We start from the raw sequence: 114,469 nt of genomic DNA on the forward strand, positions 1-114,469 counted from the left end.
CGATGGCTTCCGTCGTGGTGGTCGCGGCAAGGCCAAGCTGAAGAAGCGCAATGCTCACGGTTTCCAGAGCCCAACCGGGCCAGTGGTACGTGACGTGCAGATCGGCGAGACCATCACTGTGGGCGAACTGGCCCAGCAGATGTCGGTCAAGGCTGCCGAAGTCATCAAGTTCATGTTCAAGCTGGGTACTCCAGCCACCATCAACCAGGTTCTGGACCAGGAAACTGCCCAGCTGGTTGCTGAAGAACTGGGCCACAAAGTGACCTTGGTCAGCGATACCGCCCTGGAAGATTCCCTGGCCGAGTCCCTGAAGTTCGAAGGTGAAGCGGTTGCCCGTGCGCCGGTCGTGACCGTAATGGGCCACGTTGACCACGGTAAGACCTCGTTGCTGGACTACATCCGTCGCGCCAAAGTGGCCGCGGGCGAGGCCGGCGGCATCACCCAGCACATCGGTGCCTACCACGTAGAAACCGAGCGCGGCATGGTCACCTTCCTCGACACCCCTGGTCACGCCGCGTTTACCGCCATGCGTGCCCGTGGTGCCAAGGCCACCGACATCGTGATCCTGGTGGTTGCAGCGGACGACGGCGTGATGCCGCAGACCGTTGAAGCCGTTCAGCACGCACAAGCTGCCGGCGTTCCGCTGGTGGTTGCGGTGAACAAGATCGACAAGCCGGGCGCCGACCTGGACCGTATCCGCAGTGAGCTTTCGGTTCACGGCGTGACGTCGGAAGACTGGGGTGGTGATACTCCATTCGTACCGGTCTCCGCGAAAATGGGTACCGGTGTCGACGACCTGCTGGAAGCTGTTCTGCTGCAGGCCGAAGTCCTAGAACTCAAGGCGACTCCTTCGGCCCCGGGCCGTGGTGTCGTGGTCGAGTCCCGCCTCGACAAGGGCCGCGGCCCGGTAGCTACCGTGCTGGTTCAGGACGGTACGCTGCGTCAAGGCGACATGGTGCTGGTCGGCTCGAACTATGGCCGCGTGCGCGCCATGCTCGACGAGAACGGCAAGCCAATCAAGGAAGCCGGTCCTTCCATTCCGGTCGAGATCCTCGGCCTGGACGGTACTCCGGACGCTGGCGACGAGATGAGCGTGGTTGCCGACGAGAAGAAAGCCCGTGAAGTGGCGCTGTTCCGTCAAGGCAAGTTCCGCGAGGTCAAGCTGGCCCGTGCTCACGCCGGCAAGCTGGAAAACATCTTCGAAAGCATGGGCCAGGAAGAGAAGAAGACGCTCAACATCGTCCTCAAATCCGACGTCCGTGGTTCGCTGGAAGCTCTGCAAGGCGCTCTGAACGGCCTGGGCAACGACGAAGTGCAAGTGCGCGTAGTGGGTGGCGGCGTCGGTGGTATCACCGAAAGCGACGCCAACCTGGCACTGGCCTCCAACGCTGTACTGTTCGGCTTCAACGTGCGTGCCGATGCCGGCGCACGGAAGATCGTCGAGCAGGAAGGTCTGGATATGCGTTACTACAACGTGATCTACGACATCATCGAAGACGTCAAGAAAGCCCTGACCGGTATGCTGGGCAGCGACGTTCGGGAGAACATTCTGGGTGTTGCCGAAGTTCGCGACGTGTTCCGCTCGCCGAAGTTTGGCGCGATCGCCGGTTGCATGGTCATCGAAGGTGTCGTGCACCGTAACCGTCCAATCCGCGTACTGCGTGAAGACATCGTTATCTTCGAAGGCGAGCTGGAATCCCTGCGCCGCTTCAAGGATGACGCCTCTGAAGTACGTGCCGGCATGGAATGCGGTATCGGCGTGAAGAGCTACAACGACGTCAAAGTCGGCGACAAGATCGAAGTCTTCGAGAAGGTCCAGGTTGCTCGCAGCCTCTAACTCGCGCACTTCAAGAGCCCTGATGGCCGCTCGCATGCAAATGCACGGCGCCCTCGGCGGCCTCTAAACGCAACGCCCGGTCTGGCTTCTGCCAGGCCGGGCGTTTGCCGCTTTCAGACCACACGGGTTTCACCGTGAGGCAGTAACAGGTAACAAGACATGGCAAAAGAATACAGCCGTACCCAACGTATCGGTGATCAGATGCAGCGCGAACTGGCGCAACTGATCCGTCGTGAAGTCAAGGATCCACGCGTCGGCCTGGTGACCATCACCGCCGTGGAAGTCAGCCGCGACGTCGGCCACGCGAAGATCTTCATCACCGTGATGGGCCAGGAAAACGCCGAACAAATCGCCCAGAGCATCAAGGTGCTGAACTCGGCGGCAGGTTTCCTGCGCATGCAATTGGCCAAGGAAATGAAGCTGCGCAGCGTGCCGCAACTGCACTTCCATTACGACGAGAGTGTGGCCCGCGGGGCGCACCTGTCGGCCCTGATCGAGCGTGCCGTGGCTGAAGACAGCCAGCATGGCGACGCGCCTGCCCCTGAAGACGCCAAGGAGTAAGCGGTGGCTCAGGTCAAGCGTATCCGTCGTAACGTCAGCGGCATCATCCTCCTGGACAAGCCGCTGGGCTTCACCTCCAACGCGGCGCTGCAGAAGGTCCGTTGGCTGCTCAACGCCGAGAAGGCCGGCCACACCGGTAGCCTCGACCCCCTGGCCACCGGCGTTTTGCCGCTGTGCTTTGGCGAGGCCACCAAGTTCTCGCAATACCTGCTCGATTCCGACAAGGGTTACGAAACCCTGGCTCAGTTGGGCAAGACCACCACCACCGCGGACGCTGAAGGCGAAGTTTTGCAGACCCGCGAAGTGACCGTTGGTCGTGCCGATATCGAGGCGGTATTGCCGGAATTTCGTGGCGAAATCAAGCAGATACCGCCGATGTACTCGGCCCTCAAGCGCGATGGCCAGCCACTCTACAAACTGGCTCGTGCAGGGGAAGTGGTGGAGCGCGAACCGCGTTCTGTTACTATTGCGCGCTTGGAATTGCTCGCCTTCGAAGGTGACACTGCTCGCCTGGCGGTGGACTGCAGCAAGGGCACCTATATCCGCACCCTGGTGGAAGATATCGGTGAAAAGCTCGGCTGTGGTGCCTACGTTGCAGAACTGCGACGGACCCAGGCCGGACCTTTCAGCCTGGCCCAGACGGTCACCCTGGAAGAGCTTGAAGCCGTGCACGCCGAAGGCGGCAACGAAGCGGTAGACCGCTTCCTGATGCCATCGGACAGCGGTCTGCTGGATTGGCCGCTGCTGCAGTTCTCGGAGCACAGCGCGTTCTACTGGCTCAACGGCCAGCCGGTACGTGCCCCGGATGCACCGAAGTTCGGCATGGTGCGGGTACAGGATCACAACGGTCGCTTCATCGGTATCGGTGAAGTGAGCGAAGACGGGCGCATCGCGCCGCGTCGACTGATTCGGTCAGAATGACCGGACGAGGGTGGCTGTTAACAGGCACGGTCACTACTCATTTATAGATACAGGGATTTGTCCCTGGCCTGTTGAAACTGTTCTTGAACAGTTTCCTGATATAAGGATTGCCCACATGGCACTCAGCGTTGAAGAAAAAGCTCAGATCGTAACCGACTACCAGCAAGCTGTTGGTGACACTGGTTCGCCAGAAGTGCAAGTTGCACTGCTGACCGCCAACATCAACAAACTGCAAGGTCACTTCAAAGCCAACGGTAAAGACCACCACTCCCGTCGTGGCCTGATCCGCATGGTAAACCAGCGTCGTAAGCTGCTGGACTACCTGAAAGGCAAGGACCTGAGCCGTTACAGCACCCTGATCGGTCGTCTGGGTCTGCGTCGCTAATCAGCGATTGCGCTATGAGGTTGGTTGTTTGCCATGCGTCAGCGGTTTTTCCGCCGGCGTATGGCAGGCTTCCAGCCTCAAGTTTTATCTGCTGCACTGTTTTACCTGGACAATAAAGGCTGGGCCGATTCCCCGCATTGCCCAAGAATTTCGCAAGAATCAAGTTTCCCCAAGAGCCACAAAGAAGGTAGGACACCGTGAACCCGGTAATCAAAAAATTCCAGTTCGGTCAGTCGACCGTAACCCTCGAGACTGGCCGTATCGCCCGTCAGGCCTCCGGCGCAGTATTGGTCACCGTTGACGACGACGTCAGCGTATTGGTGACCGTGGTTGGCGCCAAGCAAGCCGATCCAGGCAAGGGCTTCTTCCCTCTGTCTGTTCACTACCAGGAAAAGACTTACGCTGCCGGTAAGATCCCTGGCGGTTTCTTCAAGCGCGAAGGCCGTCCTTCCGAGAAAGAAACCCTGACCTCGCGTCTGATCGACCGTCCGATCCGCCCTCTGTTCCCAGAAGGCTTCATGAACGAAGTGCAGGTTGTCTGCACCGTGGTTTCCACCAGCAAGAAGACCGATCCGGACATCGCTGCGATGATCGGTACCTCGGCTGCCCTGGCGATCTCCGGCATTCCTTTCGACGGCCCGATCGGCGCCGCTCGCGTGGCATTCCACGAAAGCACCGGCTACCTGCTGAACCCGACCTACGAGCAACTGGCTGCTTCGAGCCTGGACATGGTCGTGGCCGGTACCGAAGAAGCCGTACTGATGGTTGAATCGGAAGCCAAAGAGCTGACCGAAGACCAGATGCTGGGCGCTGTACTGTTCGCCCACGACGAATTCCAGTCGGTGATCAAGGCTGTCAAAGAGCTGGCCGCCGAAGCTGCCAAGCCTACCTGGGACTGGGCTGCTGCCCCAGAAGCCACCGAACTGCTGGGCGCTATCCGTGCCGAGTTCGGCGAAGCCATCTCCCAGGCTTACACCATCACCGTCAAGGCCGACCGTTACGCTCGCCTGGGCGAGCTGAAAGACCAGGTCGTCGCCAAGCTCTCCGGTGAAGAAGGCCAGCCTTCGGCGTCCGACGTCAAAGCCGCTTTCGGCGAGATCGAATACCGCACCGTTCGCGAAAACATCGTCAACGGCAAGCCTCGTATCGACGGCCGCGACACCCGCACCGTACGTCCGCTGAACATCGAAGTCGGCGTACTGCCCAAGACTCACGGTTCGGCCCTGTTCACCCGTGGCGAAACCCAGGCCCTGGTGGTTGCGACCCTGGGTACTGCCCGTGACGCACAGCTGCTGGACACCCTGGAAGGCGAGAAGAAAGACCCCTTCATGCTGCACTACAACTTCCCTCCGTTCTCGGTGGGCGAGTGTGGTCGCATGGGCGGCGCTGGTCGTCGTGAAATCGGTCACGGCCGTCTGGCCCGTCGCTCGGTCCAGGCCATGCTGCCAGCCGCCGACGTGTTCCCTTACACCATCCGCGTAGTATCGGAAATCACCGAGTCCAACGGTTCCAGCTCCATGGCTTCCGTGTGCGGTGCTTCCCTGGCGCTGATGGACGCTGGTGTACCAATGAAGGCGCCGGTTGCCGGTATCGCCATGGGCCTGGTCAAGGAAGGCGAGAAGTTCGCAGTCCTGACCGACATCCTGGGTGACGAAGACCACCTGGGCGACATGGACTTCAAGGTAGCCGGTACCGCCAAAGGCGTCACCGCGCTGCAGATGGACATCAAGATCAAGGGCATCACCGAAGAGATCATGGAGATCGCCCTGGGCCAGGCCCTGGAAGCTCGCCTGAACATCCTCGGTCAGATGAACCAGATCATCGGTCAGTCCCGTACCGAGCTGTCGGCCAACGCTCCGACCATGATCGCGATGAAGATCGACACCGACAAGATCCGTGACGTCATCGGTAAAGGCGGCGCCACCATCCGCGCGATCTGTGAAGAAACCAAGGCTTCGATCGACATCGAAGACGACGGCTCGATCAAGATCTTCGGCGAAACCAAGGAAGCTGCAGAGGCCGCGCGTCAGCGCGTTCTGGGCATCACCGCGGAAGCCGAGATCGGCAAGATCTACGTCGGCAAGGTTGAGCGCATCGTCGATTTCGGTGCCTTCGTCAACATCCTGCCGGGCAAGGACGGTCTGGTGCACATCTCCATGCTGAGCGACGCTCGCGTTGAGAAAGTCACCGACATCCTGAAAGAAGGTCAGGAAGTGGAAGTGCTGGTACTGGACGTGGACAACCGCGGCCGTATCAAGCTGTCCATCAAAGACGTGGCAGCAGCCAAGGCTTCGGGCGTTTAATCACCCTTTAGCCTCACGCTGAACAAGCAGACGCCCCGACTGGTTCGGGGCGTTTTGCTATCTGCAATAAAAGCCGCTCGGTTGCCGGCCCGGGGCGCTGGTGCTAGGTTTTAGCCCACGCCGGTGTAGCTCAGTCGGTAGAGCAGCGCACTCGTAACGCGAAGGTCGCAGGTTCGATTCCTGTCTCCGGCACCACATTTCGGGTTGAGAGCAGTTTATGGCTGTCTAAACCCACCCTCCCAACAAAGTTCGCCAGGCTTTGAATGAGCACCCTTGAAAGGCAGGAAACTACGAGGCACCCGCAAAAGTGTGCCCTGGAAGTTTCAGAGGTTCCCGGTGCTATTCAATTGAGCGCTCCTATAGTTGTTTGTGGACGTGCTCCTCATTGTTTATGCGGATTTAGCAGCCAGAGAGACTTCTATCAACGAAGACTTTCCGCGCCTGTACTCAGCATCCTGTACCGAGTTTTAAGCGGTTTGCTCGGGGTTATCTGGTTTCGGTGTTTTTGTGTCTGGACGAGGTTAGTGCCCAGTTGCTCACACCTGTGCGGGTCATGAACCGGGTGGTAGCAGCCAGGGGCATTGCGCATAATGACGCCCGCAAATCATGGAGTGACCGGTGTGAAGAAGTGGAAGTTGGCTTTGGCCGGCGTAGTGTCGCTGTCCCTTGCAGCCTGTGAGAAAGGACCCTCTTATGAGTTTGAGGGGGAATATTTTGCCGCTGAAGGCGAAGACTGCACGACGCCAACGAATACCAAAGACCTGGAGCAATATTTCTTAAGAATAACCAAGCAGGTACAGGGAGGAAGTGTGTTGTATTCCGCTGAGTTTCCTGCTGCTTCAAGGGCTCGGCTGCCTGTTGTCAGCGCGCAAAGCGTTTCACCAGGCGATGATAATGAACTGACTTTCAATTTCACTGAGACCAAGGTGCCGGAGAGTCGTCCAGAGAGTCCGACATTGAATTTCGTAGTTACTGTCATCCCTAATCAAAGCAAGGAAGGGTATCTATGGCTGACTAGAGCCGGGATCCTCATAGCCAAGGATGGAGAAGTAAAGGAGTTCGATATTCTCGATAATCTAAGAAGGCTTATCGATGTCGGGCAGACAGGAGCTTGCTTGAGAAAAGGAACAGCTACGGCTGTGGGGTCCTAGCTCCGTAACCTGGTGAAACACCGGCATGAAATATCGCTGCGGCTGCATTTGCGAAATCTCGTTCTCTGAGGGTTCTGCCGGGCTGGCGTCTGCTGAAGGCTTGGAAAACCCGGAGTTTTTCTCCAATGGGTGCATCAGGTCATATAAATCGTGGACCAAAGGTCCTATATTCGGTCCCTGTCTGAGTACCAGCATGCTGTTTTCAGATGATCCAGAATGGTTCTGAAGGCCAGATAAATCGAAGTTCACAACGGTTTTTTGCGGCAGAGAGATCCCAACGATCCAGATCCATCTTCCATTCCCACGATCAGAGAGAACGAGATGATTCCTAAAGAGGCAAGAATCGACGTAGCGCTTGAAAGGTACCTGGCTGCCACGCCTTCCTTGCAAGAGGAAATCAGCGCCCTGAGCCCGGAAGAGCAGAAGCAGCAGGCGCAATGGGCGTTCGAGGACGAGGCGGAATCCCGCGGCATAGAGCCATGGGAACTGGTGCTCGATCTGGTGGCAGAAACACCGGAGGAACTGAAGGCCATGCGCCTGGAGGTGCATCAGGAAGTTGCTGAAGCGCTGGGCATGGACCTGGAGGACTATCTGCAGCTCAACGAGATCGACGGTTGAGCACGACGCCAGCCTGAACCAGGCTGGCGTTTTTCATGGCTCAGAGGCTCAAGCGCATGGACAGGTCCAGCGCTTTCACGTCCTTGGTCATGGCACCGATGGAAATGTAATCCACCCCGGTCTCGGCGATCGGGCGCAAGGTGCTTTCGTTGATCCCGCCACTGGCTTCCAGCTTGGCCTTGCCGGCGTTCAGGCGCACGGCCTCGCGCATGTCGTCCAGGCTCAGTTCGTCGAGCATGATGATGTCGGCTCCGGCGGCCAGGGCCTCCTTCAGTTCCTCCAGGCTTTCCACTTCCACTTCCACCGGCTTGCCCGGGGCGATCCTGTGGGCGGCGCTGATGGCCTGGGCGATACCGCCGCAGGCAGCGATATGGTTTTCCTTGATCAGGAAGGCGTCATACAGGCCGATGCGGTGGTTGTGGCAACCGCCGCAGGTGACCGCGTACTTCTGTGCCAGGCGCAGCCCCGGCAGGGTCTTGCGGGTATCCAGCAGCTTGACCTGGGTATCGGCGACAAAGTCCGCCAGGTACCGCGCGCGGGTGGCCACGCCGGACAGCAGTTGCAGAAAGTTCAGGGCACTGCGCTCGCCGGTGAGCAGCGAGCGGGCTGGGCCTTCGAGGTGGAAAAGCACCTGGTTGGGCACCACCCGCTCACCGTCGGCCACTTGCCAGTGCACAGCGACCCGCGGGTCCAGCTGGCGAAAGACCGCATCGACCCAGGCGGTGCCGGCGACTACTGCGGCTTCGCGGGTAATGATGGTGGCCTTGGCCAGACGTTCGGCCGGGATCAGTTGCGCGGTGATGTCGCCGCTGCCGATGTCTTCCAGCAACGCACGGCGCACGTTGGCTTCGATTTCGGCGGTCAGGTCGGCGAGGCGTAGATTCGGCATAACGGGCTCCACAAACAAAGTGCGCCGATTATAGGGCCAGGGGATCAGCGAACCCAAGGTGGCAAATGCCTGCAAGGCATTGGCGAACCTGTCCTGGATGGCTTTGTCTGATGAATAGGAGTGACTTTTCTTGAGTCGCTAGGGGTTATTTCGGAGGAGGCCACAGAGTCTGCTGGCGCAAGAGGGGACTTTTACAAGATAATATGACTTGTAATTGACGTCATAGCTTTGACGTGTCTTTGGCTTCCCCCTAAATGAAGTGCAGTGGAGTGCATGCGCCTCCGCTGAGAGCCGGCTGTGAGCGTCGTCGGCTTGACTGAATCTTGATCTCGAACCGAAGAAACACCTTTCCAGGAGGCTTGGATGCACAACGACGGGAATGTAGTGCCTTTGCACAAGGCCGCTACAGATCAGGCGACCGCTTCGCCGCTTGCCCGCCTGCCTGTGATTCTGCTTCAGGTCCGAGACAAGGCCGCCCAACAATTGCGCCACGGCTTGCAGGAACTGTTTGATAACGCTGATGACACCCTGTTCGAAATGGCCGATCGGGCCCGCAACAACGTCGAGCAAAACACCCTCTTCGAAGCCATGCGCGACCTGCGGCTGAAGCGCAAGAGCATCGAGCGCGGTTTCCTGGAGGCGTTCTTCCAGGCTTTTGCCTGCCTGGTGCAGTATGACCCGGCCCTGGCCATTCCCCATGCCGTGGTCTACGACCCATCACTGGATCCGTCCCACGATGACCTGGAAAAGACCGTCGCGGTGGATGCCATGGTGGCCAAGGTGCTCAACCGTGATGGCTTCGCCCTGGGGCAGTTGACGGAGCGCCTGAGTGTGCTGCTGGGACGGCGCCTGGTGGATGGGGACAACCCCCTGGGGCCGGCGCTGCTCTGCGAGTATTTCCTCCAGGCCGGGCGCAGCCTGGGGGTGGAAATCAAGGTCAAGCTGATCATCCTCAAGTTGTTCGAGCGTTATGTGCTCAGCGATGCCGAACAACTCTATGCCGAAGCCAACCAACTGCTGATCGCCACCGGGATCCTGCCGGAACTGATGCCTGCTCCGGCCCGCCGGGCGGCCGATCGAGCCCAGGCCGAGGCCCGTGCGTCAGCGACCGAGGGGGGCACGGCGAAATCCAGCCAGTCGCAGCTCGACGAGAGCGTGCAGGAAGTTTTCGCCGCCCTGCAGACCCTGCTGTTTCATGTGCGTGGCAGCGTGGCGCCGACCCTGGAAGCCAGCGCCGAAACCCAGCCGATTTCCACCCGCGACCTCATGCGCCTGCTGTCGCACCTGCAGCAATACGTGCCGGCGCCCAGCGCCCAGGACGATTTCGACCTGCGCAACCAGTTGGAACAATTGCTCACCCGGGTCAGCGTCAAGAGCGGCAAATCCCGGGTGGTGGATGTGGCCGATGAAGACGTGATCAACCTGATCGCCATGCTCTTCGAATGCATTCTCGATGACCGCAACCTGCCGGACTCGCTCAAGGCGCTGATTGGCCGCCTGCAGATTCCCATGCTCAAGGTGGCGGTGCTGGACAAGAGTTTCTTCAGCCGCGGCAATCACCCGGCCCGGCGCCTGCTCAATGAGATCGCCGCTGCAGCCATGGGCTGGGGCGGTTGCGATGACCACCAGCGCGACAGTCTGTACCTGCGGATCGAGCAAGTGGTGCAACGCCTGCTCAGCGAGTTCAGCGATGACCCGGCGATCTTCTCCGAGCTGCTGGCGGACTTCCTGGCCTTCACTGCCGACGAGCGGCGTCGCGCTGAGTTGCTGGAGCAGCGTACCCGTGACGCCGAGGAAGGGCGGGCCAGGGCCGAACTGGCCCGGCGCCGGGTAGAGCAGGCCCTGAATGACGCCCTGCTGGGCAAGGTGTTGCCGCAGAAGGTGGTGGATTTTGTCCGCGAAGCCTGGAGTCAGGTGATGCTGCTCAGTTGCCTCAAGCACGGCGACGACTCGCCAGAGTGGCAAACTGCGGAGCAGACCCTGCTGGAGCTGATCTGGAGCGTGCAGCGCCATGAACAGCCGGATACTGCCATGCGCTTGCTGGCGCTGGTGCCGGGGTTGCTCAAGGGCCTGCGCGAGGGTTTGAGCGCGGCGGCTTTCGATCCTTTCGCTACCAGCGAGTTCTTCAGCCAGCTGGAGCTCCTGCACTTGCAGGCATTCGAGCGCGAGGCTCAGGCCCCGCAACTGCAGGGTGCCGTCCTGGAAGCAGACCCTGCACACATGATCGTGGTGGCCGAAGAGATTGTCCTGCCCAGTGCTGAAGAGGGCCCGCTGGAAGTCGCGCCGCTGGCGTTGCCGGCCAACGACCCCAGCGTGCAATGGGTGGACCAACTGCGGCTTGGGGCCTGGGTCGAATTCCTGGAGGACGAGGACAACACCCTGCGCTGCAAACTGGCGGCGATTGTTCCCCATCCGGTGGCCAAATACGTGTTCGTCAACCGCACCGGCATGAAGGTGCTGGAGCGTACGCGCATGGGCCTGGCCCTGGAGTTCCAGCGCGGCGCAGTGCGCGCCCTGGATGACACCCTGCTGTTCGACCGCGCCCTGGAATCGGTGATCGGCAACCTGCAGCGACTCAATCACGGCAAGTGATCGCAACCCGAGGGGATAACGCGGCATACTGGGCCACCCAAGGCTTTAGTTGAAGGAATCGGTATGCGGCTGGACCCTGCCACGGGGTGGTGTCATGGCGTACGGCATTGCCCGTCACCCAATTTCAATGAACGTCCGGCGGGCGAGATTTCCCTGCTGGTGATTCACAACATCAGCCTGCCGCCGGGGCAGTTCGGCACCGGCAAGGTGCAGGAATTCTTCCAGAATCGCCTTGATGTCACAGAGCATCCCTATTTTGCCGGGATCGCCGATCTGCGTGTTTCTGCGCATTTTCTGATCGAGCGTGACGGCGCCGTCACCCAATTCGTTTCCTGCCTGGATCGGGCCTGGCATGCCGGTGTCTCGAGTTTCCAGGGGCGTGAGACGTGCAACGACTTTTCCCTGGGCATCGAACTGGAAGGCACCGATGATCAGCCTTTCAGCGATGCTCAATATCACTCGTTGATCAGCCTGAGCAGGCAACTGCGGCGGGCCTTCAGCGACATCACGCCACAACGGATCTGCGGGCATAGCGACATCGCACCCGGGCGCAAGACCGACCCGGGCCCGGGATTCGACTGGGCACGCTTTCGTGCCGCCTTGGAGAAGGGGGAAGGACAATGAGTTTTCTGGTGTTGCTGTTGGCGGTGTGGATCGAGAAGTTCTCGGCCCTGCGCCAGCGGGTGCAGCGTGATGGCTGGTGGCTGGGGGAATTGGCGCGTCTGGAGTCGAGCCCGCGTATGGCCGGGCATCCGTGGTGGCTGCTGATCGTCATGGTGTTGCTGCCGGTGGCGCTGCTCGGGCTGTTGCTGCTGGTGCTGGAGCCCATCGCCTATGGCTTGCTGGCGCTGCCGGTGCACCTGCTGGTGGTGATCTACGCCCTGGGTCGCGGCGATCTGCTGGGTGAACTGGGCCCGTTCCGTGACGCCTGGCGGCGTGAGGATCTGCAAGCGGCAGCCCATGTCGCAGAACGTGACCTGGGCATCTGCGCCGAAAATGGCGAACAACTGCTGGAGCGAGTGCAGGGCCACCTGCTGTGGCAGGCCTTCCAGAGTTTCTTCGCGGTGATCTTCTGGTACTTCCTGCTGGGGCCGGTAGCGGCCCTGAGCTATCGCCTGTTGGCTCTCGCCGCCGAACATGGCAAGAACCCCGCCCTGGTCGAACGCGCGGGGCAGTTGCGACATGCCTTCGACTGGTTGCCGGTGCGCCTGCTGGCGGCGAGTTTTGCCCTGGTGGGCAACTTTGTCGCAGTCGGCCGGGTGATGCTCCACGAGTTGCTCAACTGGCATATCGGTGCCGCGCAGTTGGTGGAAAAGGTCGGCCTGGTGGCCGCGGAAATCCCGCCGCCGGAAGTCGGGCCCGAAGGTATCAACAGCCTGGATCGTATCTGGGAGCTGTTGTTGCGGGCGGCGGTGCTCTGGTACGCCGGCTTTGCCCTGTGGACCGTCCTGGCCTGAGGTGACCAAGGGCTGGCCCCAACCGCCCACCGAGGGTTTTCTGGCGCAGCGCATCGCAGAGAGTGCGACGGCTGCGCCTTCGATCGGCAGCAAGCTCCCTCGCCACAGCCCGCGAGCGTCCCCTGGATGCCGCGCTGGCGGTTAACTTTAAGTTACAAAACCTCCCACGAAATTGAGCTATACAGACGGAGCGCCGAATAGTGGCTATCTGCTGCCTTCGCCTGCCTGCCAATAACAATAAAAGAAAAGGGAGACTTCTTTGTGAAGAGCTTGCTCTATCCCGCTGTCGCGCTGATGAACCGCCTGAGCTTCGGCATGAAGTTCAGCCTGATCAGCGTGCTGTTCTTTCTACCCATGCTGGTGACCAACTTCTATCTGGTGCGCGACTCCTACCGCGAATTCCAGGGCACCCGGGTCGAACTGCAAAGCCTCGACCTGCTGGGCAGCAGCCTGGCCCTGCGCCGAGACCTGGAAACCCTCAATAACCTGGTGCAGATCAACGCCAGCCTCGGTCAGTCCGGCAAGGCAGGGGACCTGGAAGGCAAGATCGTGGCCCTGGAGAAATCCGTGCTGGAACGCCTGCAGGCCTTGCAGGCGGTGACCACGGACCCACAGCAGGTGGAGGTCTTCAACGCCAAGCGCGATGAGCTGATTGCCGCCTTCAAGACCCAGCAAGTGGAAAGCTCGCTGCTGAACAAAAGCGGCCTGATCGGCAAGTTGCTGGGCAGCGCGCAGTTGTTCAGCCAGATCATCGCCAGCCAGTCGGGCCTGAGCCGCGATGGCCAGGGTGACATTCGCCAGCTCAGCGAGCTGATCACCAGCGTCACCCCGCAGGTTACCCAGCTCCTCGGTGAAGGCCGGGCCATGGGCGCCTACTCCCTGGGCCAGGGGTTCCTCAATTCCTCGTCCAGCACGCGTTTCGACGAATTGCTGGTGCAAATCGAAAAGCTCCAGGCCGAATACGGGCTCAAGTTGCAGGATGCCCTGGGGGCCAGCCGCGCTGCCCACGATGCTCTCGACACGCTGGCCACGACCAGCAAGGGCAGCCTCAAGCAGGCCAGCGAGCTGTTCGAGGAGCAGGTGGTGATGGCCGATACCCTGGATGCGCCCTGGCAGGCCTTCTACGACCAGGTCAGCGGGCTGATGGCGCAGACTTACCTGCTCAATGAAGGCACCTTGAAATTCCTGGATGTCGAGTTGCAAAAGCGCCTGGAGCAGAATCGTCGCCACATGGTGCTGCTGGTGGCGGCCCTGGCCCTGGTGTTTCTCTCCATCGTCTACCTGTACGGCGGTTTCTACGCTTCCACCCGCACCACTCTGCGGCGCCTGGGGGCGATGATGGACAAGGTAGCGGCGGGGGACATGACCGTCAGCTTCACCGCCCACAGCCGCGACGAACTGGGGGAACTGGGCAGTGTGTTCAACGGCACCGTGCTGAAAATCCACGACCTGATCGAGCGGGTTGGCCACACCGTCAGTGAGGTGGAACGCCAGGCCGGGCAAGTGCAGAGTGTATCGGCCCAGAGCAATCAGGCCGTGGCTGGCCAGCGCACCCAGATCGAGCAAGTGGCCACGGCGATGAACCAGATGTCCGCCACCTCCCAGGAAGTGGCTCGCAGCGCCGCGGCGGCGGTCAGCAGCGCCCACAGCGTGAATGACGAAACCATCAGCGGCCGCGGGCTGGTGGAATCCCAGCAGGGCAGCATCGCCCGGCTGGCCAGCGAGATCGACCAGTCGGTGCTGGTGATCAACCAGCTGGCCAGCGACAGCCAGTCCATCAGCCGGGTCCTGGAGGTGATCAAGAGCATCGCCGAGCAGACCAACCTGCTGGCCCTCAACGCGGCCATCGAGGCGGCGCGCGCCGGTGAGCAGGGGCGGGGCTTTGCGGTGGTGGCCGATGAAGTGCGGACCCTGGCCAAACGCACCCAGCAGTCCACCGAGGAGATCGAGGACATGATCGGCAAGCTCCACGGTGGCGTCAGCGCGGCGGTCAAGGCCATGGGCAGCAGCCACGCCATGGCCAACGGTACGGTGGACCAGTCGGAAAAGGTCCAGCAGGCGTTGGAAAATATCCTTGGGGCGGTAGGCATGATCGTCGATCAGAACCAGCAAATCGCCGCGGCCGTGGAGCAGCAGACCGCGGTGGCCCACGACATCGACCAGAACATCGTCGAGATCAATCGTGCCGGTGAGCGCACTGCCGAGGGCGCGCACCAGACCGAGGATGCCAGCCGGCAGTTGTCGGCCCAGGTGGTGCAACTGAAGCAATTGATCGGAGCTTTCCGCGTCTGAGCAACGTGCACCGGCTCTCGGCGAGGCCCCGGAAACCAGGGGCTTCGCTGCTTTGCATACAATCGGTAGTAAATGAATGCTTTGTTTGTCGCGTGTTTCCTGTTTTCCTGCGCGTCTGATTTTTCAGCCCCGGTGATGCCGCAGGCTGTTCGACCAGTTGGCCATGTGCCTTGCATGGCCCTGAGGAAATACGTTGATGACTGCCACTTCTGGAATCCAGGGCCGTTGCGCCCATTGCCAGACCCTCCTTGAACTCGAACCCTGGCAACTCAATGCCATGGCGTTGCAGGAAGCCTTCAACTGCAACCATTGCCACAAACCGCTGAAGCTCAGTTGCCCCGAACAGATCAAGCGCCTCAGGTCCCTGGGCTCGCTGGCCACCCTGCGCGCGACCATGATCGTGCTGTGTGCCACGGTGATATTGGTGACACTGGTGCTGGAGTGGGTCGGGCTGGTAAGCCTGGCTCAGCAACTGAGCGTTTCGGCATTGATGCTGGTGAGTTACCTGTTGGTGATGATGGCTGCTCGCCGGCGTCAGCGCCGACCGTTGCAGCTACAGGCCGGCTGAAGGCCAGCCGAACAGCTCGCAGGCGTTGCGGGTGCTGGCGCTGGCCAGTTGCTCGGGCGTGATGCCGATGATCTGCGCCAGGGCGGCGCAGATGGCCGGCAGGTGCTGCGGGCTGTTGCGCTGGCCGGGAAACATGGCAGGCGCCATGTCCGGCGAGTCGGTTTCCAGCACCAGGGCGTGCAGCGGCAGCTCGGTGATCACCTTGCGCAGGCGCTGGGCCTGCGGCCAGGTCGCGGCGCCCCCCAGACCCAGCTTGAACCCCAGCTTGAGGTATTCCCGGGCTTCCTCGCGGCTGCCGGCGAAGGCGTGGATAATGCCGCCACGCTTGAGCTTGAAGCGCTTTAGGCTGGCGATCACCGCCGCGTGGCTGCGCCGGACATGAAGCAGGGCGGGCAACTGGAAATCTGCCGCCAGCTGCAATTGCGCTTCGAAGAGTGCCTGTTGGCGCTCGCGATCCAGGTGCGCAAGAAAGTAGTCCAGGCCGATCTCGCCCACCGCGCACACTTGCGGGTGCCCTGCCAGCCGGGTCAGCCAGTCACCCAGTTGCTGGAGATGTTCCGGGCGGTGATCGTCCAGGTACACCGGGTGCAGGCCAAAGGCCGCGTACAGCTGCGAGTCGCTTTGCACCAGATCCCAGAGCCGCTGCCAATTGGCCTGATAGACCCCCAGCACCACCATTCGCGAGACGCCCAGGGCGCGGCTGTCTGCCAGCAGCGCCCCGCGATCGGCATCGAAATCCGCGAAATCCAGGTGGGTGTGGCTGTCGATCAGCTCCACGGTTCAGCCCTGTTGGATGCGCTGTTTGAAGGTCCGCGCGATGGCCTGCACGCCGGGCTGGTAATGCGCCTCTTCAATGGCAGCCAGGGCCAGTTGCAGGGCTTTTTCGGCGATCAGTTGATGCTGCTGGGCCATGGCATTGACCGGCAGCGGCAGGAAATCCAGCAACTGGGTATCGCCAAAGGTGCCCAGGCGCAGTGGCCGGGATTTCAGCGGGAAGTCGTGCAAGGCATCGAATACCCCTTGCAGCAGGACATAGGAGGTGGTCACCAGGGCGTCTGGCAGATGGCCCAGGCGCTGCAGCAGTTCTTCCATCAGCTGGCGGCCGCAATCACGACTGAAGGCTTCGCCGTGCTCGATCAGCACCTCGCCGCCGAAACCCTCGAGGGCCTGGCGGAAACCGGCGGCACGCTCCTGGCTGATGCTCAGTTCCGGGCGCGCGCCGATCAGCACGATCTGCTTGGGCTCAGGCTCAAGCAGGCTCTGGGTCAGGTGCAGGCTGGCTTGCAGGTCATCGCTGATCACCGAGCAGAACAGCTCGGGCGGCATCACCCGGTCGATGGCGATGATCGGCAGGCCCTGGGCCTGCAACTGCTGGTAGCTGTCGTCTTCCGGCGGCAGGCAGCTGGCGACGAATAGCGCGTCGCAACGCCGGGCGCGGAACAGCTGGAGCAATTGTCGCTCGCTGTCCGGAGCGTCGTCGGAACTGGCGATCAGCAGCTGATACCCTCGGGCCCGGGCGCCTTGCTCCAGCAGCTTGGCGATGCGTGCGTAGCTGGGGTTCTCCAGGTCCGGGAGAATGAAACCCAAGGTACGGGTGTGCCGGCTGCGCAAGCCGGCCGCCTGGGGGTTGGGCGTAAAGCCGTGTTCTTCCACCACCGCCCGCACCCGTTCCACGGTGGCGTTGCTGATGCGTTGTTGTTCGGCCTTGCCGTTGATGACGTAACTGGCGGTGGTCACAGACACACCGGCCAGGCGAGCGATATCACTGAGTTTCAACCCGGGATTTCCTTGTTTTTGGTGCTTGCCCCGATATTTTCGCCAATCCTACCTGATCTGGGCAGGCGACCAACGTCGGAACCGGCAATCGACCAGAAGGACTTCAAGCGCTCGAGATTATGGAGTAACGTACCAAACTTGCTAGATTAAACGTTTCAGCACGCGTATTTTCTAGGCCGAAGCCCGAACGGAAAACGCCCCTGCCAGGCACCGAGTCCCGTTTGTGGCAGTAAAGACGCCTACGCTGCTTACTTAAAACAATACCTAGCGCCGCCCCCTGCCGCGCTAAATAGGAGAAGCCATGCTCGAGCTCACTGTAGAGCAGATATCCATGGGCCAGTCGGCTGTGGATAAGTCCGCGGCGCTGCACTTGCTGGCCGACAAACTGGTGGCGGACGGCCTGGTGGCCGAGGGTTACCTGGCTGGCCTCCAGGCCCGCGAAGCCCAGGGCTCGACCTTTCTTGGCCAAGGCATCGCCATTCCCCATGGCACCCCGGAAACCCGCGACCAGGTCTTTGCCACCGGCGTGCGCCTGCTGCAGTTTCCCGACGGCGTGGATTGGGGAGACGGGCAGATCGTCTACCTGGCCATCGGCATCGCGGCTAAATCCGACGAGCACTTGCGACTCCTGCAACTCCTGACCCGCGCCCTGGGTGAAACCGACTTGGGCCAGGCCCTGCGCCGCGCCAGCTCTCCCCAGGCCCTGCTCAAGTTGTTGCAGGGCGCACCCCAGGAACTGGCGCTGGACGCACAGATGATTGGCCTCGGTGTGGCGGCGGAAGATTTCGAAGAGCTGGTCTGGCGCGGCGCTCGCCTGCTGCGCCAGGCCGAGTGTGTGAGCAACGGCTTTGCCGCGGTGCTGCAACAGGTGGAGGCGCTGCCCCTGGGTGACGGCCTGTGGTGGCTGCACAGCGAGCAGACCGTGCTGCGCCCGGGGCTGGCGTTCGTCACCCCGGACAAGCCCATCCGCTACCTGGGCCAGCCCCTCAGCGGCCTGTTCTGCCTGGCCAGCCTGGGGGAAGCCCACCAGGCCCTGCTGGAGCGCCTGTGTGCGCTGCTGATCGAAGGCCGTGGCCAGGAATTGGGCCGCGCCACCAGCAGCCGCGCAGTCCTGGAAGTGCTTGGCGGCGAGTTGCCTGCGGACTGGCCCAGCGCCCGCATCGCCCTGGCCAACGCCCACGGCCTGCATGCGCGCCCGGCCAAGGTGCTGGCGCAACTGGCAAAAAACTTTGAAGGCGAGATCCGCATCCGCATCGTCGATGGCAAGGATTCTGCGGTCTCGGTCAAAAGCCTGAGCAAGCTGCTGAGCCTCGGGGCCCGGCGTGGCCAGGTACTGGAACTGATCGCTGAACCCAGCATTGCCGCCGATGCCTTGCCCGCGTTACTGGCAGCCATCGAAGAGGGCCTGGGCGAAGAGGTCGAGCCATTGCCGGCTGTCAGCACGCCTCGGCAAGAGCCACAAGAGGTCGTCGAGCCACTCAGCGCCCCGGCCTCCGGCAGCCTGATCCAGGCCATCGCCGCTGCGCCCGGCATCGCCATCGGCCCGGCCCATATCCAGGTCCAGCAAAGTATCGATTACCCACTGCGGGGCGAGTCCACCGCCATCGAGCGCCAGCGCTTGCAGCAGGCCCTGGCCGAGGTCCGCGAGGACATCCAGGGGCTGATCCAGCGCAGCCAGGCCAAGGCCATCCGCGAAATCTTCATCACCCATCAGGAAATGCTCGACGACCCCGAACTGAGCGATGAAGTGGACACCCGCCTCAAGCAGGGCGAAAGCGCCGAAGCGGCGTGGATGACCGTGATCGAAAGCGCCGCCAAACAGCAGGAAGCCCTGCAGGACGCCCTGCTCGCCGAGCGCGCCGCCGACCTGCGGGACATCGGCCGCCGGGTGCTGGCGCAACTGTGCGGCATTGAAACCCCGGCCGAGCCGGACCAGCCCTACATCCTGGTGATGGATGAAGTCGGCCCTTCGGACGTCGCGCGCCTCGATCCGACCCGGGTCGCCGGTATTCTCACCGCCCGCGGCGGCGCCACCGCCCACAGCGCCATCGTCGCCCGGGCCCTGGGGATTCCGGCCCTGGTGGGCGCGGGGGCCAGCGTGCTGCTGATCAAGTCCGGTACGCCCTTGTTGCTGGACGGCCAACGCGGGCGCCTGCATGTCGACGCCGATAGCCACACCCTGCAGCGGGCCGCCGAGGAGCGCGACAACCGCGAGCAACGGCTCAAGGCGGCCGCCGAACAGCGCCATCAGGCGGCCCATACCACCGATGGTCACGCGGTCGAGGTGTTCGCCAATATCGGTGAAAGCGCCGGTGTCGCGGCCGCCGTGGAAAACGGCGCCGAAGGCATCGGCCTGCTGCGCACCGAACTGATCTTCATGGCCCATCCCCAGGCCCCGGACGAAGCCACCCAGGAAGCCGAATACCGCCGTGTACTCGACGGCCTCGCCGGGCGTCCGCTGGTGGTGCGCACCCTGGATGTGGGCGGTGACAAACCGCTGCCTTACTGGCCCATCGCCAAGGAAGAAAACCCCTTCCTCGGCGTGCGCGGCATCCGCCTGACCCTGCAGCGGCCACTGATCATGGAAGCGCAATTGCGCGCCTTGCTGCGCTCGGCGGACAACCGCCCGCTGCGGATCATGTTCCCCATGGTCGGCAGCGTCGAAGAGTGGCGCCAGGCCCGGGACATGACCGAGCGCCTGCGCCGGGAAATCCCTGTCGCCGACCTGCAACTGGGGATCATGATCGAAGTGCCGTCCGCCGCCCTGCTGGCGCCGGTGCTGGCCAAGGAAGTGGACTTCTTCAGCATCGGCACCAACGACCTGACCCAATACACCCTGGCCATCGATCGTGGCCACCCGACCCTTTCCGCCCAGGCCGATGGCCTGCACCCGGCGGTGCTGCAACTGATCGACATCACCGTGCGTGCCGCCCATGCCCACGGCAAGTGGGTCGGGGTCTGCGGCGAGCTGGCGGCCGACCCGCTGGCGGTGCCGGTGCTGGTGGGCCTGGGGGTGGATGAACTCAGTGTTTCCGGACGCAGCATCGCCGAGGTCAAGGCGCGGATCCGCGAACTGCGCCTGACCCAGGCACAAACCCTTGCTCAACAGGCCCTGGCCGTCGGCAGCGCCAACGAAGTGCGCGCCCTAGTGGAGGCCATGTAATGGCGAAGATTCTTACCCTGACCCTCAACCCGGCGCTGGACCTGACGGTGCAGCTGGCGCGCCTGGACACAGGGCAGGTCAACCGCAGCGACGCCATGTACACCCACGCCGCCGGCAAGGGCGTGAATGTGGCCCAGGTGCTGGCCGACCTCGGCCATCAACTGACCGTCAGCGGCTTTCTCGGGGAAAACAATCCACAGGCGTTTGACGCGTTGTTTGCCCAGCGCGGGTTTGTCGACGCCTTTATCCGTGTGCCCGGGGACACCCGCAGCAACATCAAGCTGGCCGAAAGCGACGGGCGCATTACCGACATCAACGGCCCTGGGCCCGAGGTTAGCGAAGCTGCGCAACAGGCCCTGCTTGAACGCCTGGAACAGATCGCTCCCGGGCATGACGCGGTGGTGGTGGCCGGCAGCCTGCCGCGTGGGGTCAGCCCCGAATGGTTCCAGGCCCTGCTGCTGCGTTTGAAAAACCTCGGTCTTAAAGTCGCCCTCGACACCAGCGGCGCTGCCTTGCGCGCCGGCCTGGCGGCAGGCCCCTGGCTGGTCAAGCCCAACACCGAAGAGCTGGCGGACGCCCTGGGCAGCCCGGTGGTTTCAGTGGCCGGGCAGGCCGAGGCTGCGCGCCAGTTGCACGCCCAGGGCGTCGAGCATGTGGTGATTTCCCACGGCGCCGAGGGGGTCAACTGGTTCAGTGCTGCACCGTCCTTGCAGGCCTTGCCGCCCAAGGTCCGCGTGGTCAGCACCGTAGGCGCCGGCGACTCGCTGCTGGCGGGGATGCTCCACGGCCTGCTCAGCGCCCAGCCGTTTGAACAGACCCTGCGCACCGCCACGGCGATTGCCGCCATGGCCGTGACCCAGATCGGTTTCGGCATCAGCGACAGGGTGCAACTGGCCCGGCTGGAGCAGGGGGTGCGCGTGCATCCCCTCCTAGAACAATAAGAGGGTTGCCCATGAAGTTAGCCATAGTTACCGCCTGCCCCAACGGCATGGTCACCAGCGTGCTCTGCGCCCGCCTGCTGGACGCCGCGGCGCAGCGCCAGGGCTGGAGCACCAGCGTCGAAGTGCACGATGAAGCGCACCCGGAACGCCAACTCTCGGCGGCCACCATTGAGGCCGCCGAGTGGGTGCTGGTGGTCAGCACCGGGCCTGTGGATATGTCGCGTTTTGTCGGCAAGCGGGTGTACCGCAGCAGCCCGTCCCAGGCCCTGCAGGATGTCGATGCAGTGCTGCGTCGCGGCGCTGAAGAGGCCCAGGTCCATGTCGCCACCGAGGCCAGTGCCGAGCCGGTGGTCGAAACAGGCAAGCGCGCCCCGCGGCTGGTAGCGATCACTGCCTGCCCGACTGGGGTGGCTCACACCTTCATGGCCGCCGAGGCCCTGCAGCAAACCGCCAAGCGCCTGGGCTACGACCTGCAAGTGGAAACCCAGGGCTCGGTGGGCGCGCGCAATCCGCTGAGCGCCCAAGCCATTGCCGAGGCCGACGTGGTGCTGCTGGCGGCGGACATCGAAGTGCCCACCGAGCGTTTTGCCGGCAAGCGCATTTATCGCTGCGGCACCGGCGTGGCCCTGAAACAGTCCGAGGCGACCCTGAACAAGGCCCTGGCCGAGGGCCGGCTGGAGTCCTCCGCAGCAGGCGCCCAGACACCGGCCAAACAGGAAAAGACCGGGGTCTACAAACACCTGCTGACCGGGGTGTCGTTCATGCTGCCGATGGTGGTGGCGGGCGGTTTGATGATTGCCCTGTCCTTCGTCTTCGGCATCACCGCCTTCAAGGAGGAGGGCACCCTGGCCGCGGCCTTGATGCAGATCGGCGGCGAGACCGCCTTCAAGCTGATGGTGCCGCTGCTGGCGGGTTACATCGCCTACTCCATCGCCGACCGCCCAGGCCTGGCGCCGGGAATGATCGGTGGCATGCTCGCCAGCACCCTGGGCGCGGGCTTTATCGGCGGCATCGTCGCCGGCTTCCTCGCCGGTTATGCGGCCAAGGCGATCAATAAATATGCGCGCTTGCCGCAAAGCCTGGAGGCGCTGAAACCTATCCTGATCATCCCGCTGCTGGCCAGCCTGTTCACCGGGCTGGTGATGATCTACGTGGTGGGCAAACCCGTGGCGGGCATGCTCGAAGCCCTGACCCACTTCCTCGACAGCATGGGTACCACCAACGCGATTCTGCTGGGGGTACTGCTGGGCGGCATGATGTGCGTCGACCTGGGCGGGCCGATCAACAAGGCGGCCTATGCGTTCTCGGTAGGGCTGCTGGCGTCCCAGAGCTATGCACCGATGGCCGCGACCATGGCCGCGGGCATGGTACCGCCCATTGGCCTGGGCATTGCCACCTTCATTGCCCGACGCAAATTTGCCCAGACCGAACGTGAGGCCGGCAAGGCGGCGCTGGTATTGGGCCTGTGCTTTATCTCCGAAGGCGCGATTCCGTTTGCCGCCAAGGACCCGTTGCGAGTGATCCCGGCGAGCATCGCCGGCGGCGCCCTGACCGGGGCTTTGTCGATGTACTTCGGCTGCAAACTGATGGCGCCCCACGGCGGCCTGTTCGTCATGCTGATCCCGAATGCCATCAACCACGCCCTGCTGTACCTGCTGGCGATTGTCGCGGGCAGCCTGCTGACGGCGGTGGTGTACGCGTTGGTGAAGCGGCCTGAGGCGGTGGAGCTCGCCGTGCAACCCACCTCTTCGTAGGAGCCGGCTTGCCGGCGAAGAGGTCCTCAAGCCTTGCACCGTTCTGGCTGGCGAATACGTCCTCAAGCCGGGCTCGCCCTTTTTCCTCGCCGCTCAACCTCGGCGCACCTGCTATTGCAGGCTGCGCTCTGGGCTTATTACGGCTTTCTCCAGCGGCTACCGTCGGCCAAGTCTCTTTCTTTTGTAAGGGGTTTCCGAGACACTCCTTAGCGCTTGCGGCTGGGTACTCGGCTCACTAGGCTCGGTTCGTCACTGAATATTCAGTGATCGGGTTTAGCAGCCTGATTCCAAGACACGCAAGTATTGCCCCTGTCCCGGTTGGCTTTTGGCCTGCCGAGTTCTGTTATGGCGGCTGTGCGTGGGGCGCCCTTGGGTGCGCCGGATTCCTTGGACCGGTCTGCTAACCCGCGTACAGCTGCCACCTTACGTTTAGCAGCGTTAGGTGGTGGCTCCACCCCAAGGAGCTGCACCATGAAAAAGATCGTCCCCGATCCACCTGTTTGCCATCCTTCTTCCCGTCGTAATCCCGACCATGATCTGGCCAACGAAGTCGTTCGCCATGCACTGGCCAACACCCGCCCAAACGGCTCGTTGATCGCGGCTCTTCACCCCACCGCCGCGGGTCCTGCGGGCACCGACTCGCCCTTCATCGTCCGCCCCGGCATCAGCGCCGAGGAAGCCTTGCTCCACGTTTCCATGCTGCTCAAAGCCGCCGAAGAGGTGTCCGACGAGATCACCGAGCAGGCCAGCGGCGTCGAGCGTGGCCTGATCTGGTCCCTGGTGCATTCGGTGGAAATGGCCCGTGGCGTGGTCGATGCCTTGCTTGATGGCAATCGCCGCTCTCCCAGCTGAACGGCTTGATTTCTGTGGCGAGGGAGCCGCTCCCTCGCTTCACCTTGACCACTGCGTCACCGTCACTTTTCCCACTTGAACCTCAAACAAATAGGTTCAAAGGCTATAGTCTGAGCCCTGCTGATCTGATGCTTGGGGTGGACCCTATTTTTTGTAGAGGGATAAGTCCTATGTAAAATCAATCACTTACAGATGCTTCTAAAAAGAGGGTCTGGCGGGATGTTTACCTGGTTGTTCTTTTAAATCATGGGGTTACGAAGGAGGTTGTCTAGTTCACTGCCGTGTAGGCAGCTCAGAAATTTGCAAGCTGGTAGGCTGCACTCAAGATGACGTTCACTGCCGTGTAGGCAGCTCAGAAAATGGCGAATCTCCAGGATCTTGGCCAGGTTGCGTTCACTGCCGTGTAGGCAGCTCAGAAATGCGAACGCCCAAGTGGTCGCCGACTCGTTCGGTTCACTGCCGTGTAGGCAGCTCAGAAATGCATTGAGCAATGCGAACCGTTCAAGGTTGGGTTCACTGCCGTGTAGGCAGCTCAGAAATGGTTGTCGCAGATCGCGTCCATTGCTGCACCGTTCACTGCCGTGTAGGCAGCTCAGAAACTGACGAAGTAATAGGCCCTGGTGCAGTGGACGTTCACTGCCGTGTAGGCAGCTCAGAAATCCGGCGTCCTGCCGAACGATCACACCCCCTAGTTCACTGCCGTGTAGGCAGCTCAGAAAAGCTCCACGCCGAACTATCCGGCCTGCGCACCGTTCACTGCCGTGTAGGCAGCTCAGAAAATGCAGAGCGAGGCTCGCCGCCACCGTCGTCATGTTCACTGCCGTGTAGGCAGCTCAGAAACCGTAATTGATGAATTCCAGCGCATGCGCCGGGTTCACTGCCGTGTAGGCAGCTCAGAAAAGGTACGTCGCCGCCGGCACCCCGGCTTCGAAGTTCACTGCCGTGTAGGCAGCTCAGAAAATGGCCACGGCGACGATCTGCTGGTGATGGTGGTTCACTGCCGTGTAGGCAGCTCAGAAAAGGAGCGCGCCAGCCATTTGCATGGTCAGCACGTTCACTGCCGTGTAGGCAGCTCAGAAATGCTCAACGGCCGTAAGAAAGGGCGCCGAGGGGTTCACTGCCGTGTAGGCAGCTCAGAAAGTCAAGTTCACGCCATCGACAACGACATAAACGTTCACTGCCGTGTAGGCAGTTCAGAAATGCACTTGTGGAAGTACAGCGAGCTGGGGCACGTTCACTGCCGTGTAGGCAGCTCAGAAAAACTGCAGGCGCGTCTGCGCATATGCGACCTGGTTCACTGCCGTGTAGGCAGCTCAGAAAACAAGAAGCCCAGTTGACCCGCACCATCATTCGTTCACTGCCGTGTAGGCAGCTCAGAAATCTCAAACCCCGGGAGGCATTCGAAAGCCACGGTTCACTGCCGTACAGGCAGCTAAAAATCTGGCCCACAAGCATTGAGTAGCAACCGGTGACCTCCAAACTTCGCCAGCAGGTTTGCCCGGCAGTTCTATTTGCACTGGAGCGAGGCAACGATCTGATTTTCCAAACTGGCATAGACGAACAACCCGACATTGCTTATAACCGCTACCGCTCAATGGACGATGCAGCAGGCGGCTCTCTCTCATGGAAGACATCAGCTCCGCAGATCTAAAAACGATTCTTCATTCCAAGCGCGCCAATATTTATTACCTGCAGCACTGTCGGGTACTGGTCAATGGTGGTCGGGTCGAGTATGTAACCGATGCCGGCAAGCAGTCGCTGTACTGGAATATCCCAATTGCCAATACCACGACCGTGCTACTGGGGACCGGTACATCAGTCACCCAGGCAGCCATGCGCGAATTGGCCAAGGCTGGCGTTCTGGTGGGGTTTTGCGGGGGCGGTGGCACGCCGTTGTTCAGCGCCAATGAGATCGATATCGAAGTCGCTTGGTTTTCCCCGCAAAGCGAATATCGTCCCACTGAGTATCTGCAACGCTGGGTGCGGTTCTGGTTCGATGAGCAACATCGTCTAGAGGCGGCCAAGGCTTTCCAGAGGTTACGCCTGGACTGCATTCGGCAGCATTGGCGCTCGCAAGGGCCCCTGGCAAAAGCCGGTTTCGACATCGACTCTTCGGCGCTGGAGTCCGCCTTGGCGCAGTCGCTGACGTCATTGAGCGGCGCCCCGGATGTTACTTACCTGCTGACCGAAGAGGCCCGCCTGACCAAGCGCCTGTTCAAGTTGGCCGCAACGGCAACCGCCTATGGCGATTTCGTCCGGGCCAAAGGTGGCAGTGGCGTAGATCCAGCCAATCGATTTCTCGATCACGGTAACTACCTGGCCTACGGTTTGGCTGCGACCGCCACCTGGGTGCTGGGGTTGCCCCATGGGCTGGCGGTGCTGCATGGCAAGACTCGCCGTGGGGGCCTGGTTTTTGATGTGGCTGATTTGGTGAAGGATGCACTGGTGTTGCCTCAGGCTTTTCTGTCGGCCAAGCGAGGTGATGACGAGCAAGCTTTCCGCCAGGCTTGCATTGACAACCTGACTCGCGGTGAAGCCCTGGATTTCATGATCGACAGCCTCAAGGCTATCGCTCAGCAGATGGAGCGGCGGGCTTTATGAACGTCATGCTGATCTGTCAGTGCGATAAAAAAGCCTTGGTGCAAAGCCGACGAATTCTTGATCAGTTTGCCGAGCGACGTGGCGAGCGTACTTGGCAAACACCTATCACGCAGGCTGGCCTGGATACCCTCAGGCGCCTGCTCAAGAAAAGCGCCCGACGCAATACTGCGGTGGCCTGCCACTGGATTCGTGGGCTGGATCACAGCGAGCTGCTGTGGATCGTCGGTGACGCCAAGCGTTTCAATGAACAGGGGGCGGTACCGACTCATACCACTACGCGCAATGTGCTGCGCAAAGACGATGAAAATGATTGGCATTGTGCTGAAGACATCTCGCTGCTGACGCAGATGGCGGCGCTGCTGCATGACTTGGGCAAGGCCAGCATTGCCTTTCAGAAAAAACTGCGCCTGCGCAGTCTGGAAAGGAACCTGTATCGCCATGAGTGGGTGTCACTGCGTTTGTTCCTGGCGTTCGTTGGTTCTGATGATGATCCCAGCTGGTTGCGGCGGCTGGCGGCGCCCACTGACGAGGATGACAGCAGTTGGCTGGCGGCGGGCCGTTATCAGCGCGATGGGCTGGATGCCGCGACGAAACCGCCATTTAAACAGCTTGCGCCCTTGGCGGCTGCCATTGCCTGGCTTGTGGTCAGTCACCACCGTTTGCCCACACTACCTAGCTGGAATGAGAGCAAGAAAGGAGAACAACAATGGCTGGGCAAGAAGTCTGCTCGCTTCAATCCGTCGATGCTGGACAACCTGATCGAGGGCATCACCCACGAGTGGAATGAGTGCAGTCGCCCTGCCTCTATCGAGGACGTCGAGGTTTTTTGGCAGTTCGAGCATGGGCTGCCGGTGACTTGGCCCAAATGGCGCGCGCAGGCTGCGAAGATCGCCAATCGCCTGCTGACACTGCAAGCCAAGCCCGGTCATGGCGACTGGCTGAATAACCCCTATGTCATGCATCTGGCCCGTATGAGCCTGATGCTGAGCGATCACTACTACTCCGGCTTGCCGCCCGAGTCGGGCCAACGGGTAAAGGGAGATGGCCTGCATCCTTTATTTGCCAACACGCATATCGATGGCCAACTCAAACAGCCCCTGGACGAACACCTGCTCGGGGTAGCGCGCATGGCCCGCAGCGTTGTTCACGGTCTGCCCGGTTTCGAGCGTCATTTGCCCCGCTTGGCCCGTCATCCAGGTTTGCGCAAACGCGCCGGTGCCCCTCGCTTCAGTTGGCAGGACAAGGCCGCGGATGCCGCAACAAGCATGCGTGCGGAGGCACAACAGCACGGTGCCTTTATCGTCAACATGGCCTCCACCGGATGCGGCAAGACGCTGGCCAATGCCCGAATCATGTATGCCCTGGCCGACCCGCAGATTGGGATGCGTTGTACCTTCGCCCTGGGCCTGCGCACCCTGACCCTGCAAACCGGTCACAGCTACCGCGAGGATCTGAACCTGGGTGAAGACGACCTGGCCATCAGGGTCGGAGGCTCTGCAAGCCGGGCCTTGTTCGACTACTACCAAGCCGAGGCCGAGGCCTGCGGATCGGCCTCTACCCAAGCCCTGATCGAAGAGGACAGCCATGTGCGTTATGAGGGCGCCATGGAAGCCCACGGCCTGTTGTCCAAGGTGATGAATAATCCCCAGATCACGGCCCTGCTCAACGCGCCGATGCTGGTGTGCACCATCGATCACCTGATGCCCGCTAGCGAAGCACAGAGAGCCGGTAGGCAGATAGCGCCCATGTTGCGCCTGCTCAGCAGTGACCTGGTTCTCGATGAGCTCGATGACTTCGACCTTGCCGACCTGCCTGCGCTCACGCGCCTGGTGTATTGGGCCGGTCTGTTGGGCTCCCGTGTGCTGCTCTCATCGGCGACCCTTCCTCCGGCCCTGCTGGAGGGCATGTTCCAGGCTTATCGTGCCGGGCGTCTGCATTACCGGCGCAATCGAGGAGAGCCCGGTACTTCCGTCAGTGACATCCCTTGCCTGTGGGTCGATGAGTTCGGTTCCCACAAGGGCGCTTGCAGCAGTGCCGAGAGCTTTGTCCAGCACCACCATGTATTCGTTGGGCGCCGTGTTCAGGCGCTTGAGGGAATCGAGCCTCGACGACGCGGCGAACTCGTTCCCCTAAAGATCGATGCGCAGCCTGTGGAGGCCATGCGTCGTGTTTTCGCTCAGCACGTCCAGGCGGCGATGCTGCAAGCGCATGCGCGCCATGCCGAGGCATGTCCGTATAGTGGCAAGAAAATCAGCGTTGGCCTGGTGCGCATGGCGAACATCGAACCCTTGTTCGACGTTGCCCAAGCCCTGTTCGCACTGGGGGCTCCAGTTGGCCAGCGGATTCATTTGTGCGTTTATCACTCGCGTTTTCCGCTGCTGTTGCGTTCGGCCATCGAAGCTCAGTTGGACAGTTGCCTGAACCGTAGGGAGCCGAATGCACTGTACGCCCTTCCGCAGATACGCCAGTTGATCGATCAGTACCCCGAGCAGGATCAGTTGTTTGTGGTGCTGGGGTCGCCAGTTACCGAAGTAGGGCGCGACCATGACTACGACTGGGCAGTGGTCGAGCCGTCATCGATGCGTTCACTGATCCAGCTCGCCGGTCGTGTACAGCGCCACCGTGATCGTCCCTGCCAGAGCGCCAATGTCCTGGTGTTCGATAGCAATCTGCGACATTTCGAGCAGCCAGGCGCCGCGGCCTTTATCCGGCCTGGCTTCGAGAGTGAGAGTGGCCAGCGCGAACACCCTTGGCGCCTGGCCAGCCATCGCCTTGCTCAATTGGTGGATCAGGCCGATTACCAGTGCATCAGTGCCCGCCCTCGAATCCAGCCCAGGGCCACCGAGACTTGGCGCCCAAGGCACAACCTGGTGGATCTGGAGCATGCGCGGATCAGTGCGCAGATGCTGCCCAAGGATCGAAGCGGCTTGGGCAAACCGACACCGCGCGGGGTCAAGCCTGCCTCCTTCGACCTGGATGCGGCCTGCGCGTGGCAGTACCCCCAGGCCGCCCTGACCTGGGCCTTGCCACAGCAGCAACCTTTCCGCGAAAGCTCCGTCAGGGAAATCGAGGTGCTCTGGTTGCCGGACGAGGATGAAGAAAACCTGGTGTTGCACCGCATCCATGAAAAATACGCCCCTGGATCAACCGAGGCCTACGTTCCCGTGACGAATCTGCTGGACGAGATCGATCTGGATAGCCTGTCAGGCCCGCGCATCGCCCCCTGGGGCCAGCACGACCTGATGCAACTGCTGGTTCGACAAACCGAGGTGCAGGGTATTTCGCTGCGGGCCTGTGCCGAGCGGTTTACCACCGCCAAGCTGATCGACAGCACCCAGGGCTGGCATTTTCATCCGGTGCTGGGCTTTGGCAGAAAAAAATAAGCCGGACAGAAGATCTGTCCGGCGTTCAAGCTGCCTATTCGGCAGTGAGTAGCATCGCTAGAGCGACACAGGTACTTTCTGAGCTACTTTTTCAGTAGTTTTTAGCCTTACTAGAGTAACACTGGTACGGTTGATTTAATAAATCTCCTACCTTATTATCCCAATCACCCTAGGGGCGTTGGCGCGCCCCTAGGGTTTACACAGCAGCAATTGCCGGTTGGCCCCGGCCCTATGCACGAGGAGTGTCGCGCGAAGGAGGATAGAGATGTGTCTGACCAACTCATGATCAGAAGAGCTAGGTGAGGGACTCCCCTCATAGTCTTAGCATCTCCGCAGCAGTTTGCTGCGGGGATTCTATAGACTTTGTACTCGCCAAGTCGACATCTATGGAATCCTGATATGCCCGAAGGATCGAACCAATTAACGCGCACCAGAACTTTCCGCGACACCATAGCCTTGTTCATCAATGAGCGGTGGGAAGCCAAATTCAAGACCGCAGCAATTGAAAGTCCTGAGCAAAAAAGCAAATACGAATACAGCACCTGGCTCGCCGACGCCGCCCGCCGAGTAACGCAAATCCAGGCCGTTACCCATGTCCTCAAAGCCACCCACCCCGATGCTCGCGGTAGCAGCCTGCATGCCGCTCCGCAGACGCTGACGCAGCATCAGGAGATCGGTACCCATGTACTGGCTAGCGACTACGTTGATGACATCGTGGGGAATGCCGCGGCGCTGGATGTGTACAAGTTTCTCAAGCTGGAGGTGGAAGGGGCGCGGCTGCTGGACTGGCTGCAGCAGGACGACGTTGATCTGCTGGCCGCCCTGAGCCCGGATCCGACCTTGGCGCAAAACTGGGCCCAGGCCTTCAAGGGGTTGATTCGCTCGAACGAAACGCTGATTTCCCACAGCCTGGCCAAGCAGGTTTTCTGGTGTGTTTCGGGCGAGCCGAGCGACGATGCCGGCTTTGAATTGTTGCAACCGATGTTTCCCAGCAGCCTGGTGCATGCCGTACACGCTGATATCAACGAGCGCCGCTTTGGCGAGGCCAGCAAAGCAGCACGTTTGGCCAGGCGTAATCGTCAACCCCACACAGGAACTTACGGCGATTACCCGCAACTGGTGGTGCGCAAACTCGGGGGGACCAAACCGCAGAACATCAGCCAGCTCAACAGTGAACGTGGGGGCGTGAATTATCTGTTGGCTTCCCTTCCGCCGCTTTGGAAGCAGCACCCCGGCAGCGCTCTGCATCTGGATTCGGCCTTCAGCCGCCTGCGGCGTTTTGAGGACGTGGATGAGTTGATCGAGGCCCTTTGCACACTGCTTCAGGCCGCCCCTCAGTCCACCATGCACACCCGACTTCGGCGTGAGCGTATAGAACGCGCGCTGGGACGTGCCCTGGCGGCCTTTGGCCTGAGCTTTCGCGCCTCTCTACCCGCCGGCTGGAGCCGTGATGGTCAATGCCGGCTGGCGCTGTGTGAGCAGCTTTGGCTCGATCCGCAACGCGCTAAATTGCCGCCGCGTGAGGGGCACTTGGAAGCAGATCAGGCCTTTACTGCAGCCTTTGCCCGACAGGCCTGGGCGGAAGAAGTCGCCCACCGCTTTGGTAACTGGCTGAACGGGATTTTGCTGCAACGCGGCTTGCCAGTAGGTGACACCGAGCAGGCGCATTGGGCCAGGCAGGCCGTTATCGAAGCCGAAGCATTACAGTTCTCGACATTTGATGAACCCGTTGTGGAGGTGCTACATGGCTGAGTGCCCACACTTTGAGCACCTGCTGGTCATCCCTCATCTGTGGGTGCAAAACGCCAACAGCCTTTCCAGCCCCCTGACCCATGGTTTTCCCTCTATCACGGCTTTCCTGGGGTTGATGTGGGCATTGGAGAGGAAAACTCATGCAGCGGGCCTGGACTTGCAATTCAACGCGGTCAGCGTGGTCGCCCATCATCACGAAGAACAAGTGACCCACGGCGACTTCGTCAACACCCTGCGCCTGACCCGCAACCCCCTCAACAGGGATGGCAGCACCGCGGCAATCGTTGAGGAAGGTCGGATCCACCTGCAGATCAGCCTGGTGTTTGCCGTACAAAGCCAAGCGCTCAGTGACCAGGGCGATGGCAGACTCATCGCGCAGCAGGTACGCGAACTAGTAATGCAGATGCGCATCGCGGGAGGCAGTGTGCTCCCTTCGAGCGCCCCGCATCGCAAGCAGCAACCTTATGCGATTCCCATGACCGGTGACGAAGAGGCGCGTGAGCGGCTGTTCTATGAGACCAAGCTGCGCCTGCTGCCTGGGTTTGTGCTGGTAGAGAGGCAAGATCTTCTGCGGCAGCGTCATCAGGACCTGCAAGCCAGCCAGCCCCAGGCCACGCGACTGGATGCCTGGCTGTCGCTGTCACGGATCAACTGGTCCAGCGTTACCCCTGCGAGCGAATGCGAATCCCCACGCCACACTGAATGGACCAACGATCGCAAGGGCCTGGGGTGGATAGTGCCCATCCCTTTGGGCTATGGCGCGCTCACCCCACTTCAGGCAGCCGGCTCGGTTGCTCGCGCACGTGATGCCCAGACCCCGTTCCGTTTCGTGGAAAGCCTCTATGGCGTGGGCCAGTGGATCAGCCCCCACCGCCTGCAATCGGTGCAGCAGTTGCTCTGGTACGCCGACTACCAAAGTGACGAGGGGCTGTACCGCTGCCGTAACGACTACCGTGCGCAATCAATGTCCCACTTCGACTGATAGCCCTTTTGAGCAAAGGAATACGAACATGAGCAATGACGCCCTGAAAACCGCTTCTGTCCTGGCCTTCGAACGTAAGCTTGATCCGTCCGATGCGTTGTTCCACGCCGGGGACTGGCAATCCCGAAATCATTGGGTGCCTGTCGTCGTGCGCGAAAAATCCGTACGCGGGACCATTTCCAACCGTCTCAAAACCAAGGATATGGACCCGGCCAAGCTGGATGCCGCGATTGAAAACCCCAACCTGCAAACCGTGGATGTTGCCACTCTGCCCCACGATACCGACACCCTGCGGGTTACTTTTACTCTGCGCGTACTGGCAGGTACCGGCCAGCCCTCGGCCTGCAACGATTTTGCCTACCGGAAAAAACTGCTGGATACCGTGCAGGGCTATGTACAGGCCAACGGTTTCAACGAGTTGGCGCGCCGCTACGCTCATAACCTGGCCAACGGACGTTTTCTGTGGCGCAACCGAATGGGCGCCGAGCAGGTGCAGGTCGAGGTCGACCATCTGGTCGCTGGCAGCAGCGCTTCGCAATGGACCTTCGACAGTTTGAGTCTGTCATTGCGTCATTTCGACGAGGAGGGTGCTCACGGCGACGCCTTGCAGCAACTTGCGCAGTTGATCGCCAAGGGGTTGGCTGGCGAGCAGCATGTGCTGTTGCGGATCACTGCCTATGCCCGCATAGGCGCCGGGCAGGAAGTTTTTCCCTCCCAGGAGCTGATTCTGGATCGGGGGCGCGGCGACAAGAGCAAAACGCTGTACAGCGTTGAAAATATCGCTGGCATTCACTCGCAGAAAATCGGCAACGCGCTGCGTAGCATCGACACCTGGTATCAGGAGGCAGACGACAACGGGCCGATTGCCGTGGAACCCTATGGTTCGGTGACCACCCAAGGCAAAGCCTATCGCCAACCACGCGGCAGCAAGGATGACTTCTACACCTTGCTGGATGGCTGGGTCTTGAAAGATCAGGTGCCGCCCGTTGAACAGCAACACTTCGTGATTGCCACCTTGATTCGGGGCGGCGTCTTCGGTGAGGCGGGTTGAGCCATGGACCACTACCTCGACCTGAAACTGCTGCCCGACCCTGAATTTCCGCCGACGCAGTTGATGAGTGCGCTACTCAATAAACTTCATCGCGCGCTGCATGACGTGCGGCGAAACGATATCGGCATCAGTTTTCCCGATACTCGGCACTCGATCCGCCATCTCGGCTCGCACTTACGCCTCCATGGGGGCTGCGAAGCCTTGGACCAATTGTTGGCCATCAATTGGCTGACGGGCATGCGCGACCATGTGCAGATCGGCCAGCTATGCCCTGTTCCGGCATCGGTGCAGCATCGCCATGTCTGCCGGGTGCAGGTCGACAGCAATCCCGAACGCCTGCGGCGCCGCCTGATCAAGCGTCACGGGCTTTCTGAGGACGAGGCACGCCGGCGTGTTCCCGATACAGCCGCGAAAAGCTGTGACCTGCCTTTTGCTGTCATGCGCAGTCATACCAATCATCAAGTGTTCCACTTGTTCATCCGCCACGGTCCGCTTCTTGATCAACCACAAGCAGGAACATTCAACGCTTATGGCTTGAGCTCAAGCGCAACGGTGCCTTGGTTTTAACCCTTTTTTCTGGGTGGACTGAGCCCTCTTGTAGAATCAATGACTTACAAGGGGGCTCAGAAAAAGGGTATGTGGAGTCTTTAGACGCCTTTTCTAAGCGCAATCAGAGGGTTATGGAAAAAATGCTCTAGTTCACTGCCGTGTAGGCAGCTAAGAAAACTGATTCCGTGGGTTGTAGTCGATGTTGCCCGTTCACTGCCGTGTAGGCAGCTAAGAAAGAGAAGGTCGAGTTAGACATGATCCTGGCCGAGTTCACTGCCGTGTAGGCAGCTAAGAAAAACGACCACACTGAGCGTGGGCATGAGCAAGAGTTCACTGCCGTGTAGGCAGCTAAGAAATTTCAAGCTCGTCCTGATCGTCCTGAAGTGCTGTTCACTGCCGTGTAGGCAGCTAAGAAATGTACCTGGACTACGGAAACCCGTGGCTCCCAGTTCACTGCCGTGTAGGCAGCTAAGAAATCAGCCCGTTTCTCGAAAGACCTGCGACCGCAGTTCACTGCCGTGTAGGCAGCTAAGAAAATACGCCATCTGCGGTCATAACCACTTTTCCAGTTCACTGCCGTGTAGGCAGCTAAGAAAAGTAATAATCGCCACATGGAATACAAAGACAGGTTCACTGCCGTGTAGGCAGCTAAGAAAAGTCGGTTGCAGCAATGATCTTGCGCAGCACCGTTCACTGCCGTGTAGGCAGCTAAGAAAATTACCGGGTTCCTCCTACAGGCGGCGGTGATGTTCACTGCCGTGTAGGCAGCTAAGAAACGGTGCAGAACTGCCCTTCTGCGACGGGCTTAGTTCACTGCCGTGTAGGCAGCTAAGAAATTCACCGTACATCTCGACCACTGAATCCAGGTGTTCACTGCCGTGTAGGCAGCTAAGAAAAAAGCATGTCGTCTGGCGGAAAGCTCCAGATGGTTCACTGCCGTGTAGGCAGCTAAGAAAAGAGGTGCTGCGGCGTATCGCCAACGATGGATGTTCACTGCCGTGTAGGCAGCTAAGAAATCCAGGGGCAGGCCCAGGCCGGCGGCGGCAGCGTTCACTGCCGTGTAGGCAGCTAAGAAAATCAATTACCCGAAGAGCAGCTGCAGCGCGAGGTTCACTGCCGTGTAGGCAGCTAAGAAAACCTCGGTACTGACCGACCTGGAAGGCAAGACGTTCACTGCCGTGTAGGCAGCTAAGAAAAACTGGTCGCACCATTGGGCGATGCGATACAGGTTCACTGCCGTGTAGGCAGCTAAGAAAAGCACCAGAGCAACGGAGAGCAGGATGCCAATGTTCACTGCCGTGTAGGCAGCTAAGAAACGAACTGGTAGTTGATCCCCAACTTTGCAGTGGTTCACTGCCGTGTAGGCAGCTAAGAAATTAGGTCCGGACCTTGCGACAGCACGTATTGTGTTCACTGCCGTGTAGGCAGCTAAGAAAATGGACTACGAAGTGATTGTTGAAGGGTTTGTGTTCACTGCCGTGTAGGCAGCTAAGAAAATGCAGGCGTCGCGGGTGTCGGCTGCCAGGTCGTTCACTGCCGTGTAGGCAGCTAAGAAAGGAGGGTTTCGAAATTCGGCGTATTGGGAGCCGTTCACTGCCGTGTAGGCAGCTAAGAAAAGCGCGAATCGATCCGCATCTGCCACGACGAAGTTCACTGCCGTGTAGGCAGCTAAGAAAAGTGCGCAACGGATGTCAAAACTTGGCCGGAGGTTCACTGCCGTGTAGGCAGCTAAGAAAATTCAGAAATATATTAGGACCGAACTTCCATAGTTCACTGCCGTGTAGGCAGCTAAGAAAAGGTCGCCGAAGTTCTTGAACCGCATCATCGATGTTCACTGCCGTGTAGGCAGCTAAGAAATACGAGATCAAGGCGCGTATCACGTTCTATGAGTTCACTGCCGTGTAGGCAGCTAAGAAAAGGGTGTGTACCCATACGCGGCTGGAGTCACGGTTCACTGCCGTGTAGGCAGCTAAGAAATCGTTCTGCGCGTCGAAGCCGGTGCGCAGGCCGTTCACTGCCGTGTAGGCAGCTAAGAAATTCCCGGGCGTGCGCCCGGATGGGGTTTACTTGTTCACTGCCGTGTAGGCAGCTAAGAAAATGCGGGACGCCCCGACTACAAACGTCAGCAGGTTCACTGCCGTGTAGGCAGCTAAGAAAGACGACGGCACGAACGACTGGATGGAGCTCACGTTCACTGCCGTGTAGGCAGCTAGGAAAAATCACGCCGCGAACCCTCGCAGTCCTTGAGCGTTCACTGCCGTGTAGGCAGCTAAGAAATGGAAGGAAAGGGCGCAGAGGGTTCAGGAAGAGTTCACTGCCGTGTAGGCAGCTAAGAAACAGAACAACGTGGTGCACATCCCGCGCCCAATGTTCACTGCCGTGTAGGCAGCTAAGAAAACACGCGTGAGTATCATGCTTAATCCAGGTCGCAGCTCGCCACCGCTCTGTCACACCCCCTTCATCCCCACTGCCTAAGGTGTGCTTTTTGACCATTGTCAGGGAGTCACCATGAGCGAGTTCAACCTCGGCCGTCGTCGGATCATGCAAATCGCCGGGGCGGGGCTGTTGCTGCCGAGCCTGGCGCCGGCGGTGATCGCTTCGGTCAAGGATCGGCCGCAGCTCACCGACGGGGTGCAGTCCGGGGATCTGCTGGGGGATAAGGCGATGATCTGGAGCCGCAGCGATCGTCCGGCGCGGATGGTGGTGGAGTGGGACACGCGAAGCATGTTCAGCAACCCCCGGCGCTCTGTTTCGCCCCTGGCCGATGCCCGCACCGACTTCACGGCGCGGGTGGAGTTGACCGGGCTGCCGGCCAATCAGGCGATCTTCTATCGGGTGACCTTCGAGGATGCCCAGTCCGGCGCGGCCAGCGAGCCCTGGTTCGGCCATTTGCGCAGTGCGCCTTCGCAACGCCGGGACATCCGTTTTGTCTGGAGCGGCGACACGGTAGGGCAGGGCTTCGGCATCAACCCGGATATCGGCGGCATGCGCATCTACGAGGCAATGCGCCTGCGCCTGCCGGACTTCTTTATCCACAGCGGCGACACCATCTACGCCGACGGCCCGGTGCCGGCGCAGTTGACCGTGGAAGACGGGCGCATCTGGCGCAACCTCACCACCGAGGCCAAGAGCAAAGTGGCCGAGACCCTCGACGAATACCGGGGCAACTACCGCTACAACCTGATGGACGAAAACCTGCGCCGCTTCAACGCCGAGGTGCCGCAGATCTGGCAGTGGGACGACCATGAGGTGGTCAATAACTGGTCGCCGAGCAAGCAGCTGGACGAACGTTACGTGGTCAAGGACATCCAGACCCTGGTGGGCCGCGCGCGCCAGGCCTGGCTGGAGTATTCGCCCATGCGCCGGCAGAGCGCCGATGGCGGCGGGCGCATCTATCGCAAGCTCAGCTATGGGCCGTTGCTGGATGTGTTCGTGCTGGACATGCGCAGCTATCGCGGCCCCAACGATGACAACCTCGGCGGCGAGAAACCCTTCCTCGGCCGCGAGCAACTGGATTGGCTGAAGCGTGAGCTCAAGGACTCCTCGGCTCAGTGGAAAGTGGTGGCGGCGGACATGCCCATTGGCCTGGGCGTGCCCGATGGCGAAGTCAGCCCCGGGGTGGCGCGCTGGGAGGCGATCGCCAACGGCGACCCGGGCCCGGCCCAGGGCCGCGAGCTGGAGATTGCCGAGCTGCTGGCGTATTTGCGCAAGCATCAGGTGCGCAACCATGTGTGGCTGACGGCGGACGTGCACTACTGCGCGGCCCACCACTACCACCCGGATCGGGCGGCGTTCCAGGATTTCGAGCCGTTCTGGGAGTTTGTCGCCGGCCCCCTGAACGCCGGGAGTTTTGGGCCCAATGTGCTGGACAAGACCTTCGGCCCGGAAGTGGTGTTCCAGAAGGCGCCGCCAGCGCAGAACACTTCACCCTTTGCCGGCTTCCAGTTCTTTGGCGAAGTGCAGATCGATGGGCAAACGGCAGAGCTGAAGGTAATCCTGCGGGACCTGGATGGCGTGGCGGTGTACGAGCACAACCTGCAACCGGCGTAACCGTCCCCGCCAACGTCCCGTCCCGTAGGAGCCGGCTTGCCGGCGAAGAGGCCCTTGAGCCTTGCGCCGTTCTGACGGGCGCCTTCGCTGGCAAGCCAGCTCCTACGGAAGGTGCAGCACGATTGATGTAGGAGCCGGCTTGCCGGCGAAGAGGGCCTTGAGCCTTGCGCTGTTCAGGCGGGCGCCTTCGCTGGCAAGCCAGCTCCTACGGAGGGTGCGGCACGATTGATGTAGGAGCCGGCTTGCCGGTGAAGCGTCTGACGCCTCAGTAAACGTCGCGGCGGTAGCGACCCTGCTCAATCAGGCGTTCGACGTGTTCTGCTCCCAGCAGTTCGTTGAGTACCTGGTCCACTCCCGACGCCATGCCCTGCAAGCTGCCGCAGATGTAGATCGCGGCGCCATCGTCCAGCCATTTTTTCAGCTCGTCCGCCGCCTGGCGCAGGCGGTCCTGGACGTAGATCTTCTCGGCCTGGTCCCGGGAGAACGCCAGGTCCAGGCGGCTCAGGTCGCCCCGGGTGCGCCATTCCTGCAGTTCATCCTTGAAGTAGAAATCATGCTCGGCATTGCGCTCGCCAAAGATCAGCCAGTTGCGTTGCTGGCCCTCGGCGATCCGCGCCTTGAGCAGGCTGCGCAAGCCCGCCAGCCCGGTGCCGTTGCCCAGCAGAATCAGTGGGCAAGGTTCGGCCGGCAGGTGGAAGCCGCTGTTGCGCCGCACCCGCAGGCTGATGCTCGAACCCACCGCAGCATGCTCAGTGAGCCAGCCGGAACCGATCCCCAGGCTGCCGTCGGCGTGGCGTTCCTGGCGTACCAGCAGCTCCAGGCAACCGTCGGCGGCAATCGAGGCGATGGAGTATTCGCGCATGCTCAGGGGCACCAGGGCATCCACCAGGGCCTGGGCGTGCAGGCCCACCAGGTGGGTGCGGTTTTCTGGTAGCTGGCGGCTGCCCAAGGCTTGTTCCAGGCTCTCTTCCAGGCCGTCGAGCTGGACCCTGGCCTCGCCGGAAAGCCCCAGGCCGTCGAGGAAGTATTCGACCAGCCACGGGCTGTTGCGCGGCATGACTTCCACCAGGTCGCCAGCCAGCCAGCTGCTGGCGCTGGGGGCCAGCAGTTGCAGCAGGTAGACCCCGGAGCCGCTGCTGTCGGGGTTGAGCAGGGTGCGGCTCTTCAGGGTCCAGTTGTCGAAGGCCGGGGCCTGCCACAGGTCTACCGGGGCATGGCCGGTGAGCTGGCCCAGTTGCTGCTGCCAGTGGCGCAGGGCGTAGCTGTCGCCGCTGTCCACCTCGATGGGGGCGAACAGGGTGCTGCCGCCCTGGTTCGACAGCCAGTCGTGCAGGCGTCGGGCAAAGCCGCAGAAGTGCTGGTACTGGCGGTCGCCCAGGCCGAGCACGGCGTATTGCAGGCCTTGCAGCGACAGCTCGCGGCCCAGCAGCTTGCGCTCGAAGCCGCGGGCGCTGTCCGGTGCTTCGCCGTCGCCAAAGGTGCTGACCACGAACAGCGCGCGCTGAGCGTCACGCAGGTCCTGTTCGCTGAGATTGCTCAGCGGCTGGACCTTGGTCGCCACCCCGGCAGCCTGCAATTGCCCGGCGGTCTGCCAGGCCAGCTGCTCGGCAAAGCCGCTCTGGCTGGCGAAGCCGATCAGCCACGCCGAGCCGTCGGGGGCGGTACTTTCCAGGCCCTGGCGGGCCTGCTTGATCTGGCGCTTCTTGCGTCGGCGATCCAGGTACAGCAGCCAGCCGGTGACGAAGAACAGCGGCATGGTCAAGGAGGCCAGGGTCAGCAGGATGCGCCCCACCAGGCCGAAGTAGCTGCCCACGTGCAGTGCGTAGACGCTAGTGAGCAACTGCGACTTGAGGCTCTTGTCGGCGTAGCGGTCATGACGGCTGATCACCCCGGTGGCCGGGTCCAGGGTCAGTTGGTTCAGCGCCCGTTCGTGGGGGGAGCTCTTGAGCAGGTAGAACACGGTCGCCGGCTGCCCGGCCACGGCAGGCATACGGATGTTGTAGGCATTGAGGTCCTTGCCGGCGGCGCTGTAGATGCTGCTCCACATGGCGTTGTAGTCCGCCACCGGGGCCGGGCCCTTGGGCGGTGGGCCACCGCGGCCGCCACGCTGGCGTTCGCTGTGTGGCGCATCGGAGAGCAGCTTGGTCAGGCCCTCCCGGTACCAATCGTAGGACCAGTACAGGCCGGTGAGGGCGAACAGCAGGTAGAACAGCAGGCACCAGGTGCCGAACACGGCGTGCAGGTCCCAGTTGAAGCCGCGGCCTTTCTTGGCCCAGTCCAGGGTCAGCCACACCCGCCAGTTGCCGACCTGGCGCGGCCAGCGCAGGTACAGCCCGGACAGGCAGAAGAAGATCAGGATCAGGGTGCAGGCGCCGGTGATCTGCCGGCCGGTGTCGCCGATGGCCAGGAAGCGGTGCAATTGCAGCATGAAGCCGAAGAAGTCCTGGCCGACGGCGTCGCCCATGAACTCGCCGGTATAGGGGTCGAAGTAGCGCATCTGGCCACGGCGTTCCCCCGGCGGCGGGGTGAAGAACACCCGCGCGGCGTTGCCGCTGTCGGTCTCGACCCAGAGCATGGACACCGTCTTGCCTTCGGCGGCCTGGATTTTTTCCACCAGTTCGGCGGGCGGCAGCACCCCGGCGGGGAGCTTGTCGACTTGCAGCACCGATGGATTGAGGGCGCGCAGGATTTCGTCCTGGAACGACACGGTCGCCCCGGTGATGCCCATCAGGGCCAGGATCAGCCCCGCGCTGATGCCGAAGAACCAGTGCAGCTGGAACAGGGTTTTCTTCAACACGTCACTCGCCTTGTTCGTCCAGAGAGAGGAAACACGGCGCGCATTATGCCGTGTGTTGTCGAGAAGCATTCGTTTTTACATGCAAAAGCCCCAGGCATTGAAATGCGTGGGGCTTGGGCGCCTGTGGCCGTGGCCACAGGACAGTGCTGCATTGGATTAGAAGTGGAAGTTGGCACTCATCAGCGCGGTACGGCCGGCGGCAACGTGGGCGTAGTGGGTCTGGAAGACTTGATCGAAGTAACGCTTGTCGGTCAGGTTCTGCACGTTGAGTTGCAGGTCGACGTTCTTGGTCAGCTTGTAGCTGGCCATGGCGTCGTAGCGCCAGTAGGACGGGATCTCCACCGAGTTGGCGATGTTGCCGAACTGCGAATCGACGAAGGTAGCGCCGGCGCCGACAGTGAGGCGTTCCGGGATCAGGTCATAGGTCGACCACAGGGTGAAGTTGTTCCGTGGCGTGCTCGGGGTGTGGTTGCCCTCGTCCACTGCCAGGGTGGTTTTCACCACTTCGCTTTCCATGTAGGTGTAGCCGCCGTAGACCTTCCAGTTGCGGGTCAGCTTGCCGCTGTAGGTCAGTTCCAGGCCGTTGACCCGTTGTTCACCGTCCAGCACCTGGGTGGCGCCGCCATCCGGATCGTTGATCCGCGCATTGGTTTTCTCAGTGCGGAACAGGGCGGCGGTCAACGACAGATCGTCATCGAAGAAGTCCCACTTGGTGCCCACTTCATAGTTGCGGTTCTTTTCCGGGTCCAGGCTGCTGTTGTTCGCCGCCAGGTCCAGGCCACCGTTGCCGCTGGTTTCACCCGCCGGGTTGCTAGAGGTGGAGTAGGCCGCGTAGACGCTGCCGTTGGGCAGCGGTTTGTAGACCACGCCGATCTGGTAGTTCCACAGCTGCGAGTTGTTTTCGCGGGCGAACTCGCCCACTGGGGCACGGGTAGCGTAGCCACTGGAGCGGGTCTGGTAATCGTCGAAACGCAGGCCCAGGTTCAACGACCATTGCTCATTGAACTTCAGGGTGTCGAACACGTAGGCCGCAGCGGTCTTGGTGTCGGTGTCGGTGTAGGCCGCGCTGTCCTTGATGGTGCCGTTCCAACCAGCGCCCGGTGTCGGGTTGTTAAGGCTGGTGCAGTCGCCATTGGCGATCAGGGCCGCGTTACAGGTACTGCCGTTGACCGCCGAGGTCACGTCGTAGGCACGGTTGTGGGTATCCACGTAGGAGAACTCGATACCGGTCACCAGGCTGTGCTCGATGAAACCGGTGTCGAACTTGGCGCTCAGGTCGGTCTGGTTGGTCCAGCCCTTGGAGGTCGAGTTGCGGCTTTTCGGGCTGCGATAGACGGTGCCGTTGGCCACGTTGCCACGGCTGTCATCCGGGTTGGTGACGACGTAGTCCAGGGTCGAGCGCGACAGGCGGAAGCTGTTGGACAGGGTCAGGCTGTCGTTCAGGTCGTGTTCGATCTTGATCGTGCCGCTGTCTTCGCTGGTCTTGCGGTAGTCGCGGCCGGTGAGGCCGTAGAAGTTGTCACGATTGACGCTGACCGGTTTGTCGACGTTGTACTTGCTGCGGCGAGTGCCGCTGTTGGTCAACGGGATACCGTAATCCGGGATGTCATCGGTGTTGAGGTGGTAGTAGCCCACGGTGACCCGGGTATCGGTACCCAGGCCGAACGCGAAGGAAGGCGCCACGCCCCAGCGGCTGACTTCCACGGCGTCGCGACCGGCCACGTTGGCCTCGTGCTTCATCAGGTTCAGGCGAAAGGCCGAACTGTCGGTCATCTGCTGGTTGAGGTCCAGGGTGGTGCGTTTGGTCTGGTCCGAGCCCCAGGTGAAACCACCGTTGTAGGAATTACCCAGCTTGGCGGTCTTGGAGATCAGGTTCAGGCTGCCGCCGGTGGAACCGGCACCGGTAAAGGCCGAGCCAGGGCCCTTGCTGACTTCGATGGATTCGACGTTGAAGATCTCCCGGCTTTGCGAGGCAGGATCACGCATGCCGTCGATGAACACGTCGCTTTCGGCGTTGAAGCCGCGAATGATCGGGCGGTCGCCGGCTGGGTTGCCGCCTTCACCGGCACCGAAGGTAATCCCGGGTGTGGTACGCAGGGCATCCACCAGGCTGGTGGCCGCAGTGTCCCGCATCACTTGCTGGGGAATCACCGTCACGCTTTTCGGCGTTTCCCGCAATGGTGCTGTGTATTTTTTCGAGGAGGAGGTGTCGACCTTGTAAGACGTCTGTTCCTGGGCCTCACCGGTAATGCTGGTGGCTTCCAGGGCAATGGCTTTGCCCGAAGTCTTCTGGTTGGTGTCTTCAGCCGCCTGGACCATATGGCCCGCGGAACCGGCGGTGATCGCCACGCCAATTGCAGACGCCAGCAGGCGTGGTGAACTGACAGCGGATGGTGGTTGTTGGCGTGACATGGTGATTCCCCTCCCCAAGGATTTGAGGCGGCGGAATATAGGGGAAAGAAACATTTGTTATCAATTGCGAAATATTGCTATTCGCACTTAATTTACATTCTTTACAATTTGCCTTTACGGTTTTTACGTTCTCATGCGTCCCGGGGTTTTACACAGTCAATAAGAATCAATATCATTGACGGCCTTTCGCTCTGCAGGTACCTGGCCATGTTGCTGCACATCCCTGACGTGTTCACCCGTGACGAGGTCGGGCGCATCCGTGAAGCCCTGGAACAGGCGGACTGGGCGGACGGCAAGATCACCGCCGGTTACCAGTCGGCCAAGGCCAAGCACAACCTGCAACTGCCGGAAGGCCACCCGCTGGCCCAGGAGATCGGCGCGGCGATGCTCGATCGCCTGTGGCAGAACCCGCTGTTCATGTCCGCCGCCTTGCCGCACAAGGTGTTTCCGCCGCTGATCAACTGCTACACCGCCGGCGGCAGTTTCGATTTTCATATCGACAACGCGGTGCGCCAGCCCAAGGGCAGCCCGGAGCGGGTGCGTACGGACCTGTCGTCGACCCTGTTCTTCAGCGACCCCGAGGATTACGAAGGCGGCGAGCTGGAGATCCAGGACACCTTCGGCCTGCAGCGGGTCAAGCTGCCGGCGGGGGACATGGTGCTGTATCCAGGCACCAGCCTGCACAAGGTCAACCCGGTGACCCGGGGTGCTCGCTACGCCTCATTCTTCTGGACCCAGAGCCTGGTGCGCGAAGATAGCCAGCGCGCCTTGCTGTTCGAGATGGACGGCGCGATCCAGGAGCTGACCCGGGACGTGCCCGACCATCCTTCGCTGGTCCGCCTGACCGGCACCTACCACAACCTTCTGCGTCGCTGGGTCGAGGTGTAAGCCGTGACTTTTCAACTTCGCCGCGAGGAGCTCCTCGACGGCGCGCAACTGAGCGCCATGCTTGAGGAGAGCCCGGCCCGCGCCGCCCAGGCGGTGCTGGCCGCTGCTTCCGAGGGGCTGCTGGACGCCCAGGCGCTGCTGGGGCAGATCCTCCTCGACGGTCGCGGCATCCAGCAGGATCAACCCCTGGCGGTGCGCTGGTTCGAGATCGCCGCACAACGCGGGCACCTGATGGCGCGCAACATGCTCGGGCGCTGCCATGAGCACGGCTGGGGTTGCCCGGCGGATGCCGCCAGCGCGGCCGGGCACTATCGCCTGGCTGCCGAAGCGGGGCTGGACTGGGGGCTGTACAACTACGCCAACCTGTTGGCCACCGGTCGCGGCGTGGTGCAGAACCATGCCTTGGCCCTGGCCTGCTACCGTCGTGCGGCGGACCTGGGCCATGCCAAATCGATGAACCTGCTGGGGCGCTACCTGGAGGAGGGGCTGGTGTGCCAGGCCGACCTTGAAGCGGCGCGGGACTGGTACCGGCGCTCGGCCGAAGGCGGGGATTTTCGCGGGCAGTTCAGCCATGCGGCAGTGCTGGCCGATGCCGGGCGTATCGACGAAGCCGTGGCGTGGCTGCAACGGGCTCTGGCCGGTGGCAACCTGAATTTCCTCCGGGTGGCATGCGCCGCGCTGCTCAAGGCCACGCACCCCGAGATTCGCGACCTGGCCCAGGCCTATCAGCGGCGGGCGGCGCAATTGGGTGACGAACGGGATGGAGAGCGGCTTGCTGTGTTGTCTTAAATCACTATGATTCAAAGCTAATCGCTTTTAATCATTCTGATGCAGGTCTTGCCTCATGCCCGCGACAAAAGTACTGACCGCTCACATTCCCTTGGACCTGGCTGATAAGGTCGATCAACTTGCTTCTCGCCTGGAACGCTCCCGGGCCTGGGTCGTGAAGCAGGCGTTGGTGGCCTGGGTTGACCAGGAAGAAGAGCGCCGTCGACTGACGCTTGAGGCCTTGGCAGATGTGGATGCTGGAAGGGTTGTCGATCATCAGTCAGTGTTGGCTTGGGCGCAGAGTCTGTCTGGCGACAACCCTCTGCCCTTACCAAAATGAGACAGCTGAAATGGACGAGCAAGGCCCTATCCGATCTGGCTCGGCTTTTTGAGTTTCTCGCCCAGGCCAATCGTTCTACTGCTGCTCGGACCGTGCAATCGCTGGTGCAGGCTCCAGATGCTCTTCTATCTAACCCACGATTGGGAGAGCAGTTGGAGGAATTCAAGCCGAGGGATGTTCGACGATTGCTGGTGGGGCATTACGAGATGCGTTATGAGATTCAAGGCATGGCCTTGTCCATCCTGAGTATTTGGCATGTCCGGGAAGATCGTTGAATCACTGAACCGCGCGCACAAAAAAGCCCATGACAAGTCATGGGCTTTTTCTTGCAGCTAGCTGCCGTCTTTAAACGTAGAAGGCCTTCAGCGGCGGGAAGCCGTTGAATTCCACCGCGCTGTAGCTGGTGGTGTAGGCGCCGGTGGACAGCCAGTACAGGCGGTCGCCGATGGCCAGGTTCAGTGGCAGGCCGTACTTGTAGTTCTCGTACATGATGTCGGCGCTGTCGCAGGTCGGGCCGGCGATCACCACTTCTTCCACTTCACCTTTCTTCTCGGTCCAGATCGGGAACTTGATGGACTCGTCCATGGTTTCGATCAGGCCGGAGAACTTGCCCACGTCGGTGTAGACCCAGCGCTCCACGGCGGTACGGGATTTGCGCGCCACCAGCACCACTTCGCTGACCAGGATGCCGGCGTTGGCGATCAGCGAACGGCCCGGCTCCAGGATGATTTCCGGCAGGTCATCACCGAAGTCTTCTTTCAGGAAGCGGATGATTTCCTCGGCATAGGTTTCCAGGCTGTTGGTGCGGGTGATGTAGTTGGCCGGGAAGCCGCCACCCATGTTGATCAGCTTCAGCTCGATACCGTCTTCTTCCTTGAGGCGCTCGAAGATCACCTTGACCTTGGCAATGGCGGCGTCCCAGACGCTGATGTCGCGCTGTTGCGAACCCACGTGGAACGACACACCGTAAGGCACCAGGCCCAGGTCGCGAGCGAGGATCAGCAGGTCCATGGCCATGTCGGTCTGGCAGCCGAACTTGCGCGACAGCGGCCAGTCGGCGGTGGTGGAGCCTTCGGTGAGAATGCGCACGTAGACTTTCGAACCCGGTGCGGCCTTGGCGATGTTGCGCAGGTCGGCCTCGGAGTCGGTGGCGTACAGGCGCACGCCCTTGTCATAGAAGTAGCGGATGTCCTTGGACTTCTTGATGGTGTTGCCGTAGCTGATGTTGGCCGGGTTGACGCCGCGGCCCAGCACCTTGTCCAGCTCGTAGATCGAAGCGATGTCGAAGCTGGAGCCTTTTTCGTGCAGCAGGTCGATGATCTCGACGGCCGGGTTGGCCTTGACCGCGTAGTAGACCTTGGCGAATTCGAAACCGGCGCGCAGGTCGTCGTAGGCCTGGGAGATCATCTGGGTGTCGATGACCACGAACGGGGTTTCTTGCTGGTCGGCGAAAGACTTCATTTTCTGAAAGGTTTCGCGCGCGAAATAGTCTTCGACGTTAATCGACATGCGTTGGGAACTCCTACTGGCAAACGTTGGTAATCAATGGGTTTAAGGACATGTCATTGATGACAGTGCCTTGTGAACGTCCTCCGTATCCCCACTTTGGTTCGCCTACTTCCCAAGGCATGTCGCCGAAAGCAAAAAGGCCATGGGAAATCTGCCCTTGGCCTTGCTGTCTCGTCGTCAGTACTTGAGCCGGATGGATCGTTTCCAGCATGGACGTTCGGCGCGAACTTTAGGCGGTGAGGGGGCTGAGATCAACAAAAAATGTCGCGTTTTTGCACTTGTCTGACGTGCGTTATCGACACCTCTCTTTGTAGCCGACACAGATGACGGACAGATGTTCCCGAAGAATTCTCGAGTGTTAAAAATACCTGCACGTTCGACGCTTTTGCGTGCCAAGTAGCTGGGAAGTATGAAAGCGTCAACATCGGCGACGTTAGCGGCGAGAGGGCGGTTTGAGGGGGATTTTGGCTGTTTCGGAGAGGGGCGCCGGACAACTCTGACCGGGGCGGCTGTTGATATTTTTTTCCGGCGTGTGGGTGGGCCAAAAACACCCGGTGGCGAGGGCGCTTGCTTGCGCCGGATGCGCAGCAGCCCCATTCTTTTTGCAAAGAGGGGCCGCTTCACGGTCCCGAGGGAGCAAGCGCCCTCGCCACAGGTTGGTTATTGGCTATTTATTGATCAGGCGACCACTGTTTCAGCCGGCGAGACGATATTGGTCTTCATCCCCCGCGAACGCCCGGAGCTCAGGTAGGCGGCGATGGATTCCTGAGTCACCTCGCCCAGGAACACCCGCTCGGCATCCATCACCGGCAGCCACGAGCGGTTGAACTCGTACATGCGCGACAGAAGAATCCGCAGGTGTTCGTCGTAGGCGGCTGTAGCGTTGAACTCTCGCAGGAACTGGGCGCAGGTGCCGGTCTGACGGTGCAGGTCGCGACGACGTACATAACCCAGAGCCTTGTTCTCGGCACAGGTCACCACCACGTAGCGCCGGTCGTGTTCGTCCATCAGTTCCAGGGCGTCGGCTACCGGGGTTTCCGGGCTGACCGACGGGGCGTTGTCCGCGGCGTCTTCGGCCTTGACCAGCAACAGGCGTTTCAAGGTGCTGTCCTGGCCGACGAAGTTGCTGACGAAGTCGTCCGCCGGGTGCGCCAGCAGGGTGTCGGGGTGATCGATCTGCAGCAGCTTGCCGGCACGGAAGATGGCGATCTTGTCCCCCAGCTTGATGGCTTCGTCGATGTCATGGCTGACCATGATCACGGTCTTGTTCAGCGCCCGCTGCATCTCGAAGAATTCGTTCTGGATCATCTCGCGGTTGATCGGGTCCACCGCGCCGAAGGGCTCGTCCATCAGCAGCAGCGGAGCGTCCGCCGCCAGGGCGCGGATCACCCCGATGCGCTGTTGCTGGCCACCGGACAGTTCCCGTGGGTAGCGATGCAGGTACTGCTTGGGTTCGAGCTTGATCATGCTCATCAGCTCGCGGGCCCGGTCGTGGCATTTCTGCTTGTCCCAGCCCAGCAGGCGTGGCACCACCACGATGTTTTCCTCGATGGTCATGTTGGGGAACAGGCCGATCTGCTGGATCACGTAGCCGATGTTGCGGCGCAGGGTCACTTCGTCGAGATCGGTGGTGTCCTCGCCATTGATCAGCACCTTGCCCGAGGTGGGCATGATCAGGCGGTTGATCATTTTCAGCGTGGTGCTCTTGCCGCAGCCGGAGGGCCCGAGGAACACGCAGATCTCGCCTTCATTGACGGTCAGGCTTACCGAGTCGACGGCTTTGACATCCTTGCCGTTGCTGCGAAAGGTCTTGGTCAGGTTTTGAAGTTCGATCATTTCAGGAGTCCTTTTGGAGTCAGCGAGCGTTGCAGCCATTGCAGAAGCAGGTCGGCGAAGATGGCCAGGAGACTGACCAGCACGGCGCCGACGATCAGCATCGACATGTCGCTGCGGCTGATGGAAGCAAGAATGAGTACGCCCAGGCCGCCGGCGCCGATGGTGGCGGCGATGGTCATGACGCCGATGTTCATCACCACGGCGGTGCGTACCCCGGCGAGGATCACCGGCACCGCGATCGGCAACTCGACCATGCGCAGGCGCTGGCCGAAGGTCATGCCGATGCCGCGGGCGGCTTCACGAATGCCCGGTTCGACGCCGGTCAGCGCCAGGTAGGTGTTGCGCATGATCGGCAGCAGGGAATAGAGGAACACCGCGGTGATAGCCGGTAGCGGGCCCAGGCCCTGGCCGAACTTGGAGTAGAACGGCAGCAGCAGGCCGAACAGGGCGATGGATGGAATGGTCAGCAGCACGGTGGCGCTGGCCTGCAGTGGGCCGGCAAGGGTCGGGAAGCGGGTCATCAGCACGCCCAGGGGCACGCCGAAGACGATGGCCAGGGTGACGGCGATGCCCACCAGGGTGATGTGCTGCCAGGTCAGGTGCAGGACCTGGGCCCAATCGAGATGGGAAAAGGCGTTCAGGAATTCCATGTCTTCTCCTCTTTAGTTGATCGGGTGCTGGCGCAGGAAATCTGCGGCCACGGCGGATGGGCTTTCATGGTCGACGTCGACCCGCGCGTTTAGCTGGCGCATGGTTTCGTCGTCGAACAGCGCCGCCAGCGGCTTGAGCTCGGCGGCCAGTTGCGGGTGAGCGTCGAGGTAGGCCTGGCGCACCACCGGAGCGGCGGTGTAGTCCGGGAAGTAGTGCTTGTCGTCTTCCAGCAGTTTGAGCTTGAAGGCATTGAGGCGCCCGTCGGTGGTGTACACCAGGCCGGCGAACACCTGGCCGTTGCGCAGGGCGGTGTAGACCAGGCCGGCGTCCATCTGCCGGGTGTTCTTGCGGGTCAGGGCCATGTCATAGAGCTTGACCATCCCGGCCATGCCGTCGGAGCGGTTGGCGAACTCGGTGTCCAGGGCCACCAGGCGGTTTTCCTTGGTGTTTTCGGCCAGGGCCTGGGTCAGGTCGCTGATGCTATTGATCTGCGGATGTTCCTTTGCCACGTTCTCTGGCAGCGCCAGGGCATAGGTATTGCTGAACTTGGACGGTGACAGCCAGACCAGGCCTTTTTTCGCATCGAGTTCTTTCACCCGGGCGTAGGACTGTTCGCTGTCGAGTTTCTCGTCGATGTGGTTGTAGGCCACCAGCGAGACTCCGGTGTACTCCCAGATCAGGTCCAACTGGCCACTTTCCTGGGCACTGCGGGCCAGGTTGCTGCCCAGGCCCCCGGTGACGCGGGTGTCGTAGCCCTTGCTGCGCAAGTACTGGGAGGTGATCTCCGCCAGCAGGGTCTGTTCGGTGAAGACCCGGGCGCCGATGCGGATCAGCGGTTTTTCCACGGCGTGGGCCAATGTGCTGAAAAGCAGGGCGCAGCCGAGTATCAGGCTTAATTTCTTCATGTCGGTTCCTTGGCTCTGACGGGCTTAAGACGGGCGCAGACCACGTTCCAGCCAAAGTCGGCTGGCCAGGGTCACCAGGCCATCGAGGAGCAAGGCCAGCAGCGCGGTGCAGGCGGCGCCGAGCAGCAGTTGCGGCTGATTGTTCAGGGCGATGCCGGGGAAAATCAGGCTGCCCAGGCTGTTGGCGCCGATCAGGAAGGCCAGGGGCGCGGTGCCGACGTTGATCGCCAGGGCCACCCGCACGCCGCCGATGATGATCGGCACGGCATTGGGCAATTCGACTTTCCACAGCACCTGGCGTGGCGTCATGCCGATGCCGACCGCGGCCTCCTTGAGGGAGCCCTGGACATTCTTCAGGCCTTCATAGGTGTTGCGCACGATGGGCAGCAGGGAGGCGAGGAACAGCGCGAAAATGGCCGGGCCACTGCCGATGCCGAGGATCCCCAGAGCGATGGCCAGGACGGCCAGGGGAGGGACGGTGTTACCGATGTTGAACACTTGCATGAAGCGTTCGGCGCGTCCGACCATGCTCGGGCGGCTGAGGACGATGCCGGCGGGGATCCCCACCACCAGCGCGGCTAGCATTGAAGCCAGGACCAGGAACAGGTGAGCTTGCAGGTAGAACAACAGATCGTCGCGGTAGTGTTCGATCGTAGTGATGCCGATCCAGTGGACCAGCAGGGCCAGGAGGGCGATTACCGCAGCGCCTCCTATCAGCCCTTTGCCATAGCGAATAGCCACAGGCGGACTCCTTTTTTATGTCAGCGCGCATTCTCTTGTGTGGCAGTGCCATGCCTGGCAGCCGAAAGAATGATCGCGGGAAGCAGCTCTTCGGTGCGCTGTAAACAGCGTGAGAGTGAGCCGTACGCATCGCTTTGCCAGGCTAACTTGCTGTTTTTTCTACACCTGGCGAAAGTTCGTAGCAGGGGAGTGGACGCCCCGGCCTTTTAAAAGGTTCCATCATTGGCCGAATTTGCTCGGTGCGTTGGTGCGTTCCAATGGCGGTTGTTGCCAGGATTGCCCCGCTGTATTAACGGGGTAGGCCCGGGCCTGCACCCCCGGGCAGGCCGCTGAAACCGATGGTGTGCAGGCCGGCCAGGCTGATGGGAACAACCTGGTCGGCTGCTGTTTCATCCGCTCGTGAGCGTCAGAAGGGGAGGCTGCGGCCGATCAGGGGCAGCTTGGCGGCTTCGCCTTCGAGGTGGTTGAAGGATTGCTGGCCGAGGTTCAGGCCGATCAGGCCGCCGTGGATGTAGCCAGGGTTCAAGGGCGTGACCTTGGCGCTCGCTGACGAGTGCTCGATGGAGCCGCTGTTGCCGCCGACCAGGCCGCCCAGTACCTGGGCCGCAGTCCCCATGACTTTACCGGAGGCAGAGGCGTTGCTGATTCGGCCGTCGTTGAAGCCGACCAGCCCCCCCACGAAGCTTGAGTCGCCGGCTTGGACATCACCTTTGGCCGAAGCGTTGGCGAGGGTGCCGCCTTCCAGGTAGCCGATCAGGCCACCGGCGAAGGCGTTGGCCCCTCCTGTGACGTTCCCGGTGGCGTCGGCAACGTTCACCGTGGTGTTGCGGCTGTGACCGAGCAACCCGCCCAGGTACTGGCTGAATCTGTCGAGCACGCTGGCGCTGGCGCTGACATTGCTCAGGCTGGCGCCCTCGCTCTTGCCGATCAGGCCGCCGATGGCCTGCGAGTGACTGGCGTTGAGGGTGCCGCTGGCCGAGGCATTGTTCACCGAGCCTGCGCTGAGTTCGCCAATCAACCCGCCGACATTCGCCCGTGCTCCCCCGGTTACGTTGCCGGCGGCGGAAACGTTGCTGTAGCGGCTGGCCAGGCTTTTGCCAACCAGGCCACCGACTGCCTGGGCGTTGTTGCCGTTCACACTGCCACTGGCCGAGGCGTTGTTCACGGCCCCTTCGGTATTGAAGCCGATCAAGCCACCCAGGAAGGTGTTGCGACCATTGCCCCGGACGTTGACGGTGCTGTCGACAGTGCTCAGCCGGCTCGTGGAGGACCCTGTGTTGAAGCCGACCAGGCCACCCAGGTTGAGGTTGTCACCAGCCAAGGAGATCAAGCCCGTGCTGCTGCTGTTGCTGATGTTTGCCTTGCGGTTCGCACCGACCAGGCCGCCGGCGCCGTAGGCGCTTGATTGGCCGGCCATCTGCCCGGTCAGCGTGACGTCCGCCCGGCTATTGCTGATGCTGGCGATGCCTCGGCCCAGGCCGTTGTTGATGTTCTCGGCCGCCAGGCCGCCCATGACATAGGTGTAGCGGTTGCCCACCAGCGTGCCGCTGGCCGAGGATTTGTCGATGCTGCCGTCCTGCAGGTTCAGCGCGACCAGCCCACCCAGGCTGTTGGCGTGAGAAGCCCCCGTGACTTGCACCTGGCTGGCCTTGACGTTGGAGATGAGGCCCATATTGACGCCCGCCAGGGTGCCTACCAGGGTGTTGTAGTGAGTCGAACGGTCTCCACTGACCGAGACCCGGTCGAGGTTCAGGTTGCGGATTTCTCCCTGATTCACGCTGAACAGACCGACGCTGCCGCTGGTGCCGTAGACCGAGAGGTTTTCAATGCTGTTGCCCAGGCCATCGAGCACGCCCCCAAAACCGCTGCGCTCGCCCAGGGACTTGAAGCGGGCGCCGTTGCCGGAAATCTTGTTGCCCAGCACGTAGTGGCCGCTGCTGTTGCTGTCGATTTGACGCAGTTGATCCAGGTTGTGGATCACGGCGTAGTCCTGGCCGTTGGCTTTGAACAGGGCACCGGCACCGGAGAGGGTCACCGCCTTGCCGTCCTCGAGTGTGTAGCCATTATTCCCATGGTTCAGCCCCAGGCTCGCCCCGGTGCCGCTGAGGGCGATGTTGTCGTTGAGCCGGATGCCGCCGTTCTGCGCATTCAGCACGAGGCCGGCCTTGTTGCCGCTGGCGCGCAGCGCGCCTTCGACGCGAATGTCACCGCGCTCGGCGGTCAGGCTCAGGGAGTTGCCGCTCGTCCAGGTCAGCGGTGCGCTGACCGTCAGGTTGCCCTGGGTGCTGTTCAGCTCGATGTGGGTAGTGTCCAGGTTGGATGCCAGGGTGTCGGTACGCAGTGTCGACCGAGTGTTGGCTGGACCGCCGCCAGCGATCACGGCCACGTTGTTGTGGCCATTGCCCCCGATGCTCACGCCGACGCCATTGCCCCCGTTGCCGCTGCCGGTGGCATTGGCACCGACACCGATGCCGACGCCGTTGGTGGTTCCCGAGTTGGTGCCGCTGATGCCTCCGGTGATGACCAGGCCGCGTGGGGTGAGCCGGCCTGGGTTTTCGGTGCTGGCGATGCTGATGTCGTTGGCATGGATCCTCCAGGTGCCGGTCTTGCCCTGCTCGGCACGAGTGTTCACCTGTGCGGCCAACTGCACGTCGACTCTGGCCCCCTGGTTTTCCACCACGCCACCATCACCCTGGCCGCCGATGGCGCTGGCGTCCTGTCGGCCCGCGACCTGCACAATGCCGTTGTCGCCGTCGAGCACGATCCGGCCCGCCTTGTTTTGCAGGGTCTTCGCCTCGATCACGCCCTGGTTGCTGACCACCGTCCTGAGCAGGCTGTCGGCGCTCTTGGCGGTCATCAGCACCTGGCCGCCGTCGGCTTTGAGCAGGCCTCCGTTCTGTGCCAGGGCATCCACGGCACCGCTTTTGACTTGCAGGCCGAGCAGGCCGTTGCCGTTGAAGTCGAGGGTGATGTCGTTGCCCGCGCCCAGGGCCACGCTACCGACGCGTGCCTGTATCAAGCCGCTGTTGCTGACCTGCGCACCGAGCAAGGCGATGCTGCCGCCGTCGCTCGCCGTGAGGGTCCCGGCATTGCTGATGCTGGCGCTGGAGGTGCCGCTGAAGCGGTAGTTGCCATTGAGGAAGTCCTTGTCGGTGATGTCCTGAGTGGAAGCCACCAGGCTGCCGACATCGACTTGGGCGGATTGGCCGAACACCACGCCATTGGGGTTGATCAGGAACACCTTGCCGTTGGCGTCGATCCGGCCCTGGATGTCGCTGCCCTGGGTGCCCAGGACACGGTTGAGGGCAATCGCGTTGCTACCGGGCTGCTGGAAGCTGACACGCTCATCGGCCTTGACGTTGAAGTCATTCCAGTTGGTGATCAGCTTGTTGCTTTGCTGGTTGATGGTCAGGTGTTGACCGTCGCTGGACGTCTGTATGTCGGCGTTGCCGGAGACGATGTTTCCTCCGCTCGGCAGGGCAAACGCCGGAGCCTGGAGCAACAGGCCCAGCAGCGATAGTCCGGCGCCGATCACTGCCTTGCTGCGCCCTGCCTTGCTGCGTCGGCGCGCCCCTTCGTCGGCCACGTTCCAGCAGCCCAGTGCATGGTTCCATACCAATGCATAGTTCTTGTTCATGATGCGTCCTCTTGTACATATGCTGCTGATTTTCCCCAGCAGATTGGGCAGTGCTCGGTGGCGCCGGTCGCCTGAGGCCAGGCTTGGGTGTGTTCCGTTCGCTGTTCGTCGCGCCCCGCCGAACGGTCGGGCATGCAGCCACTCGCTTCTGCGTGCTGGCAAAACTATTGCGGAGTGTTCGAGAGGGGCTGAAGTGCGGCAGGAAGTGATTTAAATGATGGGTTTAATCTATCACTTGAATATTTGAAGTTATTTAAGAGATATCCGGATGATGATTAAGATTTTTCTTGAGCTTATTGACTTGCAATAAGTATGGTTATTGTTTTGGCAAGAGCTTAGGCCGATAGCTGGCTATAGTGGGTTGAGTTTCGGGGGTCGGGCTGGCTGGTCCGGGTGGGTTTGTTTTTAAAGGCCCTGGGCCGGGGGTTTTGGGCTTAAAAGATATGGGGCTGGTTCGCGAGGGGGAGTGATAGTGTCTGTTGTTACTGCCGATTTTATTATTTTCTATTGTGTTAGTTAGTTGCTTGGATGTGGTGTTGTTAAGTAGTAGGTTTTACGTGGTAATTAAAGATCTTAATTCTTGAGTGAAGTTGATTTTCTTGATTGCTAGTTGAGGCTAGATAAAAAGTGATGCCTTTTACTGTTCAGGCGCGAATCCCCGGGGTGTTTAGCCAATACGAAGGTCATGCCTGACATTGGAGCCCGGTTCGGAATGTCAGGGCGCCGGGTATTTGCGGGCACTATTTGTTAACATGCGCGGTTTTCTGTGTTGGCCTTTGCAATCGGCCAAAGCTACTTTTAGTCGTGTATACAGCGGTGTGCACAATCGAGATCTTAAGCGATGTCCGATAGTAAAATTGTCAACGAAGTCAACGCCAGGCGCACTTTCGCCATTATTTCCCACCCGGATGCGGGTAAGACCACCATCACCGAGAAGCTGTTGCTGATGGGCAAGGCCATTGCGGTGGCGGGTACCGTCAAATCGCGCAAGTCCGACCGCCACGCCACTTCCGACTGGATGGAGATGGAGAAGCAGCGGGGTATTTCCATTACCACGTCGGTCATGCAGTTCCCCTATCGCGAACACATGATCAACCTGCTGGACACCCCCGGCCACGAAGACTTCTCGGAAGACACCTACCGCACCCTGACCGCGGTGGACTCGGCGCTGATGGTGCTCGACGGCGGTAAGGGCGTAGAGCCACGGACCATCGCCCTGATGGACGTCTGCCGCCTGCGCGATACGCCCATCGTCAGTTTCATCAACAAACTCGACCGGGACATTCGCGACCCGATCGAACTGCTGGACGAAATCGAAGCGGTCCTGAAGATCAAGGCTGCCCCCATCACCTGGCCGATCGGTTGCTACCGCGACTTCAAGGGCGTGTACCACCTGGCCGGCGACTACATCATCGTCTACACCCCGGGCCACGGCCACGAGCGCACCGAAACCAAGATCATCGAAAAGCTCGACTCCGCCGAAGCCAGGGCCCACCTGGGTGACGAGTACGAGCGCTTCATCGAGCAGTTGGAACTGGTGCAGGGCGCCTGCCACGAGTTCAACCAGCAGGAGTTCCTCGACGGCCAGCTGACGCCGGTGTTCTTCGGGACCGCGCTGGGCAACTTCGGTGTCGACCACGTGCTCGACGCCGTGGTGGACTGGGCGCCGCGTCCGTTGCCACGTGTGGCCAACGAGCGCAGCGTGGCACCCCAGGAAGAGAAGTTCTCGGGCTTCATCTTCAAGATCCAGGCGAACATGGACCCCAAGCACCGCGACCGCATCGCCTTCATGCGTATCTGTTCGGGCAAGTACGAGAAAGGCATGAAGATGCGCCACGTGCGCACTGGCAAGGACGTGCGCATCGGCGACGCCCTGACCTTCTTCTCCTCCGAGCGTGAGCAACTGGAAGAGGCCTATGCCGGCGACATCATCGGCCTGCACAACCACGGCACCATCCAGATCGGCGACACCTTCACCGAAGGCGAGGCGCTGGGCTTCACCGGTATCCCGCACTTCGCCCCGGAGCTGTTCCGCCGTGTGCGTCTGAAGGACCCGCTCAAGTCCAAGCAACTGCGCCAGGGCCTGCAACAGCTGGCCGAAGAAGGCGCGACCCAGGTGTTCTTCCCCGAGCGCAGCAACGACATCATCCTCGGCGCCGTGGGTGTGCTGCAGTTCGACGTGGTGGCCAGCCGCCTGAAGGAGGAATACAAGGTTGAGTGCTCCTACGAGCCGATCACCGTGTGGTCCGCCCGCTGGATCGAATGCAGCGACAAGAAGAAGCTCGAAGAGTTTTCCAACAAGGCGGTGGAAAACCTGGCCCTGGACGGCGGCGGTCACCTGACCTACCTGGCGCCGACCCGGGTCAACCTGGCGCTGATGGAAGAGCGCTGGCCGGACGTGAAATTCCGCGCCACCCGCGAACACCACTAAGTTCGCCGGCCACCCCCGAGCCCCGCTGTGCAGACAGCGGGGCTTTTTTTTGCGCGCAGGACTGGCCTGCCGCCGCCTCGTAGGCGCTGGCTTGCCAGCGAAGGCGGCGGACGCTGTTGTGCCTGGCTTGCGGGTTTCTTCGCCGGCAAGCCGGCTCCTACGGGGTGTGGTGTTCTTAAGGGAGCGCCGTTAGTCGGAAGGGCTTTGGCGGCTCGGGAATCGATAGGGAGCTATCTGGAAAAGCCGGGATATCACGACTAGGTTTCAGACAGTGCTGTGGCCGCCGCAAGGCTGGCGCGCAGCCATCGATGATTCACCTATGAAAGGATGGAATCGGCTATGAGAATTTTCCAACGCGTTGTGCTGTTGATCAAAGTGCTGGTGATGCTGTCGCTCGGAACCTCGGCGGCCTGGGCCCACAACCTGATGCAGGTGAGCGAGCCGGGTTACTCCTCGAGCCAGAGCGCACCGGTGCAGATGCTTGCCAAGTCCGAATCGGAGCCGGGCGATGAAGGCCAGGGTGGCAGTTCCGGCGATGACGACCAGACCACCGACGAGGATGACGGCGACAGCCAGGGCTAAAAGAAACCCCCGACGACGGACTGATGCGCAATCCGTCGCCGGGGGCGGGTCGAACAAGGTTCAGGCGCTCCCGGAGGCATCCGGGAGCGCCTTTTTCATGGCCGCTACAGCACGAATTGCTCGGCGTAGTGGCAGGCCACCTGGCGGCTGTCGAGCTGGCGCAGGGCCGGCTCTTCAGTGCTGCAACGCTCGGTGGCATAAGGGCAGCGCTTGTGGAAGGCGCAGCCCGGTGGTGGGTTCAGCGGGTTGGGCAGCTCGCCGACGATCTTGATCTTCGGCTTGTCCGGGTCCGGGTGGATGGTTGGTGTCGCCGACAGCAGGGCCTGGGTGTAGGGGTGCAGGGGGCGGGTGTAGATGTCCTCCTTGGGGCCCATTTCCACCGGCCGGCCGAGGTACATCACCAGCACCTGGTCGGCCACGTGGCGCACCACTGCCAGGTTGTGGGAAATGAACACGTAGGCGGTGTTGAATTCCTGCTGCAGGTCCATGAACAGGTTCAATACCTGGGCCTGGATCGATACGTCCAGGGCCGAGGTCGGTTCGTCCGCCACCAGAACCTTGGGCTGCAGCATCATTGCCCGGGCCAGGGCGATACGCTGGCGCTGCCCCCCGGAGAACATGTGCGGGTAGCGCTGGTAATGTTCGGGGCGCAGGCCTACCTGCTTCATCATCGCCTGGACTTTTTCCCGGCGTTCGGCGGCCGACAGCTTGGTGTTGATCAGCAGCGGCTCGGCCAGCTGGTCACCGATCTTCTGCCGCGGGTTGAGCGAGGCATAAGGGCTCTGGAACACCATCTGCACGTCTTTGCGCAGTTGCTTGCGCTGGGCCTTGTCGGCACCGGCGACTTCCTGGCCGGCGATCTTCAGCGAGCCGGAAGACGGTTCCTCGATCAGGGTCAGGGCCCGCGCCAGGGTGGATTTGCCACAGCCGGATTCACCCACCACTGCCAGGGTCTTGCCGGCTTCCAGCTCGAAGGAAACGCCGTTGAGTGCGCGCACGGTGGCGTGGCCCTTGAACAGGCCACGGGACACTTCGTAGTGACGGGTGAGGTCGCGGGCGGTAAGAACGACGGCCATTACGCCACCTCCTGATTCAGCGGGTAGAAGCAGCGCACCAGGCTGGCGGCTTTCGGGTCGAGGCTGGGGCGCTGGGCGCGGCAGTTGTCTTGCACGTAGGGGCAGCGCGGCGACAGCAGGCAGCCTTGAGGCCGGTCGTAGCGCCCGGGGACGATGCCCGGCAGGGTCGACAAGCGAGTGGCGCCGAGGCTGTGCTCGGGAATCGCCGCCAGCAGCGCTTCGCTGTAGGGGTGCGCGGGAATGTCGAACAGCTCCGGTACCTGGCCCACCTCAACCGCCTGGCCGGCGTACATCACGCACACCCGCTGGGCGGTTTCGGCGACCACGGCGAGGTCGTGGGTGATCAGCACCAGGCCCATGTTCTGCTCTTTCTGCAGGTTCAGCAGCAGGTCCATGATCTGCGCCTGGATGGTCACGTCCAGGGCGGTGGTGGGTTCGTCGGCGATCAGCAGCTTGGGCTCGCCGGCGATCGCCATGGCGATTGCCACCCGCTGGCTCATGCCGCCGGACAGTTGGTGCGGGTAGGCGTCCATGCGGCTGGCGGCGCCGGGGATCTCGACCTTTTCCAGCAGTTCGATGGCGCGCTTGCGTGCGGCCTTGCTGGACATCTTCAGGTGCAGGCGCAGCACTTCCTCGATCTGGAAGCCCACGGTGTAGCTGGGGTTCAACGCGGTCATCGGGTCCTGGAAGACCATGGCCAGGTCCTTGCCGACGATCTGCCGGCGCTGGCGCGCGCTGAGCTTGAGCATGTCGCGGCCGTCGAAGCTTAGGGCATCGGCGGTGACGATGCCGGGGTGCTCGATCAGGCCCATCAGGGCCATCATGGTCACCGATTTGCCGGAGCCGGACTCGCCGACGATGGCCAGCACTTCGCCCTTGTCGACCTTGAGGTCGAGGCCATCGACCACCGGCACCGCCGTGGCGTCGCCGAAACGGACATTGAGATTCTTGATTTCTAGCAGTGACATGGGAATCTCCTCAGGCGGCGTTCTTGAGTTTCGGATCCAGCGCATCGCGCAGGCCGTCGCCCATCAGGTTGATTGCCAGCACGCTGAGCAAAATGGTCAGGCCCGGCAGGCTCACGACCCACCAGGCGCGTTCGATGTAGTCCCGGGCCGAGGCCAGCATGGTGCCCCACTCCGGAGTCGGCGGTTGCACGCCCAGGCCGAGGAAGCCCAGGGCGGCGGCGTCGAGGATCGCCGAGGAGAAGCTCAGGGTGGCCTGGACGATCAGCGGTGCCATGCAGTTGGGCAGCACGGTGATGAACATCAGGCGTGGCAGGCCGGCACCGGCCAGGCGCGCGGCGGTCACGTAGTCGCGGTTGAGTTCGCCCATCACTGCGGCGCGGGTCAGGCGTACATAGGACGGCAGGGACACCACGGCAATGGCGATCACGGTATTGATCAGGCCTGGGCCGAGGATGGCGACGATAGCCACGGCCAGCAGCAGCGAGGGCAGGGCCAGCATGATGTCCATCAGGCGCATGATGGTCGGGCCCAGCAAACGCGGGAAGAAGCCGGCGAACAGCCCGAGGAGGATCCCCGGGATCAGCGACATCACCACCGACGACAGGCCGATCAGCAGCGACAGGCGCGAACCCTGGATCAGGCGCGAGAGCAGGTCGCGGCCCAGTTCATCGGTGCCCAGCAGGAACTGCATCTGGCCGCCTTCGAGCCAGGCCGGAGGGGTCAGCAGGAAGTCGCGGTACTGCTCGCTGGGGTTGTGCGGCGCCACCCAGGGCGCGAACAGTGCGCAGAACACGATCAGCAGCATGAACAGCAGGCCGGCCACCGCGCCCTTGTTGCGGGAGAAGTGCTGCCAGAATTCTTTGTAGACGGACGGATAGAGCAGGCTTTGATCGACTGCTACTGAGGAAGTTGGAGTGCTCATTAGTCTTGATCTCAGCGCTGATGACGGATGCGTGGGTTGGCAAAGCCGTAGAGGATGTCCACCACGAAGTTGACCATGATCACCAGGCAGGCGATCAGCAGGATGCCGTTCTGCACCACGGGATAGTCCCGGGCGCCGATGGCCTCGATCAGCCACTTGCCGATGCCCGGCCAGGAAAAGATGGTTTCGGTCAGGACCGCACCGGCCAGCAGGGTGCCGACTTGCAGGCCGACCACGGTCAGCACCGGAATCAGCGCGTTGCGCAGGCCGTGGACGAACACCACCCGAGCCGGCGACAGGCCCTTGGCCTTGGCGGTACGGATGTAGTCCTCACGCAGCACTTCGAGCATCGAGGAGCGGGTCATCCGCGCGATCACCGCCAGCGGAATGGTGCCCAGCACGATGGCGGGCAGGATCAGGTGCTGCAGGGCGTCGAAGAAGGCGTCGGTGTCTTTGGCCAGCAGGGTGTCGATGAGCATGAAGCCGGTTTTCGGCTCGATGTCGTAGAGCAGGTCGATACGCCCGGAAACCGGGGTCCAGCCCAGGCTTACCGAGAAGAACATGATCAGGATCAGGCCCCACCAGAAGATCGGCATCGAATACCCCGCCAGCGAGATCCCCATTACCCCATGGTCGAACAGCGACCCTCGCTTCAAGGCGGCGATCACCCCGGCCAGCAGGCCGAGCACGCCGGCGAATAGCAGGGCGGCCATGGACAGTTCCAGGGTCGCGGGGAACAGCGAGGTGAATTCGCTCCAGACGCTGGTGCGGGTGCGCAGGGACTCGCCCAGGTCGCCGTGGGCCAGCTTGCCGATGTAGTCCAGGTACTGGGCGTACAGCGGCTTGTTCAATCCAAGGCGTTCCATTGCCTGGGCATGCATCTCAGGGTCGACCCGACGCTCGCCCATCATGACTTCCACGGGGTCGCCGGGAATCATGCGTATCAAGGCGAAGGTCAGCAAGGTGATGCCGAAGAATGTGGGTATCAGCAACCCCACACGGCGGGCAATAAAACTAAACATCTTCTGAAGTACCTCAATCAGCCGGTTAGGCGTTCCCGCCATCCTTGGGGTCAAGGACGGCGGGCGTTTCTTATTACTTCACTTGGGTGGTAGCGAAGTTGTTAGTGGTCAGGGGGCTAATGTGATAACCCTCGACGTTCTTGCGCATGGCGGTGAACATTTTCGGATAGGCCATGGGGATCCACGGTTGATCCTGTTCGAAAACCAGCATGGCCTTTTCATAGAGCTCGGCGCGTTTGGCGGGTTCAGCGTCGGAGCGTGCTTCGTCGATCAGATCCTGGAACGTCTTGTTGCACCAGCGGGCGTAGTTTTCGCCGTTTTTCGCCGCGTCACAACTCAGGTTCGGGGTCAGGAAGTTGTCCGGATCGCCGTTGTCCCCGGCCCAGCCCGCCGACACCATATCGTGTTCGCCGTTTTTCGCACGCTTGAGCATCTCGCCCCACTCCATCACGCGGATGTCGAGCTTGAGGCCCACCTTGGCCAGGTCGGCCTGCATCATCTGTGCGCCGAGCATCGGGTTGGGGTTGGTCGGGCCGCCGCCGTTGCGGGTGAACAGGGTGATAACCGTACCCTCCGGTACGCCGGCTTCCTTGAGCAGCGCGCGGGCCTTGTCCAGATCCCGGGGCGGGTTCTTCAGGCTGTTGTTGAAGCCCAGCAGGGTCGGCGGATACGGGCCGGTGGCCACCAGGGCGTTGCCCTTGCCGTACAGGCTGTTGACGTAGGCTTCCTTGTCGAAGGCGATGTCGATGGCCTTGCGCACTCGCACGTCGCTCATGTACTTGCGCGTGGTGTTCATGGCGATGTAGCCGGTGGTCATGGCGGCCAGCTCGTCGACCTTGAGGTTGGCGTCGGCCTTGATGCTGGGAATGTCATCGGGCTTGGGGTACAGGGCGATCTGGCATTCGTTGGCCTTGAGTTTCTGCAGGCGCACGTTGTTATCGGTGGTGATCGCCAGCACCAGCGGGTCGGCCGGCGGCTTGCCGCGGAAGTACTCCGGGTTGGCCTTGAAGCGTACCTGGGCGTCCTTGGCATAGCGGGTGAAGATGAACGGGCCGGTGCCGATGGGCTTGCTGTTGAGCTCAGAGGTCTTGCCTTCCTTGAGCAGCTTGTCGGCGTATTCGGCCGGGAAGATCGACGAGAAGGCCATGGCCACGTCGGCGAGGAAAGGGGCTTCGCGGCGGGTCAGGGTGAAGACCACGGTGTGGTCGTCGATCTTCTCGACGCTTTTCAGCAGTTCCTTGAAGCCCATGCTTTCGAAATAGGGGAAGCCCACGCTGGACTTGTCATGCCAGGGGTGCTTCGGGTCAAGCTGGCGCTGGAAGCTCCAGAGCACGTCGTCGGCGTTCATCTCGCGCGTTGGGGTGAAGTAGTCGGTGCTGTGGAATTTGACGCCCTTGCGCAGATGGAAGGTGTATTGCAGGCCGTCGGGGCTGATGTCCCAGGATTCGGCCAGGGCCGGCTCGATGTCAGTGGTGCCGGGCTTGAAGTCCACCAGGCGGTTGAAGATGGTTTCCGCCACTGCGTCGGCCGTGACTGCAGTCGTGTACTGGACCATATCGAAGCCTTCCGGGCTGGCTTCGGTACAGACCACCAAGGGTTTGGCTGTGGCGCCCAGGGCGACGCTCAGCAGGGCGGCGCCAACGGCCGCTTTCAGGGGAAGCATTTTCATCAGGAACCCTCTGCAATCGATTGAACCAGATTAGCTTGAATGGCGGATTCGTCATGAATCCGCCCTTCAACTGGTGGGTTAGAGAATATTGAACGGGATGGTGGTAACCAGTCGGAATTCATTGATGTTGCCGTCGGCCTGGTTCTCGCTGGCGCGGTGCGTGGTGTAGGTGGCACGGATCGCGGTGGCTTTCAGCGGGCCGCTCTGTACGGCGTAGGAAGCACCGATGCCGTATTCGTAGTGGTGCTCGCCGTCCATGGTGCGTACGCCATAGACCGTACCGTCTGCCTTGACGCCGCTGTAGGCGGTGCCGTTGTAGTGGGTACCGTCGATGCCCCAGCCACGGGCCTGGTAGATGTTGAACTTGAGGCCGGGCACGCCGTACTCGGCCATGTTCAGGCCGTAGGCGATCTGGAAGGATTTCTCGTTCGGGCCGTTGAAGTCCGAGAGCAGGGAGTTGGCCAGGTAGATGCCGTTGGTTTCGTGCAGGTAGTCGAAGTACTCGTTACCGTTAATTTCCTGGTACGAGAAGGTCAGGCTGTGGGCCTGGTGGGTCAGGCCGAGCGACAGCGAGTAGGTGTCGTTGTCGATCTCGCCCATCTTCTTCTTGCCGGTATCGACGGTCTTGTAATAGTTCAGGCCGGTGGTCAGGCTCAGCACCGAGCTGTCGCCCAGCTCGTGGGTGGCGCCGAAGTAGTACTGGTTCCAGAAGTCTTCCACCTTGGAGGCGTAGAGGCTGGTCTTCAGGCTTTTCAGCGGCTGGTAGTTGGCGCCGACCAGGCTTACGCGATCGGTCTCGGCACCGTTGCTGTTGTACTCGGAGCTGAACTTGGACAGGCTCTGTTCGGTCCGTGGCGATACCCGGTCGAAGCTGCCGGCGTCGAACGACAGGTTGTTGAACTCTTCGCTGTGGATACTCACCCCTTCAAAGCTCGAAGGCAGCGGACGGTTGCCGATGACGTCGACGATCGGCGTGCTGAAGTTCTGCCGGCCGGCGGTCAGGGTGGTGTTGGACACGCGGAACTTGACGTTGGCCAGGCCCAGCTTGCTCCACTGGCCCACGGCGTCGCCGTCGGAGTGGGTCAGGGTGCGGTTGTTCTTGCCGGCGATGTCCTTGCGGTCACGATCCAGAGCAATAGCGTTGTAGGCGGCGACTTCCGTGCTGACGCCAACGGTGCCTTCAGTGAAACCCGAGGTGTAGTTGAGGATGGTGCCCTGGACCCAGTTGATACGGCGCGGGGTCGAGGTCTCTACACCATTGTGGTTATACGAAAAACGGTCGTTACGACGTTTCAGCTCGTTGGCGTACCAGTTGCGCGTGGTACCCGACAGGCTCTGCCCTTCGATAAAACCCTTGGTCTCAGCCTGGGCACTGGTGGCGTTCAGTTCAGTCGGGACGAAGTCCTGGCTGACGTTCTCCGCATAGGCCGAGGCGGTGATGCTACTGATAGCCAAGGCTAACAATGCGCTGCTGCTCAGTTTCATGGGTGAAGCTCCTTTGTTTTCTTTTTTAAATGCCGGTTTTTTTGGGCCGGCTGGTTTTTGGAACTCATTCAAGGCATCGCAAACGTTTGCATGTGGCTTGATCGCCGAATTCAGGCAAAGCGTCTGCGTGAGGGCGAAAATCGCCCCCAGGGTTTTGGCTCATCGGTTATGGGGCTAGGCTGACACCCGAAAAGGCGTTGCGGCCGAAAGGACTGACCTTGAAACCTTCGACTTTCGCGCTCAGCGGCTGGTTGATCGTCGAGTGGGCCACGGGTGTGATAGGGACCTGTTGCTTGAGCAGTTGCTGGGCCTGTTTGTACAGCAGGCTGCGCTGTTCACGGTCGGTGACGACCTTGGCCTGCTTGATCAGCTTGTCGTACTGCGGGTTGCACCACATGGAGTAGTTGTTGCCGCCAATGGCGTCGCAGCTGTACAGCGTGCCCAGCCAGTTGTCCGGGTCACCGTTGTCGCCGGTCCAGCCGATCAGGCTGATGTCGTGTTCGCCGTTCTTGGTGCGCTTGATGTACTCGCCCCACTCGTAGCTGACGATCTTCACCTTGAGGCCGATCTTCGCCCAGTCGGACTGCAGCATCTCGGCCATCAGCTTGGCGTTGGGGTTGTAGGGGCGTTGTACCGGCATGGCCCAGAGGGTGATTTGCGTGCCTTCCTTGACCCCGGCGGCCTTGAGCAGCTCCCGGGCTTTTTCCGGGTTGTAGGCGGCGTCCTTGATGGTTTCGTCGTAGGACCACTGGGTCGGTGGCATGGCGTTGACTGCCAGCTGCCCGGCACCCTGGTACACGGCGTTGAGGATGCTTGGCTTGTTCACCGCCATGTCCAGCGCCTGGCGCACTTCGAGCTGGTCGAAGGGTTTGTGCTGCACGTTGTAGGCGATGTAGCCCAGATTGAACCCGGGCTTTTCGATGACTTGCAGTTTCGGGTCGTTTTTCAGCGTGTCGATATCGGCGGGGCGCGGGTGCAGGGTCACCTGGCATTCGCCGGCCCGCAGCTTTTGTACCCGTACCGAGGCGTCGGTGTTGATGGCGAAGATCAGCCGGTCGAGCTTGACCCGGCTTGGGTCCCAGTAGTGCGGGTTGGCGCTGTAGCGGATCTGCGAGTCTTTCTGGTAACGCTGGAACACGAAGGGCCCGGTGCCGATGGGTTTCTGGTTGATCTGGCTCGGGGTGCCGGCCTGGAGCAGTTGCTCGGCGTATTCGGCGGAAAGGATCGCGGCGAAGCTCATGGCCAGGTTCTGGATGAAGGCCGCGTCCACGGTATTGAGGGTCATGACTACGGTCAGCGGGTCGGTCTTTTCGACCCGGGCGATGTTCTTGTTCAGGCTCATGCCGTTGAAGTAGGGAAACTCCGTCGGGTAAGCCTTGCGGAACGGATGTTCGGCGTCGAGCATGCGGTTGAAGGTGAACAGTACGTCGTCGGCGTTGAGGTCTCGGCTCGGCTTGAAATAGGGCGTGCTATGGAACTTCACCCCTTCGCGCAGGTGAAAGCTGTAGGTGAGGCCGTCCTCGGAAATGTCCCAGCTCTTGGCCAGCGCTGGCAGCACGTTGGTGGCGCCTCTTTCGAATTCCACCAGGCGGTTGTACAGAGGCTCGGCGGCATCGTTGTCGGTAGCAGTGGTGTATTGGGCGGTGTCAAAGCCCGCCGGGCTGCCTTCGGAACAGAACACCAGGCTGCGTTCGGCGGCGGTGCCGAACGAACTGGCGGCCAACAGGCCGCTGCCCAGCAGGGCCGGGAAAATCCAGGAATGACGCATGACCGTACTTCTCCATTTTTGTTGTGATGAACAATGGGCCATGACTCCTTCCTGGAGCCTGTACAGGCCATTGATGCCAAACCACTACGTGCGGCAGGTGCCCGTTGGCAGACGCAGCTTCGCCTTGCACCGACCTTGAGGGTCGAGGGCCGGGCGGTAACTGCGTCGAACCTGAAATGCCTGTAGGAATCGGCTCTGAATTCGCAAGACAGTGCGCCAGTGGCGGGTCGTTGCGCAGTAGAGACCGAGCTCCAGCGGGCCGGGCTGGTAAAGCAACGGCGACGTCATGGACGTCGCCGTTGCAGAACCTTATTTGCCGATGCTGACGCCGTAGAAGGAGTTCAAGCCAAAGGGGCTGATTTTGAAATCCTGCACGTTGGCGCGCATGGGTTGGAACACCGTCGAGTGAGCGATAGGTGTCATCGGTACTGCATCTTTGAGGATGTGTTGCGCCTGCTTGTACAGCTCGGTGCGCTTGGCTACATCAGAGGTAGCCTTGGCTTGCTTGATCAGGGCGTCGTAAGGCTTGTCGCACCATTTCGAGAAGTTGTTGCCGTTCATTGCATCGCAACCGAACAGGGTGCCGAGCCAGTTGTCGGGGTCACCATTGTCGCCGCTCCAGCCGATGATCATCGCCTGGTTCTCGCCGCCCTTGGAGCGCTTGATGTACTCGCCCCACTCGTAGCTGACGATGTTCACTTTCAGGCCGATCTTCGCCCAGTCCGACTGCAGCATTTCGGCCATCAGCTTGGCGTTGGGGTTGTAGGGACGCTGTACCGGCATGGCCCACAGGGTGATCTGGGTGCCTTCCTTGATGCCGGCTTCCTTGAGCAGCTCCTTGGCTTTCTCGGGGTCGTACTTGGCGTCCTTGATGGTGGTGTCATAGGACCACTGGGTTGGAGGCATGGCGTTGACCGCCAGCTGGCCGGCGCCCTGGTACACCGAATCGATGATCTGCGGCTTGTTCACCGCCATGTCCAGCGCCTGGCGAACCTTGAGGTCGGCCAGCGGGTTGGCATCGGTACGGCCCTTGAGGACCGGCATCACGTTGTAGGCGATGTAGCCGAGGTTGAAGCCTGCCTGCTCAGGCATCTTCAGGGTCTTGTCTTCCTTGAGGGCCTTGAGGTCGGCCGGACGCGGGAAGAGGGTGACCTGGCATTCGTTCTTCTTCAGCTTCTGGATACGCACCGAGGGGTCGGTGGTGATGGCGAAGATCAGGTTGTCGATCTTCACGTCTTCAGGCTTCCAGTAGTCCTTGTTGCCGGTGTAGCGGATGTTCGAGTCTTTCTGGTAGCTCTTGAACACGAAGGGGCCAGTGCCGATCGGCTTCTGGTTGATGTCGCTGGCCTTGCCTTCCTTGAGCAGCTTGTCGGCGTATTCGGCGGACTGGATCGAGGCGAAGCTCATGGCCAGGTTCTGGATGAAGGCTGCGTCCACGGTCTTGAGGGTGAACTTGACGGTCTTGTCGTCGACTTTCTCGACCTTGGTGATGTTGGTGTCCATCCCCATGTCGGTGAAATACGGGAATTCGGTGGGGTAGGCCTTACGGAACGGCATGTCCTTGTCGATCATGCGGTTGAAGGTGAACAGCACGTCGTCGGCGTTGAAAGTACGGGTCGGGGTGAAGTACGGCGTGGTGTGGAACTTGACGCCTTCGCGCAGGTGGAAGGTGTAGGTCAGACCGTCGTCCGAGATGTCCCAACTGGTGGCCAGGCCCGGAATGACCGCGGTGCCGCCGCGTTCGAACTGGCTGAGGCGGTTGTAGAGGGTTTCGGCTGAGGCGTCGAAGTCGGTTCCGGTGGTGTACTGGCCAGGGTCGAAACCGGCCGGGCTCCCTTCAGAGCAGAACACCAGGTTAGTCGCCGCTTGGGCGAAGGGTGCGCTGGCGAGCAAGCCGGCGCTGACTAATAACGGAAGGACTGCTTTCTTGAACATGGTGGCCTCATGATTTGTTGTCATTTTTGGTGTAGAGGGCGACCTTGTGAGTCGACCCGCCGATACTTATGCAGCCCTCATACCCAATGCAAGATGCAGGGCTGCCACAAGTCTCAAAGAGTGGAACGAACGTACAGGAATGACGCATTTGTATAAATCTTGACGCATTTGATCGTTTGCGCCGGTGTTTTGTGGTGCATGCGCTGCCTTTTCACGGGGCAATCGAAGCCCATCGCGCCCACTCTTGGTGCGGTGCTGGCTGGTGTGCCGGGTGATGCTTGGCCCAGGCGCCCGGCCTTGTCTGACCGGATGGAGGTGGGCGGCTGGGTGAGGGAGGCCGTGGAGAACGGATGCCCGCAATTTTGCTGGCGATGGCGCGTGCTCGGCACATCGTCGCAGGTGCTGAATTCGGGGCTCGCAGTGAGGTTGTCACTGTGGAGGTCGCTGCGGGTTTGTGACGGCGTAGTGCCGCGGATCAGACCAGTTGTCTGCCAAACCTGGAGCGGAAAGGTCTTATCCATGCAAACCTCATTTTTTCTTTTTCTAGGGCATATCTGAGGATTGGCCTTGTGGGCCATGGAAACTCGCCTTCTTATGGGGAGTGGATGCAGCCCCATGGACCCTGTGCGGCGACGGCGATCGCTTTGTTGTGTTGTTGATAGTCGATTCGCCGATGCCGAAATTAAGTCATGCTGAAATCGTGGTCAACGAAAATTAAGCGTGACTAACATTTCTCCTTGTGCACAGGTTTGTCCCAGGGGTTCGACTGACGGCCGTGCGCTGGGCTCAGGCCGCGGAATGGTCGTCGAACAGGCCCATGGTGGTGACGGTCAGGACTTCTGCCGGGCCATTGCCGACGTTGGCCAGGCAATGAGTCTTGGTGGCGTCGAAGTGCACCGAGTCACCGGCACTCAGGGGATATTGACTGCCCTCGATGGTGTAGACGATCTGTCCTGAAAGCACGTAGGAGAACTCCGAGCCGTCATGGGAAATCAGCTCGGACTGGTAGCCCACCGGTATGTTCATCTTGACCGCGTTGATCAGGTTTCCGGGAAAGGAGCTGGACAGGCGCTCGTAGGCCAGTGGCTGGCCTTCGATGGTGTAGCGCACCCGCTTGCCGTCGTGGGAGTCGGGTTGCGCCTGGATCGGCTGGTCGAACAGGGCGTTCAGCGGAACGTTCAGAGACTTGGCGATATTGACCAGGGAAGAGATCGATACACCCGTGAGATTACGCTCTGCCTGGGAGAGGAAGCTGGCGGTCAGACCGGATTCGCTGGCGATCTGGCGCAGGGTTTTCTTGGCGGCGCGGCGATAGCGACGCAGGCGTTCGCCGATGCGATCTGCGGTCATTGAAGAGACTCTTATAGGAAAGAAGCAGTATACCCGGCGGACGTCAGCAACATCTGAGCCGCTGCGTACCGGGGGGGGCATAACTCTAACACCACAAAGCCGGGTTCCCCCGGGTCCGGGTTGAAATAGCCGGTAACGAAAAACGGCGATAACCTTGATGCCGAAGGTTATCGCCGTTGGAAGACGCAGGGATAAGGTCAGGGCATCAGCACTTCGATGGCGCCGTCGGCGGTCATGCTGACCTGGCTGGTGCCGGCCTCGACTTCTGGTGTCACTGGGGCCGAATCCATGCTGGCGGCCTTCATCATCATCGGCGCGCGCATGTAAGGCTGTGGATAGCCATTGCTGTTGAGGTTCAGGTTGACGATCTTGTAGCCCTTGCCGCCCAGGGCCTCGGTGGCCAGTTGGGCACGGGCCTTGAAGGCCTTGACCGCATCCTTGAGCAACGCGTCTTCGCTGGCCTTGCGGGTCGGGTCGGCGATGGCGAAGTCCATGCCACCCATCTTCAGGTCGCCCAGCAGTTCACCGGTGAGCTTGGACAGCGCGGCGAAGTCGGAGCTTTCCAGGCGCAGTTCGGCGCGCTCACGCCAGCCTGTGATCTTCTGGCCCTTGCCGTCGTAGATCGGGTAGCTGTTGCGGCTGCCCTGGCGCAGGGTCACGTCCTTGACCTGGCGCGCCTGGTCCAGGGCCTTGTTCATGGTGGTGGTGATTTCTGCGGCGAGCTTGGCCGGGTCGGTGTTCTGCGATTCGCTGTAGAGGGTCACGATCATCAGATCCCGAGCCACTTCCTGGCTGACTTCGGCGCGCAGGGAAATCTGGTTGTAGTGCAGTTCATCGGCGGCCAGGGCGGGCAGGCTGGTGAGGGTGCCGGCGCTGAGTGCGAGAAGGGCGACGCTGCGACTGAAATGCTGCATGAAAACTCCTTGAGTGCGGTCCGCAGGATAAGGTCAGAGCCTGGGTGAAACCTTCAGACTGTGGTTTTTATTCCTCGTTGCGGCCAATTACAACTTTGATACACATGATCGCCATGGATCGTCCGCGGCCGCTCAAGCCAGTGTGGCGCTTTGCCGCAGTTTTGCCTGTGCCGGGGGCTGCTTGGTTATACTCCCGGCGATTGCCCTGGAGCGCTCATCAGGAGAGCTCATGCTCGCCCCCGTAAAATTGCTGTCCGCAACCCGTCAGAACCTCTGGCGCCTGACCTTTATCCGTACCCTGGTGCTGGCCGCTCAGGCCGGTTCGGTGGGGCTCGCCTACTGGCTGGACCTGCTGCCGCTGCCCTGGTTGCAACTGGGCGTGACCCTGATGTTTTCCATGGTGTTGTGCGCTTTCACCGCGATCCGCCTGCGCACCTCGTGGCCGGTGACGGAGCTGGAATACGCCCTGCAACTGGCCTGTGACCTGTTTATCCACAGTGTCCTGCTGTACTTCTCCGGTGGTTCCACCAACCCCTTCGTCTCCTATTACCTGGTGCCCCTGACCATCGCCGCGGTGACCTTGCCGTGGCGCTACTCGGTGGTCCTGTCGGGTATCGCCCTGACGCTCTATACCCTGTTGCTGGCGCGTTTCTACCCGTTGCAGACCTTCCCCATCGCCCGGGAGAACCTCCAGGTCTACGGCATGTGGCTGAGCTTTGCCCTGGCTGCGGCGGTGATCACCTTCTTCGCTGCACGCATGGCAGAAGAGCTGCGCCGCCAGGAAGAACTGCGGGCGATCCGGCGCGAAGAGGGGCTGCGCGACCAGCAATTGCTGGCAGTGGCGACCCAGGCCGCCGGCGCCGCCCACGAATTGGGCACGCCCCTGGCGACCATGAGCGTGCTGCTCAAGGAAATGCGCCAGGACCATCCCGACCCGCTGCTGCAGGATGACCTCGGCGTGCTCCAGGACCAGGTCAAGCTGTGCAAGGAAACCCTGCAGCAACTGGTGCGCGCGGCCGAGGCCAATCGCCGCCTGGCGGTGGACATGCAGGAAGTCACCCAGTGGCTGGACGAAGCCTTGAACCGTTGGCACCTGATGCGCCCGGAAGCCAGCTACCGTTTCCATCTGTTGGGCGAGGGGCCGGTGCCGCGCCTGGCGCCGCCGCCGGACCTGACCCAGGCCCTGCTCAACCTGCTGAACAATGCCGCCGATGCCTGCCCCGAAGGTCTGGAAGTACGCCTGGACTGGGACGCGGAAAACCTCACCATCAGTATTCGTGACCACGGTGCCGGAGTACCCTTGGCCATCGCCGAACAGATCGGCAAACCGTTTTTTACCACCAAGGGCAAAGGCTTCGGCCTGGGCCTGTTTTTGAGCAAGGCCAGCGTGACCCGCGCTGGAGGCTCAGTGAAACTCTACAGTCATGAGGAAGGCGGAACGCTCACCGAGCTGCGCCTGCCCCGTGCCGCCCGAGGAGACGACCATGAGTGAAGAGATCCAAGTCGAAGGCGAGGAACTGCCGCACCTGTTGCTGGTGGATGATGACGCCACCTTTACCCGCGTGATGGCCCGCGCCATGAGCCGCCGCGGTTTTCGCGTGAGCACCGCCGGTTCCGCCGAGGAGGGCCTGGTCATTGCCCAGCAGGACCTGCCGGACTACGCCGCGCTGGACTTGAAGATGGATGGCGACTCCGGGCTGGTGCTGTTGCCCAAGCTGCTGGAGCTGGACCCGGAGATGCGGGTACTGATTCTCACCGGCTATTCGAGCATCGCCACCGCGGTGGAAGCGATCAAGCGTGGCGCCTGCAACTACCTGTGCAAGCCGGCGGATGCCGACGATGTACTGGCCGCGCTGCTCTCCGAACACGCCGATCTCGACACCCTGGTGCCGGAAAACCCGATGTCGGTGGACCGCTTGCAGTGGGAACACATTCAGCGCGTGTTGACCGAACACGAAGGCAACATCTCCGCCACTGCCCGGGCCCTGGGCATGCACCGCCGTACCTTGCAGCGCAAATTGCAGAAGCGTCCCGTGCGTCGCTGAACCGCGACTGAACGAATGTCCGCTGGGCGTCGTGAAAAAGCGAGCCGATCTACTATGATCGGCTCAACGCTTGCCCTTCTTCCTATCGAGCCTCAACGATGAATCAGAACGCTGAATACTCCGCGGTCAACGATGCCGTGCGCGGGCAATTCTTTCGCCGGGTCTGGGCCATGATCACGCCGTACTGGCGCAGTGAGGAAAAGGGCAAGGCCTGGCTGTTGCTGGTTGCGGTGATCGGCCTGTCGCTGTTCAGCGTGGCCATCTCGGTATGGATCAACAGCTGGTACAAGGACTTCTACAACGCCTTGCAGAAAAAGGACGAAGCGGCGTTCTGGCACTTGATCCTGTATTTCTGCGGGATTGCCGCGGTGGCGATCCTGGGGGCGGTGTACCGCCTGTACCTGACCCAGATGCTGACCATCCGCTGGCGGGCCTGGCTCACCGAGAAGCACTTTGCCCGCTGGCTGGGCCACAAGAACTACTACCAGTTGGAGCAGGGCGGCTACACCGACAACCCGGACCAGCGGATTTCCGAAGACCTCAACAGCTTTACCAGCAATACGCTGTCCCTGGGCCTGGGGCTGATCCGCAACATTGTCAGCCTGGTGTCCTTCTCGATCATCCTGTGGGGGGTGTCCGGCAGTATCGAGGTGTTCGGCTACACCATTCCCGGCTACATGTTCTGGTGCGCGCTGGTCTATGCCGCTGTCGGCAGCTGGCTGACCCACTTGATCGGGCGCCGCCTGATCGGCCTCAACAACCAGCAACAGCGCTTCGAAGCCGACCTGCGTTTTTCCATGGTGCGGGTACGGGAGAATGCCGAGAGCATTGCCCTGTATGACGGCGAGAAGAACGAGAACCAGCGTCTGAGCAGCCGTTTCGGCAAGGTCTGGCACAACTTCTGGGACATCATGAAGGTCTCCAAGCGCCTGACCTTCTTCACCGCCGGGTATGGCCAGATTGCGATCATTTTCCCCTTTATCGTGGCTGCCCCGCGGTACTTTTCCGGCAAGATCGAGCTGGGTGAGCTGATGCAGATCAACTCGGCATTCGGGAACGTTCAGGAGAACTTCAGCTGGTTCATCAGTGCGTATTCGGACCTGGCGGCCTGGCGCGCCACCTGTGATCGTCTGCTGAGTTTCCGCCAGGCCATGAGTGATAACGAAGAACGGACCCCGGCTATCGACGTGCAGCATCAGGGCGAACAATTGTGCGTACGTGACCTGGGCCTGGACCTGGCCGATGGCCGGCATCTGCTGGCCGGCGCCGAAATGACCGTGAACCCAGGTGAGCGGCTCATGCTCAGCGGCCGTTCCGGCAGCGGCAAGAGTACCTTGCTGCGGGCCATGGGTCGGTTGTGGCCGGCCGGGCACGGGAGCATCCTGCTGCCGAACCAGCGTTACCTGTTCCTGCCGCAAAAGCCCTATCTGCCCATTGGCAGCCTGCGCGAAGCCTTGAGTTATCCACAGTCTGGCGACAGCTACCCCCAGGAGCGTTATGCACAGGTCCTGGAAACCTGCCGCTTGCCCCATCTGGTGGCGCGCCTGGACGAGAGCAATCACTGGCAGCGCATGTTGTCGCCGGGCGAGCAGCAGCGCCTGGCCTTTGCCCGGGCCCTGCTCTATGCACCGCAGTGGCTGTACATGGATGAGGCCACTTCGGCCATGGACGAAGAGGACGAAGCCACCTTGTATCAGGCGCTGATCGATCAGTTGCCGGGCCTGAGCATTGTCAGCGTCGGCCATCGCAGCAGCCTCAAACGCTTCCATCCACGGCTCGTTCGTATCGAGCAGGGGCATCTGCAAGAGCAGACTCTCACGGCCTGACGGAGGGCCGAGCGCTAGCCTCAAGCCCAGCGCCCTTGCACCGCCGGTGCAAGGGCGCTGGGCCGTTTCGCGAGCGAGCCGTTCCTACAGGCAGCGATCAGGCCTGATGCAGGATCGAACGGTCCACACGTACGGCCAACTGGCCGCTGCCCGGCTTCGCGTTGAAGGCCACGTTGCCATGTTCATCCACGCTGGCTCGGGCGATCGGGGCGCCGTTGAGCAGCAGCTCCAGTGGTGCATCCTTGAGAGACTGGCCGGAGGCCAGTTGCAGTTTCAGGTTGATAGCCATGGTGATCTCCTTATCAGGCGTTGCTGTCGATGAAGTGGCTGGCGTTCTTGTCGATGGAGCCGACCAGCTCCGGTGAACCACCACGGAACTGGCGGAACACATTGCGCCCGGTGGCGCTGCTGTTGCTGGTACCGGCCGGAATGCTCAGGGTTGGCTGGAAGCTGTCGCTCAGTTCCACATAGGCCGACCAGGGGCCGATGTAGGACTCGTTCAACCCGTTGGTTTCGCTGAGGGCGTAGCGCACCGCGTGGCCTGGCAGCCAGTTGGGTTCGCTGGGGCTGTGGCTCTGCCAGCCATCGGCGAGGATCACCGGAACCGCGCTGGGGGTTTCCAGGTAGCCGGTCGGCTTGTTCGGGCTGTAGTTCTGCAGCAGCAGGTAGGTGCTCCAGCCCCACCAGTTGTCGATGGTCTTGCTGTCATTGAGGTTGTTGACGTCGCTGCGGCGCAGGACCTTGTCGCCACTCATCACGAACAGTGGCGAGAAGTTGCCGGTTTTCGCGGCATTCAGGTCCGGCAGGGTTTTCAGGGCTGCGTAGCTGGCGGGTGCGGGGAGGTTGCCGCTGAGGTAGCTGGCGAAGATTTCGTCTGCCGAACTCTGCACAGCCATCTTCACTTGCTGGCGATTGCGATGGTCGACGCTGTCGAAGTAGCGCTTGTCGCCATAGGCGTGCCAGCGATCGCCCTGGGCGTTGCTGACATTCAGGCCGAACTTGCTGTCCTCGTCATGCATGAAGCGGGTAATCAGCGAACCCAGGTCGCTGGGGGTGACGACCGCCGCCACCTGTTTGCGCGGCACCCGTACGTGGCCGGAGGAAAACAGATCGGTGAGGAAATGGTCGGCGAAGGCGTTCATTGCGTAAGCCAGTTCCAGTTGCTTGTCGTCCGCGCTCTTGCCCGCCAGTACCGCTTGCTGCAGCGCTGCGGTATGCCCTGCGGTGTAGGCAGCCAGGGCCCACTCGCCGAAGTGATCGGCGTTGTTGGCCGCCAGCTTCAGGTAGCGCCCCAGGGGGAACAGGGCGGATACCACGCTGCCGCCGCCGGTTATCTTGTTCCACTCCTCGGACAGGGTGTCGCCCAGGGCGTCATAGGCTTCATGGGGCTGCTTGCCGTCGCGGATCGCCTGGTTGGCGGCGACGATTTCCTTTTGCATCACCGCAAGGATCTGCCGGGCTTCGTCTTTCGCCGCCGGCAGTACCGCAAGGGAGTTGAACGCCGCGATAAAGCGCTGTACTCGATCACTGGGGGTTGCGCCTTCGCAGATCGGCTGCTCGGGAATGCCATAGAAGTCGCCTCCCAGGGCCACCACCTGGCCGTAGGTCAGCGCCAGGCCGTTAGGCAGGTGCAGTTCGACCTGCCACGCCGGGATGGCCGGTGCATCCTTGACGAAGCGCAGCAGGGTGCTGTCGCCGATGGCTGTGTGTTCGCCGCCCTCGAAACGCAGCTGTGGCTGGCCCTTGGTGGTTTTTTGTGCAGAACGAGGCAGGTCTTCCGGGCGGTGGTACTTGATGGTGTGGTGGCCATCGGCGACCAGTACCAGGGTGTCGCCATCGCCGGAAATGGCGATGCCTTGTTCACTGAACAGGCGGTCCAGGTCGGCGACGATCTTGCCCGCGTGTTGTGGCTGTTGCTGCTTCTGTGCAGAGAGTCCTGACATTTCTAGCTCCTTGATATGTCATGGGGATATTTCCTTATTTAACTGTATGCATATACAGTTAAATCGAGCATAGAGGAAAACGTTTTCCCGTCAAGACGCGAATGCACCGCTGCAGCATTTTTTCTTTCGCCCCGCAATGGAGCCGCAGGCTGGGTACTGCGTGGGGCAGGCAGATCCCATGGAAGCGAGGCTCCAGACGCCAGCGTGCGGATTGAATTATCATTAGCGCCCTAACGACAGGCTCAAGGTCCACCCGCCCATGCTGGCTATTTTTCTCGAAACCCTGACGATCACGGCGCCGGTCTTTGCCATGTTGCTGCTCGGCCTGTTGCTCAAGCGGGTGGAATGGATCGACGACAACTTCATTCATACGGCCTCGGCCCTGGTGTTTAACGTCACCATGCCGGCGCTGCTGTTTCTCGGCATTGTCCATGCCGACCTGCATTCATCGTTGAAACCCGGGGTGCTGATCTATTTCTCCTTGGCCACCCTGGCGTGCTTTGGGCTGGCCTGGGGCTGGGCGATCTGGCGTTGCCCCAAGGCCGACCGCGGGATCTATACCCAGGGCGCGTTTCGCGGCAATAACGCGATCATCGGCCTGGCCCTGGCTGCCAGCATGTACGGCGATTACGGCATTTCCCTGGGCGCAGTGCTCGCAGCCCTGGTGATCCTGTTCTACAACACCCTCTCGACCATCGTCCTGGCGGTCTACAGCCCGGTGATCAAGTCCGATCCCTGGAGCATCTTCAAGAGCGTTGTCAGCAACCCGCTGATTGTCAGTGTGCTGGTGGCCGCACCGTTCGCCTACTGGCAGATCGGCATTCCCAACTGGCTGGAAACTTCGGGGCGCTACCTGGCGCAGATGACCCTGCCCCTGGCGCTGATCTGCATTGGCGGCACCTTGTCCCTGGCAGCCTTGCGCAACAGCGGCGAGCTGGCGATGAGTTCCAGTTTGCTGAAGATGGTCAGCCTGCCGGCCCTGGCGACCCTGGGGGCCTGGCTGTGCGGGTTTCGCGGGGCGGAGTTGGGGATCCTGTTCCTGTACTTTGGCAGCCCCACCGCGGCGGCCAGTTTTGTCATGGCCCGGGCGGCCAATGGCAACCACGAACTGGCGGCGGCGATCATCGTCATCACCACGGTGATGGCGGCGGTGACCACCAATATCGGGATTTTCCTGTTGCAGTGGGGTGGGTGGATCTAGGCTTTGCCGCGAGCCGGCTCCTGCACGGCTATTGCGTAGGAGCCGGCAGCAGGTTCACTGCGGTTGCTGATAGGTGTCTATCACTTCCTGGGCCGCGCGAAACGCATCGATGGCCGCCGGCACTCCGGCATACACCGCGCAATGCAGCAGCGCTTCACGAATCTCTTCGACACTGCAGCCGTTGTTCAGTGCGCCGCGCACGTGGCCCTTGAGTTCCTGTGGGCACTTGAGTGCGGTCAGGGCCGCCAGGGTGATCAGGCTGCGGGTCTTGAGCGGCAGGCCCTCACGGTTCCATACACCGCCCCAGGCATGCTCGTTGACGAAGTCCTGCAAGGGCTGGGTGAATTCGGTGGCGTTGCCCAGGGCGCGATCGACGAACGCATCGCCCATGACCTGGCGACGCATCTGCAACCCGCTTTTCTTGTTCTCGCTCATGGTGCTTCCTTCTTGTGTTGGCGGCGCCAGGCTCGCAGCGAACTGAACAGCAGGAACGCCACCAGCGCTGGCAGGACGAAAAACAGCATCAGGTGTTCCAGCTTGCCGGCCAGAGGCATGCCGGTGGTGAAGGACACCACATGCAGCCCGTAAGCCAGGTACAAGCCCAGAAACAGCAGGCCTTCGGCCCGGGTCACGCGGTATCCGGAATAGAACACCGGCAGGCACAGCACGGCCACGCCGAGCATGACCGGCAGGTCGAAGTCCAGGGCATTGGGCGAGACCGAAAGAGGTGTCGGTGCCACCAGGGCGGTGAAGCCCAGCACTCCCAGCAGGTTGAACAGGTTGCTGCCGATGATGTTGCCCACGGCAATCTCGCGCTGGCCGCGCAGGGCCGCCAGCAGCGAAGTGGCGAGTTGGGGCAGGGAGGTGCTGACGGCGATCACGGTCAGGCCCATGACCCGCTCGGAAAGCCCCAGGTCGTCGGCCACGGAGACGGCGGCGCCCAGCAGCAAGTGCCCGGCGAAGACCAGCAGGCCGAGGCCGAGCAGGACCATCAGCAGGCTGCTGATGCGCGGTGCCCAACTGCGCTGGCCGGCTGGTGCGGGTGAGTGGGGGCGGTGCGAATGGCGGGACTGGCGCAACAGCAGGCCCAGGTACAGCACCAGGGCTGCCAGCAGGATCAGGCCGTCGCTGGGGCTGAGTTGTTCGTTGTAGGCCAGCACGAACACCAGCAGGCTGGCGCCGATCATCAGCGGGATGTCCAGGCGCACCAGTTGCCGCGAGACCCGCAGCGGGATGATCAGCGCGGACAGGCCGAGGGTCACCAGGATGTTGAAAATGCTGCTGCCGATCACGCTGCCCACGGCAATGTCGGTGTTGTCGGCCAGGGTCGCCTGCAGGCTGATGGCCATTTGTGGCGCGCTGCTGCTGAAGGCGACGATGCTCAGGCCGATGATCAGTGGGCGCATGTGCAGGCGTGCAGCCAGGCGGATGGCCGCGCGCACCAGCAGTTCGGCGCCGGCGATCAGCATCACCAGGCCGCTGATGAGCTGGATCAGGCTGAGCAGGGGCAGTTCGGCAAAAGCGGTAATGGCGTGGGCTCCCGGGGTCAGTCGCTGAGGGCTTGGACGCGGACTTTGGCAGTTCCGCTGCGCAGCATGTCCAGTTGTTGGGCGGCGGCGCGGGACAGGTCGATCAGGCGGCCTCGGGTGTGCGGGCCTCGGTCGTTGATACGTACCACGACGCTCTTGTCGTTGCCCAGGTTGGTGACCTGTACCCGGGTGCCGAATGGCAGTTCGCGGTGGGCGGCGGTCAGGCCGTTCTGGTCGAAGGGCTCGCCACTGGCAGTGCGATTGCCGTGGTGCCGAGCGCCGTAATAGGAGGCGGTGCCGGTTGCGTCATAACCCCGGGGGTCGATGACGTGGCTGGTGGCGCAGCCAGTGAGCAGAGCGAGCAGGGCGCTAGTGGCAACCAGACGCTTCATTCGGGAGCTCCGATGGTTGATGTGGCGAGGGAGAGTACTCCCGCTGGTCTGTCTGGCAGACCGCAAGCCGACGGCGATGTTCCTTGCTGGAGCGGCGCCGGCCGGTTTGCAGTCGCTGTCGGACCGAGCGGGAGCACGCTCCCTCGTCACGCGCAAGCGGCCGGGGCCGGGGCCGCTTGCGGTTAAACCCTGATCAGCCCTCGAGCTTGCTCTTCAGCAGCTCGTTGACCTGTTGCGGGTTGGCCTTGCCTTTGGATGCTTTCATCGCCTGGCCGACGAAGAAGCCGAACATCTTGCCGCGCTTGGCCTCATCGGCGGCACGGTACTGTTCGACCTGTTCGGCGTTGGCTGCGAGCATCTCATCGAGCACCGCAGAGATCGCGCCGCTGTCGGTGACTTGCTTGAGGCCACGCTTGTCGATGATCTCGTCGGCATTGCCCTCGCCATTGGCCATGGCTTCGAACACGGTCTTGGCGATCTTGCCGGAGATGGTGTTGTCCTTGATCCGCAACAGCATGCCGCCCAGTTGTTCGGCCGAGACCGGGGCTTCGTCGATTTCCAGGCCCTGCTTGTTCAGCAGGCTGCCCAGCTCGACCATGACCCAGTTGGCGGCGAGCTTGGCGTCACCGGCGATGCTGGCGACCTTCTCGAAGTAGTCCGCCTGCTCACGGCTGGTGGCCAGGACGCTGGCGTCGTAGACCGACAGGCCGAACTGCTCCTGGAAGCGCTCGCGTTTCTGCGGTGGCAGTTCCGGCAGGGTGGCACGTACCTGGTCGAGGAAGGAATCCTCGATGACCACGGGCAGCAGGTCCGGATCGGGGAAGTAACGGTAGTCGTTGGCTTCTTCCTTGCTGCGCATCGGACGGGTTTCGTCCTTGTTCGGGTCGTACAGGCGGGTCTGCTGGATCACCTTGCCACCGTCCTCGATCAGCTCGATCTGGCGCCGGATCTCGGAGTTGATGGCCTTCTCGATGAAGCGGAACGAGTTGACGTTCTTGATCTCGCAGCGGGTGCCGAACTCGACCTGGCCCTTGGGACGGATCGAGACGTTGCAGTCGCAACGCAGGGAGCCCTCGGCCATGTTGCCGTCGCAGATCCCCAGGTAGCGCACCAGGGCGTGGATCGACTTGACGTAGGCCACGGCTTCCTTGGCGCTGCGCATGTCAGGCTCGGAAACGATTTCCAGCAGCGGCGTGCCGGCACGGTTCAGGTCGATGCCGGTGGCACCGTTGAATTCTTCGTGCAGGCTCTTGCCGGCGTCTTCTTCCAGGTGCGCGCGGGTGATGCCGACGCGTTTCATGGTGCCGTCTTCCAGGGGGATGTCCAGGTGGCCCTTGCCGACAATAGGCAGTTCCATCTGGCTGATCTGGTAGCCCTTGGGCAGGTCCGGGTAGAAGTAGTTCTTGCGGGCGAACACGTTGTGCTGGCCGATCTCGGCGTCAACCGCGAGGCCGAACATCACCGCCATGCGCACCGCTTCCTGGTTCAGCACTGGCAGCACGCCGGGCATGCCCAGGTCGATCAGGCTGGCCTGGGTGTTGGGCTCGGCACCGAAGGCGGTGGAGCTACCGGAGAAAATCTTCGATTGAGTGGTGAGCTGGGTATGAATCTCCAGCCCGATCACGACTTCCCATTGCATGTGTGTCTCCTCAGAAGCCGGTTGGGGTGCGGGTGTGCCAGTCAGTGTTCAACTGATACTGGTGCGCAACGTTGAGCAAGCGGCCTTCCTGGAAATACGGAGCGAGCAGTTGCACGCCGACCGGCAAGCCGTCGACGAAGCCGGCCGGCATCGACAGGCCCGGCAGGCCCGCGAGGTTGGCGGTGATGGTGTAGACGTCTTCCAGGTATGCAGCGACCGGGTCGCTGCTCTTGGCGCCGAGCTTCCAGGCCGGGTTGGGCGTGGTCGGGCCGAGGATGATGTCGACTTCGTTGAACGCGCTCATGAAGTCGTTCTTCACCAGGCGACGGATTTTCTGCGCCTTGAGGTAGTAGGCATCGTAGTAGCCGGCGGACAGTGCGTAGGCACCGACCATGATCCGGCGCTGCACTTCGCTGCCGAAGCCTTCGCCGCGGGAGCGCTTGTACAGGTCTTCCAGGTTTTCCGGGTTCTCGCAACGGTAGCCGAAGCGCACGCCGTCGAACCGCGACAGGTTGGAAGAGGCTTCCGCCGGGGCGATCACGTAGTACGCGGGGATGGCGTGCTGCATGTTCGGCAGGCTGATTTCCTTGATCACCGCACCGAGCTTTTCCAGCTCCTTGATGCTGTTGTGGATCAGCTCGGCGATGCGCGGGTCCAGGCCGGCGCTGAAGTATTCCTTCGGCACGCCGATGCGCAGGCCCTGCAGCGAGCCGTTGAGGCCGGCGCTGTAGTCCGGCACCGGTTCATCGATGCTGGTGGAGTCGTTCGGGTCGAAGCCGGCCATGCCTTGCAGCAGGATCGCGCAGTCTTCGGCGGTGCGCGCCAGCGGGCCACCCTGATCGAGGCTGGAAGCGTAGGCGATCATGCCCCAACGGGAAACGCGACCATAGGTCGGCTTCAGGCCGGTGAGGTTGGTGAAGGCGGCGGGCTGGCGGATCGAGCCGCCGGTGTCGGTAGCCGTGGCGGCTGGCAGCAGGCGCGCAGCGACCGCGGCGGCGGAACCGCCGGACGAACCGCCGGGCACGTGTTCCAGGTTCCACGGGTTTTTCACCGCGCCGTACCAGCTCGACTCGTTGGCCGAGCCCATGGCGAATTCGTCCATGTTGGTCTTGCCCAGGGTCACGGCCCCGGCAGCGGCCAGCTTGGCGACCACGGTGGCGTCGTAGGGCGCCTTGAAGTTGTCGAGCATCTTCGAGCCGCAGCTGGTGCGGATGCCCTGGGTGCAGAACAGATCCTTGTGGGCGATCGGCGCGCCCAGCAGGGCACCGCTCTCACCATTGGCGCGACGCTCGTCGGCGGCCTTGGCCTGGGACAGTGCCAGGTCCTGGGTGAGGCTGATGAAGCTGTTGATCTGCGGATCCAGCTGGGCGATGCGCGCCAGCAGGGTCTGGGTCAGTTCTACAGAAGAGAATTTCTTGTCGGCGAGGCCGCGGGCGATCTCGGCCAGAGTCATGTGATGCATTGCAGGCTCTTTCCCTTTAGTCGATGACTTTCGGAACCAGGTACAGGCCGCTTTCGACCGCTGGTGCGATGGACTGATAGGCCTCGCGATGATTGGACTCGGTCACAACGTCTGCGCGCAGGCGCTGGCTGGCTTCCAGGGGGTGGGCCAGGGGCTCGATACCGTCGGTATCGACTGCCTGCATTTCATCCACCAGCCCGAGAATGCTGTTCAGGGCGGAGGTGATGTGTGGAAGATCGCCTTCATTGAGCTTGATGCTGGCCAAATGAGCGATTTTTTCCACGTCGGAGCGTTCAAGCGCCATGGGATTCTCCAGTGGAAAACAAAAACGGATTTCGTCCGCGTGTTAGATTGTCGGAACACTACCGCATTTCTACGGTCTTATGGCCGCGATTGTGGGGGTTGGTGCACAGAAAAGCGGCCAATTTAACATATTGGCGCCTTGCCCAAAATCCCTGTCGTTGTTAGAGTTTGCCGCACTTTTTTACCCACGCGTTGCCTAGGGTCCCTTTCCCATGTTCAAGAAACTGCGTGGCATGTTTTCCAGCGATCTTTCCATTGACCTGGGCACTGCCAACACCCTTATTTACGTGCGCGAGCGCGGTATTGTCCTGAATGAACCATCGGTTGTGGCCATTCGGACCCACGGTAATCAGAAAAGTGTTGTCGCGGTTGGTACTGAGGCCAAGCGCATGCTCGGTCGTACCCCGGGCAACATCGCAGCCATTCGTCCGATGAAAGACGGCGTGATCGCCGACTTCAGCGTTTGCGAAAAGATGCTGCAGTACTTCATCAACAAGGTTCACGAAAACAGCTTTCTGCAGCCCAGCCCACGTGTGCTGATCTGCGTTCCATGCAAGTCCACACAGGTTGAGCGTCGCGCCATCCGTGAGTCGGCCCTTGGCGCCGGTGCCCGTGAAGTGTTCCTGATCGAAGAGCCGATGGCCGCTGCGATCGGTGCCGGCCTGCCGGTTGAAGAGGCCCGCGGTTCGATGGTCGTGGACATCGGTGGTGGTACCACTGAAATCGCCCTGATCTCCCTGAACGGTGTGGTCTACGCCGAATCCGTACGGGTTGGCGGCGACCGTTTCGACGAAGCGATCATCACCTACGTGCGTCGCAACTACGGCAGCCTGATCGGTGAGTCCACCGCCGAGCGCATCAAGCAGGAAATCGGCACCGCCTACCCGGGCGGCGAAGTGCGTGAAGTCGACGTCCGCGGCCGTAACCTGGCCGAAGGCGTGCCACGTGCCTTCACCTTGAACTCCAATGAAGTGCTGGAGGCTCTGCAAGAGTCTCTGGCAACCATCGTTCAGGCGGTGAAAAGCGCCCTGGAGCAATCGCCTCCGGAACTGGCTTCGGACATCGCCGAGCGCGGCCTGGTGCTGACCGGTGGTGGCGCGCTGCTGCGTGATCTGGACAAGCTGCTGGCCCAGGAAACCGGCCTGCCGGTGATCGTTGCCGAAGACCCGCTGACCTGTGTCGCTCGCGGCGGTGGCCGTGCATTGGAAATGATGGACAAACACACCATGGACCTGCTCTCCAGCGAATAACTTCGCCGGTTGCATCTATGCTGTTGCGCTCACAGGCAGCACTTTGCAGTGCTGCCTGTGGCGTTTATCTTCTGTCAATCTGCATCCAGGCCGGTTTGATGCCGTATGAATAAACACAACATTTGCCTGGGAGGAGCGGCCTATTAAACCGCTTTTCGCCAAAGGCCCCTCATTAGGCGTGCGCCTCCTGGTGCTGGTCGTTCTCTCGGTCGCACTGATGGTGGTCGATGCCCGCTTCACACTGCTCAAGCCAGTGCGTAGCCAAATGTCGCTGGTGTTGATGCAGTCCTACTGGATCACCGACCTGCCGCAGCGGCTATGGCAAGGCGTGGCCAGTCAGTTCGGCAGCCGTACCGAACTGGTCGCTGAAAACGAAAAACTCAAGACCGAAAACCTGCTGCTGCAGGGGCGCATGCAAAAGCTCGCGGCCCTGACCGAGCAGAACGTGCGCCTGCGCGAGTTGCTCAATTCCTCGGCACTGGTCAACGAGAAGGTTGAAGTGGCCGAGTTGATCGGCATGGACCCGAACCCCTTTACCCACCGCATCATCATCAACAAGGGTGAGCGCGATGGCGTGTTCCTCGGCCAGCCGGTGCTCGATGCCCGTGGCCTGATGGGCCAGGTGGTGGAGTTGATGCCCTACACCTCCCGCGTACTGCTGCTCACTGACACTACCCACAGCATTCCGGTGCAGGTCAACCGCAACGGCCTGCGCGCCATCGCCAGCGGCACCGGCAATCCGGAGCGCCTGGAGTTGCGCCATGTGGCCGACACCGCGGATATAAAGGAAGGCGATCTGTTGGTCAGCTCCGGTCTGGGCCAGCGTTTCCCCGCCGGCTACCCGGTGGCCACGGTCAAGGAAGTGATCCACGACTCCGGCCAGCCGTTCGCCATTGTGCGGGCGGTACCCACCGCTGCGCTGAATCGCAGCCGCTACCTGCTGCTGGTATTCAGCGATCCGCGTACCGCCGAAGAGCGTGCCAACGACGCCGCTCAGGCCCAGGAAGCCCAGGACCAGCAGGGCGCCAGCGCCGCGCCAGTGGTCCCGGCCACCGTGCCCAAGCCGGCCGCGGCGGCAAACGCCGGGGCTGCTCCCGCCACTGCGACTCCTGCTGCGCCGGCGACCCCGGCCAAACCCGCGGCTCACGCTCCGGCCAAGCCGGTCCATAAACCTGTGGTGAAACCGGCCGCTGCCAAACCACCGGCAGCAGCACCGGCCACCACCGGAGGAAGAGAATAATGGCGGGTAGCACCTATTCGCGAAATGGCTGGATCGTCTGGTTGACCTTCCTTATCGGGCTGCTGCTGAGCGTCTCGCCCCTGCCGCAGTTCATGGAGATCCTGCGTCCGCTGTGGCTGGCGCTGTTGCTGGCGTTCTGGGCCTTGGCCCTGCCGCACAAGGTCGGCATGGTCACTGCCTGGTGCCTGGGGCTGGCAGAGGATGTGCTCTACGGCACCCTGCTGGGGCAGAATGCCCTGATCCTGACGCTGATCACCTTCCTTGTACTGTCTCTGCAACAGCGCCTGCGGATGTTCCCGATGTGGCAGCAGAGCCTGGTGATCCTGGTGATCTTCGGCCTGGCGCAGTTGGTGCAACTCTGGCTCAGCGCCCTGACCGGCAACCGCCAGCCGACCCTGGCCCTGGTGCTGCCGGCCCTGGTCAGTGCCTTGTTGTGGCCCTGGGTCAGCTTCGGCCTGCGCGGCTTGCGTCGACGTTTCAAAATCAATTAATTCGGTCAGGCATTGGCCCGCACCTCGACAGGGAGATGTCTTGATGAATCCGCTTTACCTCGCTTCCGGTTCGCCTCGTCGGCGTGAGTTGCTGACGCAGATCGGCGTGCCGTTCACCGCCATCAGTGCGGACATCGATGAAACCCCGCTAGCCGATGAGTCACCTGCTGCCTACGTCGAGCGCCTGGCCCGAGGCAAGGCTGCGGCGGGGCGCGGGCTGATCACCAGCAGTGAATCCCAGGCCCCGGCCTGTGTGCTGGGGGCCGACACCGCGGTGGTGCTCGATGGGCGGATTCTCGGCAAACCGCTGGATCAGGCTGATGCGTTGCAGATGCTCATGGCGCTTTCGGGGCGTGAGCATGAAGTGTTCACCGCCATTGCCCTGCTTGACGGTGAACGCTGCGAGTCGCGAGTGGTGCGCAGCCTGGTACGTTTTCGCCCGATCTCGCCTGCAGAGGCCGCGCTCTACTGGGCCAGCGGCGAGCCCTGCGACAAAGCCGGTGGCTATGCTATCCAGGGACTGGCAGCGGTGTTTGTCGCCGGCCTCAATGGCAGTTATTCCGCGGTGGTCGGCTTGCCGGTGTGCGAAACCGCAGAACTGCTCGGGCATTTCGGCATACCCTGTTGGCAAAACCTTCCAGTGCGCTAAAGCGCCGTACCCGATTGCTGCGGCCCTCTATGAACACGCCTGAACGAGACACTGCCATGAGTGAAGAGATTCTGATCAACATCACGCCGATGGAATCACGCGTGGCGGTGGTCGAAAACGGAGTGCTGCAAGAGGTTCACGTCGAGCGCACCCAGCGCCGGGGGATCGTCGGCAACATCTACAAGGGCAAGGTGGTGCGGGTCTTGCCGGGCATGCAGGCGGCCTTCGTCGACATCGGCCTGGACCGGGCGGCGTTTATCCACGCCTCGGAAATTTCCACCCGCGAAGGCACTGCGGTAGAGAGCATCAGCGCTCTGGTGCACGAAGGGCAGAGCCTGGTGGTGCAAGTCACCAAGGACCCCATCGGTTCCAAGGGCGCGCGCCTGACCACTCAGTTGTCGATCCCTTCCCGCTATCTGGTGTACATGCCGCGTACCGCCCATGTCGGTATCTCGCTGAAGATCGAGGACGAAGCCGAGCGTGAGCGCCTGAAGCAGGTCGTCAGTGATTGCGTGGCCCAGGAAGGCATCAAGGAGGCCGGTGGTTTTATCCTGCGCACCGCCGCCGAAGGCGCCGGGGCCGATGAGATCATGATGGACATCCGTTACCTGCGCCGGCTCTGGGACCAGATCGGCGCGCAGATCAAGACCATCGGCGCGCCCAATGTGATCTACGAGGACCTGGGCCTGGCTCTGCGCACCCTGCGCGACCTGGTGAGCCCGAAGATCGAGAAGATCCGCATCGACTCCCGGGAAACCTTCCAGAAGACCACGGTGTTCGTGGCCGAACTGATGCCGGAAATCGCCGACCGCCTGGAGCACTACCCCGGCGAGCGGCCGATCTTCGATCTGTACGGCGTCGAGGACGAAATCCAGAAAGCCCTGGAGCGCAAGGTGCCGCTCAAGTCCGGAGGCTACCTGGTGGTAGACCCGGCGGAAGCCATGACCACCATCGACGTCAACACCGGGGCCTTCGTCGGTCATCGCAACCTTGAGGAAACCATCTTCAAGACCAACCTCGAGGCGGCCACCGCTATTGCCCGGCAACTGCGCCTGCGCAACCTGGGCGGGATCATCATCATCGATTTCATCGACATGGAAGATGAAGAGCACCAGCGCCAGGTATTGCGCACCCTGGAAAAGCAGCTGGAGCGTGACCACGCCAAGACCAACATCATCGGCATCACCGAGCTGGGCCTGGTGCAGATGACTCGCAAGCGTACCCGCGAGAGCCTGGAGCAGGTGCTGTGCGAGCCTTGCAGCAGTTGCCAGGGGCGGGGCAAGTTGAAAACCCCGGAAACCGTCTGTTACGAAATATTCCGAGAAATCCTCCGCGAGGCCCGGGCTTATCAGGCAGAAGGATATCGGGTGCTGGCCAATCAGAAGGTGGTCGACCGGCTGCTGGACGAAGAGTCGGGCAACGTGGCGGAGCTGGAGGGTTTTATCGGCCGGACCATCAGGTTCCAGGTCGAAACCATGTATTCCCAGGAACAATACGACGTGGTGCTGCTCTGATTCCGCGTGTTCTACATCCGTGGAAATGGCTGGCTTCAGCTTTTTGCATGACTTTTACCCTGGGAGCCAACTGAAATGGAGCGGCTGATGCGCCTGTTCACCACGCTGATTCGCTGGGGGCTTGGCTTCTGTGCGCTGGCGCTGGTGGCGACTGCCTTGTATGTCAGTCTGGGCCGGGAACTGACCCCGCTGGTGGCCGAGTACCAGCCCGAGGTCGAGGCCAAGGTGCAGCAGGCCGTGGGCTTGCCGGTGCATATCGGTAGCCTGGAGGGGCGCTGGAGCGGCTTGTCGCCGATCCTGCTGGCCCACGACGTGCAGGTGGGCGAGGGCGCCAATGCGCTGCGCCTGGATCAGGTGAGCGTGGCGCCGGATATGCTCGGCAGCCTGCTGGCCCGTGACCTGCGGATCGGTCGCCTGGAGCTCAGCGGCCTGAGCCTGAGCCTGAAAGAGGGCGCGGACGGCCAGTGGCAGCTTGAAGGCCTGCCGGTGCAACAGGACCAGCCGATGGACCCCCAGCAGTTGCTGGGCCGCCTGCAACAGGTTGCCGAGCTGTCGCTGCTGGACAGCCAGGTCACCTTGCAGCCTCTGGACCACCAGCCCGTGGCCCTGACCTACGTCGGGCTCAATCTGCGCAGCGGTACCAGCCGCCAGCGCCTGGACCTGCGCCTGACGCTGCCGGACGGCCAGCCCCTGGCAATGAACCTGCGGACCAGGATGCGGGCCGAGGCCTGGCGCGATGCCCAGGCCGACTTGTACCTGAGCCTGCCGCAAAGCGACTGGTCGCGTTGGGTGCCGGCCCGGCTGACCCGGGAGTGGAAACTCTCCGAGCTCAAAGCGGGTGGCGAGCTGTGGCTGAAGTGGGCCAAGGGTGGGGTGCAAAACGCCACGCTGCGCTTGAATGCCCCGCAATTCACCGGGGCCTATGCCGAGCGCACGCCGGTGTCCCTGAGCAACCTGGCGTTGAATGCCTACTTCCAGCGTGATGAGCAGGGCCTGCAGGTGCAGCTTGACTCCCTGGCGCTGAACCTCGGCGAGACCCGCTGGGAATCCCGTGTGCAGGTGCAGCAGCGCAACGCGACCGAGCAGCAGGAAGAACTCTGGCATGTGCAGGCCGACCGCCTGGACCTGAAGCCGATCACCCCGATCCTCGATGCCCTGGCCCCCTTGCCGGAAGGCCTGGCCACGGCCATCGACCGACTGAAAGTCACTGGCGGCCTGCGCAACGTGCTGCTCGACTATCGTCCCCAGAACAGTGGCGACCAGCGCCTGAGCTTCGCCGCGAACCTCGACCGGGTTGGCTTCGATGCCTATCACGGTGCTCCGGCAGCACGAAATGTCAGCGGCAGCATCAGCGGCGACCTGGGCAAGGGCGAGCTGCGCATGGACAGCAAGGATTTCTCCCTGCACCTGTACCCGATCTTCGCCAAGCCCTGGCAGTACATCCAGGCCAACGCCACCCTGACCTGGAAGCTCGACAAGGAAGGCTTCACCCTGATTGCCCCCTACCTGAAGGTGCTGGGCGAAGAGGGCAAGATCGCCGGCGACTTCCTGATCCGCCTGCATTTCGACCACAGCCAGGAAGACTACATGGACCTGCGAGTCGGCCTGGTGGACGGCGATGGGCGCTACACCGCCAAGTACCTGCCCCAGGTGCTCAACGCCGGTGTGGATGAATGGCTGCGCACGGCGATCCTCAAGGGCGCGGTGGACCAGGGCTTCTTCCAGTACCAGGGTTCGCTCAACCATGACGCCGTCGAGGCCGCCCGCAGCATCAGCCTGTTCTTCAAGGTGCATGACACCGAGCTGGCGTTCCAGCCGGGCTGGCCGCACCTGACCAAGGTCAGCGGCGATGTGTTCATCGAAGACAGCGGCGTGCGCATCGTCGCCAGCAAAGGCCAGTTGCTGGACACCAAGGTGCGGGATGTCTTCGTCAACATTCCCCATGCTGCCAGCGGGCAGGACAGCCACATGTACATCGATGGCGCCTTTGCCGGTGGCCTGGGCGATGGCGTGAAAATTCTCCAGGAAGCGCCGATCGGCACCGGCTCGACCTTTGCCGGCTGGCATGGCGAGGGCGATCTGCAAGGCAAGCTGGATCTGGATATTCCCCTGGTCAAGGGCCAGGAGCCGAAGATCGTGGTGGCGTTCAAGACCGACAAGGCGCGCCTCAAGCTCAGTGAGCCTGAGCTGGAACTGACCCAGCTCAAGGGTGATTTCCGCTTCGATAGTGCCAAGGGCCTGAGTGGCGAGGGCATCAGTGCCCAGGCGTTCGAGCGGCCGGTCACGGCGCAGATCTTCGCCGATGGCAAGCCGGGCAAACCCAACACTCGAGTGGTTGCCAAGGGCCAGGTTGCGGTCAAGAAACTTACCGACTGGTTGCAAATCGGTCAGCCGTTGCCGGTGTCCGGCGAGGTGCCCTACCAGTTGCAACTGAACCTGGACGGAGCCGACAGCCAGTTGATGGTCAGTTCCAGTCTCAAGGGCGTAGCGGTGGACCTGCCGGCGCCGTTCGGCATGGCGGCCAGCACCGGGCGCAACAGTGTATTTCGCATGACTCTGCAAGGGGCCGAGCGGCGCTACTGGTTCAACTACGGCGAACTGGCCGACTTCACCTTTGCGGCGCCCAGCGGCAAGCTCGCCGAGGGTCGGGGCGAGCTGTTCCTCGGCGATGGCGCGGCCTTGCTGCCGCCGGGTAAAGGGCTGCGGATACGAGGGATTCTCTCCGAGCTGGATGTGGAACCCTGGAAAGCCCTGGTGGATCGCTACGCCGGGCAGGACCCGGGAGGCAGCGCCAAACAGTTGCTCAGCAGTGCGGACTTCAAGGTTGGCAAGCTCAGTGCCTTCGGCACCACCCTGGACCAGGTCAACCTGTTGCTGGCGCGCAAGCCCGCTGCCTGGGAGTTGCAGATCGACAGCCAGCAGGCCAAAGGCAAGGTCGGGATTCCCGATGCCAAGGCGGCGCCGATGGCCATCGACATGGCGTACGTGCGCCTGCCGGCTGCCGATCCGGCAGCGCAGGCCGATGAAAATGCGCCCGACCCCCTGGCCTCGGTGGATCCCAAGAGCGTTCCGCCCCTGGATATTTCCATTGCCCAGCTGTTCCAGGGCCAGGACCTGATCGGCCGCTGGGCGCTCAAGGTGCGGCCGACGTCCAGGGGCATGGTCTTCAATGGCCTGGACCTGGGCCTCAAGGGCATGCAGTTGCAGGGCGAGGGCGGCTGGGAAGGCCTGGCCGGTGCCAGCAACAGTTGGTACCGGGGCCGCATTGGCGGCAAGAACCTGGCGGACGTGCTCAAGGGCTGGGGCTTCGCCCCGACCGTGACCAGTGAAGAATTTCACCTGGACGTCGATGGCCGCTGGCCGGGCTCGCCGGCATGGGTGGGCTTGAAGCGCTTCTCCGGCAGCCTGGACGCTACCCTGCGCAAGGGCCAGTTCGTCGAAGTCGACGGCGGGGCCCAGGCCTTGCGGGTGTTCGGCCTGCTCAACTTCAACTCCATCGGTCGTCGCCTGCGCCTGGACTTCTCCGACCTGTTCGGCAAGGGCCTGAGCTATGACCGGGTCCGGGGCGTGCTGGCGGCGAGCAATGGCGTTTACGTCACTCGCGAACCGATCACCCTGACCGGGCCGTCGAGCAACCTGGAGCTCAATGGCACCCTGGACATGGTGGCCGACCAGGTGGACGCCAAGCTGCTGGTGACCTTGCCGGTGACCAACAACCTGCCGATTGCCGCGCTGATTGTCGGTGCGCCGGCGGTGGGCGGGGCGTTGTTCCTGATCGACAAGCTGATCGGTGACCGCGTGGCGCGCTTCGCCAGCGTCAAATACAACGTCAAAGGCCCATGGAAAGAGCCGAAAATCACCTTCGACAAACCGTTTTGAGAATCCTCGATTCGCGCCTATGGAGTAGCATGGCGGCCTACCCTACAAGGAGTTCGCCATGTCTCTTGCGGTGATTCAAATGGTCAGCCAGAGCGATGTCCTGGCCAATCTGCAGCAGGCTCGGAGCCTGCTCGAACAGGCTGCTGCCGGCGGTGCAAAGCTGGCCGTCCTGCCGGAAAACTTCGCCGCCATGGGGCGCCGCGACATGGCGGCCATTGGTCGCGCCGAAGCGCTGGGCGAAGGTCCGATCCTGCCATGGTTGAAACAGGCCGCCCGCGACCTCAGGTTATGGATAGTGGCCGGCACCTTACCGTTGCCCCCCGTCGATCAGCCCGAGGCCAAGTCCAATGCCTGTTCGTTGCTGGTGGATGACCAGGGGCAGTTCGTGGCGCGCTACGACAAGCTGCACCTGTTCGATGTCGATGTGGCGGACAATCGCGGACGCTACCGTGAATCCGATGACTATGCTCATGGAGACCGGGTGGTGGTGGCGGATACGCCGGTGGGAAGGGTCGGCCTTACAGTCTGTTATGACCTGCGCTTTCCCGAGCTGTACAGCGAGTTGCGCGCCGCTGGCGCCGAGTTGATCACCGCGCCTTCGGCGTTTACCGCGGTCACCGGTGCGGCTCATTGGGAGGTGCTGATTCGCGCCCGTGCCATCGAGACCCAGTGCTATGTGCTGGCGGCGGCCCAGGGCGGCGTGCATCCCGGCCCGCGGGAAACCTACGGCCATGCGGCGATCGTCGACCCCTGGGGGCGGATAGTGGCGCAACAGGATCAAGGTCAAGGCGTGCTGCTGGCCGAGCGCGACAGCAGCGAACAGGCGTCCATCCGGGCGCGGATGCCGGTGTTCAGTCACCGGCGCATTTTCTCGCAAGGCGTGCAACGGCTTGCATAAGTACGACGAATTTAAGGCCAAAACATATGAGCGGGTTGTTGTCCTCTGTCAGTGAACATCTACTAGCCCCGGGCGGCGTGACCATCGAAAGCTTGCAAGGCGTGCTGGGGGATCTGGCCGGCCCGGGCATCGATGCCGCCGATCTGTATTTCCAGGGGCAGATTTCCGAGTCCTGGTCCCTGGAAGACGGAATCGTCAAGGAAGGCAGTTTCAACCTCGACCAGGGGGTTGGGGTGCGTGCGCAATCCGGTGAGAAGACCGGCTTCGCCTACAGCAATGCCATCACCCTGGAGGCCCTGGGCCTCGCCGCCCGGGCGGCGCGCTCGATTTCCCGGGCCGGGCAAAACGGCACCGTGCAGGCGTTCTCGACCCAGGACGTGGCGCAGCTGTATGCGCCGGACAACCCCCTGGAAGTCATCAGCCGGGCCGAGAAGGTCGAGCTGCTCAAGCGCGTTGACGCCGCAACCCGCGCCCTGGATCCGCGCATCCAGCAGGTCAGCGTGAGCATGGCCGGGGTCTGGGAGCGGATCCTGGTGGCCTCTACCGATGGCGGCCTGGCGGCGGACGTGCGGCCGCTGGTGCGTTTCAACGTCAGCGTCATCGTCGAGCAGAACGGTCGCCGCGAGCGCGGTGGCCATGGCGGCGGCGGGCGTACCGATTACCGCTATTTCCTCAGCGAAGATCGGGCCATGGGCTATGCCCGTGAAGCCCTGCGCCAGGCGCTGGTCAATCTGGAAGCCATTCCGGCGCCGGCCGGAACCCTGCCGGTGGTGCTGGGCTCCGGCTGGTCCGGAGTGCTGCTGCACGAAGCCGTGGGCCACGGCCTGGAGGGCGACTTCAACCGCAAGGGCAGTTCGGCCTACAGCGGGCGCATGGGCGAAATGGTAGCTTCCAAGCTCTGCACCATCGTCGACGACGGCACCCTGGCCGGGCGCCGTGGTTCCCTGAGCGTGGACGACGAAGGCACCCCCACCGAATGCACCACGCTGATCGAGAACGGAGTGCTCAAGGGCTACATGCAGGACAAGCTCAATGCCCGGCTGATGGGCGTGGCCCGCACCGGCAACGGTCGCCGCGAGTCTTATGCGCACCTGCCGATGCCGCGCATGACCAACACCTACATGCTGGGTGGCGAAAGCGATCCGGCGGAAATCATCGCTTCGGTGAAGAAGGGCATCTATTGCGCCAACCTCGGCGGCGGCCAGGTGGATATCACCAGCGGCAAGTTCGTGTTCTCCACCAGTGAGGCCTACCTGATCGAGGACGGCAAGATCACCGCCCCGGTCAAGGGCGCGACCTTGATCGGCAACGGTCCGGAAGCCATGAGCCGGGTATCGATGGTGGGTAATGACCTGTCCCTGGACAGTGGCGTCGGCACCTGCGGCAAGGATGGGCAATCGGTGCCAGTGGGCGTCGGCCAGCCGACCCTGAAGATCGATGCGATCACCGTGGGTGGCACTGGGGCATAAGGAGGGAGGGCGTCGGGTGAGCTGCAGGGCAGCTCACCCGTGGCAAGGCTCAGCGCAGGCCGCGTTGAGTCTCGTCCAGCTCGCGGATGTACTTGAAGATTTTACGGCTTGAGGCCGGTGCCTTGTTATGCGCCAGCTCATGCTGGGCCTGACGGATCAGGGAGCGCAGTTGCTGGCGATCGGCGTCCGGGTACTCGCCGACGAATTTTTCCAGCACGTCATCGCCGCCGCCGATCAGGCGGTCGCGCCAACGCTCCAGGTTATGGAAGCGTTCGTTGTACTGCCGGGTGGAGGCATCGAGTTGGTCAAGCAGTTGCAGAATCGCGTCGGTGTCCTGGTCCCGCATCAGCTTGCCGATGAACTGCAGGTGGCGCTTTCGGGCGATATGGGCGACGTGCTTGGGTGCATCCGCCAGGGCCCGGCGCAAGGCGTCGGTCAGGGGCAGTTTGTTCAGCAAGTCGGGCTTGAGAGTGGTAAGGCGCTCGCCGAGATCAACCAGAGCATGCAGCTCGCGTTTGACCTGGGATTTGCTTTTCTCCCCATCGAGGGAGTCGTCGTAAGAATCAACCATGGTGGCAGTCCGCAAAGAAACGCCGCCATGATAACCAGTCGAGGGCCGCTTGTCCGGCCCGGTCGCTCGCCGGCCTTAATCGAAAGCAGAATTTGAGTGGAGAACAGCATGAGTGCAGCACAAAGCGTCGGCCCACAGGCTTTGCCGGCCCTGCAGGAGCAAGTCGAGCAGATCATCGCCGAGGCCAAGCGCCAGGGGGCCAGCGCCTGTGAAGTGGCGGTGTCCCTGGAGCAGGGGCTGTCGACTTCGGTGCGCCAGCGGGAAGTGGAAACCGTCGAGTTCAACCGCGACCAGGGCTTTGGCATCACCCTCTACCTGGGCCAGCGCAAGGGTTCGGCCAGTACGTCTGCCAGCGGCCCCGAGGCCATTCGCGAAACCGTGGCGGCGGCCCTGGCGATTGCCAAGCACACCTCCGAAGACGAAGCCTCGGGCCTTGCCGACGCGGCCCTGATGGCCAAGGACCTGCAGGACTTCGACCTGTTCCACGCCTGGGACATCACTCCCGAACAAGCCATCGAGCAGGCTCTGACCTGTGAGGCTGCGGCCTTTGCTGCCGACAGCCGGATCAAGAATGCCGACGGCACCACCCTCAGCACCCACCAGGGCTGTCGGGTGTATGGCAACAGCCACGGCTTCATTGGTGGTTATGCGTCCACCCGCCATAGCCTGAGCTGCGTGATGATTGCCGAGGCGGATGGCCAGATGCAGCGCGACTACTGGTACGACGTCAATCGCCAGGGCCAGTTGCTGGCTGACCCGGTGAGCATTGGCCAGCGTGCCGCCCAGCGCGCGGCCAGCCGGCTAGGTGCCCGTCCAGTGCCGACCTGTGAGGTGCCGGTGCTGTTTTCCGCAGAACTGGCCGGTGGCCTGTTCGGCAGTTTTCTCGGGGCGATTTCCGGTGGCAACCTGTACCGCAAGTCGTCCTTCCTCGAAGGCGCCCTGGGTCAACAACTGTTTCCGCAGTGGATGACCATCGATGAGCGCCCGCACCTGATGCGCGCCATGGGCAGTTCGGCTTTCGACGGCGATGGCCTGGCCACCTACGCCAAGCCGTTCATTCAGGACGGTGAGCTGGTGTCCTATGTACTGGGCACCTATTCCGGACGCAAGCTGGGCATGCCGAGCACCGCCAACGCCGGTGGCGTGCACAACCTGTTCGTCACCCATGGCGACGAAGACCAGGCCGCGCTGCTGCGGCGCATGGGCCGTGGCCTGCTGGTGACCGAGCTGATGGGCCATGGCCTGAACATGGTCACCGGGGACTACTCCCGCGGTGCGGCGGGTTTCTGGGTCGAGAACGGCGAGATTCAGTTCGCGGTGCAGGAAGTGACCATTGCCGGCAACCTGCGGGACATGTTCAAGCAGATCCTCGCAGTGGGTAACGACCTGGAGCTGCGTAGCAACATCCGCACCGGCTCGGTGCTGATCGAACGCATGACCGTCGCCGGCAGCTGACCGCGCCCAGCTTCACCCCCAACGCGCCACCTCCCCGAGGTGGCGCGTTTTTTATGGCCGCCATTTTTGTAGGAGCTGGCTTGCCAGCGAAAGCGTCCTGACATCCGGCACCAGGCTCAAGGGCTCATTCGCCGGCAAGGCGGGCCCTATAAGAGTTGGACAAAAATCATACAAGCCAGATTGATTTGATTCTCAATATCATTTAATAATGAAAATCATTATTCGATGAGCCCAGGTCATGAGTTCTGCCTTGCACGAGCAGCCTTACCTCGAAAGCTGGCGCTGGATGAGCCGCCAGATCCGTTGCGCACTGGAACCAGACGAACCCCGTCTGATCGAGCATTACCTCGCCGAAGGCCGCTACCTGGCCTGCTGTACCGCGATGTCGGCCTGGACCGTCGCTGAAACTTCCTTCCGTTTATTGATCGATACCGCAACCGATACAGCGCTGCCCTGGCATTGGCGCAGCCAGTGCCTGGACCAGGCCTGGCGGCCGTTGCGCGACATGGAGCGGTTGTCTTTGTGCAATTGCCGGCTCAAGCGCTGGCAGAGCCACGCCTGGCAGTTGGCGACCTGCTCGCTGCTGCCTTCCATTCCCCTGATAGAACTGGTGCAAGGATTTCCCGATGAGTAATACCCGTATCGAACGCGACAGCATGGGCGAACTGCAGGTACCGGAACTGGCCCTGTACGGCGCACAGACCCAGCGTGCGGTGGACAACTTCCCCATCAGCGGGCAACGCATGCCGGCAGCCTTCATCCGTGCGCTGATCCTGGCCAAGGCGGCTGCGGCCAAGGCCAACGTCGAACTGGGGCAGATCAGCGAAGCCCAGGGCAAGGCCATCGTCGATGCCGCCCAGGGGCTGCTGGAAGGTGATTTCATGCCGCACTTCCCGGTGGACATTTTCCAGACCGGCTCTGGCACCAGTTCCAACATGAACGCCAATGAAGTACTGGCAACCCTGGCCAGCCGCCTGCTGGGTGAACCGGTCAACCCCAATGACCATGTCAACTGCGGCCAGAGCAGCAACGACATCATCCCTACCACCATTCATGTCAGCGCCGCGCTGACCCTGCATGAGCAACTGCTGCCGGCCCTGGTGCATCTGGTGGAGGTCATCGAGCGCAAGGCGGTACAGGTGCACCCCTTCATCAAGACCGGCCGCACTCACCTGATGGACGCGATGCCGGTGCGCATGAGCCAGGTGCTGGAGGGCTGGGCGCAGCAACTCAAGGCCAATATCAGCCACCTGCAGGATCTGCTGCCGAGCCTGCAATCCCTGGCTCAGGGCGGCACCGCTGTGGGCACCGGGGTCAATGCGCATCCCGAGTTCGCTGCGCGTTTCAGCCAGCAGTTGAGCAAGCTGACCCAGGTGCAATTCACCCCGGGCAAGAACCTCTTCGCCCTGATCGGCTCCCAGGACACTGCGGTGACGGTATCCGGCCAGCTCAAGGCTACCGCGGTGTCGTTGATGAAGATCGCCAACGACCTGCGCTGGATGAACTCCGGCCCGCTGGCCGGGCTCGGCGAGATCGAGCTGGAAGGTTTGCAGCCCGGTTCGTCGATCATGCCCGGCAAGGTCAACCCGGTGATTCCTGAAGCCACCGCGATGGTCGCCGCCCAGGTCATCGGCAACGACAGCACCATCACTGTGGCCGGGCAATCGGGCAATTTCGAGCTCAACGTGATGCTGCCGATCATTGCCCAGAACCTGCTGAGCAGCATCGAGTTGCTGGCCAACTCCAGCCGCCTGCTGGCAGACAAGGCCATCGCCAGCTTCAAGGTCAACGAGCCCAAGCTCAAGGAAGCGCTGTCGCGCAACCCGATCCTGGTCACGGCGCTGAACCCGATCATCGGCTATCAGAAGGCTGCGCAGATCGCCAAGACCGCCTACAAGCAGGGGCGCCCGGTGATCGACGTGGCCCTTGAACATACCGATCTGCCACGCAGCCAGCTGGAGGTCCTGCTGGACCCGGAAAAGCTCACTGCCGGCGGCGTGTAACCCACCGACACCGCTTTGGAGGCTCACCATGGAGCACTGGAAACGCACGATCGAAAGGGCCAATCGCCTCTTTATGCAGGGCGAACTGGTGGATGCTCGCGAGTTCTACCTGCAGGCGCTGGCCCTGGCCCAGGTGCTGTTCGAGCGCTGGTCGGATGCCGACGAAGCGGTGGCGGCCTGTGTGATTTCCCATCACAACCTGGCAGACCTGCACCTGCGCCTCAATCAGCCGGAGGAGAGCGCGGAATACCTCTGCGCCATCCATCAGCGGTTGTTGCAGACCATGCAGGACAGCCGCTTGCCCACAGCCCTGCGGGAAGCGGCCTTGCGCCAAAGCAGCAAGACCTACGTCGAACTGCTGAATTTCATCGGTGATCACGGCGAATACCCGCGCACTCATCGTTTGCTGGACAGCAACGTCGCGGGCCTGTCAGCCGACAGCCCGCAACCAGACAGCCCCTCTTACGGAGCCCATTGATATGTCCTTTACCTTGCCTGCACTGCCTTACGCCTACGACGCCCTGGAACCGCACATCGATGCGCAAACCATGGAAATCCACTACACCAAGCATCACCAGACCTACATCAACAACCTCAACGCCGCCGTCGAGGGGACCGAATGGGCAGGGTGGGAGGTGGAAAAGCTGGTAGCCAGCGTTCAGCAACTGCCGGAAAAGCTGCGTGCTGCGGTGATCAACCAGGGTGGCGGGCATGCCAACCATTCGCTGTTCTGGGCGGTGATGACACCCGCCGGTGGCGGTCATCCCCAAGGCGCCCTGGGGCAAGCCATCGAGCAGCAACTGGGTGGTTTCGAGAGCTTCAAGGAAGCGTTCACCAAGGCCGCACTCACCCGTTTCGGCAGTGGCTGGGCCTGGCTCAGCGTGACACCGGAGAAGAAACTGGTGGTGGAAAGCAGCGGTAACCAGGACAGCCCGCTGATGAACGGCAATACGCCGATCCTCGGTCTGGATGTGTGGGAGCACGCCTACTACCTGCGCTACCAGAACCGCCGCCCGGAATACATCAACGCCTTCTACAACGTCATCAACTGGCCGGAAGTCGCTCAGCGCTACCAGGCCGCGATGGCTTGATACCTTTCCATCAAAACAAGATCTAAGGCCGACTATGGGCACTGAAACACTGGCAATCAGCAGCGGGCGAATGTTTCGTTATGCCTTCGGTTCGCTGTTGCTGTTGGCGGGCACGGCGTTGCTGGTGGCTCAAGGGCTGAGCTGGCTGAACCTGGAGCCGCGCTTGCTGCGCGCCTTGCAGGGCGGTTCGATCTGCGCGCTGGGCACGGCGCTGGGGGCGGTCCCGGTGCTGGTGATCCGGCGGATGCCGGTGGCGGTGAGCGACACCCTGCTGGGCTTTGGTGCCGGAGTGATGCTGGCGGCCACGGCATTTTCGCTGATCGTCCCCGGCATCGCTGCGGCCCAGGACCTGGGCTTGTCTGCCTGGGGCTCCAGCGGTCTGATCTGCGCCGGCATCATGCTCGGGGCCTTTGGCCTGTTCCTGGTGGATCTCAAGGTCTCGGGGGGCAGCCCGGAGGTGCTGGTGGGCACGCCAGAGCATCCGGTGATTGCCCCGCGTATCTGGCTGTTCGTCTTCGCCATCATTGCCCACAACATTCCTGAAGGGATGGCGGTGGGGGTGTCGGCCGGAGGCGGCATGCCGGATGCGGACAGCCTGGCCATGGGCATTGCCCTGCAGGATGTACCGGAAGGCCTGGTGATTGCCCTGGTATTGGCGGGGGCGGGGATGTCGCGGGTCAAGGCATTCCTGATTGGTGCGGCTTCAGGTCTGGTGGAACCGGTCTTTGCCTTGCTCTGCGCCTGGCTGGTGAGCCTGGCGCAGGTATTGCTGCCCCTGGGCCTGGCCCTGGCGGCGGGGGCGATGCTGCTGGTGGTCACTCATGAAGTGATTCCGGAGTCGCGTCGCAATGGTCATGACAAGCTTGCCAGTCTTGGCCTGTGTATCGGTTTCTGCCTGATGATGGTCATGGATACGGCACTCGCCTGAGAGCCGTATGGTGAGGGGCCCGCCCGGGCCTACTCGCCTTCGTCGAAGAAGTTGTTGATCAGTGCCACCAGCGCATCCATCGCTTCCTGTTCCTGCTCGCCTTCGGTCTTCAGGTGGATCCTGGTGCCCTTGCCGGCGGCCAGCATCATCATGGCCATGATGCTTTTGCCATCGACCATGGAATCCGGGGTCCTGCCGGCGCGGATCTGGCAGGGAAACTGCCCGGCCACGCCGACGAACTTGGCCGAGGCACGGGCATGCAGGCCCAGTTTATTGATGATCTCGATTTCCAGAGCTGGCATCGCGGGGTAGATCCTTTCAGCTAAGGTCGCGGTGGCGAACCTGGACGTTCTTCAGGGATTTTTGCAGGACCTGGCCCAGGCGCTCGGTCAGGTACACGGAGCGGTGGTGCCCGCCGGTGCAGCCGATGGCGATGGTCACATAGGCGCGGTTGCTGGCGGCAAAGCGTGGCAGCCATTTGAGCAGGTAGCTGGAGATGTCCTGGAACATTTCCTCGACATCGGGTTGCGCCGCCAGATACTCGGCCACGGGCGCATCCAGGCCTGATTGGGCGCGCAACTCGGGCTTCCAATACGGGTTGGGCAGGCAGCGCACGTCGAACACCAGGTCTGCATCTACCGGCATGCCGCGCTTGAAGCCGAAGGACTCCACCAGGAACGCGGTACCGGGTTCCGGCTGGTTCAACAGTCGCAGCTTGATGGTGTCGCGCAGCTGGTAAAGGTTCAGGTTGGTGGTGTTGACCTTGAGATCGGCCAGGTCGACGATCGGCCCCAGCAGTTGGGTTTCATCGTGGATGGCTTCGGCCAGGGAGCGGTTGGCGCTGCTCAGCGGGTGGCGCCGACGGGTCTCGGAGAAGCGCTTGAGCAGGGTCTCTTCGTCGGCATCCAGGTACAGCACGTCGCACTGGATATGCCGGCTGCGCACTTCTTCCAGCAATTCGGGGAAGCGCGACAGATGACTGGGCAGGTTGCGGGCATCGATGGACACCGCCACCAGCGGTTGCGCCAGTTCGGTGTGGATCAACGCACGTTCAGCCAGTTCCGGCAGCAAGCCGGCTGGCAGGTTGTCGATGCAGTAGTAGCCGTGGTCCTCGAGAACATCGAGGGCGGTGCTTTTACCTGAGCCGGAGCGGCCGCTGACGATGATCAAACGCATGATTACTGACCGTTTTGCTCGTCCAGAACGACCTGATACAAGGCTTCGTTGCTGGTGGCACTGCGCAGCCGGTCACGGACTTCCTTGCGATCGAGCATGCTGGCGATCTGCCGGAGCAGTTCCAGGTGTGCATCGGTCGCGGCTTCCGGAACCAGCAGGACGAACAGCAGGTCGACCGGTGCGCCATCGATGGCGTCGAAATCGATCGGAGCGTCCAGGTGCATCAGCGCACTGATGGGCGACTCGCAGCCTTTGAGGCGGCAGTGGGGAATGGCGATGCCGTTGCCAAAACCGGTGGAACCGAGTTTTTCACGGGCAATCAGGCTCTCGAAGACATCCTGCATCTCCAGATCAGGCACTTCACGGCTGATCAGGTTGGCAATTTGTTCGAGGGCGCGTTTTTTACTGCCGCCCGGCACGTTCACCAGGGAACGGCCGGGGGTCAGGATGCTTTCAAGTCGGATCATGGGAGGGGAGTGTTAGCGACCCGTGCCTTGGAGAAGGTGGAGTTGCTTTTCCTTATGCTTTTTCAGTTGGCGGTCAAGCTTGTCCGTGAGCAGGTCGATTGCGGCATACATATCGTCATGTTCTGCGTTGGCAACGACCTCCCCACCGTGGATGTGCAGGGTGGCTTCGATTTTCTGCTTCAGCTTCTCGACAGCCATGGTGACCTGCACATTGGTAATCTTGTCGAAGTGCCTCTCCAGCCGGTCGAGTTTTTCGCCGATGTAGACGCGCAGGGGTTCAGTCACTTCGAGTTGGTGTCCACTGATGTTGACTTGCATACAGCTTCTCCTTCGTTGCCAGTGCATAACGCGGCAGGCTGGGTTGCCTGCCACCTAGACTACGTTTGAAAACGACACCGGGCCCTTTTCAAACACACTCTGAAACGCTGTGGCCAGCCCTGCGGCTACATCAACCGCTTACGTTCGCTGGAAGGCGCGATCCCAAGGGATTCGCGGTACTTGGCGACGGTACGACGGGCTACCTGAATGCCTTGTGCCTCCAGTAAACCAGCGATCTTGCTGTCACTCAACGGCTTTTTCTGATTTTCCGCGGCCACCAATTTTTTGATGATCGCGCGGATCGCCGTGGACGAGCATTCACCGCCTTCCGAAGTGCTGACGTGGCTGGAGAAAAAGTATTTCAGCTCATATATGCCCCGTGGGGTATGCATGAATTTTTGCGTGGTCACCCGGGAAATCGTCGATTCGTGCATGCCCACCGCCTCGGCGATATCGTGCAGAACCAGCGGCTTCATCGCTTCATCGCCATATTCGAGAAAGCCGCGCTGGTGCTCGACGATCTGGGTGGCGACCTTCATCAGGGTTTCATTGCGGCTTTGCAGGCTCTTGATGAACCAGCGGGCTTCCTGCAACTGGTTGCGCATGAAGGTGTTGTCGGCGCTGGTGTCGGCGCGGCGTACAAAACCGGCGTACTGGGCGTTGACCCGCAGGCGCGGCACGGATTCCTGGTTCAGTTCCACCAGCCAGCGTTCGTTGTCCTTGCGCACTATGACGTCCGGGACCACGTATTCGGCTTCGCTGGATTCGATCTGCGATCCGGGGCGGGGGTTGAGGCTCTGCACCAGCTCGATGACCTGGCGCAGCTCATCTTCCTTGAGCTTCATGCGCCGCATCAGCTGGCTGTAGTCGCGGCTGCCCAGGAGGTCGATGTAGTCACTGACCAGGCGCTGGGCCTCGCCCAGCCAGGGCGTTTTCGCCGGCAGCTGGCGCAGTTGCAGCAACAGGCACTCGCCCAGGTTGCGGGCGCCGATGCCCGCAGGTTCGAATTGCTGGATGCGGTGCAGGACGGCTTCTATCTCGTCCAGTTCGATGTCCAGTTCCGGATCGAAGGCTTCGAGGATCTCCTCGAGGGTTTCGTCCAGGTAGCCCTGATTGTTGATGCAGTCGATCAGGGTCACGGCAATCAGGCGGTCGGTGTCCGACATCGGCGCCAGGTTCAGTTGCCAGAGCAGGTGGCTCTGCAGGCTTTCGCCCGCCGAAGTGCGGGTGGTGAAGTCCCACTCGTCGTCATCGCTGCTGGGCAGGCTGCTGGCGCTGGTCTGGTAGACGTCTTCCCAGGCGGTGTCGACCGGCAGTTCGTTGGGGATGCGCTCGTTCCACTCACCGTCCTCGAGGTTGTCCACCGTGGGGGCGGTTTCCTGGTAGGAGGGCTCCTGGATCTCGGTATTGGGTTTGGACTCGGTGTTGTCGGCCAGGGGGTCGCTGTTGTCGAAGTCGTCGCCTTCTTCCTGGCGCTCGAGCATCGGGTTGGACTCCAGGGCTTCCTGGATTTCCTGTTGCAGGTCCAGGGTCGACAATTGGAGCAGGCGGATGGCCTGTTGCAGCTGCGGTGTCATCGTCAGCTGCTGGCCCATTCTAAGGACTAGCGATGGTTTCATGGCAGGGGCTTAACACCTTATTTGCCGGCGCACATGCGCCATCCACTACAGGGCGCCGGAGCGCCAAACATAAGCAAATTATATGCCTGAAACTGAAGTGTTTGCCTAGAGCGCTGTAACAATAAAGTTTGTAGGGTTTTATTGTTCCCGGCGCCCTGGCGTCCAGCCCAACACATCAGCCCTTACAGGCGGAACTCATGGCCCAGATAGACTTCCTTGACCAGTTCGTTGGCCAGGATGGTCTCGGAGTCGCCTTCGGCGATCAGTTGCCCGTCGTTGACGATGTAGGCGGTCTCGCAGATGTCCAGGGTTTCCCGGACGTTGTGGTCGGTAATCAGCACCCCGATGCCCTTGGCCTTGAGGTGGTGGATGATCTGCTTGATATCGCCCACCGAGATCGGGTCGACACCGGCGAAGGGTTCGTCCAGCAGGATGAACTTGGGCGCGGTGGCCAGGGCCCGGGCGATCTCCACGCGGCGCCGCTCACCACCGGACAGGCTCATGCCGAGGTTGTCGCGGATGTGGTTGATGTGGAATTCCTGCAGCAGGCTTTCCAGTTCCTGGCGACGGCCGGCCTTGTCGAGCTCCTTGCGGGTCTCGAGGATGGCCATGATGTTGTCGGCCACCGACAGCTTGCGAAAGATCGAGGCTTCCTGGGGCAGGTAGCCGATACCGGCGCGTGCGCGGCCGTGCATCGGTTGGTGGCTGACATCCAGGTCGTCGATCAGGACGCGGCCCTGATCGGCCTGGACCAGGCCGACGATCATGTAGAAGCAGGTGGTCTTGCCGGCGCCGTTGGGGCCGAGCAGGCCGACGATCTGACCGCTGTCGATGGACAGGCTGACATCACGCACGACCTGGCGGCTCTTGTAGCTCTTGGCCAGATGCTGAGCTTTCAGAGTTGCCATTACTGGGCCTTTTGCTCGTCGGTTTTCTTTTTCGGCTGGATGACCATGTCGATCCGCGGACGCGGCGCGGTAACCGAGCTGCCATTGGCGCGACCGGCGTTGGCAACCTGCTTGACGGTGTCGTAGACGATCTTCTCGCCTTCGGTGGTATTACCGTCGTTGATGACCTTGGCCTTGTCGATCAGCACGATGCGGTTCTGCTGGGCATGGTACTGGATGGTCACGGCGTAGGCCTGGACCGGTTTCGGGTCGGTCTGCTTCTGCAGTTGCTCGAAGTAGGCGAGGTTGCCCACCGAGGTCACCACGTCGATTTCACCGGTCTTGGACCGGGTGATGGTCACGGTGTTACCGGTGATCTTCATCGAGCCCTGGGTGATGATGACATCGCCCTTGTAGGTGGCCACGCCGTTCTTGTCGTCCAGCTGGGCGTCGTCGGCCTGGATGCGGATCGGCTGTTGGCTATCGTTCGGCAGAGCCCAGGCGCTCACGCTTCCCAGTGCTGCGCCCAGACTGAGCAAAATAGGGAGGGTTTTAACGAGCCTCATACTGTCCTCTTACGTTCGATAGCAGGTTCATCCTGCCGTCTTTCAAATACGCTTTCATTCCCTTGGCCGTAGTCACGCCGCCGGCGCCGTCGATTCTAACGGCTTGCTCGGTCTGCGCATATTGCTTCTGCGGGAATACTGTCATGCGGGTTGTGGTGATCAGCAGGTTGCGGTTGTGCTCGTCGGTGCGGGAAACCCGTACCGAATCGATCAGCTCGACCTCGGTGCCGTCCGGGTTGACCTCGCCGCGTTCGCTCTGGACATGCCAGGGGAACGTGGTGCCACGGTACATCTGCAGGTCCGGCTTGGTCAGCAGGGTCACTTCGCTGGCCTTGACGTGCTCGACCTTGTCCGAGGTCATTTCGTACTGCAGTTTGCCGTCGGGCAGGTACTGCACGCTGCGGGCGTTGATCACGTAGTAGTCAATGGCGCTTTCGTCGACCTGGGCCACCGGCTTGTCGAGGAAGCGTTCCGGGCTGATGTTCCAGTAACCGACCGCTGCGAACAGCAGGGCGATGGTCCCGAAGATCAGGATGTTGCGAATCTTTTTGCTCAGCATGGGAAGGCTCTATAAGTAAGCGGCATTGGCTGCTTCAAGGCGGTCCTGGGCACGCAGGATCAGTTCGCAGAACTCGCGGGCGGCACCTTCGCCGCCGCGGGCCACCGTGACGCCGTGGGCGTGTTCGCGGACAAACGCTGCGGCATTGGCCACCGCCATGCCCAGCCCCACGCGGCGGATCACCGGCAGGTCGGGCAAATCGTCGCCCAGATAGGCGACCTGTTCATAGCTTAGGCCCAGTTGGCCAAGAAGCTCGTCCAATACCACCAGCTTGTCTTCGCGGCCCTGGTACAGGTGGGGAATCCCCAGGTTCTTGGCCCGGCGCTCTACCACCGGGGTCTTGCGCCCGCTGATGATCGCCGTCTGTACGCCGGCTGCCATGAGCATCTTGATGCCCTGGCCGTCCAGGGTGTTGAAGGTCTTGAACTCGCTGCCGTCTTCGAGGAAGTACAGGCGCCCGTCAGTCAGCACGCCGTCGACATCGAATACCGCCAGCTTGATGTTTTTACCGCGTTGCAGCAGGTCGGCACTCATCACATCACTCCCGCGCGCAGCAGATCGTGCATGTTCAAGGCGCCGATCGGCCGGTCTTCCTTGTCCACCACCACCAGGGCGCTGATCTTGTGGTCTTCCATGATTTTCAGGGCTTCGGCGGCCAGCATGTCGGCACGTGCGGTCTTGCCATGAGGGGTCATCACCGAATCGATGGTGGCATGGTGTATATCGATGGCCCGATCCAGGGTGCGACGCAGGTCGCCGTCGGTGAAGATCCCGGCCAGGCGGCCGTCGGCCTCCAGGATCACGGTCATGCCCAGGCCCTTGCGGGTCATTTCCATGAGCGCGTCCTTGAGCAGGGTGCCGCGTTGCACCTGGGGCAGATCGCTGCCTTCGTGCATGACGTTCTCCACCTTGAGCAGCAGGCGACGGCCCAGGGCACCACCCGGGTGGGAGAAGGCAAAGTCCTCGGCAGTGAAGCCCCGGGCTTCCAGCAGCGCCACGGCCAGGGCGTCGCCCATGACCAGGGCGGCGGTGGTCGAGGAGGTCGGTGCCAGGTTCAGCGGGCAGGCTTCGTGCTCGACGTGGACGTTGAGGTTGACATCAGCCGCCTTGGCCAGCGGCGACTCGGGGTTGCCGGTGAGGCTGATCAACTGGATGCCCAGACGCTTGATCAGGGGCAGCAGGGTGACGATTTCGTTGGTGGAGCCGGAGTTGGAGAGGGCCAGGATCACGTCATCGCGAGTGATCATGCCCATGTCGCCATGGCTGGCTTCGGCAGGATGGACGAAGAAGGCCGTGGTCCCGGTGCTGGCCAGGGTAGCGGCAATCTTGTTGCCGACGTGCCCGGACTTGCCCATGCCGACCACCACTACGCGGCCTTTGCTGGCCAGAATCATCTCGCAAGCGCGTACGAAATCTGCGTCGATATGGGGCAGCAAGCCTTCTACTGCCTGTAGTTCGAGGCGGATGGTGCGTTGTGCTGATTGAATCAGGTCGCTGGATTGGCTCATGTCTGAAATCGTATAGCCCGATGAAAAGGCGGCGATTATAGCGGTAATGAACAAATCCCTCACGCAAGTTCGTCAGGCTTTGTCTACCGGGCGTGAGGAAAGCCTGGTTTTTGCCTGTCGTCGACCTGAACGGGGGTGGCGTCGGCCTTGGGGGCTCCGTATCAGCAGTGATATAGTTCGCCGCCAGTTCGGCCTGCCCAGGGGCATGTACTCCCGGCAGGGAGCCAAGCGTCCGAGTGATAGGCTGCATCGCAAGGAGTTTAGATGAGTGCCGATAACGCCTACGCGGTCGAGCTGAAGGGACTGTCCTTCAAGCGCGGTACGCGCAGCATTTTCAATAACGTGGATATCCGTATTCCGCGGGGCAAGGTCACCGGCATCATGGGGCCTTCCGGCTGTGGGAAGACCACCCTGTTGCGCTTGATGGGCATGCAGTTGCGGCCCAGCAGCGGCGAAGTGTGGGTCAATGGCCAGAATCTGCCGAGTCTTTCGCGCAGCGATCTGTTCGACGCGCGCAAGCAGATGGGCGTGCTGTTCCAGAGCGGCGCACTGTTCACCGACCTGGACGTGTTCGAGAACGTGGCCTTTCCGCTGCGGGTGCACACCCAACTGCCGGACGAAATGATTCGTGACATCGTCCTGCTCAAGTTGCAGGCGGTGGGCTTGCGCGGCGCGGTCGACCTGATGCCCGACGAGCTGTCCGGCGGCATGAAGCGCCGGGTCGCCCTGGCCCGGGCGATTGCCCTGGATCCGCAGATCCTCATGTACGACGAGCCTTTCGTGGGCCAGGACCCCATTGCCATGGGCGTTCTGGTGCGCCTGATCCGGCTGCTCAACGATGCCCTGGGCATCACCAGCATCCTGGTTTCCCACGACCTGGCGGAAACCGCGAGCATTGCCGACTACCTCTATGTAGTGGGCGATGGCCAGGTGTTGGGCCAGGGAACTCCCGAAGAGCTGATGGACTCCGATAATCCGCGTATCCGTCAGTTCATGAAGGGCGATCCCGACGGCCCGGTGCCGTTTCACTTTCCAGCGACGGACTACCGCGCAGATCTTCTGGGGAAGCGCTGATGCGCAAAATATCGCTAATCGAGAGGGTTCGCCTCTTCGGTCGCTCAGGCATCGATGTCCTGGCGGTACTGGGGCGTTCCACGCTGTTCCTGTTCCATGCGCTGCTGGGCCGCGGTGGCATCGGCGGCAGCTTTGGCCTGCTGGTCAAGCAACTGCACTCAGTGGGCGTGATGTCCCTGGTGATCATTGTCGTGTCCGGGATCTTCATCGGCATGGTGCTGGCGCTACAGGGCTTCAATATCCTTTCCAGCTACGGTTCGGAGCAGGCGGTGGGGCAGATGGTGGCCCTGACCCTGTTGCGGGAGCTGGGGCCGGTAGTGACTGCGCTGCTGTTCGCCGGGCGTGCCGGTTCGGCGCTGACCGCGGAAATTGGCAACATGAAGTCCACCGAGCAGCTCTCCAGCCTGGAGATGATCGGTGTCGACCCGCTCAAGTACATCATTGCGCCGCGCCTGTGGGCCGGCTTCATTTCCCTGCCATTGCTGGCGATGATTTTCAGCGTGGTGGGCATCTGGGGCGGTTCGTGGGTCGCTGTCGACTGGCTGGGAGTCTACGACGGCTCCTACTGGGCGAACATGCAGAACAGCGTGACCTTCAGTGGTGACGTGCTCAACGGTGTGATCAAAAGTATTGTTTTTGCGTTTGTAGTGACCTGGATCGCCGTTTTCCAAGGCTATGACTGTGAGCCCACTTCAGAGGGGATCAGCCGTGCCACTACCAAGACCGTGGTGTATGCCTCGTTGGCCGTACTCGGCTTGGACTTTATTCTGACCGCCTTGATGTTTGGAGATTTCTGATGCAAAACCGCACCCTGGAAATCGGTGTCGGCCTTTTCCTGCTGGCCGGCATCCTGGCTTTGCTGTTGCTTGCCCTGCGAGTCAGTGGCTTGTCTCCAACCGCGAGCACCGATACTTATAAACTTTACGCCTACTTCGACAATATCGCCGGTTTGACGGTCAGAGCCAAAGTGACCATGGCCGGCGTGACCATCGGCAAGGTCACGGCGATCGATCTGGACCGTGACAGCTTCACTGGCCGGGTAACGATGCAATTGGAAAAGCGCGTGGATAATCTGCCGACTGACTCCACTGCATCTATCCTGACTGCTGGCCTGTTGGGTGAGAAATACATCGGTATCAGCGTGGGCGGGGAAGAAGCCTTGCTCAAGGATGGTGGAACCATCCACGACACCCAGTCGTCGCTGGTACTGGAGGACCTGATCGGTAAATTCCTGCTCAATACCGTTAGCAAAGACGCCAAATGAGGAGTTTTTCGATGATCTCTATCTTGCGACGTGGCCTGTTGGTGCTGCTGGCGGCTCTGCCGTTGCTGGCCAACGCGGCAAGCACGCCTTCCGCGCATGATCTGGTGCAGGACACGACCACCCGTCTGCTCGCTGACCTGGCGGCTAATAAAGAGAAGTACAAGCAAAGCCCGAACGACTTCTACAATGCCTTGAACAGCATCGTCGGTCCTGTGGTGGATGCCGACGGTATTTCCCGCAGCATCATGACCGTCAAGTATTCGCGCAAGGCCACGCCGGAGCAGATGGTGCGCTTCCAGGAAAACTTCAAGCGCAGCCTGATGCAGTTCTATGGCAATGCCTTGCTGGAGTACAACAACCAGGGCATCACGGTTTCTCCGGCCAAGGATGAAAGCGGCACCCGCACCAGCGTCGATATGCAGGTCAAGGGCAACAACGGCGCGATCTACCCAGTGTCCTATACCCTGGAAAAGATCAATGGTGAGTGGAAAGTGCGTAACGTGATCATCAACGGCATCAATATCGGCAAGCTGTTCCGTGATCAGTTCGCCGACGCGATGCAGCGCAATGGCAACAACCTGGACAAGACCATCGACGGCTGGGCCGGTGAGGTGGCCAAGGCCAAGGAAGTGACCGAAGACGCTGCACAAAAGGCTGCGCAATGAGTGAATCGGCCGTGCGCCTCGGTGATGCCGGGGAACTGTTGATCAGCGGCGTGCTGGATTACCGCAGCGGCCCGGGCCTGCGCAAGCAGGGCCAGGCGCTGATCAAGTCGAGCCAGGCACCGGCGCTGGTGCTCGATTGCTCGGCGGTGGAGAAGTCCTCCAGCGTCGGACTCGCGCTGCTGCTGGCCTTCATGCGTGATGGCCAGGCACTGGGCAAGGCGGTGAGCGTTCGTGCGCTGCCCGAGGACATGCGCGAGATCGCCGAGGTCTCCGGAGTCACCGAAATCTTCGCCCATCCCCAATAACCCACATCTCTATATAGAAGCCCCCCGTCAGAGTCCTGCTATGCGGGGTTCGCAGGCGCGGGGCTTTTTTGTATGATGTCCGACCCGCGCGCACAGGGCGCCGATTGAGGTTGAGCATGCAGGCCAACGAAGTGAAGAGCTTTCTTGAGGGAAAGCTGCCCGGAGCTCAGGTAGAAGTTGAGGGCGAAGGCTGCAACTTTCAGCTGAACGTGATTAGCGACGAACTGTCGGCCTTGAGCCCGGTGAAGCGTCAGCAGAGCATCTATGCCCATTTGAATCCATGGATTGCCGATGGCAGCATCCACGCGATCACCATGAAATTTTTCAGCCGCGCGGCCTGGGCCGAGCGCACCTGAGCCCAAGGGCGTCGAGACTGTTATGGATAAATTGATTATTACCGGCGGCGTTCGCCTTGATGGCGAGATCCGCATTTCCGGGGCCAAGAACTCCGCGCTGCCGATTCTGGCGGCAACCCTGCTGTGCGATGGCCCGGTCACCGTGGCCAACCTGCCGCACCTGCACGACATTACCACCATGATCGAGCTGTTCGGTCGCATGGGTATCGAGCCGGTGATCGACGAGAAACTCAGCGTCGAAATCGACCCGCGTACCATCAAGACCCTGGTAGCACCCTACGAGCTGGTGAAAACCATGCGCGCCTCGATCCTGGTACTGGGCCCGATGGTTGCCCGTTTCGGCGAAGCCGAAGTGGCCCTGCCTGGCGGTTGTGCCATCGGCTCGCGTCCGGTGGACCTGCACATCCGCGGCCTGGAAGCCATGGGCGCGGTGATCGACGTCGAAGGCGGCTACATCAAGGCCAAGGCGCCTGAGGGTGGCCTGCGCGGCGCGAATTTCTTCTTCGATACCGTGAGCGTGACCGGTACCGAGAACATCATGATGGCTGCAGCCCTGGCCCGTGGCCGCAGCGTGCTGCAGAACGCCGCTCGCGAACCAGAAGTCGTGGACCTGGCGAACTTCCTGATCGCCATGGGCGCGAAGATTTCCGGCGCCGGCACCGACACCATCACCATCGATGGCGTCGAGCGTCTGCATTCGGCGATCTACAAGGTCATGCCTGACCGTATCGAAACCGGCACCTACCTGGTGGCCGCAGCGGTCACCGGCGGCCGCGTCAAGGTCAAGGACACCGATCCAACCATCCTTGAAGCCGTTCTGGAAAAGCTCAAGGAAGCCGGCGCTGAAGTCACCACCGGCAGCGACTGGATCGAGCTCAACATGCACGGCAAGCGCCCCAAGGCGGTCAACGTGCGTACCGCTCCGTACCCGGCGTTCCCCACCGACATGCAGGCGCAGTTCATTTCCCTGAACGCGATTGCCGAAGGTACTGGCGCGGTGATCGAGACCATCTTCGAAAACCGCTTCATGCACGTCTATGAGCTGCACCGCATGGGCGCCAAGATCCAGGTCGAAGGCAACACCGCCATCGTTACCGGTACCGAAATCCTCAAGGGCGCGCCTGTCATGGCTACCGACCTGCGGGCTTCGGCCAGCCTGGTGATCTCGGCCCTGATGGCCGAAGGCGACACCCTGATCGATCGCATCTACCACATCGACCGTGGTTACGAGTGCATCGAAGAGAAGCTGCAGATGCTCGGCGCCAAGATCCGCCGCGTACCGGGCTAGTTGCATGACGGGCACAGGGAGGTGCCCACTGCCGAATCTGTTCCACGTCGAGCCTGTCTTCAGGCTCGACGCATGTCTGGCGCCGTTTGCGTCCGGGCATCAGTCGCCGCATAAGGACTTACGTTACTCATGTTGACCATCGCACTGTCCAAGGGCCGTATCCTCGACGACACGCTGCCGCTTCTGGCTGAAGCGGGCATCGTGCCAACCGAGAATCCGGACAAGAGCCGCAAACTGATCATCCCCACGACCCAGGACGATGTCCGCCTGTTGATCGTGCGTGCCACTGACGTGCCGACCTATGTCGAGCATGGCGCTGCCGACCTCGGGGTGGCCGGCAAGGACGTCCTGATGGAATACACCGGCCAAGGCCTGTATGAGCCACTGGACCTGCAGATTGCCCAGTGCAAGCTGATGACTGCCGGTGCCATTGGCGCCGCAGAACCCAAGGGCCGCCTGCGCGTGGCCACCAAGTTCGTCAACGTAGCCAAGCGCTACTACGCCGAGCAGGGTCGTCAGGTGGACATCATCAAGCTCTACGGTTCCATGGAGCTGGCGCCGCTGATCGGCCTGGCCGACAAGATCATCGACGTGGTCGACACTGGCAATACCCTGCGGGCCAACGGCCTGGAACCCCAGGAACTGATTGCTACGATCAGCTCCCGCCTGGTGGTCAACAAGGCATCGATGAAGATGCAGCACGCCCGTATCCAGGCGTTGATCGATACCCTGCGCAAGGCAGTGGAATCGCGACACCGCGGCTGATTCACATGCGTGGCCTTGAGCCGCGCCCATCTATCCGCGTCATAGCCAGAATGCTCAGGTGCCCACGCGGATGGCTTGGTAGTCTTGCGGCGCCTGAGCTTTGCAAATCCAAGCTTGCCCTTTTGTGCATTCGCCAATCATTGAGGCCTTCGCTATGACCGCTCCGACTGCAATTCGCCGACTCAACGCTGCCGACCCGGATTTCGCCCGTCATCTGGATCATCTGCTGAGCTGGGAAAGTGTCTCTGACGATTCGGTCAATCAGCGGGTGCTGGACATCATCAAGGCCGTGCGCGAGCGCGGCGATGCGGCGCTGGTGGAGTTCACCCAGCGTTTTGACGGCTTGCAAGTGGCCTCCATGGCAGACCTGATCCTGCCGCGCGAGCGCCTGGAGCTGGCCCTGACCCGGATCACCGTGGCCCAGCGCGAAGCCCTGGAAAAGGCCGCGGCGCGGGTGCGCAGCTACCACGAGAAGCAGAAACAGGACTCCTGGACCTACACCGAGGCCGACGGCACGGTGCTGGGCCAGAAGGTCACGCCGCTGGACCGCGCCGGGCTGTACGTACCGGGGGGCAAGGCGTCCTACCCGTCGTCGGTGCTGATGAACGCGATTCCGGCCAAGGTGGCGGGCGTTACCGAGGTGGTGATGGTGGTGCCGACCCCGCGTGGCGAGGTCAACGAACTGGTGCTGGCTGCCGCCTGCATCGCCGGGGTCGATCGGGTGTTCACCATCGGCGGCGCCCAGGCCGTGGCCGCGCTGGCCTACGGCACCGAAAGCGTGCCCCAGGTGGACAAGGTTGTCGGCCCGGGCAACATCTATGTGGCCACCGCCAAGCGCCA

Annotated in this window: 97 protein-coding genes, 1 tRNA gene and 2 CRISPR repeat arrays (2 of these 100 running past the window's edge); of the genes, 57 read left to right on the top strand and 41 right to left on the bottom strand. The window is 61.8% G+C overall.

Translation table 11 applies throughout. From position 1 onward, the window contains the following. From infB to AC1RMG_RS07275, 8 genes are all read left to right on the top strand, one after another. Positions 1–1,837, top strand: partial view of a translation initiation factor IF-2 gene (gene infB / locus AC1RMG_RS07240; protein WP_011059202.1) — the 3' portion only. It extends 680 nt beyond the left edge of the window; the window shows 1,837 of its 2,517 coding nt (coding positions 681–2,517); its start codon lies beyond the left edge, outside the window; the stop codon is at positions 1,835–1,837. A gap of 159 nt (positions 1,838–1,996) precedes the next feature. Then, entirely contained in the window at positions 1,997–2,398 is a 402-nt protein-coding gene (rbfA, locus tag AC1RMG_RS07245) for a 30S ribosome-binding factor RbfA (protein WP_011059203.1), read from the top strand. 3 nt (positions 2,399–2,401) lie between these two features. Next, entirely contained in the window at positions 2,402–3,319 is a 918-nt protein-coding gene (gene truB, locus AC1RMG_RS07250; RefSeq protein ID WP_011059204.1) for a tRNA pseudouridine(55) synthase TruB, read from the top strand. Between the two features lie 115 nt (positions 3,320–3,434). After that, entirely contained in the window at positions 3,435–3,704 is a 270-nt protein-coding gene (rpsO, locus tag AC1RMG_RS07255; RefSeq protein WP_011059205.1) for a 30S ribosomal protein S15, read from the top strand. A 197-nt stretch (positions 3,705–3,901) separates the two neighbouring features. After that, positions 3,902–6,007, top strand: a complete 2,106-nt coding sequence (pnp, locus tag AC1RMG_RS07260) for a polyribonucleotide nucleotidyltransferase (RefSeq protein WP_015634122.1) — start codon at positions 3,902–3,904, stop codon at positions 6,005–6,007. 119 nt (positions 6,008–6,126) lie between these two features. Continuing rightward, positions 6,127–6,202, top strand: a tRNA-Thr gene (locus AC1RMG_RS07265). Positions 6,203–6,627: 425 nt separating this feature from the next. Next, complete coding sequence (locus AC1RMG_RS07270; RefSeq protein ID WP_065364627.1) at positions 6,628–7,158, top strand: hypothetical protein; 531 nt, start codon at positions 6,628–6,630, stop codon at positions 7,156–7,158. A 321-nt stretch (positions 7,159–7,479) separates the two neighbouring features. Further along, positions 7,480–7,776 carry a DUF6388 family protein gene (locus AC1RMG_RS07275; protein ID WP_015634123.1) on the top strand — a complete coding sequence of 99 codons (297 nt, stop codon included), beginning with the start codon at positions 7,480–7,482 and terminating at the stop codon, positions 7,774–7,776. A 40-nt stretch (positions 7,777–7,816) separates the two neighbouring features. On the opposite strand, the gene nadC is transcribed toward AC1RMG_RS07275, so the two are convergent. After that, the gene (gene nadC, locus AC1RMG_RS07280; protein ID WP_015634124.1) at positions 7,817–8,665 is read right to left on the bottom strand and encodes a carboxylating nicotinate-nucleotide diphosphorylase; all 849 of its coding nucleotides are present in this window, start codon (positions 8,663–8,665) and stop codon (positions 7,817–7,819) included. 363 nt (positions 8,666–9,028) lie between these two features. Here nadC and AC1RMG_RS07285 point away from each other — a divergent pair, with 363 nt between their 5' ends. The 5 genes from AC1RMG_RS07285 (at position 9,029) to AC1RMG_RS07305 (ending at position 15,574) form a co-directional block, all read left to right on the top strand. Next, the gene (locus AC1RMG_RS07285) at positions 9,029–11,257 is read left to right on the top strand and encodes a DUF1631 domain-containing protein (protein ID WP_053149016.1); all 2,229 of its coding nucleotides are present in this window, start codon (positions 9,029–9,031) and stop codon (positions 11,255–11,257) included. A gap of 63 nt (positions 11,258–11,320) precedes the next feature. Beyond that, positions 11,321–11,881 (top strand): 1,6-anhydro-N-acetylmuramyl-L-alanine amidase AmpD, encoded by a 561-nt coding sequence (ampD, locus tag AC1RMG_RS07290; RefSeq protein WP_011059210.1) that lies wholly within the window; start codon positions 11,321–11,323, stop codon positions 11,879–11,881. Beyond that, on the top strand, positions 11,878–12,714 hold the full coding sequence (ampE, locus tag AC1RMG_RS07295) for a regulatory signaling modulator protein AmpE (protein WP_011059211.1): 837 nt from the start codon (positions 11,878–11,880) through the stop codon (positions 12,712–12,714). The genes ampD and ampE overlap by 4 nt, the downstream gene beginning before the upstream one ends. Before the next feature lie 1,587 nt (positions 12,715–14,301). Beyond that, entirely contained in the window at positions 14,302–15,006 is a 705-nt protein-coding gene (locus tag AC1RMG_RS07300; RefSeq protein ID WP_404940408.1) for a methyl-accepting chemotaxis protein, read from the top strand. A gap of 196 nt (positions 15,007–15,202) precedes the next feature. Further along, positions 15,203–15,574 carry a hypothetical protein gene (locus tag AC1RMG_RS07305; protein ID WP_019095647.1) on the top strand — a complete coding sequence of 124 codons (372 nt, stop codon included), beginning with the start codon at positions 15,203–15,205 and terminating at the stop codon, positions 15,572–15,574. Here the strand turns inward: AC1RMG_RS07305 and AC1RMG_RS07310 are convergent. Both AC1RMG_RS07310 and cra read right to left on the bottom strand, forming a co-directional pair. Continuing rightward, complete coding sequence (locus AC1RMG_RS07310; protein WP_493168839.1) at positions 15,560–16,351, bottom strand: TatD family hydrolase; 792 nt, start codon at positions 16,349–16,351, stop codon at positions 15,560–15,562. The genes AC1RMG_RS07305 and AC1RMG_RS07310 overlap by 15 nt on opposite strands. 3 nt (positions 16,352–16,354) lie before the next feature. Further along, positions 16,355–17,350 carry a catabolite repressor/activator gene (gene cra, locus AC1RMG_RS07315; protein WP_011059214.1) on the bottom strand — a complete coding sequence of 332 codons (996 nt, stop codon included), beginning with the start codon at positions 17,348–17,350 and terminating at the stop codon, positions 16,355–16,357. Between the two features lie 301 nt (positions 17,351–17,651). Between cra and ptsP the strand changes: the two genes are divergently transcribed. From ptsP to AC1RMG_RS07370, 11 genes are all read left to right on the top strand, one after another. Continuing rightward, positions 17,652–20,513 carry a phosphoenolpyruvate--protein phosphotransferase gene (gene ptsP / locus AC1RMG_RS07320; protein WP_493168841.1) on the top strand — a complete coding sequence of 954 codons (2,862 nt, stop codon included), beginning with the start codon at positions 17,652–17,654 and terminating at the stop codon, positions 20,511–20,513. Continuing rightward, positions 20,513–21,454, top strand: coding sequence for a 1-phosphofructokinase (pfkB, locus tag AC1RMG_RS07325; protein WP_011059216.1), 942 nt, complete (start codon positions 20,513–20,515; stop codon positions 21,452–21,454). Before ptsP ends, pfkB begins: the two co-directional genes overlap by 1 nt. 11 nt (positions 21,455–21,465) lie before the next feature. Beyond that, positions 21,466–23,208, top strand: a complete 1,743-nt coding sequence (locus AC1RMG_RS07330; RefSeq protein WP_493168843.1) for a PTS fructose-like transporter subunit IIB — start codon at positions 21,466–21,468, stop codon at positions 23,206–23,208. A gap of 471 nt (positions 23,209–23,679) precedes the next feature. Continuing rightward, on the top strand, positions 23,680–24,060 hold the full coding sequence (locus AC1RMG_RS07335) for a hypothetical protein (protein ID WP_493168845.1): 381 nt from the start codon (positions 23,680–23,682) through the stop codon (positions 24,058–24,060). A gap of 271 nt (positions 24,061–24,331) precedes the next feature. Continuing rightward, positions 24,332–25,500: direct repeats of the CRISPR family, unit length 28 nt; unit sequence GTTCACTGCCGTGTAGGCAGCTCAGAAA. A gap of 183 nt (positions 25,501–25,683) precedes the next feature. Further along, positions 25,684–26,661: a type I-F CRISPR-associated endonuclease Cas1f gene (gene cas1f, locus AC1RMG_RS07340; RefSeq protein ID WP_493168847.1), complete on the top strand. Its 978-nt coding sequence runs from the start codon at positions 25,684–25,686 to the stop codon at positions 26,659–26,661. Continuing rightward, entirely contained in the window at positions 26,658–30,044 is a 3,387-nt protein-coding gene (gene cas3f, locus AC1RMG_RS07345) for a type I-F CRISPR-associated helicase Cas3f (RefSeq protein WP_493168849.1), read from the top strand. Before cas1f ends, cas3f begins: the two co-directional genes overlap by 4 nt. 399 nt (positions 30,045–30,443) lie before the next feature. Next, positions 30,444–31,796 (top strand): type I-F CRISPR-associated protein Csy1, encoded by a 1,353-nt coding sequence (gene csy1, locus AC1RMG_RS07350; RefSeq protein WP_493168851.1) that lies wholly within the window; start codon positions 30,444–30,446, stop codon positions 31,794–31,796. After that, positions 31,789–32,778 carry a type I-F CRISPR-associated protein Csy2 gene (gene csy2, locus AC1RMG_RS07355; RefSeq protein ID WP_493168852.1) on the top strand — a complete coding sequence of 330 codons (990 nt, stop codon included), beginning with the start codon at positions 31,789–31,791 and terminating at the stop codon, positions 32,776–32,778. The genes csy1 and csy2 overlap by 8 nt, the downstream gene beginning before the upstream one ends. A 28-nt stretch (positions 32,779–32,806) precedes the next feature. After that, a complete protein-coding gene (gene csy3 / locus AC1RMG_RS07360) occupies positions 32,807–33,829 on the top strand; it encodes a type I-F CRISPR-associated protein Csy3 (protein ID WP_493168853.1) in 1,023 nt (340 codons plus the stop codon). A 3-nt stretch (positions 33,830–33,832) separates the two neighbouring features. Continuing rightward, positions 33,833–34,396: a type I-F CRISPR-associated endoribonuclease Cas6/Csy4 gene (gene cas6f, locus AC1RMG_RS07365; RefSeq protein WP_493168855.1), complete on the top strand. Its 564-nt coding sequence runs from the start codon at positions 33,833–33,835 to the stop codon at positions 34,394–34,396. Positions 34,397–34,526: 130 nt separating this feature from the next. Next, a CRISPR array of direct repeats spans positions 34,527–36,775; the repeat unit is 28 nt; unit sequence GTTCACTGCCGTGTAGGCAGCTAAGAAA. Between the two features lie 111 nt (positions 36,776–36,886). Next, positions 36,887–38,428, top strand: coding sequence for an alkaline phosphatase D family protein (locus tag AC1RMG_RS07370; protein WP_493168856.1), 1,542 nt, complete (start codon positions 36,887–36,889; stop codon positions 38,426–38,428). Between the two features lie 265 nt (positions 38,429–38,693). On the opposite strand, the gene AC1RMG_RS07375 is transcribed toward AC1RMG_RS07370, so the two are convergent. Both AC1RMG_RS07375 and AC1RMG_RS07380 read right to left on the bottom strand, forming a co-directional pair. Then, complete coding sequence (locus tag AC1RMG_RS07375) at positions 38,694–41,225, bottom strand: PepSY domain-containing protein (RefSeq protein ID WP_493168858.1); 2,532 nt, start codon at positions 41,223–41,225, stop codon at positions 38,694–38,696. A 156-nt stretch (positions 41,226–41,381) separates the two neighbouring features. Beyond that, positions 41,382–43,637 carry a TonB-dependent receptor gene (locus AC1RMG_RS07380; RefSeq protein ID WP_370058646.1) on the bottom strand — a complete coding sequence of 752 codons (2,256 nt, stop codon included), beginning with the start codon at positions 43,635–43,637 and terminating at the stop codon, positions 41,382–41,384. Between the two features lie 207 nt (positions 43,638–43,844). On the opposite strand from AC1RMG_RS07380, the gene AC1RMG_RS07385 reads away from it, so the two are divergent. Genes AC1RMG_RS07385 through AC1RMG_RS07400 form a run of 4 tightly spaced genes read left to right on the top strand, consistent with a single transcriptional unit; the run spans position 43,845 to position 45,908 of the window. Further along, the gene (locus tag AC1RMG_RS07385; RefSeq protein ID WP_493168865.1) at positions 43,845–44,525 is read left to right on the top strand and encodes a Fe2+-dependent dioxygenase; all 681 of its coding nucleotides are present in this window, start codon (positions 43,845–43,847) and stop codon (positions 44,523–44,525) included. A gap of 3 nt (positions 44,526–44,528) precedes the next feature. Beyond that, positions 44,529–45,314: a tetratricopeptide repeat protein gene (locus AC1RMG_RS07390; RefSeq protein WP_065364618.1), complete on the top strand. Its 786-nt coding sequence runs from the start codon at positions 44,529–44,531 to the stop codon at positions 45,312–45,314. A gap of 55 nt (positions 45,315–45,369) precedes the next feature. Further along, the gene (locus AC1RMG_RS07395) at positions 45,370–45,633 is read left to right on the top strand and encodes a CopG family ribbon-helix-helix protein (RefSeq protein WP_047283908.1); all 264 of its coding nucleotides are present in this window, start codon (positions 45,370–45,372) and stop codon (positions 45,631–45,633) included. Continuing rightward, a complete protein-coding gene (locus AC1RMG_RS07400; protein ID WP_220223703.1) occupies positions 45,630–45,908 on the top strand; it encodes a type II toxin-antitoxin system RelE/ParE family toxin in 279 nt (92 codons plus the stop codon). Before AC1RMG_RS07395 ends, AC1RMG_RS07400 begins: the two co-directional genes overlap by 4 nt. A 70-nt stretch (positions 45,909–45,978) precedes the next feature. Here the strand turns inward: AC1RMG_RS07400 and AC1RMG_RS07405 are convergent, their stop codons facing one another. The 6 genes from AC1RMG_RS07405 to AC1RMG_RS07430 form a co-directional block, all read right to left on the bottom strand. Beyond that, positions 45,979–47,142, bottom strand: coding sequence for a type III PLP-dependent enzyme (locus AC1RMG_RS07405; protein ID WP_015634137.1), 1,164 nt, complete (start codon positions 47,140–47,142; stop codon positions 45,979–45,981). 678 nt (positions 47,143–47,820) lie between these two features. Continuing rightward, on the bottom strand, positions 47,821–48,978 hold the full coding sequence (locus tag AC1RMG_RS07410) for an osmoprotectant ABC transporter ATP-binding protein OsmV (protein WP_015634138.1): 1,158 nt from the start codon (positions 48,976–48,978) through the stop codon (positions 47,821–47,823). Further along, positions 48,975–49,628, bottom strand: coding sequence for an ABC transporter permease (locus AC1RMG_RS07415; RefSeq protein ID WP_011059225.1), 654 nt, complete (start codon positions 49,626–49,628; stop codon positions 48,975–48,977). The genes AC1RMG_RS07410 and AC1RMG_RS07415 overlap by 4 nt, the downstream gene beginning before the upstream one ends. Positions 49,629–49,640: 12 nt before the next feature. After that, positions 49,641–50,534: a glycine betaine ABC transporter substrate-binding protein gene (locus tag AC1RMG_RS07420; RefSeq protein ID WP_015634139.1), complete on the bottom strand. Its 894-nt coding sequence runs from the start codon at positions 50,532–50,534 to the stop codon at positions 49,641–49,643. 24 nt (positions 50,535–50,558) lie between these two features. Further along, positions 50,559–51,275 (bottom strand): ABC transporter permease, encoded by a 717-nt coding sequence (locus tag AC1RMG_RS07425; protein ID WP_011059227.1) that lies wholly within the window; start codon positions 51,273–51,275, stop codon positions 50,559–50,561. Between the two features lie 406 nt (positions 51,276–51,681). Further along, on the bottom strand, positions 51,682–54,912 hold the full coding sequence (locus AC1RMG_RS07430) for a two-partner secretion domain-containing protein (protein WP_236203662.1): 3,231 nt from the start codon (positions 54,910–54,912) through the stop codon (positions 51,682–51,684). Positions 54,913–55,753: 841 nt separating this feature from the next. Here AC1RMG_RS07430 and AC1RMG_RS07435 point away from each other — a divergent pair. Then, positions 55,754–57,343 carry a peptide chain release factor 3 gene (locus AC1RMG_RS07435; RefSeq protein WP_077933347.1) on the top strand — a complete coding sequence of 530 codons (1,590 nt, stop codon included), beginning with the start codon at positions 55,754–55,756 and terminating at the stop codon, positions 57,341–57,343. Positions 57,344–57,682: 339 nt separating this feature from the next. Further along, positions 57,683–57,925 carry a hypothetical protein gene (locus tag AC1RMG_RS07440; protein WP_015634142.1) on the top strand — a complete coding sequence of 81 codons (243 nt, stop codon included), beginning with the start codon at positions 57,683–57,685 and terminating at the stop codon, positions 57,923–57,925. A 104-nt stretch (positions 57,926–58,029) separates the two neighbouring features. Here the strand turns inward: AC1RMG_RS07440 and AC1RMG_RS07445 are convergent, their stop codons facing one another. The 11 genes from AC1RMG_RS07445 to AC1RMG_RS07495 form a co-directional block, all read right to left on the bottom strand. Further along, the gene (locus AC1RMG_RS07445) at positions 58,030–59,001 is read right to left on the bottom strand and encodes a peptide ABC transporter ATP-binding protein (protein ID WP_011059230.1); all 972 of its coding nucleotides are present in this window, start codon (positions 58,999–59,001) and stop codon (positions 58,030–58,032) included. Next, a complete protein-coding gene (locus tag AC1RMG_RS07450) occupies positions 59,001–59,969 on the bottom strand; it encodes an ABC transporter ATP-binding protein (RefSeq protein ID WP_011059231.1) in 969 nt (322 codons plus the stop codon). Before AC1RMG_RS07450 ends, AC1RMG_RS07445 begins: the two co-directional genes overlap by 1 nt. 10 nt (positions 59,970–59,979) lie before the next feature. Continuing rightward, positions 59,980–60,891: an ABC transporter permease subunit gene (locus AC1RMG_RS07455; RefSeq protein ID WP_011059232.1), complete on the bottom strand. Its 912-nt coding sequence runs from the start codon at positions 60,889–60,891 to the stop codon at positions 59,980–59,982. A gap of 11 nt (positions 60,892–60,902) precedes the next feature. Continuing rightward, positions 60,903–61,913, bottom strand: a complete 1,011-nt coding sequence (locus AC1RMG_RS07460; RefSeq protein ID WP_011059233.1) for an ABC transporter permease subunit — start codon at positions 61,911–61,913, stop codon at positions 60,903–60,905. A gap of 73 nt (positions 61,914–61,986) precedes the next feature. Then, the gene (locus AC1RMG_RS07465) at positions 61,987–63,582 is read right to left on the bottom strand and encodes an ABC transporter substrate-binding protein (protein ID WP_041115960.1); all 1,596 of its coding nucleotides are present in this window, start codon (positions 63,580–63,582) and stop codon (positions 61,987–61,989) included. 78 nt (positions 63,583–63,660) lie between these two features. Further along, entirely contained in the window at positions 63,661–65,067 is a 1,407-nt protein-coding gene (locus AC1RMG_RS07470) for an OprD family porin (RefSeq protein WP_011059235.1), read from the bottom strand. 166 nt (positions 65,068–65,233) lie between these two features. After that, positions 65,234–66,835, bottom strand: coding sequence for an ABC transporter substrate-binding protein (locus AC1RMG_RS07475; RefSeq protein WP_011059236.1), 1,602 nt, complete (start codon positions 66,833–66,835; stop codon positions 65,234–65,236). Positions 66,836–67,144: 309 nt separating this feature from the next. Then, on the bottom strand, positions 67,145–68,770 hold the full coding sequence (locus AC1RMG_RS07480) for an ABC transporter substrate-binding protein (RefSeq protein WP_011059237.1): 1,626 nt from the start codon (positions 68,768–68,770) through the stop codon (positions 67,145–67,147). Positions 68,771–68,883: 113 nt separating this feature from the next. Continuing rightward, a complete protein-coding gene (locus AC1RMG_RS07485; RefSeq protein WP_041751953.1) occupies positions 68,884–69,291 on the bottom strand; it encodes a hypothetical protein in 408 nt (135 codons plus the stop codon). A gap of 265 nt (positions 69,292–69,556) precedes the next feature. Then, the gene (locus AC1RMG_RS07490; RefSeq protein ID WP_015634148.1) at positions 69,557–70,120 is read right to left on the bottom strand and encodes a helix-turn-helix domain-containing protein; all 564 of its coding nucleotides are present in this window, start codon (positions 70,118–70,120) and stop codon (positions 69,557–69,559) included. 197 nt (positions 70,121–70,317) lie between these two features. Then, entirely contained in the window at positions 70,318–71,034 is a 717-nt protein-coding gene (locus tag AC1RMG_RS07495; protein WP_011059238.1) for an SIMPL domain-containing protein, read from the bottom strand. Positions 71,035–71,263: 229 nt separating this feature from the next. On the opposite strand from AC1RMG_RS07495, the gene AC1RMG_RS07500 reads away from it, so the two are divergent. From AC1RMG_RS07500 to AC1RMG_RS07510, 3 genes are all read left to right on the top strand, one after another. After that, positions 71,264–72,526: an ATP-binding protein gene (locus tag AC1RMG_RS07500; protein ID WP_011059239.1), complete on the top strand. Its 1,263-nt coding sequence runs from the start codon at positions 71,264–71,266 to the stop codon at positions 72,524–72,526. Next, positions 72,519–73,079: a response regulator transcription factor gene (locus AC1RMG_RS07505; protein WP_011059240.1), complete on the top strand. Its 561-nt coding sequence runs from the start codon at positions 72,519–72,521 to the stop codon at positions 73,077–73,079. The genes AC1RMG_RS07500 and AC1RMG_RS07505 overlap by 8 nt, the downstream gene beginning before the upstream one ends. Before the next feature lie 98 nt (positions 73,080–73,177). Beyond that, positions 73,178–74,905 (top strand): ABC transporter ATP-binding protein/permease, encoded by a 1,728-nt coding sequence (locus AC1RMG_RS07510; protein WP_011059241.1) that lies wholly within the window; start codon positions 73,178–73,180, stop codon positions 74,903–74,905. Positions 74,906–75,002: 97 nt separating this feature from the next. On the opposite strand, the gene AC1RMG_RS07515 is transcribed toward AC1RMG_RS07510, so the two are convergent. Together AC1RMG_RS07515 and AC1RMG_RS07520 are read right to left on the bottom strand one after the other, a co-directional pair. Next, positions 75,003–75,194, bottom strand: coding sequence for a hypothetical protein (locus AC1RMG_RS07515; RefSeq protein WP_011059242.1), 192 nt, complete (start codon positions 75,192–75,194; stop codon positions 75,003–75,005). 13 nt (positions 75,195–75,207) lie between these two features. Further along, positions 75,208–76,848 carry a hypothetical protein gene (locus tag AC1RMG_RS07520; protein ID WP_015634152.1) on the bottom strand — a complete coding sequence of 547 codons (1,641 nt, stop codon included), beginning with the start codon at positions 76,846–76,848 and terminating at the stop codon, positions 75,208–75,210. Positions 76,849–77,107: 259 nt separating this feature from the next. Here AC1RMG_RS07520 and AC1RMG_RS07525 point away from each other — a divergent pair, with 259 nt between their 5' ends. Then, on the top strand, positions 77,108–78,049 hold the full coding sequence (locus tag AC1RMG_RS07525) for an AEC family transporter (protein ID WP_011059244.1): 942 nt from the start codon (positions 77,108–77,110) through the stop codon (positions 78,047–78,049). Positions 78,050–78,103: 54 nt separating this feature from the next. Here the strand turns inward: AC1RMG_RS07525 and AC1RMG_RS07530 are convergent, their stop codons facing one another. From AC1RMG_RS07530 to gatC, 6 genes are all read right to left on the bottom strand, one after another. Then, positions 78,104–78,484 carry a carboxymuconolactone decarboxylase family protein gene (locus AC1RMG_RS07530; protein WP_047283926.1) on the bottom strand — a complete coding sequence of 127 codons (381 nt, stop codon included), beginning with the start codon at positions 78,482–78,484 and terminating at the stop codon, positions 78,104–78,106. Continuing rightward, positions 78,481–79,545, bottom strand: coding sequence for a calcium/sodium antiporter (locus AC1RMG_RS07535; protein WP_026020272.1), 1,065 nt, complete (start codon positions 79,543–79,545; stop codon positions 78,481–78,483). The genes AC1RMG_RS07530 and AC1RMG_RS07535 overlap by 4 nt, the downstream gene beginning before the upstream one ends. A 50-nt stretch (positions 79,546–79,595) precedes the next feature. Beyond that, complete coding sequence (locus tag AC1RMG_RS07540) at positions 79,596–79,970, bottom strand: septal ring lytic transglycosylase RlpA family protein (RefSeq protein WP_011059247.1); 375 nt, start codon at positions 79,968–79,970, stop codon at positions 79,596–79,598. A 193-nt stretch (positions 79,971–80,163) separates the two neighbouring features. Then, the gene (gene gatB / locus AC1RMG_RS07545) at positions 80,164–81,609 is read right to left on the bottom strand and encodes an Asp-tRNA(Asn)/Glu-tRNA(Gln) amidotransferase subunit GatB (protein WP_011059248.1); all 1,446 of its coding nucleotides are present in this window, start codon (positions 81,607–81,609) and stop codon (positions 80,164–80,166) included. Between the two features lie 10 nt (positions 81,610–81,619). Beyond that, on the bottom strand, positions 81,620–83,071 hold the full coding sequence (gene gatA / locus AC1RMG_RS07550) for an Asp-tRNA(Asn)/Glu-tRNA(Gln) amidotransferase subunit GatA (protein ID WP_053149031.1): 1,452 nt from the start codon (positions 83,069–83,071) through the stop codon (positions 81,620–81,622). 16 nt (positions 83,072–83,087) lie between these two features. After that, positions 83,088–83,375, bottom strand: coding sequence for an Asp-tRNA(Asn)/Glu-tRNA(Gln) amidotransferase subunit GatC (gatC, locus tag AC1RMG_RS07555; protein ID WP_011059250.1), 288 nt, complete (start codon positions 83,373–83,375; stop codon positions 83,088–83,090). Between the two features lie 211 nt (positions 83,376–83,586). On the opposite strand from gatC, the gene mreB reads away from it, so the two are divergent. From mreB to tldD, 8 genes are all read left to right on the top strand, one after another. Then, positions 83,587–84,624 (top strand): rod shape-determining protein MreB, encoded by a 1,038-nt coding sequence (gene mreB / locus AC1RMG_RS07560; RefSeq protein ID WP_002555108.1) that lies wholly within the window; start codon positions 83,587–83,589, stop codon positions 84,622–84,624. 142 nt (positions 84,625–84,766) lie between these two features. Continuing rightward, a complete protein-coding gene (mreC, locus tag AC1RMG_RS07565; protein ID WP_072451275.1) occupies positions 84,767–85,864 on the top strand; it encodes a rod shape-determining protein MreC in 1,098 nt (365 codons plus the stop codon). After that, complete coding sequence (gene mreD, locus AC1RMG_RS07570) at positions 85,864–86,355, top strand: rod shape-determining protein MreD (protein WP_011059252.1); 492 nt, start codon at positions 85,864–85,866, stop codon at positions 86,353–86,355. Before mreC ends, mreD begins: the two co-directional genes overlap by 1 nt. Positions 86,356–86,398: 43 nt before the next feature. Further along, positions 86,399–87,004, top strand: a complete 606-nt coding sequence (locus AC1RMG_RS07575; RefSeq protein WP_011059253.1) for a Maf family protein — start codon at positions 86,399–86,401, stop codon at positions 87,002–87,004. Between the two features lie 56 nt (positions 87,005–87,060). After that, entirely contained in the window at positions 87,061–88,518 is a 1,458-nt protein-coding gene (gene rng, locus AC1RMG_RS07580) for a ribonuclease G (RefSeq protein WP_011059254.1), read from the top strand. A 75-nt stretch (positions 88,519–88,593) separates the two neighbouring features. After that, the gene (locus AC1RMG_RS07585; RefSeq protein ID WP_493168870.1) at positions 88,594–92,397 is read left to right on the top strand and encodes a YhdP family protein; all 3,804 of its coding nucleotides are present in this window, start codon (positions 88,594–88,596) and stop codon (positions 92,395–92,397) included. A gap of 58 nt (positions 92,398–92,455) precedes the next feature. Continuing rightward, positions 92,456–93,295 (top strand): carbon-nitrogen hydrolase family protein, encoded by an 840-nt coding sequence (locus tag AC1RMG_RS07590; RefSeq protein WP_011059256.1) that lies wholly within the window; start codon positions 92,456–92,458, stop codon positions 93,293–93,295. A 26-nt stretch (positions 93,296–93,321) separates the two neighbouring features. After that, complete coding sequence (gene tldD / locus AC1RMG_RS07595) at positions 93,322–94,764, top strand: metalloprotease TldD (RefSeq protein WP_011059257.1); 1,443 nt, start codon at positions 93,322–93,324, stop codon at positions 94,762–94,764. 49 nt (positions 94,765–94,813) lie between these two features. Here tldD and yjgA read toward each other — a convergent pair whose 3' ends face one another. Next, entirely contained in the window at positions 94,814–95,335 is a 522-nt protein-coding gene (yjgA, locus tag AC1RMG_RS07600) for a ribosome biogenesis factor YjgA (RefSeq protein ID WP_011059258.1), read from the bottom strand. Positions 95,336–95,443: 108 nt separating this feature from the next. On the opposite strand from yjgA, the gene pmbA reads away from it, so the two are divergent. The 6 genes from pmbA (at position 95,444) to AC1RMG_RS07630 (ending at position 100,812) form a co-directional block, all read left to right on the top strand. Next, positions 95,444–96,790 carry a metalloprotease PmbA gene (gene pmbA / locus AC1RMG_RS07605; RefSeq protein ID WP_011059259.1) on the top strand — a complete coding sequence of 449 codons (1,347 nt, stop codon included), beginning with the start codon at positions 95,444–95,446 and terminating at the stop codon, positions 96,788–96,790. Between the two features lie 238 nt (positions 96,791–97,028). Beyond that, positions 97,029–97,424, top strand: coding sequence for a hypothetical protein (locus AC1RMG_RS07610; RefSeq protein WP_011059260.1), 396 nt, complete (start codon positions 97,029–97,031; stop codon positions 97,422–97,424). Further along, positions 97,417–98,793 carry a class II fumarate hydratase gene (locus AC1RMG_RS07615; protein WP_493168872.1) on the top strand — a complete coding sequence of 459 codons (1,377 nt, stop codon included), beginning with the start codon at positions 97,417–97,419 and terminating at the stop codon, positions 98,791–98,793. The genes AC1RMG_RS07610 and AC1RMG_RS07615 overlap by 8 nt, the downstream gene beginning before the upstream one ends. Positions 98,794–98,821: 28 nt before the next feature. Beyond that, a complete protein-coding gene (locus AC1RMG_RS07620) occupies positions 98,822–99,271 on the top strand; it encodes a DUF2753 family protein (RefSeq protein ID WP_011059262.1) in 450 nt (149 codons plus the stop codon). Between the two features lies 1 nt (position 99,272). Continuing rightward, entirely contained in the window at positions 99,273–99,884 is a 612-nt protein-coding gene (locus AC1RMG_RS07625; protein WP_011059263.1) for a superoxide dismutase, read from the top strand. A 34-nt stretch (positions 99,885–99,918) separates the two neighbouring features. Then, positions 99,919–100,812 carry a ZIP family metal transporter gene (locus AC1RMG_RS07630; protein WP_011059264.1) on the top strand — a complete coding sequence of 298 codons (894 nt, stop codon included), beginning with the start codon at positions 99,919–99,921 and terminating at the stop codon, positions 100,810–100,812. 29 nt (positions 100,813–100,841) lie between these two features. Here the strand turns inward: AC1RMG_RS07630 and AC1RMG_RS07635 are convergent, their stop codons facing one another. The 10 genes from AC1RMG_RS07635 to AC1RMG_RS07680 form a co-directional block, all read right to left on the bottom strand. Next, a complete protein-coding gene (locus tag AC1RMG_RS07635; protein ID WP_011059265.1) occupies positions 100,842–101,114 on the bottom strand; it encodes an HPr family phosphocarrier protein in 273 nt (90 codons plus the stop codon). Between the two features lie 16 nt (positions 101,115–101,130). Beyond that, positions 101,131–101,988, bottom strand: coding sequence for an RNase adapter RapZ (gene rapZ, locus AC1RMG_RS07640; RefSeq protein WP_011059266.1), 858 nt, complete (start codon positions 101,986–101,988; stop codon positions 101,131–101,133). Between the two features lie 2 nt (positions 101,989–101,990). Next, the gene (gene ptsN, locus AC1RMG_RS07645; RefSeq protein WP_011059267.1) at positions 101,991–102,455 is read right to left on the bottom strand and encodes a PTS IIA-like nitrogen regulatory protein PtsN; all 465 of its coding nucleotides are present in this window, start codon (positions 102,453–102,455) and stop codon (positions 101,991–101,993) included. Positions 102,456–102,467: 12 nt separating this feature from the next. Beyond that, positions 102,468–102,773: a ribosome hibernation-promoting factor, HPF/YfiA family gene (gene hpf / locus AC1RMG_RS07650; protein WP_011059268.1), complete on the bottom strand. Its 306-nt coding sequence runs from the start codon at positions 102,771–102,773 to the stop codon at positions 102,468–102,470. A gap of 125 nt (positions 102,774–102,898) precedes the next feature. After that, a complete protein-coding gene (locus AC1RMG_RS07655; protein WP_011059269.1) occupies positions 102,899–104,392 on the bottom strand; it encodes an RNA polymerase factor sigma-54 in 1,494 nt (497 codons plus the stop codon). A gap of 182 nt (positions 104,393–104,574) precedes the next feature. Next, the gene (gene lptB / locus AC1RMG_RS07660; protein WP_011059270.1) at positions 104,575–105,300 is read right to left on the bottom strand and encodes an LPS export ABC transporter ATP-binding protein; all 726 of its coding nucleotides are present in this window, start codon (positions 105,298–105,300) and stop codon (positions 104,575–104,577) included. Beyond that, entirely contained in the window at positions 105,300–105,845 is a 546-nt protein-coding gene (lptA, locus tag AC1RMG_RS07665) for a lipopolysaccharide transport periplasmic protein LptA (RefSeq protein WP_011059271.1), read from the bottom strand. The genes lptB and lptA overlap by 1 nt, the downstream gene beginning before the upstream one ends. Next, positions 105,832–106,404 carry an LPS export ABC transporter periplasmic protein LptC gene (gene lptC / locus AC1RMG_RS07670; RefSeq protein WP_011059272.1) on the bottom strand — a complete coding sequence of 191 codons (573 nt, stop codon included), beginning with the start codon at positions 106,402–106,404 and terminating at the stop codon, positions 105,832–105,834. Before lptC ends, lptA begins: the two co-directional genes overlap by 14 nt. A 9-nt stretch (positions 106,405–106,413) precedes the next feature. Further along, entirely contained in the window at positions 106,414–106,938 is a 525-nt protein-coding gene (locus AC1RMG_RS07675) for a KdsC family phosphatase (RefSeq protein ID WP_011059273.1), read from the bottom strand. Next, entirely contained in the window at positions 106,938–107,912 is a 975-nt protein-coding gene (locus tag AC1RMG_RS07680; RefSeq protein WP_011059274.1) for a KpsF/GutQ family sugar-phosphate isomerase, read from the bottom strand. The genes AC1RMG_RS07675 and AC1RMG_RS07680 overlap by 1 nt, the downstream gene beginning before the upstream one ends. A gap of 264 nt (positions 107,913–108,176) precedes the next feature. Between AC1RMG_RS07680 and AC1RMG_RS07685 the strand changes: the two genes are divergently transcribed. The 9 genes from AC1RMG_RS07685 to hisD all read left to right on the top strand — a co-directional run. After that, on the top strand, positions 108,177–108,986 hold the full coding sequence (locus AC1RMG_RS07685) for an ATP-binding cassette domain-containing protein (RefSeq protein WP_011059275.1): 810 nt from the start codon (positions 108,177–108,179) through the stop codon (positions 108,984–108,986). Then, positions 108,986–109,783, top strand: coding sequence for a lipid asymmetry maintenance ABC transporter permease subunit MlaE (mlaE, locus tag AC1RMG_RS07690; RefSeq protein WP_011059276.1), 798 nt, complete (start codon positions 108,986–108,988; stop codon positions 109,781–109,783). Before AC1RMG_RS07685 ends, mlaE begins: the two co-directional genes overlap by 1 nt. Beyond that, complete coding sequence (gene mlaD, locus AC1RMG_RS07695; protein WP_011059277.1) at positions 109,783–110,250, top strand: outer membrane lipid asymmetry maintenance protein MlaD; 468 nt, start codon at positions 109,783–109,785, stop codon at positions 110,248–110,250. The genes mlaE and mlaD overlap by 1 nt, the downstream gene beginning before the upstream one ends. Positions 110,251–110,261: 11 nt before the next feature. Next, entirely contained in the window at positions 110,262–110,915 is a 654-nt protein-coding gene (locus AC1RMG_RS07700) for an MlaC/ttg2D family ABC transporter substrate-binding protein (RefSeq protein ID WP_015634165.1), read from the top strand. Further along, positions 110,912–111,220, top strand: coding sequence for an STAS domain-containing protein (locus AC1RMG_RS07705; protein WP_011059279.1), 309 nt, complete (start codon positions 110,912–110,914; stop codon positions 111,218–111,220). The genes AC1RMG_RS07700 and AC1RMG_RS07705 overlap by 4 nt, the downstream gene beginning before the upstream one ends. Before the next feature lie 116 nt (positions 111,221–111,336). Next, entirely contained in the window at positions 111,337–111,576 is a 240-nt protein-coding gene (locus AC1RMG_RS07710; RefSeq protein ID WP_011059280.1) for a BolA family protein, read from the top strand. A 22-nt stretch (positions 111,577–111,598) separates the two neighbouring features. After that, complete coding sequence (gene murA / locus AC1RMG_RS07715; protein ID WP_011059281.1) at positions 111,599–112,864, top strand: UDP-N-acetylglucosamine 1-carboxyvinyltransferase; 1,266 nt, start codon at positions 111,599–111,601, stop codon at positions 112,862–112,864. Between the two features lie 129 nt (positions 112,865–112,993). After that, positions 112,994–113,629 carry an ATP phosphoribosyltransferase gene (gene hisG / locus AC1RMG_RS07720; RefSeq protein ID WP_011059282.1) on the top strand — a complete coding sequence of 212 codons (636 nt, stop codon included), beginning with the start codon at positions 112,994–112,996 and terminating at the stop codon, positions 113,627–113,629. A 154-nt stretch (positions 113,630–113,783) separates the two neighbouring features. Next, positions 113,784–114,469 carry the 5' portion of a histidinol dehydrogenase gene (gene hisD, locus AC1RMG_RS07725; protein ID WP_011059283.1) on the top strand. The gene runs 643 nt beyond the window's last position, so the window shows 686 of its 1,329 coding nt (coding positions 1–686); the start codon lies at positions 113,784–113,786; its stop codon lies off the right edge, out of view.

This window comes from Pseudomonas sp. GW822-FHT04H02 (genome assembly GCF_058800645.1).

What these genes read in the sequence shown, in the direction of transcription:
- rbfA (WP_011059203.1), top strand. Translation starts at nt 1,997, where the DNA reads ATGGCAAAAGAATACAGCCGTACCCAACGTATCGGTGATCAGATGCAG.
- rpsO (WP_011059205.1), top strand. Translation starts at nt 3,435, where the DNA reads ATGGCACTCAGCGTTGAAGAAAAAGCTCAGATCGTAACCGACTACCAG.
- AC1RMG_RS07275 (WP_015634123.1), top strand. Translation starts at nt 7,480, where the DNA reads ATGATTCCTAAAGAGGCAAGAATCGACGTAGCGCTTGAAAGGTACCTG.
- nadC (WP_015634124.1), bottom strand. Translation starts at nt 8,665, where the DNA reads ATGCCGAATCTACGCCTCGCCGACCTGACCGCCGAAATCGAAGCCAAC.
- AC1RMG_RS07285 (WP_053149016.1), top strand. Translation starts at nt 9,029, where the DNA reads ATGCACAACGACGGGAATGTAGTGCCTTTGCACAAGGCCGCTACAGAT.
- ampD (WP_011059210.1), top strand. Translation starts at nt 11,321, where the DNA reads ATGCGGCTGGACCCTGCCACGGGGTGGTGTCATGGCGTACGGCATTGC.
- ampE (WP_011059211.1), top strand. Translation starts at nt 11,878, where the DNA reads ATGAGTTTTCTGGTGTTGCTGTTGGCGGTGTGGATCGAGAAGTTCTCG.
- AC1RMG_RS07300 (WP_404940408.1), top strand. Translation starts at nt 14,302, where the DNA reads ATGTCCGCCACCTCCCAGGAAGTGGCTCGCAGCGCCGCGGCGGCGGTC.
- AC1RMG_RS07305 (WP_019095647.1), top strand. Translation starts at nt 15,203, where the DNA reads ATGACTGCCACTTCTGGAATCCAGGGCCGTTGCGCCCATTGCCAGACC.
- ptsP (WP_493168841.1), top strand. Translation starts at nt 17,652, where the DNA reads ATGCTCGAGCTCACTGTAGAGCAGATATCCATGGGCCAGTCGGCTGTG.
- pfkB (WP_011059216.1), top strand. Translation starts at nt 20,513, where the DNA reads ATGGCGAAGATTCTTACCCTGACCCTCAACCCGGCGCTGGACCTGACG.
- AC1RMG_RS07330 (WP_493168843.1), top strand. Translation starts at nt 21,466, where the DNA reads ATGAAGTTAGCCATAGTTACCGCCTGCCCCAACGGCATGGTCACCAGC.
- AC1RMG_RS07335 (WP_493168845.1), top strand. Translation starts at nt 23,680, where the DNA reads ATGAAAAAGATCGTCCCCGATCCACCTGTTTGCCATCCTTCTTCCCGT.
- cas1f (WP_493168847.1), top strand. Translation starts at nt 25,684, where the DNA reads ATGGAAGACATCAGCTCCGCAGATCTAAAAACGATTCTTCATTCCAAG.
- cas3f (WP_493168849.1), top strand. Translation starts at nt 26,658, where the DNA reads ATGAACGTCATGCTGATCTGTCAGTGCGATAAAAAAGCCTTGGTGCAA.
- csy1 (WP_493168851.1), top strand. Translation starts at nt 30,444, where the DNA reads ATGCCCGAAGGATCGAACCAATTAACGCGCACCAGAACTTTCCGCGAC.
- csy2 (WP_493168852.1), top strand. Translation starts at nt 31,789, where the DNA reads ATGGCTGAGTGCCCACACTTTGAGCACCTGCTGGTCATCCCTCATCTG.
- csy3 (WP_493168853.1), top strand. Translation starts at nt 32,807, where the DNA reads ATGAGCAATGACGCCCTGAAAACCGCTTCTGTCCTGGCCTTCGAACGT.
- cas6f (WP_493168855.1), top strand. Translation starts at nt 33,833, where the DNA reads ATGGACCACTACCTCGACCTGAAACTGCTGCCCGACCCTGAATTTCCG.
- AC1RMG_RS07370 (WP_493168856.1), top strand. Translation starts at nt 36,887, where the DNA reads ATGAGCGAGTTCAACCTCGGCCGTCGTCGGATCATGCAAATCGCCGGG.
- AC1RMG_RS07380 (WP_370058646.1), bottom strand. Translation starts at nt 43,637, where the DNA reads ATGTCACGCCAACAACCACCATCCGCTGTCAGTTCACCACGCCTGCTG.
- AC1RMG_RS07385 (WP_493168865.1), top strand. Translation starts at nt 43,845, where the DNA reads ATGTTGCTGCACATCCCTGACGTGTTCACCCGTGACGAGGTCGGGCGC.
- AC1RMG_RS07395 (WP_047283908.1), top strand. Translation starts at nt 45,370, where the DNA reads ATGCCCGCGACAAAAGTACTGACCGCTCACATTCCCTTGGACCTGGCT.
- AC1RMG_RS07400 (WP_220223703.1), top strand. Translation starts at nt 45,630, where the DNA reads ATGAGACAGCTGAAATGGACGAGCAAGGCCCTATCCGATCTGGCTCGG.
- AC1RMG_RS07405 (WP_015634137.1), bottom strand. Translation starts at nt 47,142, where the DNA reads ATGTCGATTAACGTCGAAGACTATTTCGCGCGCGAAACCTTTCAGAAA.
- AC1RMG_RS07410 (WP_015634138.1), bottom strand. Translation starts at nt 48,978, where the DNA reads ATGATCGAACTTCAAAACCTGACCAAGACCTTTCGCAGCAACGGCAAG.
- AC1RMG_RS07415 (WP_011059225.1), bottom strand. Translation starts at nt 49,628, where the DNA reads ATGGAATTCCTGAACGCCTTTTCCCATCTCGATTGGGCCCAGGTCCTG.
- AC1RMG_RS07420 (WP_015634139.1), bottom strand. Translation starts at nt 50,534, where the DNA reads ATGAAGAAATTAAGCCTGATACTCGGCTGCGCCCTGCTTTTCAGCACA.
- AC1RMG_RS07430 (WP_236203662.1), bottom strand. Translation starts at nt 54,912, where the DNA reads ATGAACAAGAACTATGCATTGGTATGGAACCATGCACTGGGCTGCTGG.
- AC1RMG_RS07435 (WP_077933347.1), top strand. Translation starts at nt 55,754, where the DNA reads ATGTCCGATAGTAAAATTGTCAACGAAGTCAACGCCAGGCGCACTTTC.
- AC1RMG_RS07440 (WP_015634142.1), top strand. Translation starts at nt 57,683, where the DNA reads ATGAGAATTTTCCAACGCGTTGTGCTGTTGATCAAAGTGCTGGTGATG.
- AC1RMG_RS07445 (WP_011059230.1), bottom strand. Translation starts at nt 59,001, where the DNA reads ATGGCCGTCGTTCTTACCGCCCGCGACCTCACCCGTCACTACGAAGTG.
- AC1RMG_RS07450 (WP_011059231.1), bottom strand. Translation starts at nt 59,969, where the DNA reads ATGTCACTGCTAGAAATCAAGAATCTCAATGTCCGTTTCGGCGACGCC.
- AC1RMG_RS07455 (WP_011059232.1), bottom strand. Translation starts at nt 60,891, where the DNA reads ATGAGCACTCCAACTTCCTCAGTAGCAGTCGATCAAAGCCTGCTCTAT.
- AC1RMG_RS07460 (WP_011059233.1), bottom strand. Translation starts at nt 61,913, where the DNA reads ATGTTTAGTTTTATTGCCCGCCGTGTGGGGTTGCTGATACCCACATTC.
- AC1RMG_RS07465 (WP_041115960.1), bottom strand. Translation starts at nt 63,582, where the DNA reads ATGAAAATGCTTCCCCTGAAAGCGGCCGTTGGCGCCGCCCTGCTGAGC.
- AC1RMG_RS07470 (WP_011059235.1), bottom strand. Translation starts at nt 65,067, where the DNA reads ATGAAACTGAGCAGCAGCGCATTGTTAGCCTTGGCTATCAGTAGCATC.
- AC1RMG_RS07475 (WP_011059236.1), bottom strand. Translation starts at nt 66,835, where the DNA reads ATGCGTCATTCCTGGATTTTCCCGGCCCTGCTGGGCAGCGGCCTGTTG.
- AC1RMG_RS07480 (WP_011059237.1), bottom strand. Translation starts at nt 68,770, where the DNA reads ATGTTCAAGAAAGCAGTCCTTCCGTTATTAGTCAGCGCCGGCTTGCTC.
- AC1RMG_RS07485 (WP_041751953.1), bottom strand. Translation starts at nt 69,291, where the DNA reads ATGGATAAGACCTTTCCGCTCCAGGTTTGGCAGACAACTGGTCTGATC.
- AC1RMG_RS07490 (WP_015634148.1), bottom strand. Translation starts at nt 70,120, where the DNA reads ATGACCGCAGATCGCATCGGCGAACGCCTGCGTCGCTATCGCCGCGCC.
- AC1RMG_RS07495 (WP_011059238.1), bottom strand. Translation starts at nt 71,034, where the DNA reads ATGCAGCATTTCAGTCGCAGCGTCGCCCTTCTCGCACTCAGCGCCGGC.
- AC1RMG_RS07500 (WP_011059239.1), top strand. Translation starts at nt 71,264, where the DNA reads ATGCTCGCCCCCGTAAAATTGCTGTCCGCAACCCGTCAGAACCTCTGG.
- AC1RMG_RS07505 (WP_011059240.1), top strand. Translation starts at nt 72,519, where the DNA reads ATGAGTGAAGAGATCCAAGTCGAAGGCGAGGAACTGCCGCACCTGTTG.
- AC1RMG_RS07510 (WP_011059241.1), top strand. Translation starts at nt 73,178, where the DNA reads ATGAATCAGAACGCTGAATACTCCGCGGTCAACGATGCCGTGCGCGGG.
- AC1RMG_RS07515 (WP_011059242.1), bottom strand. Translation starts at nt 75,194, where the DNA reads ATGGCTATCAACCTGAAACTGCAACTGGCCTCCGGCCAGTCTCTCAAG.
- AC1RMG_RS07520 (WP_015634152.1), bottom strand. Translation starts at nt 76,848, where the DNA reads ATGTCAGGACTCTCTGCACAGAAGCAGCAACAGCCACAACACGCGGGC.
- AC1RMG_RS07525 (WP_011059244.1), top strand. Translation starts at nt 77,108, where the DNA reads ATGCTGGCTATTTTTCTCGAAACCCTGACGATCACGGCGCCGGTCTTT.
- AC1RMG_RS07530 (WP_047283926.1), bottom strand. Translation starts at nt 78,484, where the DNA reads ATGAGCGAGAACAAGAAAAGCGGGTTGCAGATGCGTCGCCAGGTCATG.
- AC1RMG_RS07540 (WP_011059247.1), bottom strand. Translation starts at nt 79,970, where the DNA reads ATGAAGCGTCTGGTTGCCACTAGCGCCCTGCTCGCTCTGCTCACTGGC.
- gatB (WP_011059248.1), bottom strand. Translation starts at nt 81,609, where the DNA reads ATGCAATGGGAAGTCGTGATCGGGCTGGAGATTCATACCCAGCTCACC.
- gatA (WP_053149031.1), bottom strand. Translation starts at nt 83,071, where the DNA reads ATGCATCACATGACTCTGGCCGAGATCGCCCGCGGCCTCGCCGACAAG.
- gatC (WP_011059250.1), bottom strand. Translation starts at nt 83,375, where the DNA reads ATGGCGCTTGAACGCTCCGACGTGGAAAAAATCGCTCATTTGGCCAGC.
- mreB (WP_002555108.1), top strand. Translation starts at nt 83,587, where the DNA reads ATGTTCAAGAAACTGCGTGGCATGTTTTCCAGCGATCTTTCCATTGAC.
- mreD (WP_011059252.1), top strand. Translation starts at nt 85,864, where the DNA reads ATGGCGGGTAGCACCTATTCGCGAAATGGCTGGATCGTCTGGTTGACC.
- AC1RMG_RS07575 (WP_011059253.1), top strand. Translation starts at nt 86,399, where the DNA reads ATGAATCCGCTTTACCTCGCTTCCGGTTCGCCTCGTCGGCGTGAGTTG.
- rng (WP_011059254.1), top strand. Translation starts at nt 87,061, where the DNA reads ATGAGTGAAGAGATTCTGATCAACATCACGCCGATGGAATCACGCGTG.
- AC1RMG_RS07585 (WP_493168870.1), top strand. Translation starts at nt 88,594, where the DNA reads ATGGAGCGGCTGATGCGCCTGTTCACCACGCTGATTCGCTGGGGGCTT.
- AC1RMG_RS07590 (WP_011059256.1), top strand. Translation starts at nt 92,456, where the DNA reads ATGTCTCTTGCGGTGATTCAAATGGTCAGCCAGAGCGATGTCCTGGCC.
- tldD (WP_011059257.1), top strand. Translation starts at nt 93,322, where the DNA reads ATGAGCGGGTTGTTGTCCTCTGTCAGTGAACATCTACTAGCCCCGGGC.
- yjgA (WP_011059258.1), bottom strand. Translation starts at nt 95,335, where the DNA reads ATGGTTGATTCTTACGACGACTCCCTCGATGGGGAGAAAAGCAAATCC.
- pmbA (WP_011059259.1), top strand. Translation starts at nt 95,444, where the DNA reads ATGAGTGCAGCACAAAGCGTCGGCCCACAGGCTTTGCCGGCCCTGCAG.
- AC1RMG_RS07610 (WP_011059260.1), top strand. Translation starts at nt 97,029, where the DNA reads ATGAGTTCTGCCTTGCACGAGCAGCCTTACCTCGAAAGCTGGCGCTGG.
- AC1RMG_RS07615 (WP_493168872.1), top strand. Translation starts at nt 97,417, where the DNA reads ATGAGTAATACCCGTATCGAACGCGACAGCATGGGCGAACTGCAGGTA.
- AC1RMG_RS07620 (WP_011059262.1), top strand. Translation starts at nt 98,822, where the DNA reads ATGGAGCACTGGAAACGCACGATCGAAAGGGCCAATCGCCTCTTTATG.
- AC1RMG_RS07625 (WP_011059263.1), top strand. Translation starts at nt 99,273, where the DNA reads ATGTCCTTTACCTTGCCTGCACTGCCTTACGCCTACGACGCCCTGGAA.
- AC1RMG_RS07630 (WP_011059264.1), top strand. Translation starts at nt 99,919, where the DNA reads ATGGGCACTGAAACACTGGCAATCAGCAGCGGGCGAATGTTTCGTTAT.
- AC1RMG_RS07635 (WP_011059265.1), bottom strand. Translation starts at nt 101,114, where the DNA reads ATGCCAGCTCTGGAAATCGAGATCATCAATAAACTGGGCCTGCATGCC.
- rapZ (WP_011059266.1), bottom strand. Translation starts at nt 101,988, where the DNA reads ATGCGTTTGATCATCGTCAGCGGCCGCTCCGGCTCAGGTAAAAGCACC.
- ptsN (WP_011059267.1), bottom strand. Translation starts at nt 102,455, where the DNA reads ATGATCCGACTTGAAAGCATCCTGACCCCCGGCCGTTCCCTGGTGAAC.
- hpf (WP_011059268.1), bottom strand. Translation starts at nt 102,773, where the DNA reads ATGCAAGTCAACATCAGTGGACACCAACTCGAAGTGACTGAACCCCTG.
- AC1RMG_RS07655 (WP_011059269.1), bottom strand. Translation starts at nt 104,392, where the DNA reads ATGAAACCATCGCTAGTCCTTAGAATGGGCCAGCAGCTGACGATGACA.
- lptB (WP_011059270.1), bottom strand. Translation starts at nt 105,300, where the DNA reads ATGGCAACTCTGAAAGCTCAGCATCTGGCCAAGAGCTACAAGAGCCGC.
- lptA (WP_011059271.1), bottom strand. Translation starts at nt 105,845, where the DNA reads ATGAGGCTCGTTAAAACCCTCCCTATTTTGCTCAGTCTGGGCGCAGCA.
- lptC (WP_011059272.1), bottom strand. Translation starts at nt 106,404, where the DNA reads ATGCTGAGCAAAAAGATTCGCAACATCCTGATCTTCGGGACCATCGCC.
- AC1RMG_RS07675 (WP_011059273.1), bottom strand. Translation starts at nt 106,938, where the DNA reads ATGAGTGCCGACCTGCTGCAACGCGGTAAAAACATCAAGCTGGCGGTA.
- AC1RMG_RS07680 (WP_011059274.1), bottom strand. Translation starts at nt 107,912, where the DNA reads ATGAGCCAATCCAGCGACCTGATTCAATCAGCACAACGCACCATCCGC.
- AC1RMG_RS07685 (WP_011059275.1), top strand. Translation starts at nt 108,177, where the DNA reads ATGAGTGCCGATAACGCCTACGCGGTCGAGCTGAAGGGACTGTCCTTC.
- mlaE (WP_011059276.1), top strand. Translation starts at nt 108,986, where the DNA reads ATGCGCAAAATATCGCTAATCGAGAGGGTTCGCCTCTTCGGTCGCTCA.
- mlaD (WP_011059277.1), top strand. Translation starts at nt 109,783, where the DNA reads ATGCAAAACCGCACCCTGGAAATCGGTGTCGGCCTTTTCCTGCTGGCC.
- AC1RMG_RS07700 (WP_015634165.1), top strand. Translation starts at nt 110,262, where the DNA reads ATGATCTCTATCTTGCGACGTGGCCTGTTGGTGCTGCTGGCGGCTCTG.
- AC1RMG_RS07705 (WP_011059279.1), top strand. Translation starts at nt 110,912, where the DNA reads ATGAGTGAATCGGCCGTGCGCCTCGGTGATGCCGGGGAACTGTTGATC.
- AC1RMG_RS07710 (WP_011059280.1), top strand. Translation starts at nt 111,337, where the DNA reads ATGCAGGCCAACGAAGTGAAGAGCTTTCTTGAGGGAAAGCTGCCCGGA.
- murA (WP_011059281.1), top strand. Translation starts at nt 111,599, where the DNA reads ATGGATAAATTGATTATTACCGGCGGCGTTCGCCTTGATGGCGAGATC.
- hisG (WP_011059282.1), top strand. Translation starts at nt 112,994, where the DNA reads ATGTTGACCATCGCACTGTCCAAGGGCCGTATCCTCGACGACACGCTG.